Here is a 112,266-nt window from a genome sequence, read left to right as displayed (position 1 = left end):
ACCCCCGGCCTGCGGCCGGACCCTCCCCTCGAGGGGGAGGGAAACGCCACGCCAGTCATCCCGATCCTCTTCTACCGCTCCATGCTGCTCGCCGCCGACATAGCCCCCATCAACGCGCTTTTCGAAGCACTACGGCAGCGCAATATGCTCCCCGTCCCGATCTTCGTCTCCAGCCTCAAGGACCCGGCATCCCTGGCCTTCGTGGAAACCGCGCTCGCCACGCTGAAACCTGCCGCCATCATCGCCGCGACCGCCTTTGCCTCCGGCGCCGAACCCGGCGTCGAAACCCTGTTCGACCGCGCCGGCGTGCCCGTCTTCCAGGTCATCGTCGCCACCACCCGCCGCGACGTGTGGGAAAATAACCAGCGCGGCCTGGCGCCCGCCGACCTTGCCATGCATGTCGTGCTGCCCGAACTCGACGGCCGCATCCTGGCCGGCCCCATTTCCTTCAAGGGCGAGAGCGATGTCGATCCGGCGCTTGGTCATCGCGCTTTCGCCAACCGGCCGGAACCGGATCGCGTCGCCCAAGTCGCGGACCGCGTTGCGGCTTTCATCAAGCTGCAGCAGACGCCCTGCGCCGAGCGCAAACTGGCCATCCTCATCCCGGATTATCCAAGCGCCCCCGGCCGCACCGGCTATGCCGTCGGCCTCGACGTGCCGTCCAGCGTGCTGGCCATGCTGCACGACCTGAAGGAGCAGGGTTATGGAGTCGAGGGGATTCCGGAGACGCCGCGTGAGTTGCTGGGTTTGCTGGAGCGCAGCAAGGATGGGCTGGGGCTGGAGGAGTATCTGGACTTCTCGAAGAGCCTGCCAATAGCGGCAATTGCCGCGGTAGAGGCTGCATGGGGAAAAGCCGAAGGTTTGCGCGAGGCACCCCCCTCTGTCCTGCCGGACATCTCCCCCGCAAGGGGGGAGATCGGAAGTTTCAACGCTGGGGCCACTCTTGCAACGTTGGAGATTGGCGAAGACAAAGATGAGGGGGTAATCTCCCCCCTTGCGGGGGAGATGTCCGGCAGGACAGAGGGGGGTGTTCAAGCTCCGACCTCGACCCACTTCCGCTTCCGCGCCGCCACCTTCGGCAACATCACGGTCGCCCTCGCCCCCGATCGCGGCCGCTCCGCCGACCGCCGCGCCGACTATCACGATCCGACGCTCCCGCCCCGCCATGCGCTCCTCGCCTTTGGCCTCTGGCTGCGCAAGTCGCTCGGCGTCCATGCCCTCATCCATGTCGGCGCCCATGGCACGCTGGAATGGCTGCCGGGCAAAACCGTCGCGCTTTCGCAAGACTGCTTTCCCGAGATCGTCACCGGTCCGCTGCCCGTCATCTATCCCTTCATCGTCTCCAACCCCGGCGAGGCAGCGCAGGCCAAGCGGCGCATCGCCGCCGTCACGCTTGGCCATCTGCCGCCGCCGCTGACCGGTGCCGGGCTCGACGAAAACCAGCACAAGCTCGAACGGCTGGTCGACGAATACGCCCAGGCCGATGGCCTCGACCGCCGCCGCCGCGATCGTCTAGCCAAGCTGATCGTCGACACCGCACAGAAAACCGGCCTCGCCTCGGAAGCCGGCGTCGCCAGGACCGATGCGCCCGACGAGGCGCTGCGCCGCATCGACGCCTGGCTTTGCGATCTCAAGGATTTTGCCATCAAGGACGGGTTGCATGTCTATGGCCGTGCGCCCGAGGACGAGCCCGACCCCATGCGCCGCCGAAGTGCCGAGGCCGAGAAGGCGGCGCTGCTCGCCGCGCTCGATGGCCGCCATGTCAGGGCCGGTCCGGCCGGCGCGCCGGCGCGGGGCCGTTCCGACGTGCTGCCCACCGGCCGTAACCTGTTCACGTCGGATCCGCGCACCATGCCGACGCCGACCGCCTATGATCTGGGCAAGGCGGCGGCGGAAGAAGTGGTGCGCGGCTACATGCAGTCGCATGGCGACTGGCCGCGCTCGCTGGTCATCGACCTCTGGGGCTCGGCCTCGTTGCGGACCGGCGGCGAAGAGATTGCGCAAGGTCTGGCGTTGATGGGCTGCCGCCCGCAATGGGATGCTGCCACCGGCCGCATCACCGGCATCGAAGTGCTGCCGCCGGCCACGCTCGGCAGGCCACGCGTCGACGTCACCTGGCGCATATCGGGCCTGTTCCGCGACATGTTCCCAACCCAGATCGCGCTGATCGATGCCGCCGCCAGTGCCGTCGCGGCCCGCGACGAGGAGGATGCGGAAAACCCGCTCGCAGCCAAAACCCGCATTGAGGGCAAGATCAGCCCGCGCATCTTCGGCACCTCGCCCGGCACCTACGGCGCCGGCGTGGAGGATCTGCTGTCGAGCGGCGACTGGGGCGCGCGCGAGGAGATCGGCCGCGCCTATCTCGACGCCACCTCGCATGCCTATGGCGGCGCCGGCGGCGAAGGCATCTCGGCACCCGGCGCTTTCGAGGGCCGTATCGCCGAGGCCGACCTTCTCGTCCACACCGGCGACGACCCCGGCCGCGACATCCTCGAAGGTTCGGCCGACGTCGCCTTCATCGGCGGCTTTTCGGCCGCACTCGCGGCGCTCGGCAGGAATGCCGACGTCATCGTGCTCGACACCACGGATCCGCAAAAGCCGAAGCCACGCTCGGTTGGTGAGGCCGTGTCGCGGGTGGTGCGCGCCCGCGCCGTCAATGCGCGTTTCATCGCCGGCCAGATGCGCCACGGCCCGCGCGGCGCCTCCGAATTCGCCGAGACGGTCGACCGGCTGGTCGGCTTTGCCGAGACCACCCATGCCATATCGGGCGCGCTGATCGAGGCCGTGCACGACGCCTATCTCGGCGACGCCGAAGTTCGCGCCTTCATCCTGCGCGAAAACCCAGCCGCCGCGAAAGTCATTGCCGAGCGTTTTCTCTCGGCACGGCGCCGTGGCCTCTGGCATCCCCTGCGCAACTCGATCGACGACGACCTCGCGGCGCTGATTGCCGAGGCGGAAGCACTCGAGGTGGCGGCATGAACGCCTTCACGCGCCGTGGCGCCTGCCCGGCTCTGTCGGCGCCGATGCAGACCGGCGACGGGCTATTGGTGCGGCTCAACCCGGTTGCCGGAGGCCTATCGCCGAAGCTGTTGATCGCCCTGGCCGAAACCGCCCTGCGGCACGGCAACGGCATCATGGAGGTGACCGCGCGCGGCAGCCTGCAAATACGCGGGCTGACCACGGATAGCGCCGCGCTGCTGGCGGCGGAAGTCGATACGCTGGGCATTGCGGTGCGCACAGGCGTGCCGGTCGAGACGGGACCGCTGGCGGGCATCGATCCGCAGGAGATCGCCGATCCGCGGCCTATGGCTGAGCGGATCAGGGTGGCGGTCGATGAGGCTGGGTTGACGCAACGGCTGGGGCCGAAGGTTTCGGTCATCGTGGACGGCGGCGGGCAGCTGTCGATGGATGCAGTGACACCTGATGTGCGGCTGAAGGCGGTGCGAGCCGACAACGACATCGTTTGGAGCGTATTGATTGCGGGCGACGGCCGAAACGCGAAGGTATTGGCAAAGGTCGATGCAAATGCTGCGAGAGACATAGCCGTCGCTGCGCTGAGAATGGTCGCCGAGAAAGGCCGTGAGGCTCACACACGGGATTTGTCGGATCGACAGTTGGTGTCTCTGGCAGGTTGGCTATGCTTGACAAGTTTGCGCGAGGCGCCCCCCTCTGTCCTGCCGGACATCTCCCCCTCAAGGGGGGAGATTGGCAGTTCGGGCGCCGGCTTTTCCTTAACAAGACCGGAGATTGGCGAAACCATCGGTGACAGCGTAATCTCCCCCCTAGAGGGGGAGATGTCCGGCAGGACAGAGGGGGGCGCCTCGCGCAAACCTATCGGCCTTTTCCCTTTGGCCGGCGACATTTTCACCCTCGGCATAGCCCTCCCCTACGGCAGCATGCCGGCGGATAAAATCATCGCCCTCGCCCAAAGCGCCCTCTCCCTCGGCACCACCGAAATCCGCCTCGCCCCAGGCCGCGCTTTGCTCTTCCTCGGCCAGCCACCGGTCGCCAACCAGCCCCTTCAAGACACAGCCGCCGCCCTCGGCTTCGTCACCTCCCCCACCGACCCCCGCACGCGCATCGCGGCTTGCCCCGGCACCCCGGCCTGTGCTTCCGGCCGCATCGCCACGCGCGACATAGCCGGGACGATCGCCGCCGAAAACGCCGACATCCTCGACTTCACGGTGCACATTTCCGGCTGCGCCAAGGGCTGCGCGCATCCCGGCCCGGCGGCGCTGACGATCGTCGGCGGCGAAAATGGAGCCGGACTTGTCGTGAACGCGACGGCAAAGGCCCTTCCTGCCGGGTACAGGCCGGGCTATGACGCCGCGCGTGGTTTCAGTCGCGTCGCCGCGGTGATCCGCAGCGCACGATATCCGGGCGAAACAGCCGCCGCTTGCCTGACAAGGCTCGGGCCGGCCGGCATCGCCGAGGCTTACCGACAGGCCCAAACCAAAAAACGGAAATGAACATGGCCGCCTACGACTACATCCACGACGGCACGGCGATCTACGAGCGCTCCTTCGCCATCATTCGCGCCGAGGCCGACCTTTCTCGCTTCTCGGAAGCCGAGGCCGATGTCGCAATCCGCATGATCCATGCTTGCGGCCAGGTCGAGGCATCAAGCCATTTCGTTTTCTCCCCCGATTTCGTTGCCGCCGCCCGCACCGCTTTAGCGGCCGGCGTGCCGATCTTCTGCGACGCGCAGATGGTCTCGCACGGTGTCACCCGCGCCCGGCTGCCGGCCGGCAACGAGGTGATCTGCACATTGCGCGACCCGCGCACGCACGACATCGCCAGGGAAATCGGCAACACCCGCTCGGCCGCGGCAATAGACCTGTGGGGCGAGCGCATGGCGGGCTCCGTCGTCGCCATCGGCAACGCGCCGACGGCACTATTCTATCTCCTGGAGAAACTGCGCGACGGCGCGCCCAAGCCGGCCGCCATCATCGGCATGCCGGTCGGCTTTGTCGGTGCGGCCGAATCCAAGGACGCGCTGGCCGAAAATTCCTATGGCGTGCCCTACGCCATCGTGCGCGGCCGGCTCGGCGGCAGCGCCATGACCGCCGCCGCGCTCAATTCATTGGCGAGGCCCGGCCTGTGAACGCTATTGCAAAAGGCCGTCTCGTCGGCGTCGGCACCGGTCCCGGCGACCCCGAGCTGTTGACGCTGAAGGCCGCGCGGGCCTTGGCCGAGGCCGACGTGGTGGCCTATTTCGCCAAACGCGGCAACAACAGCAACGCGCGCGCCATCGTTGAAACGCGCTTCCGTCCGGACATGACGGAACTGCCCCTGCTCTATCCCGTGACCACCGAGATCGACAAGGATCACGACGACTACCGGTCGCAGATCACGACTTTCTACGAAGAGTCCGCCGAGGCGGTGGCCAGGCACCTCGAATCCGGCAGGATGGTTGCCGTGCTGTCCGAAGGCGACCCGCTGTTCTACGGCTCCTACATGCACCTGCATGTGAGGCTTGCCCATCGCTTCCCGACCGAAGTCATTCCCGGTATCACCGCCATGTCCGGCTGCTGGTCGCAGACCGGTGTTCCGATCGTCCAGGGCGATGACGTGCTGACCGTGCTGCCGGGCACGATGAGCGAGTTCGAACTGAGTCGCCGGCTCGCCGACACCGATGCCGCCGTGATCATGAAGGTCGGCCGCAACCTGCCCAAGATCAGGCGCGCGCTGGAGGCGACCGGCAAGCTGACGCGCGCCGTCTATGTCGAGCGTGGCACCATGGCCGGCAGCGTTTCGATGAGGCTCGCCGACAAACAGGACGACAAGGCGCCCTATTTCGCCATCGTGCTGGTGGCCGGCTGGTCCGGCAGGCCCGGTGCGCTGGGAGCGCAGACATGAGCGGCCGCCTCACCGTCATCGGCCTCGGCCCCGGCAATGCCGACCAGGTCACGCCGGAAGCCAGCCGTGCTGTGGCGCAAGCGAAATTCTTCTATGGCTACAAGCCCTATCTCGACCGGCTGGAGCTTCGCCCCGACCAGACCCGCGTCGCCTCCGACAATCGCGAGGAACTCGCCCGCTCCAAGGATGCCCTGATCAAGGCCGCGGAAGGCCATGACGTTGCGGTGGTCTCCGGTGGAGACCCCGGCGTGTTCGCCATGGCGGCCGCCGTCTGCGAGGCGATCGAGGCCGGCCCGGCCGAATGGCGCGCCGTCGATGTTGCGGTCGTTCCCGGCATCACCGCCATGCTGGCGGTCGCCGCCCGCATCGGCGCACCGCTCGGCCATGATTTCTGCGCCATCTCGCTGTCCGACAATCTGAAGCCATGGGAATTGATCGAGCTGCGCCTATTGGCAGCCGCCGGCGCGGGCTTCGTCATCGCGCTCTACAACCCGATCAGCAAGGCGCGCCCCTGGCAGCTTGGCCGCGCCTTCGAGTGCCTGACCGCCATCCTGCCCGGCACCACGCCGGTCATTTTCGGCCGCGCCGCCGGCCGCCCGGACGAGCGCATCGAGGTCTATTTGCTGGCCGATGTCGAGGCTGAGAAGGCCGACATGGCGACCTGCATCATCATCGGCTCTCAGGAAACCCGGATCATCAAGCGCGGCGACAAGCCGGCGCTGGTCTACACACCGCGTTCGGCAGCGGGCCCGACAAAATGATCGATCATCGCGGCCAGCACTTCGACGGTTTCAGCCGAGGGAACATCCGGCAGATCAGGCCTTTGGACCATGACCACGTCGACGCCCAGCGCCCGCGCCGCGGCGATCTTGCCGTAGGTGGCCGCACCGCCGCTGTTCTTGGACACGACAATTTCGATACGAAGCGTTTCGAGCAGGGCGCGCTCGTCGTCCTCCCGGAACGGCCCGCGCGCCAGCAGATAGTCAGCATGGGGAACCGCCAGCTTCGGTTCGACCGGATCGACACTGCGAATGAGATAATGGTGCTGGGGCGCGGCGTCGAAGGCACCGACCTCTTGCCGGCCCAGCGCCAGGAACACGCGGCGCGGCGCCGCTCCCAGCACTTGCACGGCATCATCAACCGTATCGACCAGCGTCCAGCGGTCGCCTTCTACCCGTTCCCAACCCGGACGGCGCAAGGCAAGGATCGGCACGCCGGCCACACGCGCGGCTTGCGCGGCGTTGGCGGAGATTCGCGCCGCGTAGGGATGCGTGGCGTCGATCAGCAGATCGGTGCGCGTCTCCCCGAGATAGGCGGCCAGCCCGTCGGCGCCGCCAAATCCTCCGCTTCGCACCGGCACCCCTTGCGCCACCGGGCTCTCGGTGCGGCCGGCCAGCGACAGCGTGACCGAAGCGCGCGCGACCAGCTTCCCGGCGAGTTGCCGGGCCTCCGTCGTGCCGCCAAGGATCAGAATGCGGTGGGTCATCATGCCTGTTGAGGGTCCGCGCGGCGCCAAGCTCAACGCGAGGTGGCTCACCATCGTCGGCATCGGCGAGGACGGTTTAGCGGGTCTCGGCGACGAGGCCAAGCAGCGGATTGCCGGGGCGGAAATCATCTTCGGCGGCAAGCGGCATCTGGCGCTGGTCGCTTCCTTCGCCAAGGGCGAACCCCGTCCCTGGCCGGTTCCTTTCGATCCGGAGATGCGCGATGTGCTGGCGCTTGCCGGCAGAAACGTCTGCGTGCTCGCCTCCGGCGATCCCTTTTTCCATGGAGTCGGCGCCACCCTCGCCCGCAAGGTCAAAGCGCGTGAGATGCATGTCATCCCCGCTCCGTCAGCCGTTTCGCTGGCAGCCGCCCGCCTTGGCTGGGCGCTGCAGGAGATCGAGACCGTCTCGCTGCATGGCCACTCGATCGACCTGATCCGCCCCATGCTGCAACCCAACGCGCGCATTCTGGCGCTGACATCCGATGGCGACGCACCGGCCGCAATTGCGCACCTGCTCACCGAACTCGATTTTGGCGCCTCGCGGCTGACGGTTTTGGAGGCGCTGGGCGGTCCGAAGGAGACCCAGCGCTCCGCCCGCGCCGATGCCTTCGACATCGAAAACATCAATCCACTCAACGTTTTGGCTATCGAAATTGATTCTAGTCCACAAGCCCGCGTGCTGCCGCTCACGGTTGGCCTTGCCGATCATTTGTTCGACCATGACGGCCAGATCACCAAGCGCGAAATCCGCGCCATCACCCTGTCGGCGCTGGCGCCAAGGCGCGGCGAACTGCTGTGGGACATCGGCGCCGGTTCGGGCTCCATCGGCATCGAATGGATGCTCGCCCACCCCCTGATGCGCACGATTGCCATCGAAGCCGACCCCATCCGCGCCGCTCGCATCGCCCATAACGCCGCTGCCTGTGGCGTTCCCGGCCTCGTCGTGGTGGAAGGCAGCGCGCCCAGGGCGCTTGCCAAACTGGACACGCCCGACGCCATCTTCATCGGTGGCGGCGGCAGCGACTCCGGCGTGTTGGCCGCCGCCATCAAGGCGCTGCGCCCCGGCGGCCGGCTCGTCGCCAATGCGGTGACATTGGAGATGGAGACCCTGCTTCTCGCCCAGCACATAAAACTGGGCGGCGATCTCACGCGCATCGCCATTTCGCGCGCTTCGCCGGTCGGCTCGATGCAGGCCTGGCGTCCGGCCATGCCGGTCACCCAATGGAGCTGGGTGAAGCCATGATCGTCGCGGGCATCGGCAGCCGAAAAGGCGTGAACGTTGAAGACGTGCTTGCGGCGATCGAAACCGCGCTGGAAACGCATGGGCTGGCGCTGACGGCGCTTTCCGCGCTGGCGACCGCCACGCTGAAGAAAGATGAAGACGCGATCGCCGCCGCCGGCCGCGCGCTGAACCTTCCCGTCATCATCGTCGATGACCCAGCGCTTCAGGCCGTATCGACGGACACGCTCAGCCATTCCGATCTGTCGCAGGATCTGGCCGGCACGCCATCGGTTTCCGAAGCATCGGCCCTTGCGGTGGCCGGCAAAGGCGCCAGGCTGCTCGGCCCCCGCACGGTGCTTGGCCCCGTCACCTGCGCCATCGCCATCAGCGGAGACGCGCCATGACCGTTCATTTCATCGGCGCCGGTCCTGGCGCCGCCGACCTGATCACGCTGCGCGGCGCCAAACTGCTGGCAAGCTGCCCGGTCTGCCTCCATGCCGGCTCGATCGTCGCGCCCGAATTGCTGCAGCACTGTGCGCCGGGAACGAAATTGATCGACACCGCGCCGATGTCGCTCGACGAGATCGAAGCCGCTTATCTCGATGCCCACAGGGCCGGCCACGACGTCGCCCGCCTGCATTCCGGCGACCTGTCGGTGTGGAGTGCGGTTGCCGAGCAGATCCGCCGGCTGGAAAGGCACGGCATCCCCTACACGCTGACGCCGGGCGTGCCCTCCTTCGCTGCCGCTGCCGCCACCCTTCGCCGCGAATTGACCATTCCCGAAGTTGCCCAAAGCCTGGTGCTGACCCGAATCTCCGGCCGTGCCTCGAAAATGCCGCCGGGCGAAACGCTGGCCGGCTTCGGCCGCACCGGCGCCACGCTGGCCATTCATCTGGCCATCCACGCCATCGACCGCGTCGTCGCCGAGCTGGCGCCGCACTATGGCGATGATTGCCCGGTGGCGATCGTCTTCCGCGCTTCCTGGCCAGATGAGCGCGTGCTGACGGGAACGCTGGAAACGATCGAGGCACAGCTTGCGGCCGATCCGATGGAGCGCACGGCGATCATCTTCGTCGGCCGCTCGCTTGCAGCGGAAGGGTTTGGCGAGAGTTCTCTTTACGACGCCCATTACCAGCGGCGTTTTCGCGGACGGGACGGATTGTGAGCGGCACCAGCAAAAACAAGGGCGGCAACGCCACGCTCGAACAGGCCTTGTCGCGTCTGAACTTCAAGCCGCGCCCGCTTGATCCGGGCCATGTCTGGCTGGCCGGCGCCGGCCCCGGAGATCCCGGCTGCCTGACCTTGGAAGTGCTGGCGGCACTGGCCGAAGCGGATGCGCTGGTCTACGACGCGCTGGTCTCGCCTGATGTCGTCGCGGTTGCCGAAAATGCCGAGCTGTTCTTTGCCGGCAAGCGCGGCGGAAAACCGTCGATGAAGCAGGACGACATCACCGCACTGCTGGTGCGGCTGGCCCGCGAAGGCCGCCGCGTTATCAGGCTGAAGGGCGGCGATCCCTATATTTTCGGTCGCGGCGGTGAAGAAGCCCTGGCACTCGCCCGTGAAGGCATTCCCTTCCGCGTCCTGCCCGGCCTGACATCGGGCCTCAGCGCACTGACAGCTACCGGCATCCCGGCCACCATGCGCGGCATCAACAAGGCTGTGATCCTGGCGACCGGCCACGCGGCCGGCACCGATGACGACATCGACTGGGCGGCGATCGCCCGCACCGGCCAGCCTGTCGTCGTCTATATGGGCATGGCCAATCTGCCCCTGATCGCAGCGGCACTGCTCGATGGCGGGCTGGCGCCGTCGACACCGGCGGCGGTGATCGTCGCCGCCACCACGCCGCAGGAGCGAACCGTCGTCGCTACGCTCGCCACCATCGCCGAGCAAGCGGCCGCCGCCGGGCTCGTCTCGCCGGCGCTGATCGTCGTCGGCGGCATCGTCGCCATGCGCGCGGCACTGGCGGGCGGGGCATGACGGCACGGGCCATCATCATCGGTGCGCCGCGCTCCGGCTCCGGCAAGACCAGCGTCACCATCGGCATCCTGCGCGCGCTCACCCGGCGTGGGGTCAAAGTGCGCGGCGCCAAATCCGGCCCTGATTATATCGATCCCGGCTTTCACACTGCCGCCACCGGCCTGTCCGGCATCAACCTCGACAGCTGGGCGATGCCGGCATCGCTGCTCAACGCGCTCGCCGCGCAACAGGCAGACGATACGGACTTCGTCATCCTCGAAAGCGCCATGGGCCTGTTCGACGGCATTCCGGCCGCGCCGGGCCGCACCGGCTCGGCGGCGGATCTTGCCCGGCTCTACGGCCTGCCGGTGCTGCTGGTGCTCGACGTGTCCGGTCAGTCGACCACGGCGGCGGCTGTCGCCAAGGGGTTCGCCACCTACGATCCCGACGTGCGCATGGCCGGCGTCGTGCTCAACCGGCTGGGCAGCGAGCGCCACCGGCGGCTGTCCGGCGACGCCATCGAGGCCATCGGCCTGCCCGTCGTCGGCGCCATCCTGCGCGATCCCACACTCAATTTGCCAGAACGCCATCTCGGCCTCGTCCAGGCCGGCGAATATGATGACTTGATGGCGCATCTCGACCGGCTGGCCGACATGGCGGAGAAATCGCTCGACCTCGACGCCGTGATGAGGCTGGCAACGCCCCTCGCCCCGACAACCGGCGGCTTTGAAGACGCGCTCCAGCCGCCCGGCCAACGCATCGCGCTGGCGGAAGATGCCGCCTTCACCTTCCTCTACCCGCATGTGGTGGCCTACTGGCGCAAGGCCGGCGCCGAGATCGTCCCGTTCTCGCCGCTTGCCGATGAAGCGCCTGACGACAGCTGCGATGTCTGTTGGCTGCCCGGCGGCTATCCGGAGCTCCATGCCGGTCGCCTGGCAGCAGCGGATACTTTCAAAACTGGGATAACCCGCTTCGCTGCAAGAAAGCCCATCCATGGCGAGTGCGGTGGCTTCATGGTGCTCGGCGAGGCGCTCGAGGATGCTTCGGGCCAAACGCATCGCATGCTTGGCCTGCTCGGTCATTCCACCAGCTTCGCCAAACGCAAGATGAACCTCGGCTATCGCGAGGCGCGGCTGCGTGCGGATTGTCCGTTGGGCTCACAAGGAGCGCTGATCCGGGGCCACGAATTCCACTATGCGCAGATGACTGCCACCGGCAATGACGACCCGCTGGCCGACCTCGCCGACGGCCTGGGCAATCCGATCGGCGCTTCGGGCTATCGGCGCGGCCATGTCAGTGGCACCTTCTTCCATGCCATTGCGAGGGGTTAGGCCATGAAGCTCCCCAACTTGACCTTCTCGCCCCGGCAAATCCCCGGCGACATCGCGCTCTGCCTGGTCTTCTTCACCAGGCTGCCGCTGCCCGTGTTCGATTTTCGCGGCCGCGGCCTTGCCGCCGCGATCTGGGCGGCGCCCGTCGCCGGCGTCGTCGTCGGCCTGATCGGCGCGATCGTCTTCGCCACGGCGGAACGGTTTGGCCTTGCCATGGGCCCGGCGGCGGCGCTTGCGCTGGTCGCAACGGTGGTCACCACCGGCTGCCTGCATGAAGACGGGCTGTCCGATGTCGCCGACGGTTTTGGCGGCGGCAAGTCGCGCGGCCGCAAACTCGAGATCATGCGCGACAGCCGCATCGGCGCTTACGGCGCCATGGCGCTGGCCCTGTCACTGCTGATCCGCTGGAGCGCACTCTCCGAACTCGTCGACCCGACACAGGCGCTCTTCGCCCTCATTGCCGCGCACACGGCCTCGCGTGGCGTGCTCGGCGCCTTCATGCACATCTTGCCCCCGGCCCGCGACGACGGCCTCTCAGTCGGCGCCGGCACCGTCTCGCGGGAAACGGCAATCGCCGGCGCCGTGCTCGGCGCCATCCCGCTCTTCCTGCTCGGGATCGGCGGCGCCATCGCCGCGCTCATCCTGCTTGCCCTGCTGTTTGCCGCCTTCCACGCCCTTTGCCTCAACCAGATCGATGGCCAGACCGGCGACACGATCGGCGCCTTGCAGCAGGTGAGCGAAATCGCGGTGCTGCTCGTCGCTTCCGTCGCTCTCTCTTGATTTCCCTTGGCTTGATTCCCTTTTGGAGATTTTTCCCCCATGTCCTTCAAATCCCTCGATGAACTGCGCGCGGCCTGCCGCGACCTGCCCGCCGGCAGCGATGCGGCCGCCGATGCGGTCGCCCGCCGCCAGGACACGCTGACCAAGCCCCAGGGCAGCCTCGGCCGGTTGGAAACCATCGCGGCATGGCTGGCGCGCTGGCAGGGGCGCGACATGCCCAGGCTCGACCGGGTGAAGGTTTTCGTCTTCGCCGGCAATCATGGCGTCACCGCGCAGGGTGTGTCGGCCTACCCTTCGGAAGTCACCGTGCAGATGGTGGCGAATTTCGCCGGCGGCGGTGCCGCCATCAACCAGCTTGCCCGCATTGCCGGCGCCGAACTCGATGTCATCCCGCTCGACCTCGACCATCCGACCGGCGATTTCACGCAAGTGCCGGCACTGGACGAAAAGGCGTTTCTCGCCGCCGTGTCGGCCGGCCATGACGCGGTGACGAAGGATTTGGACCTGATCTGCTTCGGCGAGATGGGGATCGGCAACACCACGCCGGCCGCCGCCATTTCAGCTGCTCTGTTCGGCGGCGGTGCGGAAAAATGGACCGGACGCGGCACCGGCGTCGACGATGCCGGCCTGAAGCGCAAGGTGGTCGCCATCGAGGCCGGCCTGAAGCGTCACGCCGCCGCTCTTGCCGATCCGCTGGGCGTTGCCGCAACGCTCGGCGGGCGCGAACTCGCCGCCATCTTCGGCGCCACTCTGGCAGCCCGCCATCTCGGCATACCCGTGCTGCTCGACGGCTTCGTCTGCACCGCCGCGGCGGCCCCGCTGGCAAAGCTGCATCCGACCGGTCTGGCACACACGATCGCCGCCCATGTCTCGGCCGAATCCGGCCATCGCGGCCTGCTCGAAGCGCTCGGCCTGCCGCCGCTGCTCGACCTCGGCATGCGGCTCGGCGAAGGTTCCGGCGCTTGCCTCGCCGTCAACATCGTCCGCTCGGCGCTGGAGTGCCACGCGCGGATGGCGAGCTTTGCCGAGGCTGGTGTGTCGGAGAAGTAATCAGGGGATTTCCGGTGGGTGCGGCCGACAGGGCTGCCCCCACAGGACGGCAGCTTTCGTTCCCGGCGATTCTCCAATAGAGTTTTAGGATGAAAAAGCTACATCCAGTCGCTGCTGCTGCAACCATCGCTGCAATGTGTGCTGGTGTGCTTTGGCGCAGCGGATACTCCACCTACGGCCCAATCGACACCGGGATTCTTGTTCTTTTCCTGATTTTCTTCTGGTGGCTCATCAGCGATTTTTCGGGAGGAAAGGCCGGCAGTGACGTCGACGGACATCAAAGCGTGAACGATGGCATCGCTTTTCGATTCGGCAGGTTTCTGGGCCGCGTTTTTGGGCGCGGCAATAATCGCCTTTGAACGCCGATGGCTCACCTTGGATGAGCCGCATCGGTTTCCCGCCTTCAGGGTCTTTCCACCAAGTCTTCTAGGAATTTGGTGGGTGCGCACAGGATTGAACTGTGGACCCGCTGATTAAGAGTCAGCTGCTCTACCAACTGAGCTACGCACCCACTCGGCCGGCAAAAACCGGCGTTGGCGGGCATATAGCCGCCACCATCCGTCATGTCCAGCCCTGCCGGAGTCATTTCCCGACAAATCGCTTTCAGCCCATCGCAATCAGACGAAAAGCTTGCCTTCCGCCACCTTGACGGCGTTACCGCCGATGCGCGCGGAGGCCAGTTTTCCGCCTTGCACGGTGAGTTCGAGGCGGATGCGCGACGGCCGGCCCATCTCCAGCCCCTGCTCTATCCACAGCTGCGAAACCCCGTCCGTCGGGCCATCGAAATGCATGATGGCGCCGGCGAAGGCGGCCGCCGCCGAGCCGGTCGCCGGATCTTCGTAGGAAGGCGTGCCGGGCACGATCATGCGCACATGGAACGCGCTTTCATGGTTCACCGTCTCGCGGCAGTAGACATAGGGGCTGGCGAAGGCCCAGTCGCTCTTGCGCGGCGCCAGCTCCGACCACGCCTGGTTGTCCAGCCGGATGCGGCCCGCCGCTTCGAGATTGGCGACCGGGATGGTCACATAGGGTACGCCCGCCGACCAGAACCCAACGCGGTGATTCTCGAAGCCGATCTCATGCGGCGTCAGGCCAAGGGCGGCACCGATCGCCTCCGGATCGGCTTCGAGCTTCAGCGGCTCCGGCAGTTTCGCCAGGTCGAACTCGGCGAAGGTCTGGCCATCGTGCCTGCTGACGGCGCAGCGCACCGGGCCGATGTTTTCCTCCAGCACGAAGATGCCGGCCCCGCCCTCGCCGGCAAGTTCGGCCAGCGCGATTGCCGACCCCACCGTCGGGTGGCCGGCGAACGGCATTTCATAGTCCGGCGTGAAGATACGGATGCGGTTTTTATGCTTGGGATTGTCCGGCGGCAGCACAAAGACCGATTCGGACAGGTTGAACTCGCGCGCGATGGCCTGCATCGCCGCCGTGTCCAGACCTTTGCAATCCAACACCACGGCCAGCGGATTGCCGGCCAGTCGCTCGGTCGTGAACACATCGTAAAGCAAGTAATTCCGGGTTTGCATTCCTGCCTCAATCCAAACATGGGCGAAATTTAATTTGATATTTGAACCATCAAGCCTGATCTGTACGCAGACAGGGACATTGCGCTTCATAGGGGTCCGGCGTGGACCAGATTGTCAATCTGCCAAAGACGGAATCGGATTCCGCCATCGAGACGGCGCTCGGGCTCGACCGACAAGGTCTGCGCAAGACGCGCCGGCGTGGCTGGCTCTATGCGCTGCTGACCCTGATCGTGCTTGCCGCCGGTCTTGGCCTCTACCAATGGTATGCCGGCACGCCGGCCAAGATCGACTACACCACCGTACCGGCCGCCAAGGCCGACCTCACTGTCCAGGTGTCCGCCACCGGCACGCTGCAGCCGCTTACCCAGGTCGACATTTCCAGCCAGCTCTCCGGCATCATACGCTCGGTTTCGGTCAACGAGAACCAGCAAGTGAAGAAGGGCGACGTGCTTGCGGCCCTCGATACCGCCAAGCTGCAGGTCCAGATCGAACGGGCTGAAGCGTCCGCCAAGGCGGCGGCGGCCAATGTCGAGGACGCCAGGGTAACGCTTGCCGAGAATGAAAGCGCGCTGGTGCGTGCGGCGGCCTTGACCAAGCGCGGCATGGCGACAGACCAGTCGCTCGAGGCGGCGACCGCGACGCGCGACCGCTCCAAGGCGGCGCTCGACAGCGCCGAGGCCAATCTCGCCATCGCCAATGCCGATCTGAAATCGCAGCAGACCGACCTTGCCAACAGCACCATCTACGCGCCGATCGACGGCATCGTGCTGACGCGTTCGGTCGATCCCGGCCAGACCGTCGCCTCCTCGCTGCAGGCGCCGGTGCTGTTCATCATCGCCGCCGATTTGAGGAACATGGAGCTGGTGGCGGCGGTCGACGAAGCCGACATCGGCGCCGTCAAGCCGGGCCAGCATGCACGCTTCACGGTCGACGCCTTCCCGGACCGGCCGTTCGACGCCGAAATCCGCGACATCTCCTATGCCTCGGTCACCACCGACGGCGTCGTCACCTACAATGCGCGGCTCGAGGTCGACAATTCCGAACTGCTGCTGCGTCCCGGCATGACCGCCACGGTTTCGGTCGTCACCCGCCAGGCCAAGGATGTGCTCACCGTGCCCGCCGGCGCCTTCCGCTATCGCCCGGCGCAGCAGGCCGCGCGACCCTGGAGTTTCAGCGACCTGTTCACCGGCCGCATGGGCCGCCCAGGCGGCAATCGCCAGCGCCAGGCAGCGACGGCCCCCACCGATGGCTCGCGCACGCTCTACGTGCTGGAGAACGGCCGGCCGCATCCCGTCAACGTGAAGATCGGCTCGACCGATGGCGAACTGACCGAGATCACCTCCGGCCTGGAGGAAGGCGCGCAGGTCATCACCGCCTCGCAGCAGCGGAGCTGAGGCCGTGGCCGCCGGTGCTGCCCTCATCACCTTCGACAAGGTCTGGAAGAGCTATGGCCAGGGTGAGGCCAAGGTGCATGCGTTGGCCGGTGTCGATCTCGCGATCCGCAGCAGTGAATTCGTCGCCATCATGGGACCGTCCGGTTCGGGCAAGTCGACGGCGATGAACATCATCGGCTGCCTCGACACGCCGACCGCCGGAACCTATTCGTTCATGGGCATCGACGCCGGCCGGCTCGACCGCAACCGCCGCGCCATGCTGCGCAACCTCTATGTCGGCTTCGTTTTCCAGGGCTACAATCTGCTGGCGCGAACCACCGCGGCCGAAAACGTCGAACTGCCGCTGATCTATCGCGGCGTGGCCGCCCGTGAGCGCCGCGACCTCGCCATGCAGGCGCTGGCCGAGGTCGGCCTCGTCGGCCGCGAGCATCACACGCCGGCCGAACTGTCGGGCGGCCAGCAGCAGCGCGTGGCGATCGCGCGCGCCATCGTCACCAGGCCGACGCTGCTTGTCGCCGACGAGCCGACCGGCAACCTCGACACCGCCCGCACGCACGAAATCATGGAGTTGCTGACGCGGCTGAACAAGGATCTTGGCCTGACCATCGCCATGGTCACCCACGAGGCCGATGTCGCAGAATATGCCGAGCGCACCATCCGCTTCCTCGATGGGCATGTCGCCTCAGACACCATGAATCTGGAGACGGCGTAATTGATCTGGGAAACCGTCCGCCTCTCGCTGCGCTCGATCCGCCGCAATGTGCTGCGCTCGTTCCTGACGCTGCTCGGCATCGTTATCGGCGTCGCCGCCGTCATTGCCATGCTGACCATCGGCTCAGGCACCACGCAGAAGGTCAAGGCTGACATCTCCAAGCTCGGCAGCAATTTGCTGGTCGTTCGCGCCGGGCGGCCCGCCGGTCCCGGCGCCCCCGGCGGGCTCGACCAGGCGGTGCGGCCGCTGGCCGAGAAGGACGTGGCGGCGCTTGTGGCGCATCTCAGCGGCGCTCGCGCCATCTCGCCGGCCTCGCAGAAACAGGTGCGCGTCATCTTCGGCACCGAGAGCCTGACCTCCGGCGTCACCGGGACCGACAGCGCCTATCTCGACGCACGCGACTGGAAGCTGGTGTCAGGCCGGCCGTTCAGCGATTCCGAAACCCGTTCCGGCACCGGCGTCTGTCTGATCGGCGAGACGGTGCGCCAGCAATTCTTCGGCGCCGGCGATCCCGAGGGCGAGATCATCCGCGTCAACCGCACCTCCTGCAAGATCATCGGCCTGCTCGAACCCAAGGGCTATACCGGCTTCGGCCAGGACCAGGACAATGTCGTGCTGATGCCGCTGCATGCCTATCAGCGCCGCATCGCCGGCAACCGAGACATCGACAACATCTACATCGCCGCGGACGACCGCACGCCGACCACGGAACTGCAGCCGCGCGTCGAGGACATCTTGCGCGACGCACGCCGCATCACCCCCGACCGCGAGAGCGATTTCGGCATCCGCGACATGACCCAGATCGCCGACGCCATGGCCAGCGCCACCACCACCATGACCGGCATGCTGGGCGCGGTGGCCGGCGTCAGCCTTTTGGTCGGCGGCATCGGCATCATGAACATCATGCTGGTCTCGGTCACCGAACGCACCCGCGAGATCGGCATCAGGCTCGCCATCGGCGCGCATGAGAAGCACATCCTCATCCAGTTCCTGGTCGAGGCGACGGTGCTGTCGCTGCTCGGCGGCATCATCGGCATCCTGATCGGCCTGGCGCTGGCCGGCCTCGCCTCGGCGACGCTGACCATCCCCTTCGCGCCAAGCCCGGCGGTCATCCTGCTCGCCGTCGGCTTTTCGGCGCTGATCGGCATGGTGTTCGGCTTCTTCCCGGCCCTGCGCGGCGCCAGGCTCGACCCGATCGACGCGCTCCGGCACGAATAGGCAATCCCAATCGGAAAACGTGTCCGGCGCTTCGATCTGGTTTTGCACAACCTTCGACGTTTCCCCCTCTCCCGCCAGGCGGCGCGCAATGTTAGGCCAGGACATCCCTGGTTGAGGAATGACGCATGAGCAAGAAGTCACGACTGATCCTGGTGATGGTCATCATCGAAGCCGCCCTGGCCGGCATCTGGTGGTATCTCGCCCGCTACGGCATGGCCAATCCCGATCGCGTCACCTCGGATTTCCAGGCAGTCGTCGGCCAGACCATGGGCATGGCGATGGGCGGCTTGCTGGGTATCGGCTTTATCTTGTTCTTCGTCGCAGCCAAAAACGATCGCAAGGCGGCGCAGGGCAAGACGCGCCCTTAACCTTCGCCGGAAAAATGCCACTCGATCAGCGGCTTCATGTGCGGCGACAGCCCCTCCGGCAGGTCGGCGGCATGTCGGATGATGACCGGCGCCTCGATCTCCGGATCGGTCTCGCTGGCGACGAAGGCTGAGATTCGCCGCGCGATCTCATCGGCCGGTGCCGTCACGTGATAGCGGCGGAAGATCACCGTGCCGCTTGCCGTCGAAAGGGCATGATAACGCACGCCGCGCCTGGCAGCCGACAGGTCGAGACCGGTTTCCTCGCGCACCTCGCGCATCATGTTGAAATCGACGTCGACCAGACCTTCGCGAAAGTCGATCGGCTCGAACGATCCGGCGGCAAAATAGACGCGGCCTGCGCTGACCGTGCGTGGACCCATGCGGATTGCCACCAGCGCATTGTCGCCGGCCACCAGCATGGCATGGGCGTAGGCATGCTCGGCGCCGGAATTCTCGCGCTGCTTACGCCAAAGCATGAAGGTGGAGTAGTTGATCGCATGACAGCGGCCGACGAGCCGGTTGTCGCGCCAGGCAAGTTGCGACAAAAGCACGACCGTGCCGTCGAACAGCGCCGGATTGGCCGCGATCTCACGCTGCCAGTTCTCGGCAATAGCGTCGGCGTTTTCCAGCGCGAAAGGGTGCGGGCCGGGATCGAGCCGGACCTCGACGGCATCGACCGGCAGGATGACATTGCGCGGCAGATCGAAACACATCCGTTCAGGCCCGATCCTGCTCACCGCACAATATCCAGCGTGATCGCCACAGGGCAATGGTCGGACGCCTTCGGCCGGTCCCAGCCGGCGCGCGGGAAACGCTCGACTTCCTGGCCCGCGGGAAAGATCGTGCGCCAGGGCTGGCCGTTGCGGATGATGTCGGGAACGGCGGTGGCATTCTTCGCCGCCAGCCCTTTCGAAAGCAGGATATAGTCGAGCTGGCAGAGATGCCGCTCCTCGGGGCCGCGTGTGTGGTAGAAGGTCCAGCGGTTCATTTCCGGCCGCCGTTCGACGACGTTTTCACTGAAGCCGCCCGCCGTCAGCACGTCGATGCAGGACTGGGCCTCGTCGACCACCTCGAAACGGTAGCCGTCGAATTCATCGCCGGCGATCTTCACGCGCTGGCGGTAATCGTTCATGTCGCCGCAGATCGCCCACCGCTTGTCGGCCGCATGATCCGCGCCGAAACGCTGCTCTATGATCCGGCGCACCGCTTGCGCCTCGGCGATCCGCACCGGCATCGTCGCCTCGCGCCCGTCGAGGCCGTTGCGCGGCGAGCCCATCGACTTGAAGTGCACGAGATAGAGCGTCAGCGGCACGCCGCCCACGGTGATATCGATTTCCAGGCAGTCACGCCGGAAGACGCGTTCATTGGCCTGGTTGCCGAGGGCCGCCAGTTCCGGCGTATACAGCCCGAACTGCTCGTAGGTGACATGGGCGTGGCTGGTCATGCGCACGAATTCGATCGGCTGGCCCTGCGCGGTCTCGTTGCGCATCATGATGGCGACATCAATGCCGCGCGAATCATTGCCCGACGTGGTGTATTTCTGGCGGTAGCCCTGCCCCACCATCTTGAACAGATAGCCGTATTCGAAGGCCTTCAGCGCCTCGATGTTGTCGACCTCCTGCATGCAGATGATATCGGCGCGGGTGGCGGCGATCGCCAGCGCCGTGAGCTGGCGCATGTCGTCGGACTGGGCGATCGCCCGGGCCTGCTCCAGCATCTTGTATTCGGCCTCGCTCTGGATATCGAACAGCGCCAGCGTCCGGTCCTCGTTGAGTTGATTGCGATAACCGGAAAAATCGAACCTGTTCATCAGGTTCTCGACATTGAAGGTGGCAAGGCGCAGCGACATGCTCCGACCTTTGCCCGCAAGTGCGCCAGAAAACAAGATCGCAGGGACCACAAGCGGAGATCGATTGGTCCTGCGGTGTTCGCGCCATGGTTGACGGAACCTTTCCGTTCATCCGCCGTTCAGATGCAAACATCCACAGTAGGCCCATTCCAGGGTAGGCGTGGGGCCTGTGTCTCTTGGAGAGTGCAATGAATTCGCTCTTTTCTTCCGCCATGAAATCCGGGCTGATAGCGCTCGGAATTGTCTCCGGCATCACGGCGCCGTCCGCCGCCGGTCCGATCCTTCAGCCGAACCTGTCGGTTCCCGCCAGCACGGCAGCACCTGCGGTCACTCCGGTACGCGACAGCTGGGCGGGCGGCAACAACCGCTCGTTCAACAACGACTGGAGATGGCGCCGGTCGGGCCACTGGAATGGAAACCGGCACTGGAACGGGGGCAATTGGAACGGCGGCGACAATTGGCGCTGGCGTCACGGCCGCCGCCACTATCACGGCGGCTATTATGACGACGGCGCCGCTGCGGTCCTGGGCCTCGGCTTGGGGCTCGGCCTTGGCAGCATGTACAACAACTACAACAACTACGATTATTATAGGCCGGCGCCGCGCCGCTATTACCGCGCGGGACGGCTTTCGAACGCTCACGTGCAATGGTGCTACAACAGGTACCGGTCGTACCGCGCCTGGGACAACACGTTCCAGCCCTATAACGGCCCGCGCCAGCAGTGCTATTCGCCTTATAGCTGAGGTGAGGCCGGAACGATCCGGAAATGAAAACGGCGCCAGGTGGCGCCGTTTTGGTTCATTGCTCGTCGACCGTGGATGCCTCAGTTCCTGGCCTTGTCGACCAGTTTGTTCTTCGAGATCTCCCACGTGCCCGCAGGGCAAAGCCCGAGGACACGCAAAGGCAAGAACGTGGATTTCGCTCAGTTCTTGGCCTTGTCGACCAGTTTGTTCTTCGAAATCCACGGCATCATGGCGCGCAGCTTGGCGCCGACTTCTTCGATCTGGTGGCTGTCGTTGTTGCGGCGGATGCCCTTGAAGCGTGACATGCCGGCGCGGTATTCCTGCATCCATTCCGAGGTGAACTTGCCGGTCTGGATGTCCTTCAGCACGCGCTTCATCTCGGCCTTGGTCTCGGCGGTGATGATGCGCGGGCCCGAGACGTACTCGCCCCATTCGGCCGTGTTCGAGATCGAGTAGTTCATGTTGGCGATGCCGCCTTCATAGATCAGGTCGACGATCAGCTTGACCTCGTGCAGGCACTCGAAATAGGCCATTTCGGGCGCGTAGCCGGCTTCCACCAGCGTTTCGAAACCGGCACGGATCAGTTCGACCAGGCCGCCGCACAGCACCACCTGCTCGCCGAACAGATCGGTCTCGCATTCCTCGCGGAAATTGGTCTCGATGATGCCCGAACGGCCGCCGCCGACGCCGCAGGCGTAGGAGAGCGCGAGATCGAGCGCGTTGCCCGAAGCGTCCTGGTTGACGGCGACCAGGCACGGCACGCCGCCGCCCTTCTGGTATTCGCCGCGCACGGTATGGCCGGGGCCCTTCGGCGCGATCATGACGACGTCGACCGTCGACTTCGGCTCGATCAGGCCGAAATGCACGTTGAGGCCGTGCGCGAAGGCGATCGCGGCACCATCGCGGATGTTCGGCGCGATCTCGTTCTTGTAGATGTCGGCCTGCAATTCGTCGGGCGTCGCCATCATCATCAGGTCGGCCCATTTGGCGGCGTCCGCCACGCTCATCACCCTGAGCCCGTCGGCCTCGACCTTCTTGGCGGTCGCCGAGCCGGCCTTGAGGCCGATGGCAATCTCCTTGGCGCCGGAATCCTTGAGGTTGAGCGCATGCGCCCTGCCCTGGCTGCCATAGCCGATGATGGCGACCTTCTTGCCCTTGATCAGGTTGAGATCGGCATCACGATCGTAATAGACGCGCATTTTTACTTCCTTCCCGTTTTATGAATCAAAGGCCTTGCGGCCGGTTTTTGCTCCGAAAAGAGCGAGAAACTGCTGCGTCGCCCGCGCGGCATCGCCGCCGATCGTCGCCTCAGTCAATTCTAGCCGGTCGCCGAGCAAGAGACGGATCTGCACGTCGCGGGCGACCAGCCCGAAAAAGGTACGAAACGCCGTCTCGGCATCCGCGAAATCCAGAAGCCCTGCCTGGCGGCCTGCCTCCAGCACCGGCTTCAGCCGCTTGGCCAGCGCGAAGCGGCCATTGTCCAGCACCACTGCACCAAGGTTGTCCTTGCCTGACCCGGCATGGCCGACGGCGACGCGATTGAGCGCTATCGAGGTATCGCTCGAAATCACTTTCAGCCAGTCGGAAGCGAAACGCTCGAGGCTTGCCGCCAGCGAGGTAAGATCGAGCCCCCTGCCATCGACCGGCGCTACCCGCACCTTGGAGGCCTGCCACTGCACGGTCGCCGTCAACAACCCGTCGCGGTCGCCAAACCATTTGTAGAGCGTCTCCTTGGAACAGCTTGCCCGTCTGGCCACGGCGGTCATGGTCAGTTGATCGCCCTCCTCGACCAACAGCCGCAATGCCGCATCCAGAACGGCCTTCTGCCGCTCCGTCAGCGTCTCGCTGGTTTCGATGTCGGCGTTTGCTAGCAACACGATCATTCCCAAACGGCAAGGCTGGTCGCCAATCCGGCAGCCGTACCGTACGTTACGGTTCGGCATATTGCGCAATCCGGTCCTCGGCGCAAGGGGGACAAAGAAAAAACTGCAAGTCCCTGCGATGCCACGCATCGCATATGTTAGTCTCCGGCAGGCGGATGACGCAGCCGGCCAAGCAGTGCCGACAGCGCGTTCAGCTCATCCGCGCGGAGTTTGGCGCCAACCAGTTCCGCGATCGACCGGCCATAGACGGCCCACATCCGCCGGCGCATCTCCAGCCCCTTGGCCGTGATGCGGATCGTCTGGCCGCGGCCGTCATCGGCCACCGGCAGTTTCTCGACCAGCCGATCCGCTTCGAGCCGCGCCAGCAGCCGCGAGATGTTGTATTGCGCAAAAAGGGTGCGCTCGATCAGCTGAAACGGCCGCAAGCCACCCTCGCCCGCCTCGGCGAGTTCATGCAGCACATCGTACCAGTCGAGCGATGGCAGCCCGCCTTGCTTCAGCGCGTCTTCGGCACTCTCCACCAGCTGGCGCGAAACGCGCATCAGGCGAGCCCATGCCTTGATGGCTTCCGGCGAAGGCGTGGTGTTCTCGGTCATGGCCCACACTAGGCGATAGATGCAGGTGCATCAAGCTTGACGATCGATGCACACGCATCTACATAGATGCAACTGCATCAATTCTGAAAGACAGATCCATGAAGCACGACAAACTCATTCTCGTCAGCCACCTTCTCTGTCCTTACGTCCAGCGCGCGGCGATCTCGCTGACCGAAAAAGGCGCGCCGTTCGAGCGGATCGACATCGACCTCGCCGACAAGCCGCACTGGTTCAAGGCGATCTCGCCGCTCGGCAAGGTTCCGTTGCTGCGCTTGCCGCGGAATGGCGAGGAGACGGTAATCTTCGAGTCGGCTGTCATTCTCGAATTCCTCGAAGAGACACAGGCCAATCCCCTCCACCCCGCTGACCCCTATGCCCGCGCCCGGCATCGTGCCTGGATCGAATTCGGCTCCGCCATCCTCAACGCCATCGGCCGCTTCTATTCGGCCCCCACCGAGGCCGGCTTCCTTGCCGAGACCAGCACGCTGTCGGCCATGTTTGGCCGTCTTGAAGACGAACTGGCGGACGAAGCCCGGCAGGATGGGCCATGGTTTGCGGGCGACTGTTTCTCGCTCGTCGATGCGGTCCATGGCCCCGTTTTCCGATATCTCGACGCCTTCGACCGGATCGGCGATTTCGGCATCCTGGACGGCAAGCCACGCGTCCAGGCCTGGCGAAAGGCATTGAGCGAACGCCCCTCCATCAGGGACGCCGTTGCACCGGATTATCCGCAGCGTCTGGATGCCTTCCTGCGGGCGAAGGGCTCATTTCTGTCGAGCCATCGAAACGATCCGCCCATCGCGCTTCGGTCAGCCCGATCCGCTTGAACGGATCGATCGCCGTGCCGGTCACCATCGACGCCAGGAACTGCGGCGCCGGCGGGATTTTCGCGATGGTCGCCACCAGCCGGTCACGGATGAACGGCAGCGCCACGGAATCCGACTGGTAGAACGGCGTGAACGCCAGCGACAGCGCTTGGAAGACACGCACATGCCAGCGCCGCGCCCTGGCATAGGCTTCGAGGGCCGCCTCGACATTGTCGGTCTGTGCCAGCGCATGGCTGAGCGCCGCCGCATCGAGCAACGCCATGTTGGCCCCTTGTCCGAGCTGCGGGCTGGTCGAATGCGCGGCATCGCCGATGATCGCCAGCCGCCGGCCAACCGGAAGCTTCATCGTGTGATGGCTGTAGCGGGCCAGCGACAGCTGGTCGAAACTGTCGATCTGGCTGATGTACGCCTGGCTTTGCGGCCACAGCCGGACCACCCTCTCCTTCCAGGCGTCCAGGCCCTGAGCGCGCACCGCATCGGCATCATCAGGCTTCAGGCTCCAGAAGAAGGCCGCCATCTTTTCGCCACCCGGTTCCGGACGGCCGATCGGCAGCACGCCGATCATCACGCTCGCTCTGTCGTAGCGCTGCGAAAGCGCGTGCTCGTCAAAGCCCTCGCCGCGCCAGCCGAGCGATGCCCAGAACGCGCCATAGGTGAGCGGCCGCGGCGCGCCTCCATTATCAGCGCATTGCCGCAGTTTCGAGCGCGAGCCGCTGGCGTCGACGATCAGGTCGAACGGCCCTGCCCTTCGTCCGTTGCCACAGACCAGCGTCGCCCGTTCGCCGGCCTCCACGGCCTCGATCTCGACGTCGGTCTCGATAGCGATGGCCTCGCGCCGGGCGGCGCGGAAAAGCACGCCGAACAGGGCAGCCCGGTGCACCGCCAGGCCGAAACGGCTGCCGCACTGCGCATCGTAGCGGACATCGAGCACGGTGCGGCCAGTCGAGGCGTCGGCGCCATGCAGCCGGTCGATGCGGGCGCCGAGCGCCAGTATGTCGTCGAGCAGGCCGAGATCGGCCAACACGGTCAACCCGGTCGGCTGCAGGATCAGCCCGGAGCCGACCGGTTTCGGTTCCTCGAAGCGCTCGAAGACGGTGACCCTGTGCCCGGTGCGCTTGAGATAGAGCGCCATGGCGAGCCCCGCCGGGCCGGCGCCTGCAATTGCGATATCGTAGGAAATGCCAGTGCCCCCAAGCCGATCTGGCCGGGACAATCCTTCAGCGGCCGGATGAAATCAAGTCGCGGCGGCTCTTCGGCTGTTCAGCCTTGGGCGGCATCAAAACCGGCACGGGCCTCGCGCACCGCATCATGGTTGCGTTCGGCCCACAGGATCAATTGATGAAAGGCGCCGAACATCGAGCGCCCGAGATCGGTCAGGCTATATTCGACGCTCGGTGGCTTGGTCGGAAACACCTCGCGATGCACATAGCCATCGCGCTGGAGATCGTACAGCGTCTGGGTCAGCATGCGCTGCGAAATGTCGGGCACAAGGCGCCTCAACTCGCCGAAGCGGTAGGGTTGTTCAGCCAGCGCCATCATCAGCAGCGATCTCCATTTGCCGCTGACGCCCTGGATGACATCGCGAACCGGTCAATTGGCAATATTGCCGCCGCCGCTGATCGCTTTGTAGATTTCCATCTTCGATTTCAGATTGATGACCTTGCCGTCCATGGCTGGTTCCCTGCGCGTGCCTACCTCCCAAAAAACTGCCTTCTTTACGGCACCGGGTCAATTCCTATTTTAGTGCTGGTCTCTTTCTGAGACTACCACTCGACCGCCGTTGCGGCACAATGTCAGGATCTCCCATGACCGAAACCCTCCTCGTTACAGGCGCCTCCGGCCAGCTTGGCCGCGGCGTCATCAACTTTCTCTTGGACACGCACAAAGTTCTGCCGGCAAACATTATCGCCACCACACGCAATCCAGAAAGCGTTGCCGATCTGGCGGCGCGCGGGGTCGTCGTCAGGGCCGCCGACTTCAACGACGCGGCCTCGCTGGAAACCGCGTTCAAGGGCGCCGACAAGGTGCTGATCATTTCGACCGGCGATCTCGATCTCAAAAGCGGCAGGCGCCTGAAGCAGCACGAAAATGCCGTCGCCGCGGCCAAAAACGCCGGCATTTCGCATTTGTTCTACACCTCGATGCCCAATCCGGAGCCGGTATCGCCGGTCCTGTTTGCCGATGACCACTACAGCACCGAGCAGGCGATCAAGGCGAGCGGCATCCCCTACACGATCTTCCGCAACGGCTGGTACCAGGAGAACCTGTTCCTGGCATTGCCGCACGCGATCGCCTCGGGACGCTGGTATACATCCGCCGGCGAAGGCCGCATCGCCCACGGCGCACGCGACGACATGGCGGCGGCGATCGCCGCAGGCCTTGTTTCCAGCACGACCGACAGCAAGACCTACACCTTGACCGGTCCGCATGCCTATACCACGGCCGAGATCGCGGCTCTGGTAAGCGAGGTCACCGGCAAGCCGCTGGAAGTCATTCAGGTTCCGGATGAGGCGCTGGCCGAAGGTGTGAAGGCGGCCGGCGTTCCCGAGGATTTCGCTGACGTCGTCGTGTCCTTCGACGTCAACACGCGCTCCGGCCGCATCGCCATGGTGACCGACGCGATCGAGGCGCTTTCCGGTAGGACGCCGAAGACCTTGAAGCAATTCCTCGAGGCCAACAAAGCCGCGTTGGCTGGCTGAAAGCAGCGCGGCGGCAGGTCTTTCTCCCGCCGCGTTACTTCGAACTCTTAAGCAGGCCGAGCCGGATCAGGCTTTCTCCGGTGGCGGCCAGTGCTTCTTCGCGCGATCGTGGCGCCCAGCCGAGCATGCGCACCGCCTTGGCGCCGGTGGCATTCTTGACCTTGCCCAATTCCGTCACCAGTTGCGCGGCTTCCGGGTTGAACAGGCCGACGATCCGCACCAGCCAATCGGGAAGCCGCCGCGTGGAAACGCGCGACGCTGCGCCGCCGAGCCGCGTTTTCAAGGTCTGCGCGATTTCCCGGACGGTCATGAAATCGCCCGATACCGCCAGGAAGCGCTCGCCGCGCGCGGCGGGATTGGTCATGGCGCGCACATGCAGGTCCGCCACGTCACGTGCGTCGACGATGCCGAAGGACAGGCGCGGCAACCCGGGCATCGCACCGTTCATCATGCGCTGGACAAATTCCGTGGAGGTCGAATGGTCAGCCCCGAGCACCGGGCCGAAGATGCCGACCGGATTGACGACCGCCAGCTCCAGTCCGCCACCCTCGGCGGCGATAAAATCCCAGGCGGCGCGCTCGGCAAGCGTCTTCGACTTCACATAGGCGCTGACCTTGCCGGTCGGATCGGTCCAGCTTTCCTCCGTGAACGGCCGGCCGTCGGGTGGCATCTTGCCATAGCCGATGGCCGCGAAGGAGGAGGTCAGCACGACGCGTTTCACACCAGCGTCGCGCGCCGCCCGCAACACGCGCAGCGCGCCTTCGCGAGCCGGAACGATCAGGTCATCCTCGTGCTTCGGCACGCCGGGCGGGAATGGCGAGGCGACATGAAGAACATAGTCGCAGCCGGCGACCGCTTGCGGCCAGCCCGCATCGATCATGAGGTCGGCGATGGCAAAGGAAAGCCGGTCGCCCGGTTCGGTGTCGCCGGCCTTGAGCATGGCCAGGACGTCGGCCTGCGGCTTGGCGGAGCGCACGGTCGTGCGCACGCGGTAGCCCGCCTTCAAGAGTGCGAGGATACAGTGGGCGCCGAGGAAGCCAGACCCGCCGGTGACAAGCACCAATTCGCCGCTCATCCCCAACCTCCCCCATCCATCAGGCCGAGGCGACTGAGCTCGTCAGATCGCCACCTGCGTGCCGATTTCTACCACACGTCCGGTCGGGATCTGGAAATATTCGGTCGCATCGGCCGCCGTGCGTGCCAGGCCGATGAACAGCCGGTCCTGCCACACCGGCATGCCGGAATTGGGCGAGGCCTTGAGCGAGCGCCGCGACAGGAAGAACGACGTCGTCATGATGTCGAACTTCCAGCCTTGCTTGCGGCAGATCGCCAGGGCGCGCGGGATGTTGGGCTGCTCCATATAGCCGAAGGTCAGCGTCACCCGCATGAACAGCTCGTTGACCGTCTCCATCTTGACACGGTCGCTGTCCGGCACCACCGGCTGCGGCGCGGTCACCACCGAAAGAATGACATTCTGCTCATGCAGCACTTTGTAGTGCTTCAGGCTGTGCATCAGCGCGGTCGGCGCGCTCAATGGATCGCTGGTCAGGAAGACCGCGGTGCCGGAGACCAGTTGCGGCTTCTTCTTCAACAGATTGCCGGCGAGGAAATCGAGCGGGATCTCGTTGCGGCGGGTCTTGTCGAACAGATAGCGGCTGCCGCGCACCCATGTCCACATGCCCAGCACGATGGTGAAGGCAACCGCCAGCGAAGCCCAGCCGCCCTCGAACACCTTGACGATGTTGGAGGCGAAGAAGCCGATGTCGATGAAGGCAAACAGGGCCGTCAGGCTGATCGCAACCCAGAGCCGCCATTTCCAGATGCGGGTCATGACGACATAGAGCAGCACCGTCGTCACCAGCATGTTGCCGGTCACCGAGATGCCATAGGCCGAGGCGAGCTTGCTGGACTCGCCGAAGCCGACCACCAGCATCATCACCACCAGCGCCAGCAACAGGTTGACGCGCGGCATGTAGATCTGGCCGGACTGTCTTTCCGATGTATGCAGGATTTCGAGCCGCGGCAGCATGTTGAGCTGCACCGCCTGGCGGGTCAGCGAGAAGGCACCCGAAATCACCGCCTGGCTGGCGATGACCGTCGCGGCGGTCGCCAGCACGACCATGGGAATAAGAGCCCAACCCTCGTTCATCTCGAAGAACGGATGGCCGACGACGCCATTCTTGGCCAGCACGAAGGCGCCCTGCCCGGCATAGTTGAGCAGCAGGCAGGGAAACACGATCGATAGCCAGGCGAGCACGATCGGCTTGCGGCCGAAATGGCCGAGATCGGCGTAGAGCGCCTCGGCGCCGGTGACGGCGAGGAAGATGGCACCGATCGTCACGAAGGCAACGTCGGGCGAATGGATCAGGAAGGCGACGATATAGTGCGGGCTGATCGCCCACAGGATTTCCGGATCGGCGATGATGTGGTTGAGGCCCGAAAGGCCGATCGCCAGGAACCATACCGCCGTCACCGGACCGAAGACCAGTCCCACGCCGCCCGTGCCGAAACGTTGCACCGCGAACACTATGGCGAGAATGACCAGCGTCAGCGGCACGACATAGGGTTGGAATGTGGGAGTGACGACATTCATGCCCTCGACCGCCGACAGCACCGAAATCGCCGGCGTGATGACCGCGTCGCCGAAAAACAGCGAGGCGCCGACGATGCCGATGCCCAGGATCACCGCCGAGCGTTTCGGGAAACTGCCGCGCGCCAATGCCATCAGCGACAGCACGCCGCCCTCACCGCGATTGTCGGCACGCAGCACGAACATGATGTATTTGATGGTGACGATGATCGTCAGCGACCAGATGATCAGCGACAGCACGCCGAGAATATCGCCGCGTTGGGCAACGCTGCCGTGGGACGATGCCACCAGCGCCTCGCGAAAGGCGTAGATCGGGCTGGTGCCGATATCCCCATAGACCACACCAAGAGCACCCAGCATCAGCACCTTGGTGCTATGCTGTTCGATCTCCGGATGGCTCGACTGTTCGACGGGTTCTGCCTCACTACCAGCATTGGTAAGGGCCATGGGACGACACTCCGATAAGCGCGCGGTGCTCTACGCTTGCTGCAATGCAATATCAAGTGCCGTCACGTGATGGCTCCCATGCCGGCAACGCGAGGCTCCTTGGGAAATGGCCTGTAATCCAATGGGTCGCGGGCTGAATTCGTGGCTTCGGGAGCATGGCGAGCGCCCATAAGACCTGCCGTATCAGCCTTAGATAGCGACTTGCGTGCCGATTTCCACGACGCGTCCGGTCGGGATCTGGAAATATTCGGTCGCATCGGCCGCCGTGCGCGCCAGGCCGATGAACAGCCGGTCCTGCCACACCGGCATGCCGGAATTGGGCGAGGCCTTGAGCGAGCGCCGCGACAGGAAGAACGACGTCGTCATGATGTCGAACTTCCAGCCTTGCTTGCGGCAGATCGCCAGGGCGCGCGGGATGTTGGGCTGCTCCATATAGCCGAAGGTCAGCGTCACCCGCATGAACAGCTCGTTGACCGTCTCCATCTTGACACGGTCGCTGTCCGGCACCACCGGCTGCGGCGCGGTCACCACCGAAAGAATGACATTCTGCTCATGCAGCACTTTGTAGTGCTTCAGGCTGTGCATCAGCGCGGTCGGCGCGCTCAATGGATCGCTGGTCAGGAAGACCGCGGTGCCGGAGACCAGTTGCGGCTTCTTCTTCAACAGATTGCCGGCGAGGAAATCGAGCGGGATCTCGTTGCGGCGGGTCTTGTCGAACAGATAGCGGCTGCCGCGTATCCAGGTCCACATGATCAGCCCCATCAGGCAGGCAACCGTGATCGATACCCAACCGCCTTCGAATATCTTCACGATGTTTGCCAGGAAGAAGCCGCTGTCGATGACGCCGAACAGCAAGGTCAGCGCCAGGGCGCCTGCCAGCCGCCATTTCCAAAGCTTGCGCATCACCACGAACAGCAGGATCGTTGTCATCAGCATTTCGCCGGTGACCGAGATGCCATAGGCGGAAGCCAGGGAACTCGAGCTGCCGAAACCGACGACCAGCAGCATCACCCCCAAAGCGATGAGCAGGTTGACGCGCGGCATGTAGATCTGGCCGAGTTGCATTTCAGACGTATGCTGCACCTCGATGCGTGGCAGAAGGTTGAGCTGCACCGCCTGGCGGGTGAGCGAAAAGGCACCCGAGATGACTGCCTGGCTGGCGATGACGGTCGCGGCCGTCGCCAGTCCCACCATCGGCATCAGCGCCCAGTCGGGCAGCATCTGGAAGAATGGATTGGTCGGCCTCCCGTCATTGGCCAGCACAAAGGCGCCCTGCCCGAAATAGTTGAGCAGCAAGCATGGAAAAACCACCGAAAACCAAGCCAACACGATAGGCTTGCGTCCAAAATGGCCGAGATCGACATAGAGCGCCTCGGCCCCGGTCACCGCCAGGAACACAGCGCCGACGGTGACGAAGGCGGCCGTGGGTGTGCTGGCGAGATAGACGACCGCGTAATAGGGATTGATGGCCAGCAGGATCGATGGATCGTCCGTCAGATGATAGAGCCCCGCAACGCCGATGGCCAGGAACCACAGCGCGGTCACCGGCCCGAACACCGCCGCCACCTTCCCCGTGCCGAAGCGTTGCACCGAGAACAGCACGGCCAGGATGACCAGCGTGATCGGCACGACGTAAGCATCCAGTGTCGGGGTCACCACCCTGAGGCCTTCGACCGCCGACAGCACGGAGATGGCCGGCGTTATGATCGAATCGCCGAAAAACAACGCTGCGCCGCAAAGACCGATCGCCAGGATGAGCCGCGCTCCCTTGGGATAGGCGCTGCGCGCCAGCGACATCAGCGACAGCGTGCCGCCCTCGCCCTTGTTGTCGGCACGAAGCACGAACGCGACATATTTTATGGTCACGATGATCGTCAGCGCCCAGACGATCAGCGACAGCACGCCAAGCACGTGAACGCGCGTATCGATACCGGGCGAGGCGTGAAGCGCCTCGCGGAAGGCGTAGATCGGGCTGGTGCCGATATCACCATAGACGACACCGAGCGCACCCAGCATCAGAACCTTGGTGCTTTGCTTTTCGGCCCCCGAATGGCTCGATTGCTCGACGGTTTCGGCCTCGCTAACGCGACTGGCAAGGTCCATGGACCACTCCCCGACAAGCGCGCGGCGCTTCATGCATGCTGCGATGCGATGTCAATCGCACGCTATGGCTGCCATACCTGCAAAGCGACGCTCTCCACCCCTACCAGCCGCAGGCTCTGAGAAACCGACCCACCGTGCCGGCCATGCCATACTCCAACGCATCGGCTGTCAACCCATGTCCGATCGACACTTCGGCCAATGCCGGAATGCGCCTTGCCAGAGCAGGCAGATTGTCCACTGTCAGATCGTGCCCGGCATTGACCTGAAGCCCGGCAGCGAATGCTGCATCGGCGGTTTTTCCAAGTCTTTCCAGCTCCTTAGCGGCCTTTTCGGAATCGGAATGGTAGCTGCCATAGGGGCCGGTATAGAGTTCGATCCGATCGGCGCCGGTGTCGCGCGCCGCCGTCACGCCGGCAGGATCGGCATCGGAAAACAACGACACCCTGAAACCGCTCTTCTTCAGACGCCTGACGACCGGTGTCAGGAAAGCCGAGTCGGCGGCAAAGTTCCAGCCATGATCGGAAGTTGCCTGTGCCGGGTCATCGGGAACCAGCGTCACCTGTTCGGGCTGATGTTTTTCCACAAGCGCCAGGAAATCCTCGCTCGGGTAGCCCTCTATGTTGAACTCGGCTTGCGGAAACTCATCGTCGATCAGCGCCCTGATCTCGGGCAGGTCGGAATGCCTTGTGTGACGTTCGTCGGGACGTGGGTGGACCGTCAGCCCGTGTGCCCCGGCGGCAAGGGCAAGGCGGCCGACACCGATCACGCTTGGCCATGGCAGGTCGCGCCGGTTGCGCAGCATGGCGATGGCGTTGAGGTTGACGGAAAGCTTTGCGGGCATGGGCTGGCGTCCGTGAGATCAGGCGGTTGGCGCGCGCCGTTCAGCCGCGGCGCGCTTGAGACCGGGCATCTATAGCGCCTTTGACGGGAACAGATAGGGGGTTTTCGGTGTTCCAGAAGACCGCTATTTCCGCCAAAGGAGGCTCCGCCCGTGAATTTCCTGCAATCCGTGCCGGCGATCCGTCGCATCGACACCGATCGCGACGACCTGTTCGCAATCGATGTGGTCGGGCATGTCGCGGCGGCCGATGCGGAAAACCTGTTCGGCCTGCTGGAAGCGGCGTACGCGCTCCACCAGCGAATCGACGTGGCCGTGCGCATGGTCGATCACGACGGCGTCGATTGGACCGACATCTCCGACGAAACCCTCAAGCAGGGTGCCGTCCACGCACTGGAGCACATAGGCCGTTGCGCGGCAATCGGCACACCCGACTGGACGGCGGACGCACGACACGCCTTGCCCGCTTCCTCCCCCATCGAATTCAGGCATTTCAAGGCCGAGGACGAAGCCGACGCCTGGGAATGGCTCGGGGTCCAGCGGGTCGGTGCGCGAGAAAAGCCATCGTCGTAACGTTACCTGACGATGGTCAGCCGCTCGGCGGCCCGGGTAATCGCGGTATAAAGCCAGCGCTGGCGCGTTTCCTTGAAGGCCCAGCTTTCATCGAACAGCACGATCTCGTTCCACTGCGAACCCTGCGCCTTGTGCACGGTCAGCGCGTAGCCGTAGTCGAAATCGTCGAAGCGCTTCTTCTGCTGCCAGGGGATTTCGGCATCCGGATCCTCGAATGCCGCCTTGAGCAGCTTGATCTTGGCGACGCCGCGGTCCGGATCGTCCTCTTCGGGCGAAACCAGAAGGTTGATGCCGGGCTTCACCGTCTCGCGCGACGAGGTCATCACCTTCCACAGCGAACCGTTGAGCAGCCCCTTGGCGGGATCGTTGCGCAGGCAGACCAGCTTGTCGCCGGCCTGTGGATAGTCGGCATTGAAGCCCTTGAGCTCGCGCAGGCGCTGGTTGTAGCGGCGGCGCGTGCGGTTGGTGCCGACCAGCACCTGGTCCGCCCTGAGCACCAGCTCCTGGTTGACGTCTTCCTTGCCGATCACCTGCGCGGTGCCGTAGTCGCCGCGCATGAATTCGCGCCCCTCGCGCACGTCGAGCGCCAGCCGCAGGATCGGATTGTCGCGCGCCTGCCGGTGGATTTCGGTGAGCAGGAAATCCGGCTCGTGGTCGGTGAAGAAGCCGCCGCCAGAGATCGGTGGCAACTGGCCGGGGTCGCCCAGCACCAGGATCGGCGTGCCGAAACTCATCAGGTCGCGGCCGAGCTGCTCGTCGACCATCGAGCATTCGTCGATGACGACCAGCTTGGCGCGCGAGATCGGGCTCTGCCGGTTGAGCGAGAAGGTCGGCGACATCGAGGTCTTGCCGGTCACCTCGTCCTCTACCGATTCCTCGCCCTTGGGCCGGTAGATCAGCGAATGGATGGTGCGGGCATTGACCGCCCCCTTGGAGCGCAGCACCTGCGCTGCCTTGCCGGTGAAGGCGGCGAACTGCACCTGGCCGTCGACATGCTCGGCAAAATAGCGCGCCAGCGTCGTCTTGCCGGTGCCGGCATAGCCGAACAGACGGAACAGCTGCGGCCGGCCCTCTTTGAGCCAGCGGGCAACCGCTTGCAGCGCCTCGTCCTGTTGGGGTGAAAATTCCATCAGATCGTGTGACCGGATTCGCGGGGGAAAGACAAGGTCGATGCGGCAATGCCGCCGACAGTGCAGGTTATCAGGGGTGAATTAGAACGTAAAGGGAACGAATTGATCGGGTGTTTCAGTTCATGCCATGAACGGAATGACTATGGATATTGAGCGATGGACGGCTGATCGATCACCCAGAGCCAGCTTCCGTCATCTTGCCGGCGAGCGATTTCGGCAGTCACCAAGCCGTTGGGAAGGCGGGTCGAAGTGAGCGCCAGATCGCCGCAGACTATGGCCGGACGCTGATCTCCGAGATCAAATCGCCGCCCGGTTGCCACCAACTCAGCGTAGAACTTGCTGATAGCGTCGCGGCCGCGGGCGAACTGTCCGTTGCCGATGTCCAGGATAGCATCGGCTTCGTAAAGAGCGGTCATTCCGCCGACGTCTCCCGCTTGTTCGCGAAGAACCAGTAGCCGCGCCAGATCCTGTGGATCGCGAACATCACCAGGCATCGTTGGATTCCTCGGACAGCGAACTCTCAACTAAAAATCAGTCGGCCGATTGAAAGTTCCCGGTCAGATCCCGGGATCGTTCTCAAGCAGGATCGGCTTGCCGTGCGGGGTGGCATGGGCGGCACGCTCCCAGGCTTGCGCCATCGCGTCGACATCCGCCCTGGCGGCCAACCCCTTCGACGCAAGGAGGCTTTCCAGTGCTGCCAGCCAATGTTCGTAATAATCGTGGCCGTCAGCCGCGGCGTCCGGCTTCTTCACCTGCGCCGACAGGGCATCCGCCCACTCGTTCCACGAGAACAGGCCCTTGTCGTGCAGCGCCACCGTCAAGGCGAACGCCTCGGCCTGCCAGGGCTCTGCAAACACCGGGGCATCGACCCCCGGCGGCAAATCGGCAGCGGTCCCTTCAGGCCGGCTCAAGATAGCTCTCCCAGGCGTCGATCGACACCGTCAGCGTCGGGTCGGCGCCCTCGCCCCAGATCTCCGTGCCATCGAAAACCACCGTGTAGACCCATTGCGGGTTCTCGCCTTGCCCGTGCGCGTTGGTGTCGGGAAAGACGAAGCCGTCGCGCACCGCCTCGATCGTGCCCTGTCTGCCGCGCGCATAGCGCGGCAGCCTGGTGTGGCCGGTCGGGTTGAAATTCTTTGTCCGCACGGCGTCGCCGGCCTTGAAGCGCGGCGCCGTCTCGACCGGCCGGCTGCAAGGACTGCCCTTGGCCAGCACCGCCGGGACGTTTTCCGCCTTCAGCACCCGTTTCGGCGTCGTCGCCGCATCGATCGCCTCGCCCGCCTTGAGATCGCGTTCGCTGACGAAACCATGCCGCTTGAGCAAGGTCTCCAGCGCCTTGATCCAGATCTGGTAATAGCTGGAGCCATAATAGTCGGCCGGATGCAGCGATTCCCGCGCGTGCCGGCTTTCGTCGATGTTCCAGGCTCCCATGGCGCCGGCCGTCAGCGTCACGCCGAGCGCCCGCCTCTCCCAATCCGCATGGAAATAGGGTTCATCTTTTTCAGGGGCCACAGGCCCGAACCCCATCTGTCCGCCGAGATCCTGGGGGCCGTTCATGCCGGCTCCCCCGTCTGTTCCGGTTCTTTGGCCAGCGCCGTGCCGATCATCGCGTCACGGCTCACCAGATCGGCCAGTTGCTCCTCGCTCCAGCCTTCGGTGCCCTGCGGCCGCTGCGGCACGAGGAGATAGCGCAGCTCCGCGGTCGAATCCCAGACGCGGATCTTCTTGTCCACCGGCAGCGTCAGCCCGAATTCCTCGAGCACGCCGCGCGGGTCGATGACGGCGCGTGAACGATAGGGCGGCGCCTTGTACCAGACAGGCGGCAGCCCGAGCACCGACCACGGATAGCAGGAGCACAGCGTGCAGACGACGAGATTGTGCGTGTCATCGGTGTTGAACACCGCCTGCATGTGCTCGCCCTGCCGGCCGGTGTAGCCGAGCGATTCGATGGCCGCCGTCGCGTCGCGCCTCAGCCAGTCGGCATAGGCAGGATCGCTCCAGGCTTTCGCCACTACCCTGGCGCCGTTGCGCGGACCGATCTTGGTCTCGTAGGTATCGACGATGACGTCGATCGCGGCCGGATCGATCAGCCCCTTGCGAGTCAGGATGGTCTCCAGCGCGCGCACCCGGGCGGCAAACGGATCGAGTTCGTTGTCGTGGTCATGATCGTGGGACATTGCCACAAACTATGGCTCCGATCCGCCGGCCGCAAGCATGACGGCTTGGGCCAGCTTTATCCGGACCGCATCAAGCCGTTACTCGGCGGCCGTTTTCTGCGGCTCGCCCTGAATGTCGTCGTTGGTACCGAACAATGACGGCTGATCGCCTTCTTCGACCAGGTGCAACTCCGCCTTGCGCTTCGGCATCAGCCCGACCAGCCATCCCGAGAAATTCTCCATGTAGACATAGATCACCGGCGTCACGAACAGGGTCAGCGCCTGCGAGGCGAGCAGGCCGCCGACGACCGCGACACCCAGCGGCTGCCGCAGCTCGGCGCTGGCGCCGGTGCCGAGCGCGATCGGGAAGGTGCCCATAAGTGCTGCCAGCGTCGTCATCATGATCGGCCTGAAACGCATCAGGCAGGCCTTGTGGATGGAATCGGTGGCCGACATGCCTTCTCGTCGCAGTTCAAGCGCGACGTCGACCATCATGATGCCGTTCTTCTTGACGATGCCGATCAGCATCAGGATGCCGATCACAGCGATAACGGAGAGATCCATGCCAGCGAAGCGCAAAGCAACGAGGGCGCCAAGCACCGCCGACGGCAGGCCGGTCAGAATGGTGAGCGGGTGGATGAAGCTCTCATAGAGGATGCCGAGCACGATGTAGATGGTCAGGATGGCGCCGCCGATCAGCAGGCCCTGGTTGGCAAGCGAATCCTGGAAGGTCTTGGCGGTGCCGGCAAAGGACGTCGAGATCGCCGTCGGCATGCCGATCTGCTCCTTCAGCGCGCTGATGCGGGCCGTACTGTCGCCGAGCGCCACGCCTTGCGGCAAATTGTAGGAGATGGTCACCGCCGGAAGCTGGCCGAGCTGGTTGACCGTCAGGGCGCCGGCCGTGCGGTCGACGCGCGCGAAGGCGCCGAGCGGAACCAGGCTGCCGCTCGCCGTCCGCATCTGGATGGCGAGCATCCGCTCGGGTGACCATTCGATCTTGGGATCGAGCTCGGTGATGACCTCATAGCTGTCAGCCGAGCCGAAGATCGTCGACACCTGGTCGGTGCCGAACCCGCCATAGAGAGCGGTGCGCAGCGTGTCGGTGTCGATGCCGAGCTGGGCGGCCTTGTCGCGATCCACCACCAGCGATGCCTGCAGCGCATTGTTCTGCAAATCGCTGGTGACGTCGGTGAAGGTCGCATGATCGGCCGCCATCGCGTCATTGAGTTTCTGTGCCCAGATATCGGTCTGGCCGGTGTCCAGCCCCTGAACCACGAGCTGGTAGGCGCTGGCCGACGAGCGCGAACCCAGTCTCAGGTTCTGCACCGGCTGCATGTAGGTCTCGATGCCCGCCACGCCGGCCAGTTGCTTGCGCAGATCCGAAAGCACCTTCTCGATATCGGGACGCTGGTCCTTGCCCTTGAGCTGGACGAAGAGCTGCCCCTGGTTGAGCGCATTGTTGCCGCTGCCCGCCGACCACGCGACATGGTCGACATAGGGCGAATGCGAGAACACGCTGGCCACCTGCCCCTGCAGCTTGGCCATGGCGTCGAACGAGATGTCCTGGCGCGCGATGGTCGTCACCGAGATCTGGCCGATATCCTCCTGCGGGAAGAAGCCCTTCGGCGATACCTGGATCAGCCACACCGACGCCGCCGCGGTGCCGATGAAGACGAGGAACACCAGGAAGGTGTGCCGCAGGCAGAAGCTGAGGACGCGGTCGTAGCCGCGCGTGATGAAATCGCGCTTGTGGCCCGCACCGTGTGCTTCGCGGTCGGCCTTGGTCACCGACAGCAGCCGCGAGCAAAGCATCGGCGTCAGCGTCAGCGAGACGAACATCGACGCCAAGATGGCGACCGTCACCACGACGGCGAACTCGTTGAAGATGCGCCCGATCACCCCGCCCATCAGAAGCACCGGTATGAACACGGCGACCAGCGAGATCGAGATCGAGATGATGGTGAAGCCGATTTCGCGCGCGCCCTTCAGCGACGCATCGAAGGCAGACAACCCGTCCTCTTCCATATGGCGGAAGATGTTTTCGAGCATCACGATGGCGTCGTCGACGACGAGGCCGACAGCGAGCGTCAGGCCCATCAGCGAGATGTTGTCGATGGAAAAGCCGAACAGGAACATCGCGCCGAGCGTCGCGATTAGCGAGATCGGCACCGCCACGGCCGGGATGATGGTCGCCGTCACCCGGCGCAGGAACACGAAGATCACCATCACCACCAGCGCGATGGTCAAAAGCAGCGTGAACTGCACGTCGTCGACGGCCTGGCGGATCGACGTCGAGCGGTCGTTGAGCAGCTTGATCTGGGCCGCGGCCGGCATCTGGTCCTGGAAGGACGGCAGCATCGCCTTGACCTTGTCGACGACGTCGACCGTGTTGGCGTCGGGCTGGCGCTGGACGGCCATGATGATCGCGCGGGTACCGTCATACCAACTCGCCGTCGTCGTGGTCTGCACGGAATTGACGACGCGGGTCACCTCGCCCAGCCGCACCGGGTGGCCGTTCTTGGTGGCGATGATGAGGTTGGAGAAGCCGGCGGCGTCGGTCAGCTGGGTGTTGGCGGTGATGGTGAGCTGCTGCTTGTTGTTCTGCAGCACGCCGAGCGGCGTGTTGCTGTTGGCGGACGCGACCGCCGCCTGCAGCTGATCGATCGAGATGCCGCGGGCGGCAAGCGCGGTCGGGTCGATCTGGATGCGCACTGCGTATTTCTGCTGGCCGAAGATCGAGACCTGCGCCACCCCGTCGATGGTCGACAGCGACGGCGAGATGACGTTTTCGGCGAAGGCATCGAGGTCGGTCAGCGGAACCGTGTCGCTGACCAGCGACATCAAAAGGATCGGCGCGTCGGCCGGATTGACCTTGCGGTAGCTCGGCGGCGACGTCATCTGCGGCGGCAATGATTTCTGCGTGCGCGCGATCGCCGCCTGCACGTCGGCCGCCGCGGCGTCGATGTCACGGTTGAGCACGAACTGGATGGCGATCGAGGTCTGGCCGAGCGAGTTCGTGGTCGAAATCGAATCGATGCCGGCGATGGTCGCGAACTGCTTGATCAGCGGCGTCGCTACCGATGTCGCCATGGTTTCCGGCGAGGCGCCGGGCAGCGAGGCCGAGACGTTGACCACCGGGAATTCGGCGCTGGGCAGTGCGGCCACCGGCAGGAATTTGTAGGCGAACAGTCCGCCCAGCACGAGGGCGAACGACATCAGGAGCGTGGCGACGGGCCTGCGAATGCAGAATTCGGAGATCATTGGGCCGCCCCGCCGGCATTGCTCGCCTCGGCCACCTTGGGCGCTGCAGTAGTGGCGCCCTCATGTACGGCGGCGCCATTCTTCAGCCTCGTCTGGCCTTCGGTGACCACCTTCTCGCCGGCCTTCACTCCCTGGCTGATGGCGCTGTTCTCGCCTTCGGTCAGCGCCACCTGCACCGGCCGCATCTCGACAGTGTTGTCGGGTTTGACCACATAGACGAACGGCCCCTTCTGGCTCGGCTGCACCGCGACCGTGGGAACCGAGGTCATCCGCGGCATGACGCCGGCGTCGAGGACGACATTCACATATTGGCCCGGCCACAGCGAGAGATCGGCGTTCGGTATGCTGGCTCTCGTGGCGATGGTGCCGGAAGCCGTGTCGACGCTGGAATCGACGAAATCGAGCGTACCCTTGCCGATCGGCGTCGGGTCGCCGTCCTGGGTCAGCGTCACCGCCCCTTGCTGCGGATTGGCCAGCGCCTTGTGCAGCAGCGCAAGGTTGCTTTCCGGCAGATTGAAGTTCACCTGCAGCGGGTCCATCTGGGTGATGGTCACCAACGGTGTCGCCGTGCTGCTGTTGCCATTGCTGACGGTGACAAGATCGCCGACGGCGACATTGACGGCACCCAGCCTGCCGGCGATCGGCGCCGTGATCGTGGCAAAGCCAAGCTGGACGTTGTCGGCATCGATCGTCGCCTTGTCGGCATCGACGGTCGCCGCCGCGGCCTTCTGCGCGGCAACCGCCTGGTCGTAGGTTTGCTGCGTGCCGGCCTGCTTGGCGACAAGGTCCTTAGCGCGCTGAAGATCGGAATTCGAGCTGGCGAGCAGGGCCTGGTCCTTGGCGAGCGTCGCCTGGTCCTTGGCGAGCTGCGCCTTCAGCGCACGGTCATCGAGCGAAAGCAGGAGATCGCCGGCCTTCACCATCTGTCCGTCCTTGACGTCGATGGAGACGATCTGGCTGGACACCCGCGCGTTGATATTGACCACCGCCGGAGAGGAGACGAAGCCGATGGCATAGCGCCGGATCGGGAAGTCGGCCGTCGTCGCCGTCGCCGAGACGATCGAGGCCGAACGCGCGCCATTACCGCCAGCCGCCTGCTTGCCGCCTGCCGGTTTGTCCGAGGTTTTCGCGTCCCCAGCCTGGGTGTCCGATGCCTGGTTGTCCGATGCAGCCGCGACCTGCTTTGCGCCGATCAACTGTTGAGCCCGGCTCAGTGCGTCGGGAGACAGATAGAGCCAGGCAGCACCCGCGCAGGCGACCGCCAGCAAAGAAAGAATGACTTTTCCACGCATCGACAAAAGGCCCTCTCTGTCCGACACGCCATAGCCAGGTGGTCGTATTCTAGCGCAACTCACGGCTCCCTGCCGCGATTTCGCCGAATAGATAGGACACGCCTTTGTCGGAAAAGGGCCAAAACACGGCATTACGAAGATTTAATGTGCACTGCACAATGGATGTGCACCCGGCATGGCCGCTGGCCGAAGCTACGACGAGCCCGAGGAAAACCTATCTCAACATCGGCCAAAGCGTCGCCGCCAGCAGCACGCCCATGGCGATGTTGAACCATTTCAGCCGTACCGGATCCGACAGGAAACCGCGCAGCGCCGTGCCGAATCCCGCCCAAACCGAGACGCTCGGCAGGTTGACGATGGTGAAGGCCACCGAGATCAGCGCCACCGACAGGAAAGGGTGCTCCGGATTGCTGTAGACGGCCATGGCGGTGATCGCCATCACCCAGGCCTTGGGATTGACCCACTGGAACGCCGCCGCATCGATGAAGCGCATCGGTCGCCCGCTTGCCTCGCCCTTGCCTGCGAACGAGCGCGACATGGCGATCTTCCAGGCGAGGTAGAGCAGATAGGCGGCGCCGGCGATCTTCAACGCCGTATGCAGCGCCGGAAACGCCGTCAGCACGGCGCCAAGGCCAAGGCCGACGGCAAGCAGCAGCACCAGGAAACCGATGCTGATGCCAAGCATATGCGGCACGCTCCGGACCAGGCCGAAATTCACACCTGAAGCCAGCAGCATCAGATTGTTCGGCCCCGGCGTGATCGAGGTCACGAAGGCGTAGACCAAAAGAGCGAGGAATGCGTCGAGCGACATGATATCCTCCCAGATACGTCAGTATTATTGTCTCTTTCCGGCGAGCGCAAAGGCCAGAACCGGCCGATCCCCGAGCCAGAATTGACGGCTGTGAGGGGATCCGGCCGGTGCTACATGCCCTGCGGGCCGCGGTTCATCGCCGCCACGCCGGTGCGGCAGATCTCGACCAGGCCGAGCGGCTTCATGATGGCGATGAACTGGTCGAGCTTGGAGCCCTTGCCGGTGATCTCGAAGATGAAATGCTCGGTGTTGGCGTCGATGACCGAGGCGCGGAAAGCGTCGGCCAGCCGCAGCGCCTCGACGCGGGCCTCGCCGGTGCCGGCGACCTTGACCAGCGCCAGTTCCCGCTCCAGCGGCCGCTCCTGGCCGAACTCGTGCGAACGCACGGTGAGATCGACCACGCGGTGCACCGGAACGATGCGCTCGAGCTGATGCTTGATCTGCTCCAGCACGTGCGGCGTGCCGCGGGTCACGATGGTGATCCGCGACAGGTGCTTTTCATGTTCGGTCTCGGAAACGGTCAGGCTCTCGATGTTGTAGCCGCGACCGGAAAACAGCCCGATGACCCGGGCAAGCACGCCCGGCTCGTTGTCGACCAGCACGGAAAGCGTGTGGTTTTCCGGCCGCTCCGTCTCCTTGGCGATGAAGTAGGCGGAGCCGGTGGGTTGAAGGTGCTGTGCGTTCATGACATGAATCTCGATTTCAAACTCTTGATCTAACTATCTGTTTCCGCACGGCTTCTCGCGACAGCCCTGCCTTGGCTTCGCGGTTTAGACCAGTTCCCTGCCCTTGGCGTCGATGGCGTTGGCCACGGCCTCGTCCGTCGCCTCGTCCGGCAGCAGCATCTCGTTATGTGCCTTGCCCGACGGAATCATCGGGAAGCAGTTGGCGAGCGTCGCCACGCGGCAGTCGAACAGCACCGGCTTCCTGACCGAGATCATCTCCTTGATGGCGTCGTCCAGCTCGTCGGGCTTTTCGCAGCGGATGCCGTGGCCGCCATAGGCTTCCGCCAGCTTGACGAAGTCCGGCATCGCCTCCGTATAGGAATGCGACAGCCGGTTGCCGTGCAGCAGCTGCTGCCACTGGCGCACCATGCCCATGTACTGGTTGTTGAGGATGAAGATCTTGATCGGCGCATTGTGCTGCACCGCCGCGCTCATCTCCTGCATCGTCATCTGCACCGAGGCGTCGCCGGCGATGTCGACGACCAGCGCATCGGGATGCGCGATCTGCACGCCGAGTGCCGCCGGCAGGCCGTAGCCCATCGTGCCCAGCCCACCTGACGTCATCCAGCGGTTCGGCTTCTCGAAATGATAATGCTGCGCCGCCCACATCTGGTGCTGGCCGACCTCGGTGGTGATGTAGGTGTCCATGTCCTTGGTCAGTTCGTAGAGCCGCTGGATGGCGTATTGCGGCATGATGACCTCATGGTTCATCTTGTAGGCGAGTGAATCGCGACCGCGCCATTTGGCGATCTGCTCCCACCAGGGATAGAGCGCCTTCTTGTCGGCCTTGGCGGTCGCCCGCCACAGCCGCACCATGTCCTCCAGCACCCGGCCGACATCGCCGATGATAGGCACTTCGGTGTGCACGTTCTTGTTGATCGACGACGGGTCGATGTCGATGTGGATCTTGCGCGAGTTCGGCGAGAACGCTGTTAGCCGGCCGGTGATGCGGTCGTCGAAGCGGGCGCCGATGCAGATCATCACGTCGCAATCATGCATGGCCATGTTGGCTTCGTAGGTGCCGTGCATGCCGAGCATCCCCAGCCAGTTCTTGCCCGATGCCGGATAGGCGCCGAGCCCCATCAGCGTCGAGGTGATCGGGAAACCGGTGAGATCGACCAGTTCGCGCAAGAGATGGCTCGCCTCCGGGCCGGAATTGATGACGCCGCCGCCCGAGTAGATGATCGGCTTCTTCGCGGTCGCCATCAGCTCGACCGCCGCCTTGATCTTCTCCAGATCGCCCTGGACCTTGGGCTGGTAGCTGGTGCGGGGCGCGATCTGCGGCGGGACATAAAATCCCTTGGCGAACTGCACGTCCTTCGGAATGTCGACGACCACCGGGCCGGGACGGCCGGTCGTGGCGACATGGAAGGCCTCGTGGATGGTCGCCGCGAGTTCGTTGACGTCCTTCACCAGCCAGTTGTGCTTGGTGCAGGGGCGCGTGATACCGACCGTATCGCATTCCTGGAACGCGTCGGAGCCGATGAGCGACGTCGGCACCTGCCCGGTCAGGCAGACCAGCGGGATCGAATCCATCAAAGCGTCCTGCAGCGGCGTCACCGCATTGGTGGCGCCGGGGCCCGAGGTCACCAGCATGACGCCGGCCTTGCCGGTCGAGCGCGCATAGCCTTCCGCCGCGTGGCCCGCACCCTGCTCGTGCCGCACCAGAATGTGCTCGACCTCGTCCTGCTGGAAGATCTCGTCGTAGATCGGGAGAACCGCGCCGCCGGGATAGCCGAAGACATGCTTGACGCCATTGTCCTTCAGCGCCTGCACCACCATTTCGGCGCCCGTCATTTCGGCTCTTGGCATTTCGCGCCGTTCACTTTGTCCGTTGCTCATCGGTTTGGTCCCGTACTGTCGCCCTTTGGGCGTTGCCATCTGGCTGCTGCTGGTCGTTTAGTCGTGTTTTAGGCAATAAAAAAGGCCCCCGAGGGAGCCTGTGTGTTGCGCATGGGAGGTTTTCGCCCGGCGGTTACACCGCCTTGCCCACGCGCCTTCCTACGAGAATGAGTGCCTTTTTCATGATGGCGGACACTAAGGGCGGGCAAGGCAGGCTGTCAACGACAAAAATCGCGACGCCGATGAAGCCGCTTCCCAATTTGAAAAATACCCGTCACGATTTCGCGACGGACACGTCGTCAAACCGGCTTGGGAGCATGTTTTCCGGATAAGTCCTTGAAGCCACGCGAAACTATGGTGGGGCGTGACGAAGGCTATTCTCATTGCCAATACTTGATTGTCCGGCTTTGCAAGTCGGGAGGAGCAACCATGACGGCCTGGATTTCACGGAGGAAAACTTATGCTCGACAAGGCCCCAAACAAGAAACTGTCCGACCTGCTCGATCAATTCGGCGCTGCCCTGGCCGCCAATGACATCGAGAAGGCAGTCGGCTGTTTTCAGGAGGACTGCTACTGGCGCGACCTCGTCACCTTCACCTGGAACATCAAGACGATGGAGGGCAAGGACCAGGTCCGCGACATGCTGAAGAGCCAGTTGTCGAAGACCAAGCCGTCACACTTTGCCATCGCCAGGGATGAGGACGCGACCGAGAGCGACGGGCTGATCGAGGGCTGGATCAGTTTCGAGACCGAAATGGCGCGCGGCTTTGGCCATGTCAGGCTGAAGGACGGCAAGATCTGGACGCTGCTGACCACCATGGTCGAATTGAAAGGCCATGAGGAACCGGCGGGCTTCGCGCGGCCGATGGGCGCCAGGCATGGCTCGGGCAAGAACCGCCCGACATGGAAGGAAGAACGCGAGAAGGAGGCGGCCGAACTCGGCTTCAAGACGCAGCCCTACACGGTCATCATCGGCGGCGGCCAGGGCGGCATCGCGCTCGGCGCGCGGCTGCGGCAGCTCGGCGTGCCGGCCATCATCATCGAGAAGAACGAGCGCGCCGGCGACAGTTGGCGCAAGCGCTACAAGTCGCTCTGCCTGCACGATCCGGTCTGGTACGACCATCTGCCCTATATCGATTTCCCGAAGAACTGGCCGGTCTTCTCGCCCAAGGACAAGATCGGCGACTGGCTGGAAATGTACACCAAGGTGATGGAGCTGAACTACTGGTCCTCGACCGAGGCCAAGAGCGCCTCCTATGACGAGGAGAAGAAGGAATGGACCGTCGTCGTCCACCGCGACGGCAAGGACATCACCCTGAAACCCAAGCAGCTGGTGCTGGCCACCGGACAGTCCGGCAAGGCCAATCTGCCGAAATTCAAGGGCATGGAGAATTTCAAGGGCGACCAGCATCACTCCTCGAAGCATCCCGGCCCCGATGCCTATGCCGGCAAGAAGGCCGTTGTCATCGGCTCCAACAATTCCGCCCACGACATCGCCGCCGCGCTTTGGGAAGCCGGCGCCGACGTCACCATGGTGCAGCGATCGAGCACCCATATCTCGAGATCCGACACGCTGATGGAAATCGGCCTGGGCTCCCTCTATTCGGAACAGGCGGTTCAGAACGGCATCACCACGGCCAAGGCCGATCTCATCTTTGCCTCCCTGCCCTACAAGATCCTGCATGAATTCCAGATCCCGGCCTATGCCGAGATGAAGAAACGCGACGCGGCGTTCTACAAGGGGCTGGAAAAGGCCGGTTTCATGCTCGACTGGGGCGACGACGAGTCCGGCCTATTCATGAAGTACCTCAGGCGCGGCTCCGGCTATTATATCGACGTCGGCGCCTCCCAGCTGGTCATCGACGGATCGATCAGGCTGAAGAGCGGCGTCGACATCGAAGAGATCAAGCAGCATTCGGTTCTGCTCAGCGACGGGTCGGAACTGCCTGCCGACCTTATCGTCTACGCCACCGGCTATGGCTCGATGAACGGCTGGGCCGCCGATCTGATATCGCGCGAAACCGCCGACAAGGTCGGCAAATGCTGGGGCCTCGGCTCGAACACCACCAAGGATCCCGGCCCTTGGGAAGGCGAGTTGCGCAACATGTGGAAGCCGACGCAACAGGAAGCGCTGTGGTTCCACGGCGGCAATCTGCACCAGTCGCGCCACTATTCGCAGTTCCTGTCGCTGCAGTTGAAAGCCAGGCATGCCGGGCTGCCGACGCCGGTCTACGGACTTCAGCAGGTGCACCACAAAGGCTAACGACACACCCAGCCTTCTTGAATTTCCGCGCGGCATGTTCGCCGCGCGGGCCTTCGTTTCAGCCGCGCAACGTCACGCCGCTCGCCTCGGCCCAGCGCTGGATGACCTTGCGCTCGTCGGACAAGGCGGGGCGAGCCGGCCGGGCCTCCCCCGCGATAGATCGGCGATGCGGTGGGGCCGCGCCAGTCAGGCGCTCGCGGCATGCATCCGGCCGGTATTCGGCCACCGCATTGTCGACGTCGAAGCAGAAACACATGGGCGGTCTCCTCCCGGTGACTGGTTGCGTCAGGCGCGGTTGGCGAAGTCGCGAACCACCCGCTGCAGCAACGGCACATAATCGCGAAACGCCCGCGTCTTCATGTCGGCGACCTTGCCGCCCTCGTCCCAGATGCGAACCCGCACCGCGTCCTCATGGAACGGGTTCTTGCGGAACTCGGCCACCTCGTCGGCGTTCATCGGTCCGCCTTGCAGCGACAGCGTATGAACCGAAGCCGGCGACAGCTTGGAGAAATAGGTCGGGTCGGTGGCGCAGAGATAGCGCTTGGCCGCCACATGCAGCCTGACGCATTCGACGATGACAGGCGGAAAGAACGGCGCCAGCACCTCGCCGCCGGCCTCGTCATGGTGCTTGTCCTCGACATCCTCGGGCGAGTAGGTGCCGAACTCGCTGGTGTAATGGCCGATGTCGTGCAGCAGTGCGGCCGCCACCAGCACCTCGGGCGCACCGTCCTGCTCCGCCAGCCACGCCCCCTGCAGCATGTGCTCGGACATCGTCACCGGCTCGCCAAGATAGGATTCCGCGCCGCGGCGCTCGAAAATGTCGGCGATGAATTCGACGATGTTGTCCGCGTTCAAATCCTGGCCGCTCATTCCGCGGCCTCCTTGAAACCTTGTTCGATCGCGGCGAGCGTCGACAACAGGCCATCCTTGTCGGCGTAGCACCCTTGCAGCCAGCGCTTGCCGGTGCCCGAAAACGCCTTGCGGGCATGCATGACGCGGGTGTTGTCGACGATGAAGGCCTGGCCGGGCTCGAGCTTGAAGGTGACTTCGAAGGACGGATCCTCGATCAGCTCGGCGAACCGGCGATAGGCGGCGTAGTAGGCGTCCATGTCGGCGAAGGGCACGTCAACGGTCGGCGCCAAAGAACGGTTGTTGAAGCGGATGCAGATCAGTTCGCCATCGGGACCGAGCTCGATCATCGGACGCTTGGCCTGCAGCCGCACGCCCGACGAGCCGGCATATTCAAAACGCGCCGGGCATGAACTCAGCAGCCGGAAGCCTTCCGGGTTCTCGGCCTGCAAGGCAGCCGCGACGGCAAAACCGTCGACAACGCTCGATTCGCCACCCTCCACCGTATTTTCGATGCAGGACAGGATCTGCAGCGTCGGCACCGGATCGCGATAGGGATTGTCGGTGTGTGCCTGGAGACCGAGATTGGTGTAGGCAAGATTGTTCGGATTGACCTCGGCGCGCACTTCGAACCAGCGGCCGTAATTGGTTTCCCTGATGTAGCCGAACAGGTCGGAGACCTTGCAAAGCGCCCCGGATTCGGCCGGCAGGCCGTCCATCACCGCAAAGCCATAGGTCCTCACCGCCGAAAGCCACTCGCGCAGGACGCTGCGGCCATGGCTGGCTGCCGGGTAACTGGTGCGCGGCAGCGAATTCTGCATCGTCGCTTTCGTCCAGCGCTGGATGATATCGCCCGTCCAGCCGGGCTGGCGGAGCTCATCGCGGTCATAGGCGTTGGCACTCAGCCATTGCGCGGGAAAGCTGACCGTTTTTCCTTCCGGCACGAAGCTGACCTCCAGCATGCCAGCCTTGATCGCCGCCGCGCCAATTCTCGTCTCGGCCGGAATGTCGAGGATGGTGATGAGGCGCTGGCCGTTGCCGGCGCTGCGCGTCCTGTCGTCGAGCGCGTTGTCGCGCAGCCAGATGGCGTGAAAGCGGGTGCGTCTCCCGTCCTTCCAGCCAAGTTCGATCGTTCTGCCTTCGTCGCCAACCAGCGCGTGGGTGAGCATGGAAATCCGTCCCTGTCCGCTACACCCCACGGCCGGATCCGCAGGGTTTCGATTGCATGTTCGCCCCACGAAAGGCATAACTCAAATTATCATTTTTTGGCCAAAGACCGCAGATAGCTAATGCCTCGAAAAACCATTCCCACCTTGCCGCCGCTCGACTGGCTGCGCAGTTTCGAGGCTGCCGCGCGGCTGTCGAATTTCACGGCGGCGGCCGCCGAACTCGGCCTCACCCAGGCGGCCGTCAGCCAGCACATCCGGTTTCTGGAGGAGCGGCTGAAGACCCGGCTGTTCTCGCGGTTGGCGCGAGGCGTCGCGCTGTCGCCGGAAGGCGCCGCCTACCTGCCCCACATCCAGTCGGCCTTCGCTACCATCTCCAGCAGCACGACGGAGCTGTTCGAGCCGCGCGCCGTCCAGACCGTCTCGATCCGGGTGCCGATCTCCTTCGCCTTGCTGGTGCTGGTTCCGGCACTTCCCGATCTCGCCCAGGCACTGCCGCGCATCCAGCTCGATCTTGTGACGATCCACCGCCCGACCGACTACGATCTGCCGGGGTCGGTGCTGGACATCCGCTTCGGCAACGGCGCCTTTCCCGGGCGCGAAGCCGACAGGCTGACCGCCGAGCGGCTGGTGCCGGTGGCGGCTCCAGCCTTGGCTGCCGATGCCGACTGGACATCCCTGCCGCTGCTTCTGGTCGCCGGTGCACGCGAAATGTGGGCGGAATGGTTCGCGGCGGCCGGATTGGCTGGCCACCTCCAGCGATCGCACCGCTTCGACAGTTTCGTCGCCGCCATGGAAGCGGCGAGCGCCGGTGCCGGCGTGCTTTTGGGGTCGCGCCCGCTGATCGATGCGGCGCTCGACAGCGGCACGCTGGTCAGGCTCTCGGATTTCGAGCTTTCCAGCAGCTCGGGGCATTTCCTGACCAAGGCATCGACCGCACAGCTCACCAGCGCCGAGCAGGATTTCCGCACCTGGCTGCTGGGGCGCCTCTCCGGTGTGGCCTCGGCCTGACTATACCCCTACCCGTGTGCCGATACGCTTCCAGTAGATCAGCGTGCCGGTCAGGCCGCCATGCGGTTTCAGCGCATAGTCCGGGATTTCGCCGGCCAGGGTGAAACCAAGCCTCTCGTAGAGGCCCGAAGCGCCCTCCTCCGTCGCCGTATCCAGAACCAGCAGCGTGCGCCCCTTCTCGACGGCGAGACGCTCCGCGGCCCGCATCAGGCGCGTCCCGACACCCCTGCCCCGGTGTTCGACCGATGTCATCAGCTTGGCGATCTCGGCCCGGTGCGGCTGGTTGGGTGGGCAGTCGAGCAGCAGGGTGACGGTGCCGACCAGGGCCTTGCCGTCCCAGGCGCCAAGCACCGCCCTTTCCCCTTTTGCCGCCGCTGCCAGCGATCTTTCCCAGAATGCGGTTGCCGCTTCCGGTGCCAGCGGATGCATGAAGCTGACCGATCCGCCGGCGGCAACCGTTTCGACCAGCAGGTCGGCCAGCATCGCCAGCGTGTCCGGACGTGCGCCGAGGGCTTCGATTTCGATGGAATTCATGCCTTCGATATCCTTTGGAAGCAGTGAAATGAGTGAAGCAAGCTTGCCCCGGTCAGCCCAGTTGGCGTACACGACGCCGTTTGCGCGCGGCCTTGATGGCGCTGATGCGGTCGGCGTCTTCTTGCCCGAGATGACGCCCGCGCTCCAGGATCTCGAGCGTGTATTCCTCATAGGTCAGGCCCAGCCGCTCGGCCTTGTCCATGCGCATCAACATGACATCACGGCTCGGCGCCTTCCATGCCCTGGCATGGGCGGCCTGCCAGGCGAGGAAGATGTAGGGATCGCCCTTGCCCCATGGCGGTCCCTTGTAGTCATCGAGAGGCGGCCCCCCATTGTGGGAGCGCTTTGGCCGTCTTGCCATGATCTCAGCCCCTGACCAGCGCCACGAGATAGTCGGCGCCCGTCTCCAGCGCATGGAAGGTGCAGTCCGACGGCGCCCCGAGCGCCAAGCAGTCGCCGGGCTCGAGCGTGTGTGCCACATCGCCCTCGATGAATTCGAGCCGCCCGGAAATCAGCCATATCTGCTGTTTGATGAAGGCGTAGGACGCGGCCGGAAAACTGACCTTGGCGCCCGCCGGCAGATGCACCTTGATCAGTTCGAGCGGCATGTCGCAGGCGGGTGAAAGATGCCGCCTGACATAGCCGGTATCGGGATCGCGCCACATAGGCTGGTCGCTCTCGCGCAGCAGCCCACCACCCTGCAATTCCGCCCGTGCGATCAAGGTCGACAGCGTCATGCCGAAAGCGGCGGCGATCCGCACCAGAAGAGCCGCGGTCGGGCTGGTCTTGCCGCGCTCGATCGTGCTCAACATCGCCTTGGAAACCCCGGATCGCTCGGCAAGCTCCGCCAGCGACCAGTCACGCATGACCCTCTCGGCGTGTATGCGCCTGCCGATGGTGGAGGAAATGTCGTTCGCTATATCATCCATTCGTCCAGTATAGCGAAATTCCAAGATTGGAGACAAGATGGGAGAAGAGCCATCTCGCGACAATTTTAGCTGGCTCTTTAATCCTCTCTACACCATCCGACCTCACCCGACCTTAACCCCGTTCCCGTAGGGTCGATGCTCCAGGGAAATGGGGATTGTCCTGTCCATGTTTGTCGAACGCGAAGCTTCCGTCGGAGAACCGACATCGCAGGAGCGCCGCCACGCGGAGCAGAACGACAGGCGCATCCTTGGCAACGTCGTGCAATGCGACGGCGCCCGCGCCACCATCAGCGCCTTTGCAGACGAAGTCGACGGCGCGGTCACCGGCCTGTGGACGGTCGGCAAGATGATCTCGATCAACCTGGGCACGACGCGCACCGTTGGTCTCGTCTATGCGATCGGCAAGTCGGACCGCGCCTGGAACAATGAAGGCCAGAACGCCATCGAGGTCAGCATCGAGTTGATCGGCGAAGTGCGTGACGGTGCTGAGCCCGGCGCCAAGCCGATCTTCGACCGCGGCATCACCACCTATCCGCATATCGGCGCCGTCGCGCACCGCATCCGCAGCCGGGATCTGCAGGCGGTCTACGATCTGGCCGGCCGCCATTCCATCACCATCGGCTCGCTGTCGCAGGACGAGACGATCGCCGCCAACATCGCCATCGACGACACGCTGGCGCGCCACTTCGCCATCGTCGGCACCACCGGCGTCGGCAAGTCCACCGCCGTCTCGCTCCTGCTGCGCAAATCGATCGCGGCGCGGCCGGATCTGCGCATCCTGATCCTTGACCCGCACAACGAGTTCGCGGCATCGCTGCCCGAATATTGTGTCAGGGTCGATTCCAAGACGCTCGACCTGCCGTTCTGGATGTTCAAGCTGGAGGAGTTCGCCGAGGTGCTGTTTCGCGGGCGCGAGACGGTGCCGGAGGAGATCGACGCCTTGCGCGACCTCATTCCGCTCGCCAAGAACCTCTACCGCAACCCGAATTCGGGCGCGTACCTCAGGCGCGGCAACGACGCGCTGACCGCCGATACGCCGATACCCTACCGCATCGCGGACCTGCTCAAGCAGATCGACGAGCGCATGGGCATGCTCGAAAGCAAGAACGAGCGCCCGACGCTCAAATCGTTGAAGACGCGCATCGAATCCGCGGCCGCCGATCCGCGCTACCGCTTCATGTTCAGTTCGCGTCTGATCGAGGACACCATCCACGAGACGATCGGCAACATCTTCCGCGTACCGCATCACGGCCGCCCGGTGACCTGCTTCGAGATGGCCGGCATGCCCTCCGAAGTGGTCAATTCCGTCTGTTCGGTGCTGGCGCGCCTGGCCTTCGACCTTGCTTTGTGGAGCGAAGGCAAGCTGCAGCTCCTGCTGCTGTGCGAAGAGGCGCATCGCTACATGCCGGCCGACGCCCGCCTCGGCTTCGCGCCGACTAGGCACGCGCTGTCGCGTATCGCCAAGGAAGGCCGCAAATACGGCTGCTATCTCGGCGTCGTCACCCAGCGTCCGGGCGAACTCGACCCGACCATCCTGTCGCAGTGCTCGACCTTCTTCGCCATGCGCCTCGCCAACGAGCAGGACCAGGCGATCATCCGTTCGGCCATCGCCGACTCGTCCGCCTCCACGCTCGCCTTCCTGTCGTCCATGGGCCAGCGCGAAGCCATCGCCTTCGGCGAAGGCGTGGCGACGACCATGCGGCTGAAGTTCGAAAGACTGCCCGCCGAGTTGCTTCCCGGTGCATCGAAGCGAGAGCAGCAGGAAGCAGCGAAATTAAACGACGACGTCGATCTGGTGGCGATCGTCGAGCGGCTGCGCAACGTGCCCAAGCCGCAGCCGCAGGGCATGCCGTTCGCCGAAGTGGTCGATTCCGGCAGACAGGCAGGCGATCCCGACTACCGCAAGCCGCCGGCCACCACCCGCGTCCAATCGGACGACGATTTCGACATGCGCTACGGCCTCAAGCCCGCCACCTTCGGCCTGCGCCCGCAGAACGATTGAGCCTGGCAATCGGGTCCATCCGCCGATAGCTCGAAGTATCTGCGTCAAACATCCAAGAGCCGTTGACCAGCTTGGGCAAATCCCGTCAGGGAATATTGGTGTCGAATTCGAGAACCGGAGCGGAGCGGACATTCAGTCCGTGAGCACCGGAAGCGCAGAAGTCGGCATCAAACGGCCGGCCTCACGAATTCAGTGATGGGATTTTAGGCGCAGACGCGGTTGCGGCCTTGTCGCTTGGCCTCGTAGAGCTGGCGGTCGGCGCGGCGATAGAAATCTTCCGCCGTTTCCTGCCTGTCCCAGACGGCAAGGCCGACGCTGGTCGTGATCTTGAGCCGGACATTGCCTGTCAGCACCGACATGTTGGCGATCGCCTTGCGGATCCGCTCGGCAAATTTGCCCAGAAGCTCCGCATCCATGTTGGGCGTAACCACGGCGAACTCCTCGCCGCCCAGCCGCGCCACCACGTCGTGGTAGCGTGTCATGTCCTTCAGGCAACTGGCCACGGCCCTGAGCACCTCGTCGCCGACGTCGTGGCCGTGTGTGTCGTTGACCTGCTTGAAATGATCGAGGTCGAGGATCATCAGCCCGACCGGCTTTTCGATGCGCCTGAACTCTTCGAGATATTCCTTCAGCGCGTCGTCGAAATAACGCCGGTTCTGCATCCCGGTCAGGCTGTCGGTCAGGGCCGCGTGCTCGAGCGTTTCGGAGCGCGCGCTGAGCGAAACCGTCATGGCGCGCAGCTTGCCTTCCTCCGTCGCCTGTTTGCGGATCAGCGGGTAGATGAAGAAGATGCCGAAAAACAGTGCGGTCGCAAGCAGCACGCCTGTCGCGAACAAAAGCTTGTTGAGGTAGATGACCTTGTCCAGGCCCGAAGCCGTATGGAGTTCCGTGGCGAAGGATTGCAGTTGTCCATAGGCATGCAGCGTCACCAGGCCCGCGGCCAGGATCACGAAGATAAAGACGAAAAATGCTGATTCCGCCTTATGGAAACGCATCTGCTCCCCGATGGAAAAGTGCCCATCGACTTTATGGCACGGACCGACTTACGGAGCGTTAACTTGGACAACCTCGGCGGGAACTCTTTCCTTGGGGTCAACTTTTCAGGTTGTATTGGCAACAAGTGCTTGGATCGTGGTTTCGAGATCGTCACCAGGGCGCAATCTTTGCCATTCCGGCCCCAGTTGATGCCGGAACCAGGTCGCCTGCCGCTTGGCATATTGCCGCGTCGCGATCTTGGCGCGTTCGATCGCCTCGGGAAAACTGGATTGCCCGGCCATCGCGCCCTGCAGCTCACGAACGCCGATCGCCTTCATCGCCGGCAGGTCCGGATCGAGATGAAGAGCCGCAAGTTGCCTGACTTCCTCCAGCGCGCCCTTGTCCAGCATCTGGTCGAAACGCCTTTCGATGCGATCGACCAGCACAGCCCGGTCCGGCTCGATGACCCGGAAATGCGCCGTCTGCCTGTCGATGAGCGGCCGGCCGCGCTCGGCCTGCCATTCCAGGATCGATCGGCCGGATGCATCGAGCACTTCGAGCGCGCGCACGATGCGTTGGCTGTCGGTGGGCTTCAATTGCATGGCGGTTCTCGAATCCTCGCGCAGCAGGATGCCATGCAGCTTGACCGATCCCTGTTCCTTCAGTTCGTAGCGCCAGCGGTCGCGCACCTGCTGGGGAATGTCGGGCATTTCCGAAATGCCCTCGGCCAGCGCGCGAAAGTAAAGCCCGGTGCCGCCGACGAAGATCGGCCGTCGCGAGAGCGCGCCGTCGTCGATCAGCTTCGTCACGTCGCGCAGCCATGCTCCCGTCGAGTAGGCGGTGCCGGGATGGACGTGCCCATAGAGAAAATGCGGCGCTCGTGCGAGGTCGGCCGCTCCCGGCCTGGCGGTCAGCACGTCGAGAACCGAATAGCCTTGCATGGAATCGGTGTTGACGATGACGCCGCCCGTGCGTTCTGCCAAGTCGAGCGCCAGTGCCGACTTGCCGCTGGCGGTCGGCCCGGCTATCAGGATCGCGTTCTTCACGCGGCCTTCGCCCGCACCCGCGCCGGAATTCTCGATGCCGCTCATTGCCACGCTTGTTTCCCGTCCCGCTGACCGCGCTCTGTCGCCGTCGCTTGCGAATATGGCCTCACGGTCGGTGGGCGCAAGCGCCGTCGTCTGGCTGGCCGAAGGGATTGCCTGCGATCTTGCCCTGCCGCAAGAAGCCGACGCCGCCGAAACCACCGCCGTCCTGCGCGCCGCACTGGCCGCGGAGCCGGTCGATGTGATCGTCCAGCAGGCTGACGCAAGGCGAAAGAAGATCCTCATCGCCGACATGGATTCGACCATGATCGACCAGGAATGCATCGACGAACTGGCCGACGAGATCGGCATCAAGGATCGTGTTGCCGTCATCACGGCGCGGTCGATGAATGGCGAGATCGCTTTCGAACCGGCGCTGCGCGAACGCGTGGCGCTGCTGAAGGGCCTCGAAGCCGCCGTGGTCGACCGCATCGTCACCAACCGGCTGACATTGGCCTCAGGCGGCCGCGCCCTGGTTCAGACCATGCGCGCCAACGGCGCCTGGACGGCGCTCGTGTCTGGCGGCTTCGAAGTCTTCACCACGCGCATCGCGGCCATGCTTGGGTTCCAGGAGAACCGAGCCAACCGCTTGCTTGAACAGGACGGATGCTTCACCGGGCTGGTCGGCGAGCCGATCCTTGGCCGCGCCGCCAAGGCCGATGCGCTGCTCGAAATCACCGCCCGCCTCGGCTTGACACCGGCTGATGCGATCGCCGTCGGCGACGGTGCCAACGATCTCGACATGATCCGCCTGGCCGGCACCGGTGTCGCGCTCCATGCCAAGCCGACCGTGGCGGCCCAGGCCAAGATTCGCATCGACCATGGCGACCTGACCGCATTGCTCTATCTGCAGGGCTATCGCCAGGAAGAATTCGTGCAATGAAACCATTGCGAACCGAGCGCCTGATCCTGCGCAACTGGGAAGACCGCGACCGCGACCTGTTCCACCGCATCAACTCCGACGAACGGGTCATGGAGTTCTTCCCGTTCCGCCGCGACCGCGCCCAGGCGGACGCCAAGATGGATGAATTCCGCGCCTGGATCGCTGAGGATGGTTACGGTTTCGCGGCAGCCGAAATTGTCGCCACGGGCGAGTGCATCGGCTTTGTCGGCCTCCTCGACACCGATCATGTGCCGTCCCTGCCGGCCGGCACCGTCGAGATCGGCTGGCGGCTGGCGCCTGACTTCTGGGGCAAGGGCTACGTCACCGAGGCAGCCGAGGCGTGGCTAGCCTACGGCTTCGAGACGCTTGGCCTCGATGAAATCGTGTCATTCGCCGTCGCGGCCAACCGCCGCTCCACGGCCGTCATGGAACGTCTCGGCATGACAGCCGATCCATCAGCCGACTTCGATCATCCCAACATTCCCGACAGCCACCCCGCACTCAAGCGGCATGTGCTCTACCGGCTTTCGCGCAAGGACTGGCAAGCAAGAAAAAAGGCGGCCGGTTAGCCGCCTTTTTGAATCGCCGGATTGAAATCTCAATCCATCCGGATCGTCACGAAGCGCAACTCGCCGGTCTTCGACGCCAGCATCAGCAGCGCGTTCTTGCGCCCCTGTTCCTTAAGGGCACCGATCCGGTCCATGACGTCCTTGGGCGTGGCAACCGATTCCTGGGCGATCTCGGTGATCACCTCGCCGGGCTGGATGCCGCGCTCCGAAGCGGCCGAATCCTTGGCGACATCGGTGATGACGACGCCCGACACATCGGCCGCGATGCTGAACTTCTTGCGCGTCTCGTCATTGAGTTCGCCGACGGTCATGCCGAGCACGGAGGCCGTCGAGACGGCCGGAGCCTTGTCGCCCTTGTCCTGATCGGTATTGCCGCCTTCTTCGGCGTTGGCGGCCTTCTCGCCATCCTCGAGCCGGCCGAGCGTCACCTTCACGGTCTGCTCGACGCCCTTACGCACGATCAGCACGTCGACCGCCTTGCCGACCGGGCTTTCGGCGACCACGCGCGGCAGGTCGCGCATTTCATGGATATCCTTGCCGTCGAACTTGAGGATGACGTCGCCGGCCTGGATGGTGCCGTTGTCGACAGGACCGCCCTTGATGACGCCGGCGACCAGCGCGCCCTTGGCGGTCGCCATGCCGAGGCTCTCGGCGATATCGTCCGTCACCGGCTGGATGCGCACGCCGAGCCAGCCGCGCCGTGTCTCGCCATACTGGCGCAGCTGTTCGACAACGCCCGAGGCGAGCTGCGAGGGGATTGAGAAGCCGATACCGATCGAGCCGCCGGACGGCGAAATGATCGCCGTGTTGATGCCGATGACCTCGCCGGCGCTGTTGAACAGCGGGCCGCCGGAATTGCCGCGGTTGATCGCGGCGTCGGTCTGGATGAAATCGTCATAGGGGCCGGAATTGATGTCGCGGTTGCGGGCCGAGACGATGCCGACGGTGACGGTGCCGCCGAGGCCGAACGGATTGCCGATCGCCATCACCCAGTCGCCGACGCGCATCTTGGTGGAATCGCCGAACTTCACCGCCGTCAGCTTGTGGCCTTTCGGATCGACCTTCAGCACCGCGACATCCGTCTTGGTGTCGGTGCCGACCAGCGTCGCCTTCAACGTGATGCCGTCGGAGAAATTGACCTCGATGTCGTCGGCGTCGGCGATCACATGGTTGTTGGTGACGACGATGCCCTGTTCGGCGTCGATGACAAAACCGGACCCCAGCGACTGCACTTTCTGCGCGCCATTGTCCTTGTCGCCGCCCCGGTTCTTGAAGAAATCGTCGAAGAAGTCCTGGAAGGGTGAGCCCTCGGGCAGCTGCGGCATCGGCACCGCGCCCGGACCTTCCGTACCCTTCACCGTCTGCGAGGTCGAGATGTTGACCACCGCGCCGAGCAGTCCTTGCGCAAGGTCCGCCACCGAGGCCGGCCCGTCGGCGGCGAATGTCGGGGTCACGAAGGACGGGACAGCAACGGCGCCGACGAGAAGCGCCGCCGCGCCAGCGATGAACGTCCGCCGTGCCGCGCGCAAGAGGAGTGTGGATGTCATCGAGAAGCCTCCCGGTATGTCTGAAAAAGAAAGCGCAATGGCGAAGATACCGCGTTGCGCCATCTTGGCAAAAAATACGGCACGTTTGCGGCTATGACTATCGGCAGAGGATAAATCCTCCATTATTCCGGAGACGAAAGCCGGCCGCTCTCATCCGCCGCGCACCAGCCAGACGATGCCGACACCGATGGCGATCGCCACCAGGCCGCCGATCCGCAAGGCATTTTCCGGCATGGACAGCACCTCGCCCGCGAGCTTCCTCGCAAAGCCGGGGAAGCCGCCATAGACCAGGCCCTCTATGACAAGGACCAGGCCTATCGCCGCGAAGAAATCCTGCACCGGCCCGTTACTGGCCGGTGCTGGGTTGTGTCGCCGGCGCGGCGGGCGCCGGTGCCGGGTTTGCCGGCCCTTCCTTGCCGTCGGGATTGCGGAAGAAGCGGAAGAACTCGGAGCTCGGCGACAGCACCATCGTCGTCCCGGTGTTGTCCAGCGCGGTGCCATAGGCATTCATCGACCGGTAGAAATCGAAGAAAGCCGGGTCGCGCTGGTAAGCTCCCGCGAAGGTGGCGCTGCGCTGGGCTTCGCCCTCGCCGCGCAGGATCTCGGACTCCTTCTGCGCTTCGGCCACGATCTCGACGACTTCACGATCGGCGCGTGCCGTGATGCGCTGTGCCGCTTCGTTGCCGCGTGCCCGCAGCCTGGCGGCCTCGGCCAGCCGCTCCGCCTTCATGCGATCGTAGGTCTGCTGCGAAACCTCGGCCGTCAGGTCGGTACGGCGGATGCGGACATCCTCGATCTGCAGGCCAAGCGACGTGGCGTCGGGCCGGAGCTGATCGCGCACTTCGCGCATCATCACCGCACGCTGTTCCGAAAGCGCGGCCTCGAAGTCGCGCAGACCGTAGACGCGGCGCAAGGCAGCGTCGAGACGCGTTCTGAGCCGCGCTTCCGCCAGTTCGATCTGGCCGGACACGGCGGCACGGAAGACGCGCGGATCCGAGATGCGATAGGCGATGAAGGCATCGACTTCGTAGAACTTGCCGCCCGACACCTGGACGCGGATGTTGTCCAGGTCGAAGCGCAGCACCCTGTTCTCGATCAGTTGCACCGTGTCGGCGTCGAAGAACGAGAACGGCGCCTTGAAATAGATGCCGGGTTCGCTCTTCACGTCGACGATCTCGCCGAACCTCAACACCAGCGCCTGCTGGCGCGCATTGACCACGAAGACGGAGGAATAGATCAGGAACAGGATGACCGCCGCGATGGCGACGACGATGGGAAGACGGTTGGCCATCACTGGTTCCCTCCCGTGTTCGCGGCAGGCGCGGCCGGTGCCGGCGGCTTGGGCTGCAGTGCCGGGAGCGGCAGATAGGGCACGACACCTTGTCCGTTGCCCTGCTCGACGATGACCTTGCTCGAGTCCTTCAGAACCCTCTCCATGGTTTCCAGATAAAGGCGTTTGCGCGTGACATCGGGCGCTTTGACATATTCGTCGTAGACCGAGATGAAGCGCTGGGCCTCACCTTCGGCTTCCTGCACCACGCGGTTCTTGTAGGCGGCCGCGTCTTCGCGAACCTGTGCCGCCTCGCCGCGCGCCTGGCCAAGCTTCTGGTTGGAATACTGATTGGCCTGCTCGACGAACTTGTCCTCGTCCTGCTCGGCACGCTGCACCTCGTCGAAGGCGTCGGCCACTTCGCGTGGCGGTGCCGCATCCTCTATCGAGACGGCGTTGACGTTGAGACCGGCCTTGTAGCCGTCCAGCGTCGTCTGGATGATTTCGCGCACCGACGCCGCTATGCCCTGGCGGTCATCGCGGAAGATGTCCTGTGCCGGCCTGCGGCCCACGGCTTCGCGCATGGCGCTTTCGGCGACCTGCCGCAGCATGCCGTCCGGGTCGGAGACGTCGAACAGATAGGCCCGGGGATCGGACACCTGATAGGCAACCGAAAACTGCACGTTGACGATGTTCTGGTCGCCCGAAAGCATCAGGCCGTTGCCGCTGGTGTTGCCGCCGCCAATGTCGACGAGCTGCTCGGAAATCTTTGCAGTCTCGACGGTCTCAAGCGGCCACCAATGGAAATGCAGGCCGGGCTGCGAGAGTTCGGCCTTCGGCTTGCCGAAGCGCAGTTCGACCGCGACTTCGTCCGGTTGCACGGTATAGACCGCCTGGAACGCCCATAGAACGACCAGTACAGCGGCGATCAGCCCGAACACGGCCGGACTGGCGCCGCCACCGCCGGGCAGCGCGCGCCGCAGCCTGTCCTGGCCGCGGCGAATGATGTCTTCGAGGTCGGGAGGCGAACCCTGCGGGCCGCTCGGTCCCTTTGGCCCCTGCCCCCAGGGTCCCTGATTGTTGCCGCCGCCGCCCCACGGGCCGCCGCCTCCGCCACTCTTGTCGTTCCAGGGCATGAATGTCCTTTCGCTTGGAATTCCCTCAAGCGCCGGAGTTACGGCGCAAATCCAGTGTTGTTCTTCTATAGGGTCGCCACGGCACGCTTTCAACGCGATGCGCCGCCGACTTCGTCCGATTTGGACCGGTCGCGACCCTTTGTCGTCTTTCAATGCCCTTTTTGTCTATCAATGTATCTCGCGGCGGCGCTCGTAAACCGAATAGCGCGTCGCGTGACTGTCCTTTTCCCCTGCGGGAACCTCCTGCGCACTCACCATACGCCAGGATTTCGGGTCGATCGGCGGAAAATGCGCGTCGCCGTCGACGGCGGCCAGAACATGAGTGACATGCAGCCGGTCGGCCAGCGGCAGTGCCTGGGCATAGATCTCGCCGCCGCCGATGACGCAGACCTCGTCCACGCCCGTCATGCAGCGTCCGCGCACATTCGCCAGCTGGATCGCGGCCTCCAGCGTATGCGCCACCTCGACGCCCTCGGCGCGCCAGGCCTTGTCGCGCGTGACGACGATGTTCAGCCTGCCCGGCAGCGGCCGGCCGATGCCCTCATAGGTCTTGCGGCCCATGATGATGGGCTTGCCCATCGTGTCGGCCTTGAACCGCTTGAGATCGGTGGAGAGCCGCCAGGGCAGCCCGCCGTCCCGGCCGATCACGCCATTCTCGGCGATGGCAACGTAGATCGCGACATGCATCAGTTCGCGTCCCCGCCGCTGCTGTCCGACGGTTCAAGCAAGAGGATGTCGATGTCGTGCTCGGGATAGAAATCGTCAGCGGTCATCTCGAAGCTCGTCGGCCCAACCTTTTTGACATTGTCGCCGCAGAACGAGACCAGGGCCTTCGGGTTGCCCTTGTCGATGGTCAGCTTGAACTTGCCGATGGTACCTGCCGCCCAGTTGCCGCCCGTGGTCAGGATATAGGCGATGCGGCTTTCATAATATTTCGGGTAGCCGTCGGGGCTGTCCTTCGCAGCCTTCCGCACCGCTCTTTCGAACGTGTCGTCCATGCAGTAGCGGGTTTTGTAGGCCGCATATGCGCCCTGGAACTGGCCCTCGTTGAAAAAACTGACCGAAGAGGTGCCGCCGACGCTCGGTTTGTAGCGGTGCGCGACATGAACGTCCTTGTTGGCGGGAAAGGTCGAGCGCCACCAATAGGTCGAGCGCAGCTGCCAGAACGGCGCATAGCTGGACTTCATGCCGCTCCCGTCATCGGCGGTATCCTCGATGATGATGCCGCGATTGACCCAATCGTCCGCCACCGCTTGCGGCAGCTTCGCCAGGGCAGCCTTGGCCGCGTCGCCGAACGGATTGAACGGCACGTTCTGCGCCTTCAAATCGGCGCTGATATCGATGCCGAGCGCGAACACCTTCTGCTCGAGCTGCGGCTTTGCCGCGACACCGTCGATCGTCACCTCGAAGCCAAGGAAGTTGTCGCTCTGGTTCTCGGGAATGGCCGGCATCTCTTCGGGATTGCCGGAAATGTCGGGCATCGGGAAGGCGACGATCGCATCGACATCCTTGTCGGTGTTGTTGTGGAAGACGTAGTCGACCGTCACCTTTTCGGGTGAGATGAACAGATCCTCGCTTTGCATCGCCACGGCGTCACTGCGCGACAGGATCAGGCCGCCGGTGCCGAGTTCGGCCACTGAATCATTGGCAAAGGCTGGCACGGTCGAGAAGACCAGCACCGCGCTCAGCATATATCGCAACATGAAAGCTCCCTCGGCGAGAATGTCGCGATGACCCTAGCCGTTTCAACGTGGCGTTTCAAAGCCCTTCCATATCCCATGACCGCGCCACGATGTCTGGACTAACAGGCTCCGATCGGGCAGGAGTTCGCTTCATGCGCACGCTTCTCGTCATCGGCATCGGAGCCGGCAATCCCGACCACATGACCGTGCAGGCCATAACCGGCCTGAACCGGGCGGACGTCCTGTTTATTCCCGACAAGGGCGCGAAGAAAAACGACCTTGCCGACCTGCGGCGCGGGATCTGCGACCGCTTCGTCACCAACCCGAAGTCGCGCCGCGTCGAGTTCGACGTGCCGGTGCGCGCCGAGCCGGCGCCATCCTACCGCTCGACCGTCGACGACTGGCACGAAGCCATCGCTGCCATCTACGAGGGCCTGATCCGCGGCGAGATCGCCGAAGACGGCTGCGGCGCCTTCCTGATCTGGGGCGATCCCTCGCTCTACGACAGCGCCTTGCGCATCCTCGAGCGCGTGCGGCTGAGGGGCAATGTCGCCTTCGAACTGGAGGTCATCCCCGGCATCACCGCCATCCAGGCGCTGGCCGCCAGCCACAAGATGGCACTGAACCGCATCGGCGATTCCATCCTGGTCACCACCGGCCGCAGGCTTACCGAAGAGGGCCTGGCCGAAAATGCCGGCAGCACCATCGTCATGCTGGACGGCAAATGCGCCTTCAACACGCTGACCGACCAGGATGTCACCATCCATTGGGGCGCCTATCTCGGCACACCGGACGAGATCCTCATTTCAGGCCGCCTTGGTGACGTCGGCGCCAGGATCGAACAGACCCGCGAGGAAGCCCGCCGGCAAAAGGGCTGGATCATGGATACGTATCTGCTGCGCAAGCCAGGCGAATAGGAAGGCAGTAGGGCAGTAGGGCAGTAGGTGAAGGATTTTTTGTGCTGGAAAACAGCTACGGATTACCTCCCTACTGCCCTACTGCCTACCCAGCATCGATCTCCGCCTGCAGTGCCTCCATATGCGTCGCTGCCGCCGCGGCCGCCGCGCGCTCGATGGCGCGGAAACGGCTGACCACCGCCAGGCCGACCGCCGTCAGTTGCGCGCCGCCACCCTTGCGGCCGCCGGTCTGTGCCGAAACCAACGGCTTGCCGAACACGCGGTTCATGTCCTCGACCAGGTCCCAGGCATGTTTGTAGGACATCTCCATGCCGCGCGCGGCGGCCGAAATCGAGCCGAAGGAGGCGATCTGCTCCAGCAGCTCGATCTTGCCCGGGCCGATCCGACCGTCGGGATCGAGATTTATCCGCAAGCTCAACGACGGCATCTTTGCTCCTCCGCGATCACCATCTTGCCGTGGCGATACCGTTATTCCAAATCAACATAGCGCCGATCGCCGCGCCTGTCAGCCATCGACCTCGAACGGCAAACCGGCGCTGGTGTTGGCCCGATCGAAGCTCACCGTCTTGACCACCGCGAAAACCTTGCCGCCCAGCCGCAGCTTCAGCGCCTGCCGCGACTGCTCGGTGATGCGGGCAAGCACCGTTGCGCCATTGCAGTCGATGCCGACCTCGACCGCCGGCCCCTCGCCCGGGCTGATCGCCACGATCGTTCCGGGCAGGATGTTGAGCGCGCTGAGGCCCTTTGGTTGTTCGGTGGCGATCATGACGTCGCGGGCGCGGATGCGGATGCGCACCGGCGCTCCTGCCGTCACGGCCAATCGCGGCACGCGGATCTCGCCGGCGGCCGAGCCGAGCACGGTCATGCCGAAAGCCTCGTCATGGCGCAGCACCTTCGTGTCGAGCACGGCGCCGCCCTCGCCGCGCTCTTCCGCGGGCAGCAGGTCGAGCCTTTGCATGACGGCCTCGGTCGGGCCGCTGGCAACGACCTTGCCTTGCGCCAGCGTCACCACATCGCTGGCCAGCCGCGCCACTTCGACGATCGAATGGCTGACATAGACGATCGGGATCTTCGTCTCATCGCGCAGCCGCTCGATATAGGGCAGGATCTCGGCCTTGCGCGCCTCGTCCAGCGAGGCCAGCGGCTCATCCATGAGCAGCAGCCTGGGGCTGGCCAGCAGCGCCCGGCCGATCGCCACGCGCTGTCTCTCGCCGCCCGACAGCCTTGCCGGTCGCCTGTCCAGAAGCGGAGCGATGCCGAGCAGGTCGACAACCGCGTCCATGTCGGCGTAGCGCTCGCCAGCCGGCGTGAACCAGCGGCCATAGCGCAGATTGCCGGCCACGCTCATATGCGGAAACAGTCGCGCATCCTGGAACACCATGCCGATGCGGCGCCTGTGCTTCGGCACGAAAATGCCGGCATCCGTGTCGACCAGCGCGCGGCCGTCGACCTCGATGCGCCCCTTGCCGGGCCGGATCAGCCCGGCGATCATGTTGATCAGCGTCGTCTTGCCAGAACCGGACGGGCCGAACAGTGCCGTCAGCCGCCCGGCGCTCTCGAAGCGGGCGTCGATGGCGAAATCGCCGAGCCGGTGGCCGATGTCGACGAGGACGCTCATTCGATATCCATCCGCCGGCCGACGCGCCGCGCCAGCACTTCCGAGGCGACGAGCGCCGCCATCGAGATAACGATCGAGATCAGCGTCAGCCGCAGCGCTCCCTCATCGCCGCCGGGCACCTGCGTGAAGGTGTAGATCGCTGAAGGCAGCGTCTGTGTCTCGTTGGGGATGTTGGAGACGAAGGTGATCGTCGCGCCGAACTCGCCCATCGCCTTGGCGAAGGAAAGGATCGCGCCGGCGATCAGCCCGGGCAGGATCAGCGGCAGCGTGATGGTGGCGAACACCCACAACGGATTGGCGCCGAGCGTCCCTGCCGCCGCCTCGATTCTGCTGTCCACCGCTTCGATCGACAGACGGATCGCCCGCACCATCAGGGGAAAGCCCATGACGCCGCAAGCAAGAGCCGCACCCGTCCAGCGGAAGGAGAAAACAATGCCGAAATGCTCGGCTAGGAAGGCGCCGGCCGGCCCGCGTTTGCCGAAAGTCAAAAGCAGCAGATAGCCTGTCACCACTGGCGGCAGGATCAGCGGCAGGTGCACCAGCCCGTTGAGCAGCGTCTTGCCCCAGAATTCTCCCCGCGCAAGCACAAGCGCGATCAATATGCCGGGCGGCAGGCTGGCGAGCATCGCCACCGTCGCCACCTTGATCGACAGCCGGACCGCATTCCATTCGTCGGGAGTGAGGTCCAGCAGCCAGTTCATATTGCGATATCAGGGCCTTTTCAGAGTCAGTTGCTCGGCGTGAGCACGGTGAAGCCCTGCTCCTTGAAAAGCGCGCCGGCTTTGGCGGATTGCAGGCATTTCAGGAAGGCCGTCGTATCCTTGTCCTTCGAATCGGCGGTCTGGGCAACCGGATAGATGATCGGCGGATGCGAATCCTCCGGGAAGGTACCGACCACCTTGACGGCCTTTTCGGCATGCGCGTCGGTGGCATAGACGATGCCGAAAGCCGCTTCGCCCGTCGAAACCAGCTTCAGCGCCGCACGCACATTCTCGGCCTGCGCCACCTTGCCCTCGACCGAAGACCAGACACCGAGCGATTCCAGCGCCGCCTTGCCGTATTTGCCGGCCGGCACCGCCTTGACGTCACCCATGGCGAGCTTGCCGTCGCCAACCAGCCTGGCGAGGTCAAACCCCTTCTCGATCTTGGCTTTAGCAGTCGAATCTTTCGGCGCCACCAGCACGATCTCGTTGCCGAGCAGCTTCAATTCGGTGTCGGGCTTGATCAGCTTCTTGTCGGAGAGATATTTCATCCAGTCGAGGTCGGCCGAGATGAAGACATCGGCCGGCGCCCCGCCCTCGATCTGCTTGGCCAGTGCCGAGCTCGCCGCATAGGAGACGGTCGCGGCCTCGCCGACATCGGCCTCGCAGGCCTTGTTCACCGCGTCGAGCGCGTCCTTGAGGCTGGCGGCCGCAAACACCACGACCTTGTCTTCCGCGTGCGCTATTGGCACCGCCGCCATCAACGCCGCCGCGAAACCGCCAATGGCGATCGCCCGCAACCCCAGACCTTTGCGCTTCATCGAAACTCTCCCTGGTTTGAAATCCGTGCGGCTCAAGGCCTGACAACCGATATATCCGCATGAATATAACAAGGGAAGGCCCGACATCCTTCCCGATATCGATTGTTCTGGTAAAACGGGCAAAGAAAAGACTTGGAAAGGACCTTCGATGAAGATCAGCGCTCGCAATATCCTCAAGGGAACCATCACCGAGATCGCCAAAGGCGCCACCACCTCGCACGTCAGGATCGACATCGGCGGCGGCGCCATCGTCACCGCCTCGATCACCAACGAGGCCGTTACCGACCTGAAGCTCGAAAAAGGCAAGCAGGCCTACGCCGTGGTCAAGGCCTCGGACGTGATGGTCGGAGTAGATTGAAGCCGCGGTTCAGACCGCGATGGGCGCCTTGATCGACGCGTCGGCGACGTAGTTTTCCAGCCGGAAATCCTCGAAGCGGAAGGCGAACAGGTCCTTCACCTCCGGGTTGATCCACATTGTCGGCAGCGCCCTCGGCGTGCGCCGCAACTGCTCGCGCGCCTGCTCGAAATGGTTGGAGTAGAGATGCGCGTCACCCAGCGTGTGGACGAAATCACCCGGCTTCAGCCCGGTCACCTGCGCCACCATCAGCGTCAGCAAGGCATAGGAAGCGATGTTGAAGGGAACACCGAGGAAGATGTCGGCGGAGCGCTGATAGAGTTGGCAGGAAAGCCGGCCCTCGGACACGTAGAACTGGAACATGCAGTGGCACGGCGGCAGCGCCATGGCCTCGACCTCGGCCGGATTCCAGGCTGAGACGATCAGTCGCCGCGATTGAGGATTGCGGCGTATCTCCTTCAAAAGATTCGCGATCTGGTCGATCGAGCCGCCATGGCCGTCCGGCCAGGAGCGCCATTGCTTGCCATAGACCGGACCGAGGTCGCCATTCTCGTCGGCCCATTCGTCCCAGATGGAAACGCCGTTGTCAGTCAGGTATTTGATATTGGTGTCGCCGGCCAGGAACCACAGCAGTTCATGGATGATCGACTTCAGGTGCAGCTTCTTGGTGGTGGTGACCGGGAAGCCGCGCGCCAAATCGAAACGCATCTGGTAGCCGAAGACGGAACGCGTGCCGGTGCCCGTGCGGTCGCCGCGATCGGCGCCGTTTTCCAGCACATGCTGCAAGAGGTCGAGATACTGGCGCATCGGTTCCGGCTCGATTCGAGTGTGCAGGCATTATAGCTGCCGGACAGCCCGTCGAACACAGCAAAACGACGGGCGTCGCTTGCACCACCATTCTTCCCAGCGTTTGTGCCGCCCCTCATTGCCCTGCCGGGCATTTCTCCCCGTATAGTGACGGGGAGAAAGGTGCTGGCCGCAACGCTGGCGCCCTACTTACAACGCTCGAGATTGGCGAAAACGTCAAAGACAGCGCCCTTCTCCCCGTCACTATACGGGGAGAAGATGGCGGCAGCCAGATGAGGGGCGGCGCTGACGCCTGGTGAAGTGAAGGTCAACCTGAACCGACTGCCCAGCCCCGCGTCAGCCAGTTGGTGCGATCGTCAGAGCGAGCCGAGCTTGCCCAGATCCTTGGCCACCAGATAGTAGAAGGTCACGCGGCTCTTGGTGTTGTCCGCGTGCATCGCCGTGCAGGTCTTCTGGATCGCGGCGTCGGCTTTCGCGGCATCGCTGACGCCGAGTTTCTTGGCGACCCAGCTCTCCCGGACGCGTTCGAGTTCCTTCGGGTCCGTGCAGGACACCAGCGAGGAATCGCGGTTTCTCAGCGCGATGCCAAGGTGCTTGACGATCTTTTCGACCGCGGCGGCGTTTGCCGCGGTGTCATACTTCTTCACATCCGCAAGATAGTCGGCCATCAAAATTCCCCTCGTCGGCGCCACCGATCCGATCGATGAGGGCTGTGGCGCGCTTCGCAATCTGTGCGCTTGGTCGATAACTCCTCACCGCGGCAAAGCTTCGGTTGAGACCGTGCCCAAGTCAACCCTCGGGCGTCGCGATTTGACACACCGACAAAGCACCATTGCGCCCTTTCATTTCTGGCGGCAGCCCCCTATATTCGGTTTGTCGGCTTGACCGACTATGGCGATAAATGGGCGATGAAATAAGCCGTTCGGACCCGGGGGCGGTACCCGGCGCCTCCACCAAAAGCCGCTGTTAGGACAGAGCGGTTTTTGCTGGGGGCGAAATAGGATCGACGAAGGTGTAAAGATCGTACTTTTGCCCGGCATTGTACCACCGTCATCGGGCTAAACTTATAGTTGCCAACGACAACTATGCGGAAGCACGTCTCGCTGCTTAATGCAGTGCGATAGCTTCAAATCAAGCCCTAGGGGTTCGCACTTCTAGGCGGGGTTCGGAGGTACCTGGCAACAGAAACCTCCACTTCTCCCCCTCTCGACATCCGACACGCGCAACGGCAAGTCCGCGCCGGCCTTTGTCCGGCCCGCGTGACCCGAGCCGTGGCGCCGGGCGCCTCTCTCCCATAGGCAAAAAAATGCAAAACGATTCGGATCGATTCTTCGTGCTGACCGGCGGCCCCGGTTCAGGCAAGACCACCCTGATCGAAGCCTTACGTCAGGCAGGCTATGCGACATCCATCGAGGCCGGGCGTGGCGTCATCCGCGACCAGTCGGCCATCGGTGGATCCGCCCTGCCCTGGCACGATCGCGCCCTGTTCGCCGAACTGATGCTGTCATGGGAGATGCGCTCGTATCGGCACGCGATCGAACAGAAGGGGCCGGTCTTCTTCGATCGCGGCGTGCCCGACACGCTTGGCTATCTCCGGCTGATCGGCTTGCCGGCGCCGGAGCATATCAGCGCCGCCGCCAAGCACTTCCGCTACAGCCCGCGCGTCTTCGTCGCCCCGCCTTGGCCGGAAATCTTCGCGCAGGACGAAGAGCGTAAGCAGACGCTCGACGAGGCCGAGCGCACCTATCATGCGCTGGTCGGCGTCTACGGGGAATTGGGTTATGAACTGGTTCCGCTGCCCCTGGCGCCAGTCGAAGCGCGGCTGCGCTTCGTATTGACCGAGACAGGATTGGTATGAAAAAAGCCGGGAAAACCCGGCCTTTTCATGTGCTTGCGAGCAGTGCCTATTCGGCCGGCGCTTCGACCGCCTCACGCGAGCGGCCGAGCGTGATCTTGGCTAGCGTGAAGGAAATCACGGCGCACAGCGTGATGCCGGCGACCATCGGCAGCGGCGTGCCGTCGAAGAACACGCCGGCGACGCCCATGGCCAGCGCGCCGATGGCGAAGTGGAGCGTGCCCATCAGCGCCGACGCCGTGCCGGCGATCTCGCCATGCTCTTCCATGGCCAGCACCGACGTGGTCGGGATGACCAGGCCGAGGAAGCCGTAACCGACGAACAGCAGTGCCGCCATCACGTCGAGCCGGTCGACGCCGGTCGCCATCACCGCGAACAGCACCACCATCGTCGTCGCATAGCCGGTCACCGCGACACGCACCACGCGCCGCAGCCCGAACCGCTCGGCCAGCAATCCCGTCAGCTGCGACATGCCGATGAAGGCCACCGCGTTGATCGAGAAGAACACGCTGTAGACCGAAGGCGACAGCCCGTAATGGTCGATCAGGATGAAGGACGAGCTCGACAGGTAGACGAAGAAGCTCGCAATGCCGAAGCCTGCGATCGCCACCAGGCCAAGGAAGTTGCGGTCACCCATCAGGAAGCGGTAGCCGGCAAGCGCGGTTCCGAAGGAGGAACCGACGCGTTCCTCCGCCGGCCGCGTCTCCTTGAGCGAGGTCGCGAGCAGGATCGTGGCAAGGGCTGCGGCGCCGGTCACCGTCCAGAACACGGCGCGCCAGCCGAAACTCTCGATGATCTGGCTGCCGGTCAGCGGCGCCAGGATCGGCGACACCGAAAACACCAGCATCAACAGCGACATTAGCTTGGCGGCCTCATTGCCCGTATGCAGGTCGCGCACGATGGCGCGCGGCACGGCCATGCCGGCGCTGGCGCCAAGCCCCTGCAGGAAGCGGAAGGCGATCAGCCACTCGATGGTCGGCGCCATGGCCGAGCCGATACCGCCGACCATGAACAGCGCAAGCCCGCCATAGAGCGGCAGCTTGCGGCCGACCATGTCGGAGATCGGCCCGACGACGATCTGGCCGAAGCCCATCGACAGGAAAAAGATCAGCAGGCTCATCTGCACGGCGGCCGTGCTGGCATGCAGATCCTCGCCGATCGACGGCAGGGCCGGAAGATACATGTCGATCGCGAACGGGCCGATGGCGGACAACAGGCCGAGCACGACCGCGATGCGGAGGAATTTGGGACTCATGATATTGGCTTCTTTCGAATCTGGTTGCCGCCGCCAGGCGACGTCTAACCCTAGGACGTTCCATCCCACGGGATTCCGACTCTCCGAGAGCGAATTCCTTTCGCCTCCCAGGAGTGAAATCCCTTTGTATCGTGTCCACAAATTTAGACACTCTTGTCTAAATCGTCAATCACCTCTATATAGATTTTCATGAGACTGGGCGTTTCTCCTGACACTTTCCCGCCACGCGGCCATGAGGCCAAGCGCATATCGATCGTCGATGCCGCTGCGGGCGTGTTTTGCCGCGAGGGTTTCGCCGGCGCCAATATCGACCTGATCTCCGCCGAGGCCGGCGTATCGCGTCAAACCGTCTACAACCACCATGGCGACAAGGAAAAGCTGTTCATGGCGGTGGTGCGCGACCTCACCGAGCGCTGCAACGCCGGTATTTTTGCCACCATTGCCACCTTTCCCGACCAGCCCGGCGATCTCGAAGCGGACCTGATCGGCTTTGCCGTGCGACTGAACCAGAATTGCATCTGCAACCGCGACGGAAAATTCCTGCGCAAGCTGATCCAGACCGAAGGCGAGCGCTACCCGGAACTTTTCGCCGAGTGGCGCGAACAGGGACCGGGCCGGACATGGCCGGCGATTGCTGCCCGCTTCGCCCGCCTTGCCTATGGCGGATACCTCACGATCGAGGATCCCGACGTGGCGGCGCGCCAGTTCCTTGGCCTTGTCAACGCCGAACTGCAGACAACGTTCATGCTTGGCGGCACGCCGGGCGAAGACGAGGTTGTGCAATCGGCAACGAATGGCGTGCGCACCTTCCTGCGCGCTTTCGGCAAGCGCCCTTCCCCGACCGGCGTCAAGAAGCACGCTGCGCTGGCTAACGCCTGACATTTTGGGATTGCCGCGAAGCCGGCTTGCCGATCAAATCGTTCGCAATAACTCTGGCTTCGGCGCGGCGGCGGTCTATATGCGGTTTACGCCGCGCTCAAGCTTGATTACAGCTATGCGGACGATTCAACGGAACCCGACCACCACATGGCCGACGACCATATCCGCTACGACATTCTGGCCCAGGAGGCGTTGCGCGGCGTCATGCGCAAGGTCCTGGCCGAGGTCGCGCGCACCGGCCTCCCCGGCAACCATCATTTCTTCATCACCTTCCTGACCGGCGCGCCCGGCGTGCGCGTGTCGTCGCGCCTGCGCGAGCGGTATCCCGAGCAGATGACCATCGTCATCCAGTTCCAGTATTGGGACCTGAAGGTGACCGACACTGGTTTCGAGGTTGGCCTGTCCTTCTCCGATGTGCCGGAGAAGCTCGAAATTCCGTTCTCCGCCGTGCGCGGCTTCTACGATCCATCGGTCAACTTCGAGCTCGAATTCGACGTCAAGACCGAAGGTGCGGCGACCGAGGAACTGGAAGACCAGGCCACGCCCGAACCGCTGACCATAGTCTCCGAGAAAAAGACCAAGGCCGAGAAGAAGGCTGCCGCCGAGCCGGAGAAGAAGCCGGCCGCGGGCGACGCCGCCGCCAAAGGCGCCGAAGTGGTTTCGCTCGACGCTTTCCGCAAGAAATAAGCCCACGGTTCGCGCCATGGCCGACATCGTCAACCTACGCCAGGCTCGCAAGCAGAGGGCGCGGGACGAGAAGCTGCGCGTCGCCGAACAGAACCGGGCGCTGCACGGCCGTTCCAAGGCGGACAAGCAGCGCGACCGGCTGATCGCCGACAAGGCCGACAAATTCGTCGCCGGCCATCGCCTCGAGCCGTCCGACAGCGACGACCAATGAGCGTCCGGCCATGAGCGTCCGACCGTGAGCGTCGTCGAAAAGCGCTCCGTGACCATTCGCGGCCATCGCACCAGCTATTCCCTCGAAAAGCCCTTCTATGACGATCTCGTCGCCATCGCCGCGGCCAGGAAGCTGACGCTTGCCGCTCTCGTCGCCGAAGTCGACGAGACGCGGCCGCGCGACACCAACCTGTCCTCGGCGCTGAGGCTGCATGTCCTGGAATGGGCGAAGCGCGGCGCCTAGCCTTCCTCCACAGCGTCCGCCTTTTGCCTGCGCCTGCCGCCGAAGCCAAGCAAGGTCGAACGCTCACGCTCTTCCGCCTGTTTGCGAGACCGCACGCGCATCAGATCCTTCCAGCCGACATAGCCCACCAGTTGCAGGCCTTCGCGGGTGACGACCGGCAGATGCGACACGTTGGCGGTCAGCAGCTTGTCGGAGAGGCCTTCCAGATACTCGTCCGGATAGGCCAGCGTCACCTTGCTCCCGGCAAGCAACGCGCCGAGCGTCGTGGTGCGGTGGGTTCCGGCGCGCCGCCAGCGCAGGATCGCCGGCGGATCGATGAGGCCGAGCACATGCCCGTTCTCGTCGATCACCGGGAAGCTCGGATGCCGCGTTTCCGGTGCGGTCAGGAAGGCCGCAGCGCCATGCAGCGTCATCGTCGCCGGTACGCTCTCGACCTGCGTGGTCATCACCTCGCGCACCCTGGTCAGTGCAAAGGGATCGACGCGATATTCGCGCACCAGATGGTGCCCTCGCCTCGCGATCTTCTCGGTCAGGATCGAACGCTTCATCAGGAGCACGGTGACGGCGTGCGCCGCCGCACAAGCCGCGATCAGCGGCACCAGCACATGGGTGTTGCCGGTCAACTCGACAGCGAAGAAAGTGGCTGTCAGCGGCGCCCGCATCGTGCCGCCCATGGTGGCAGCCATCGCCAGCAGTGCCCAGAAGCCCGGATCCGCCGCCGGCAGGAAACCGGCGAGCACCGCCCCCATCGCCCCGCCCATGATCAACAGCGGCGCCAGCACGCCCCCGGACGTTCCCGAACCGAGCGCCACTGACCAGATGATGGCCTTGACCACCAGCAGGAGGAGTGCGGCGGTGGCAAGCGTGTGGCCGTTCAGCATGTCCGAAATGTTGTCATAGCCGACGCCGAGTGCCCGCGGCTCGATCAACCCGCCGATGCCGACCACCAGGCCGCCGATCATCGGCCACCACATCCAGTGGATGGGCAGTTTCTGGAAGGCGTCCTCGCAGGCATAGACCATCTGCGTCAAAAGCCCCGACAACAGGCCGGCGCAGATGCCGACCAGAACCCAGCCGCCAAGCCCGGTGAACGAGACCGCCATGCCGCCCTCGAACGGGAAGATCGGCCCGGGCAGATGCAGCAGGGTGCGCTCGACCTCGGCGATGATTGCCGCGACTGCGACGGGAATGAAGCTGCGCGGCGTCCATTCGAAAAGCAGCAGTTCGACCGCCAGCATGATGGCGGCGATCGGCGTGCCGAACACGGTCGTCATGCCGGCCGCGGCGCCCGCCACCAGCAGCGTCTTGCGTTCATTGTCGCTGACCGGCAGCATCTGCGCGATCAGCGAGCCGATCGCGCCGCCCGTCATGATGATCGGGCCTTCGGCGCCGAACGGACCGCCGGAGCCGATCGAGATCGCCGACGACAGCGGCTTCAGGATCGCCACCTTGGCGTCGAGTTTCGAGCGCCCGAGCAGGATCGCCTCGATCGCTTCGGGAATGCCGTGGCCGCGGATCTTCTCGCTGCCGTAGCGCGCCATCAGGCCGATGATCAGTGCGCCGACAACCGGAACGAGGACGGCGGCAAGCCCAAGCGGCGTATCCTGCAGCTTCAGGTCGGCAAGCGAGAACTGGCCGAAATAGGCAATGTTGGTGGCAAGCCGGATCAGCTTCAACAGCACGATGCCGGCAAACAGCCCCGCTGTCGCCACCACGACGGCGATGGCGGCAACCAGCAGCACTCTGGCATCGGTGGTAAAATCCCTGAGATGATCGGGATTGGGTTGATGGGTCTTCATGATGGTTTGCTTCCTGGCACCGGGCCGTATCTCGCACGCGCGGCACGGTCGAAGCGGCCAGCCGGCTTTGTCGGTTGGCTATGTATCGTAACACGATATAAATATTCAAGCGGGTTCTGCTCGAAATCCGTTTGAGCTTTCGCCGGAAACCGAACAAATATCCGCTATGACGCAGCCCAGGAAATCACGCCCCGCCATCAAGCAGTCCGACTACCAGCGGCTGTCGGAGTTTCGCTACCTGATCCGCCGCTTCCTCGAATTCAGCCAGATCCAGGCCGAAGACGCCGGCCTGACGCCGCGCCAGCACCAGGCGCTGCTGGCGATCAAGGGTTTTCCGGGCGGCGGACCGGTGACGGTCGGCGATCTGGCGGAGCGGCTGCGCATCCGCCACCACAGCGCCGTCGAACTGGTCAACCGCCTCGGCGAGGCGGGGCTGGTCGTACGCGACCAGGACAAGGACGACCATCGCCGCGTGCTGCTGCGGCTGACCGAGCGCGCCGACGATTGCCTGGCCGAGCTGTCGGCGGTCCATCTCGACGAACTCTCGCGCATAGAGCCCATGCTGCGGCGCCTGCTCGATCGGGACGGCGAGTGATGCTCGAACGTCTTGCGCGGACGGCGCCTATATTTTCACGACGCCCCGCATCCTTTGGCCTCTCCGCAACGTCTCGGTGGTGAGAGCCCGAAAAGGGGCGCGTACAATCCAGAGGAAGGCCAGAGATGAAACGCCATCTGATACGCTACAAGACGAAACCGGAACGGGCCGACGAGAACGAGCGGTTGGTCAAGGCCGTTTTCCAGGAGTTGCACGACAAATCGCCGAACGGCGTTCGCTATATGACATTGCGCTCCGGCGACGGGACATTCGTCCATCTGGTCGAGACGCAAACCGATGCCCATGCCGACATCATCACCGGACTGGCCGCATTTGAGGCATTTCAAAACGGCATCCGGGATCGTTGCAGCGAACGTCCGCAGCGCGACGAGATGACCGTGGTGGGCAGTTACCGGATGCTGGATGCGTAACCGAGGACGTCGCAGGATGGGAGACGCATGACCATTCCCGTTGCTGACCGGCACAGCGCGCTTTTCGAGCGCCTGTCTGGGGAGCTGCGCCCCAAGCTGCACCGTTACTGCGCCCGCATGACGGGCTCGGTCATCGACGGCGAGGACGTGCTGCAGGAGGCGCTGGCCAAGGCATTCCAGGCCTTGGCCGATGCCGGGCCGATCGCCAACCCGGAAGGGTGGCTGTTTCGCATCGCCCACAACACGGCGCTCGATTTCCTGCGCCGCCGCGCCCGTGAAAAGGTCCATTCCGATGAGGATCCGGACATGATCGTCGACCCGGCAAACCCTACCGTTGACCGTCAGGCCGCTTCTGCCGCGCTGCACACCTTCATGCGCCTTCCCGTGGCGCAGCGAAGCAGCGTCATCATGATGGATGTTCTCGGCTATTCGCTGCAGGAGATCAGCGCCACGCTCGATGCCAGCGTCCCGGCGATCAAGGCCGCGCTGCATCGCGGCCGGGGCCGGTTGCGCGAACTCGCTGACGAACAGGACGACCGCCCTGTTCCGAGATTGAGCGCTGCGGAACGTCTGCTGCTCGATGCTTACATCGATCGCTTCAACGCCCGCGATTTCGACGCGGTGCGCGACATGCTGGCCGATGAAGTCCGGCTCGAACTGGTGGCCAGGACGCGGTTGAACGGCCGCAAGGAAGTCGGCACCTATTTCAGCAACTATTCCCGCGTGCAGGACTGGTGCTTCGTGCCGGGGTTCGTCGAAGACAGGCCGGCAATCCTCGTCAGCGACGCCAACGACCCGGGCGCACGGCCCACCTATTTCATCCTGCTGGCCTGGCAAGACGGCAAGCTTGCCGCCATCCGCGACTTCCGCCACGCCCGCTATGCCGCGGACGGCGCCGAAATGTCCGTCCTATAAAAACGATTTCGGACAGCAAGACCCTACTGCCCTACTGCCCTACTGCCCTACTGCCCTACTCCAACGACTTCAACAGATTGTCGATCGTGAACGGATTGGCCTTTGGTTTCGCCGGCGGATTGTCGTTGGCCTGCGGCTGTGGCGCCCGATCGACTTTGGGCGCCGGTTCGGCGGCTTTCCGTTCGGCCTCCTGCCTTGCCTTTTCCTGCGAGGCGATGCGCTTTGCCTCTTCCACCTTCTGGCGCTCCTGCTCCGCCTGGGCCTTGGCCGCCTCGTCGGCGGCCTGCTGCTCAGCCGCGGCCTTGGCGTCGGCATCCGCCTTTGCCTTGGCGTCGGCATCCGCCTTGGCTTTCGCTTCGGCGTCGGCTTTCGCCTTCGCATCCGCTTCAGCTTTGGCATCCGCTTCAGCCTGGGCCTTGGCGTCGGCCTCCGCTTTCGCCTTGGCGTCCGCCTCGGCCTTCAGCCGCGCCGCTTCCTCCTGTTGGCGAAGTTCCTCGGCGGCCTTGTCGCGCGCATCCTGGAGTGCAGCGTAGTAGCGCACCTCGCGCCGCAGCCGCTGTTTCTCCAGCAGCGCCGCCTGCATCGCCTCGACGCGCTGCTGCTCCCTTTCCAGCGCCCGCTGGGTCAGGAACTGCGCCAGCGGCTCGCTGTCGAACTGCCGTTTGATGGCGCCGAGCGGGCCTTCGGCGGTGAAATTCATGACCGGCTCGGAACCGACCAGGGCCTCGTCGCCGGGCTTGTAGGTGATCGCGCCCTTGGCCGACACCGTGCTGGCGTTGAGATCGGCCGTGATATCGGCGGACAGGGTCGCCGCCGGATTTTCAAAACTGATCGGCGGCGCCCGCAGCGTGCCGCCGGCAACCGTGAAAGCAATCTCGGCATCCCCAGCGGCAAAGCTGCCGTCGGCGGCGATGTCAGGCGCGAAGCCGGCGGTCTTGGCCGCGTCGATGTCACGCCCGATCGCATCGGCCTTGGCAAGCAAAGCGCTGAACGCATCGGGATTGACGCCGGCGATCTGCAACCCCTTGAGCGTCGCCGTGCCGGAACCCGACAAAGCGGCGACCATCGCATCGACCGACTTGCCGCTGGTCGACAGCGCCGCCGAGAAATCGCTTTTGCCGCTGATGCCGGCATCCGGCAGCACGGTCCCCAAATCGGATCCGGCCAGTTTCATCTGGCCGCTGAAAAGCCCGGTGCCGTCATTGTTCTTCAATTCGAACAGGCCGGTCAGCACCCCGCCCAGGAGCTTGGCCTTGAGATCGGAAACGCGGATGCCTTCCTCGTCGAGCTTGAGCGAAAAGCCAGCGTCGTAAGCGGTGGCGAACGAGCCGGCGGCGAGTGCCGCTGTCGTCAGGTCGAGGTCGGCGGTGAACGGCAGGCTGGATTTCTGGCTGAAGGGCGCATCCGGCCAGGCGCCGCGCTTGTCGTCGGCCCCGCTCTTGTCAGCCCCGCCCTTGTCAGCAAGAAAGGCGGAATCGCCGAACAGCGCCACCGCCATCGGATCGAGGTCGAGTTCGTCGAGTGCCAGCGCGCCGGCCAGATGCGGCACGCCGTCCTTGACATCGACATTGACGTCGCCGGACACCGCAGCCTCGTTGATGGCGCCGCTGAGATTGTCGAGCACCAGCAGGCCGTTGCCGTAGTCGCCCTGCGCCGCGAGCGATGCCGACATGCCGGCGCCCATGCCCGGCAGGCCGATGCCCGATGTCATCAGCCAGGGTTCGATGTCGGCGGCGTCGAGGCTGAGCTTGCCCTTGGCGGTGGGCCCTTGCGGCGTGTCCGCCACGGTTCCCTCGAAGCCGGCCTTGAAGTCGTTGCCGGTGAGGCTGAAATTTGTCGCCAGGCCGCCACTGAGCGTGCCTTTGGCCTGGATATCGGTGCTGGCTTCGCCCAGCATGCCGAGCGGCAGCGCCGGCAGGCCGTAAAGCGCCAGGAGAGCGGTGGCGTCGGGATTTTTGGCGTTGAAGGTCAGCGTTACCGGCGCGTCGAGAAGATCGTCCATCGCCCCCTTCCCCGACAGCGAGGCCGAAAACGCCGAGCCGCCGGCCTTGCCCTGCCCGCTCACCGCCAGGCCCGTCGTGCCATCGCCATTGTCGGCGGCACTCGCCACGAGGTCGACGCGGGCATCCTGGAACAGGTCGGGATAGGCGGCCGCACGGCTTGCCAGGCCCTTCAGCACTGTGCTGTCCGGGTAATGCTGCGCGGCGACGTCGATCAGCGGCTTCAGATCGACGGCGACCACGGAAGCGTCCAGCTTGCCGGTCGGGCTCGCCGGGAAATCCTTGATCCGGCCCGTGGTGCTGATCGAGGCGCCGGCCAGCCCGCCCACCGACAGCCGGTCGATTTCGAGCAAGCCCTCGCGCAGCCTCAGCGCCGTGTCGACTGTGTCGGCGGTCAGCCCGCCGGCGCTGACCGGCCCGGCCTTGATCTGGAAATCGAGATCGCGGTCGGCGAAGCGGTTGGTGCCCTTGTCGCTGACGAAGATCGAGGCGAACGCCGCCAGCCCGTCGACATCGAGCTCGCCGCCATCGAGCCGCATCAGCACCGAGGGCCTGGCGTCGTCGGGCTGGCTGGAATCGATGCGTCCGGAAAACTTCGCCTTGCCCAGGATCAGTTCGAGGTCGCTGAAGGATTGATGGTTTTCCGAGAGATCGACCTTGGCCTTGAAGCCGGCGGCAGGCAGGCGGCGGATCGCCTCGTCGACATCCTTGGACAGCCAGGCGGCGAAGCCCGAGGGTTGCGCCACAGCAAGCAGCAACGAGCCGGTGAAGCCGAAATGGCTCTGCACGTTGAGCACCAGCATGCCATCGGCTTCCAGCGTGGTGCGGCCCGGCAGTGTCGCGGCAAGCGACTTTATCTTCCAGCCATCTTCGACCGGCTCGGCGGAAAGATGCACATCGCGCACCGTCGTGTCCCCGGCGACCACCGCCGGCAGCTTGACCTCGACCGTGCCGGGAATGGTCGGCTTCGGCAGATCGAGCAGCGCCTGCTCCAGCCCGGCAATGCGCTGGTCGAGCGTCAGGCCGGTGCCGGCCTGAGCGCCCACGGCCTCGTCGAACTGCACCTGCGCGCCATTGGCCTCAATGGCGAAGCTCGGCTTCTGGCCGAGGTCGACCGAGGCCTTGCCGTCGGCGGTGTAGGGATTGTCCAGCGGCCCCGTCTCGAAACGGAATTCGTCGACGCCGAGCTTCTGGTGGTCGAGCGAGAATTTGCCATTCAGCCGAAAACCCGGATCGGGCTTGCCGGTCGAGACTTTCACCGTTTCGCCATCGTTGCCGCGCAGCTCGGCGCTGTTCTTGTCGGCTCCATTCTTGTCGGAGGCAGCAATCTTGAACTGGCCTGAGTAGACGGCGGCGCCGTTGACGATGCCCGCATTGCCGTCCGTTTCGATCACCAGCGGATAGGCATCGGGGTCGGCCTTCAGGCGAATGCGCATTTGCCCGGAGGGTTCGGCCTTGCCGGTCGACGCAGCGACCGTGGTGCGCAACCCGTCCAGCCGCAACGTGCCGTCCAGGCGCCACGGACCGGCCAGCGACTCGGCCGAAATGGTCGAATTGATCTCGGAAAAGATGTGACTGCGCCCGCCGGCGGCATGGCGCAACTCGATCTGCCCTTCGGTCACCGTCAGCTTCTCGATCGAGATCTGGCTGGGGTTGAAGGGCGAGGACGGGCGCATGGCCCAGTCGACCGTGCCATCCCTGGCGATGTCGATGGTCGCCTTCGGCCGCACCAGCCGCATGTCGAAGATCAGCACCTCGCCGCGCAGGAAGGGCGCGAGTTCGGCATCCATCGAAAACGTCTCGACGGTCATGGCCGGCTGACCATTGGGGCCACCGGCGACGGCGACGTTGGAGAAGGTCACCGAAGGAAACGGCAACAGCCTTGCCGTGGCGTCGCCCTGCACGATCACCTTGCGGCCGAGGATGGCGCTCGCCTCACGTTCGAAATCGGCGCGGTAGCCGGTCCAGTCGATAAAATACGGCACCACCAGCGCCGCACACAGCACCAGCACGAACAGGCCACCGAAGATCACGAACAGGCGTGCGAGCATCAGCTCCGAACAGGTTGATTGAATTTCCGCCGCACTCTACCCGCATCCGCGTGTCGATAAAGAGGCAATTCTTCGAGTGTTGCGTCCTGTCGGGCGATCTGAAACAAATCCCGGAAAATACGGAGATTCTCGGATGTCGGGCAAGAACTGGGACCGCGTGCCGATCGACGCGCAGAGCGTCGATGCCCCGCTTTCGCAGTCGGCGATTTTTCTGGTCGTCACCGTCGCCGATGAACAGCCGGCTCTCGCCAGGGTTTGTTCCGCGCTCGGCGACCTTGACGACCTGGTCAAGAATGTCGGGTTCCGCGACCTTGGCGGCCGCCTGTCCTGCATCGCCGGCATTGGCCGCGCTCTCTGGGACCGCCTCAGCGCCGGCCGGCGGCCGCTGGAGCTGAAACCGTTCGCGCCGATCAAGGGAGCAGTCCATTCGGCCCCGTCGACACCGGGCGACCTGCTCTTCCACATCCGTGCCGAACGATCAGACATGTGCTTCGAGTTCGAGCGTATCCTGCTCGACAGGCTTGGCCCTGGTGTGACCGTCGTCGACGAAGTCACGGGCTTTCGCTATTTCGACGCCCGCGACCTGCTCGGTTTCGTCGACGGCACGGCCAACCCTACCGGCCTCGACCTGCCCGCCTCGGCACTGGTCGGCGACGAGGATGCCGGCTTTGCCGGCGGCAGCTATGTCGTCGTCCAGAAATACCTGCACGATCTCCAGGCCTGGGCGCGCATTCCAACGCCCGAGCAGGAGGCGATCATCGGCCGCACCAAGATCGACAACATCGAAATCGACGATGACGACGCGCCGCGCAAGTCCCACAAGTCGCTGGCCACCATCGAGGATGCCGACGGCAACGAGTACGATATATTGCGCGACAACATGCCGTTCGGCAGGCCGGGGCAGAACGAGTTCGGCACCTACTTCATCGGCTATTCCCGGTATCTCTGGGTCACCGAAAAGATGCTGCAGCGCATGTATCTCGGCGACCCGCCGGGCGCCTACGACCGGTTGCTCGATGTCTCCACACCACACACTGGCACGACCTTCTTCGCCCCGACACGACCCATGCTGCAGGCCCTTGTCCAGGGCGCGCAGGAGCAGCCTGCGGCCGCACGGTAACGCTCCGGATTCGGCGACCAGCGGGGCCAAATGGCTGCCCCTGCCATCGGGACTAGCTTCTTTGGAACGTGTCCGCGCTGGTCGACATCGAACGCCACCAATTCAGTTTTTCGATTTTCGCGGGTTGGCCCTCGCCGCTGGCCATTATCGCCGCATCCGAGACGACAAACCACAACGTCTCCATTTTTCCCTCCCGAAGGAGGCCGGTGTAGGAAACGACCGCATCCCCAACCGGCGTTTTCCCGCCGCCGGCAAAACTGATGCAGTCGCCGCGGTGGACGCCCAAAATCGGAATTTCCTGGCCATGGAATCCGCTATCCGGCAGCGCGGTTCGAAACGATCCCGATATACGGTTGTCCGCATCATCGGTGATCTCGACAATGGACCCGTATTGATTCTTCCAGACGCCTTTCCATTTCATGGGAGGCCGCTCCGCTTTGACGATATCCGTTGGTTGCCGCAACGGGAAAACCGGGAATCGGTTCCGAAGGTGCAGGCGGTTCCACTGTGCGCCCGATCTCGACTCGAAGCGTGGTTCGGTCAAAGACAAAGCCGCATGCGAACCTTGCGTCGAAGGACTGGCTAGTCTCGCGGCAATATCTTGCCCGGATTCATGATGTTTTGCGGATCAAGCGCCTGCTTGATGGTGCGCATAATGTCCACGCCGTGGCCGAGTTCGTGGCGCAGGAAGCCGATCTTGCCCTGGCCGATGCCATGTTCGCCGGTGCAGGTGCCATCCATGGCGATGGCCCGCATGTTGAGCCGCGCGACGAATTTCTCCGACAGCGCGATCTCCTTGGGGTCGTTCACATCCATCAGCACCAGCACGTGGAAATTGCCGTCGCCGGCATGGCCGACAATCGGCGCGATCAGCCCCATCTCGGCGATGTCGGCTTCCGTTTCGGTAACACATTCGGCAAAGCGCGAGATCGGCACGCAGACATCGGTCGACAGCCCCTTGGCGCCCGGCCGCAATGTGAGCGACGACCAGTAGGCGTCGTGCCTCGCTTTCCACAGTTTCGTCCGCTCCTCGGCGACGCTGGTCCACAGGAAGGGTCCGCCGCCATTTTCCTCCGCGATCATGCCGAAGGTTTCGGCCTGCTCCGCGACGCCGGCATCGCTGCCGTGGAATTCGACGAACAGACACGGGCTTTCCGGATAATCGAGCTTCGAATAAATCTTCATCGCCCGCATCTGCAGTGCATTGACCAGTTCGATGCGCGCCACCGGAATGCCCATCTGGATGGTCGCGATGACGGCGTTGCAGGCCGACTCGACGCTCGGAAACGGGCAGACGCCGCCCGAGATCGCCTGCGGAATGCCTTGCAGCTTCAAAGTCAGAGAGGTGATGATGCCGAGCGTGCCTTCCGAGCCGACCAAGAGCCGCGTCAAATCATAGCCGGCAGAACTCTTCTTCGCTCTTTTGCCCGTGGTCACCGTCTCGCCGTCGGCCATGACGGCGGTCAGCGACAGCACGTTCTCGCGCATCGTGCCATAGCGCACGGCGTTGGTGCCGGACGCCCGCGTCGCGGCCATGCCGCCGAGCGAGGCATTGGCGCCCGGATCGATCGGAAAGAACAGGCCGGTGTCGCGCAGATGCCGGTTGAGATCCTCGCGCGTCACCCCGGGCTCGACCGTGCAGTCGAGATCCTGCGGATTGACCGCAAGAATGCGGTTCATGCGCGACGTATCGACCGAGATGCCGCCGCCCGGTGCATTGGTGTGGCCCTCCAGCGACGAACCGACGCCGAAGGCGATCACCGGCACGCGGTGGGCGGCACAGGCCCGTACGATCTCCTGCACTTCGGCCGCCGTCTCCGGAAAAGCGACGCCGTCCGGCGCCTGCGTCGGGAGATAGGTGGTGGTGTGCGCGTGCTGCGAGCGGATGGCCTCGCCGGTCTGGAAGCGCTCGCCGAGCCGCTGCTTGAGGATGCCGAGCACCGCCGCGATGCCTTCCTCGTTGCGTTCGACGGGATTGAGGTCGCTCAGAGCCATGAATTCCTCCGCGAATGGACCAGTGTCCACGCTTGTTATGCGATTATGGATGCGTAGTCTCCGTAGCCACGCTCTGTCCAGCGCCAGAACAAGGAAGTTTCCATGTCCATCCCAGCCCCCTTCGTCTCCAGGCCCATGGACATCGAAAAAGACTGGATCGACTACAACGGCCATCTCAACATGGCCTACTACAACGTGCTGTTCGACCGCTGCTCGGACGAGGCCTTCGAGGCGATGGGCATGGGGCTGGACTATGTGAAAGACCGGCGGCTCACCATCTACACCGCCGAAGTCCATGTCTGCTACGTGCAGGAGCTGCATCTGGAGCACAAGGTCCAGGTCTCCTTCCAGCTGATCGATCATGACGAGAAGCGGCTCAGGGCCTATCAGGAAATCCGCCATGTCGACGGCTGGCTCGCCGCCACCTCCGAAACCTTGTCGCTGCATGTCGACATGTCGGGGCCGAAGGTCGCGCCCTTCCCCGCCGATGTGCTGGCCAAGGTCGAAGCCATGCGCGCCGCGCATTCGGTGCTGCCGATGCCGGAGCGTGCCGGCCGCTCGATCGGGATCAAGCGCAAATAGGGCGAGCTGACACTGTCACCGCGTCCAGCGAATTGGGCATCAAAGCCACACCGGCAGCTCAAAATGGAAGAACCTGCAAATCGGCTGGCGCCGGTTCTTGAAGCAGCCTCGCCACGGCGTTAACCTTACCGAGGTTTTAACGGGAACAAGCCAATTGGGCCGTTGAACGACTCAGCGGAGCGGCAGAAAAGGTCCGCACGGGTTGTTATACGGGCGGCGGGCGGAGCCGGTTCGAGGAACGTGCATGAAAACCGACATCAAGGTCGAGGTGGACAGGCTGGCCGCCGATCCGCGCATCACCGACTATGATTTCTGGCGTTCGCTCAAGAACGTCGACAACGAGATCTTCCATATCGCCAACAACAACGAGCCGATCCCGTTCGACATGATCCGCTGGCGCAGCATTCTGAAGCGCGCCCGCCTGAAGCGCGGGCATGCTTAGCACCGATGGGTAGGCATCCCGGCTACCATTTTCGATAGGTCAGTGCTGCCCCTCATCGCCCTGCCGGGCACTTCTCCCCGTATAGTGACGGGGAGAAGGACGCTGTCACCGGCAGCTTCGCCAATCACCAGCATTGCAGAACAAGCGCCGACATTGCGGCCAGCCCCTTCTCCCCGTCACTATACGGGAAGAAGATGCCGGCAGGCAGATGAGGGGCGGCGCAACCCATCAACAAGCATCTCGAATTGCGCCCCGGTCTACGCCGATCTTTTGATCGCAGCCAGCGGCGAGCGCGCCACCACCGGCGACGACTGGATGATGGCCGTGTTGGTCATCGCGTAGGGGATGATCCGGTCGATCACCCGTTCGAGCTCCGTTACCGAGCCGACATGCGCGAGCGCAATGAAACAGTCCTCGCCGGTCACCCGGTCGCATTGCGCGATCTCCGGCAGCTCGCGGATGATGTCGGCCACGACGGACAGTTGCCCCGGTACCGGGCGGATGCGCAGCCACGCCGACAGCTTGAGGCCGAGCGCCGCCGGGTTGATCTTGACGCTGTAGGCTTCGATGACACCGTTCTCCTGCAGCCGCTTGATGCGCTCGGCGACGCTTGGCGCCGACAGCCCGACCGAACGCGCCAGCTCCGCCGTGCTGGCGCGGGCATCCTTTTCCAGCAGGCGCAGGATCTTCATATCAGCGGCGTCGAGATCGACATTTTCAGTTCGAAGGCGTTTCACTAAAAACTCCTTGCCTCCAGAAAGGAGATGGCAAAATAGCCCGATCATCATCCATATAAAATCGAAAAATCGCCTGCGATAGTGATCCAATGAACGATCGATCGCAAGCCCACCCCGCAACCCCTGCGCCCGGCGGCCCCGTGCTCGACCACATGGCGGCAAAACTTCCGCCGCATGTCTGGTTCGGCGTCAGCGCCGTCTTCCACTATCTCGGCCCGGCTTTCGCGGTGCTGCTTTTCCCGCATGTCGGCGTGCTCGGCATGGCGTGGCTGCGCATCGCCACCGCCGCGCTGGTCTTCGCGCCGCTGACGCGCCCGTGGCGGACCTTCGCCCGCGCCGATCCCCCGGCGCGGCTGCTGTTGCTGGCCTTCGGCGCTTGCCTGGCGGTGATGAACTGCGCGTTCTACCTGGCGCTCGACCGGTTGCCGATCTCGCTGGTGGCGGCGATCGAATTCGTCGGCACCATCGGCGTCGCGCTGGTCGGCCTCAGGAGCGTCCGCAACCTGGCCGCCCTGACGACAGCCGTTACCGGCACCTTGCTGCTGATCGACGTGAAGTGGTCCAGCGATCCGCTCGGGCTGTTCTGGGCCTTCCTCAATGGCGCGCTCTTTGTCGGCTACATCGTGCTCGGCCACCGCGTCGCCCGCGCCGGCGCCGGTGACGGCATAGCGGGCCTGGGAGCAGCCATGGCAGTCGCCTTCTTGGTCGTGCTTCCGATCGGCTTTACCGACGCGCTGCCCGCCTTCTTCTCGCCGCTGCTGCTCATCGCCGCCATCGGCGTCGGCATCTGTTCCTCGGTCATTCCCTACATCTGCGATCAGCTCGCCATGTCGCAGCTGCCGCGTTCGAGCTTTGCGCTGATGCTGTCGCTGCTCCCGGTCACGGCAACGCTGATCGGCGTCATCGTGCTGCGCCAGATACCCGGCTTCAGCGATTGTGTTGGCATCGCGCTGGTGGTCGCCGGCGTCGCCTTCCACAAGCCGGCGAGGACGGATTAGACGCCCAATGCCAGTTTTTGCTTGAGGCCAGTTTTTGCTTCAGGCCAGTTTTTGCTTCAGGCCAGTTTCTCCTTCAGAAAGGCGATCGTCCGGCCCCAGGCGAGATCGGCAGCCTTCTTGTCGTAGCGCGCCGCCGAAGTGTCGTTGTTGAAGGCATGGTTGGCGCCTTCATAGACATAAACAGTGTATTCGACATGCGCGGCATCGAGTTCCTTCTTGAAAGCGTCGATGCCGGCATTGGTGCGATCGTCGAGCCCGGCATAGTGCAGCAGCAATGCCGCCTTGATCTTCGACACGTCCGCGGCCTTCGGCTGCATGCCGTAATAGGCGACGCTGGCGGCAAGGTCGGGGGCATTGACGGCCAGCATGTTGGCGGTGCCGCCGCCCCAGCAGAAGCCGATGGCGCCGACCTTGCCGTTGCCGTCCTTGTCGGCCTTGAGGAAGGCGACGGTGGCAACGCCGTTGGCGACGGTCTGTGCCGGGTCGAGCGTGGTGAACATGTCGCGCGCCTTGTCCTCGTCGGCGGGCGTGCCGCCGAGCGGCGACAGGAAATCGGGCGCCAGCGCCACGAACCCTTCCAGCGCCACGCGCCGGGCAACGTCGCGGATATGCGGGTTGAGCCCCCTGTTTTCATGGATGACGATGACGGTGCCGACCTTGCCTGTCTGGTTTGCCGGTCTGACCAGATAGCCCTTCATCTCGCCGCCGCTGCCGGGATAGGTGATGTCCTCGCCTTTCACGCGGGCATCATTTTCGGCAACGATCGCCGCCTGGGCGGAGTTCGCGGCCAAAAGCGGCGCGATCGCGGCCGCCGCCGCACCCGACCCGGCAAGCCTGCTCAGTTGTTCCATGAAGCGGCGGCGGTCGAGCGTCAGATGCGTGTATTCGTCATAGGCGTCGATCATCGCCTGGGTGATCACGGGTGTGGTGGTGACGTCGGTCATGGCGCACTCCTCCGGGCTGGACTGTCCCTGCCGTCCGCAAGATAGGGGCCAGCCTCTCATCGTCCAGTCACGGGACAGTGACATCGGTCCGCCCAGCGATCGGCGCCCAGACGACGGATCTCATCTCTCATCACGTTTTTGTCATCATCGACAATCTTGGTGGCGCTGCCACAATAGTAGGGGAAACTGGCTGATCGGCCGCCCGATGGCGCGGCCTGGAGGAAACGATGATCATGCCGACCCTTGCAACCGCCTTCATGATTGCCGCCGCCGCCATACTGGCGATGCGCGCGACAATTGTCGTGGCGAGCCACAAGTCGATGGTCAAGAAGTCCATGGTCAAGGTTCGCAGCCAGCGCTATCCGGCAAACACGAAAAACCCAAGGTTGAGGTGAAGTCATGGACGTACAGGACATCGTGAACACCGTTTCGCAGAAGGCGGGTCTCGACCAGGCAACGACGGAAAAAGTCGTCGGCACCATTTTCTCGGTGCTCGAGCATGAGGCGGAAGGCACCAGCGCCTCGTCATTCTTCGCCAAGATCCCGGGCGCCGATGCACTGGCGCAGAAATATGACGTCATGGCCGCCGCGCCTGCCGGCGGCGGTGGCGGCTTCCTGTCGTCGCTGCAGGGCGCGCTTGGCGGCGTCCTCGGCGAAAAGGCCGGCGCGCTGGTCAACGGCCTCGCCGCGCTCAAGGCATCCGGCCTCGACATGGCGCAAATCCAGAAGGCCGGCGAAACGCTGGTCCAGCAGGCCGAAGCCGCCGCTGGCCCCGATTTGACCAATCAGGTGCTCGGCTCGGTGCCCAGCCTGAAGGGCCATTTGGGGCTCGGCTAGCACCAACGATTTGGTGCAGCCCGCCTCTACTTCGGCAGCGCGTAGGCCATCACGTAATCCCCGGGCTTGGTGCCGACCGAGCCGTGGCCGCCGGCGACGATGACCACGAACTGGCGCCCGTCCGCCACCGTATAGGTCATCGGCGTCGATTGGCCGCCCGCCGGCAGCCGTGCCTGCCAGAGCTGCTTGCCCGATGTCAAATCATAGGCGCGCAGATAATCGTCCACCGCGGCACCCAGGAAGGCGACGCCGCCGGCGGTGATCATCGGCCCGCCAATGCCAGGCACCCCGACCTTCAGCGGCAGCGGCAACGGCGTCATGTCGTAGACGGTGCCGTTGCGGTGCTTGTAGGCGATCGCGCCGGTCCTGAGATCGACGCCGGCGACATAGCCCCAGGGCGGCGCCTGGCAGGGAATGCCGAGCGGCGACAGGAACGGTCCCATCACCACCGCATAGGAAGCGCCGTCATTGCGGTTCAGCCCCTGCTCGCTGCCCTTGGTGTCGTCGCCCGGCGCCGGCACGTCCGCGCGCGGAACAAGTCTCGACGTGAAGGCGAGATAGGTCGGCATGCCGAACATCACCTGCCGCACCGGATCGACCGCGACGCCACCCCAGTTGAAGGTGCCGAAATTGCCGGGATAGACCAGCGATCCCTGCAGCGAGGGCGGCGTGTAGCGGCCTTCATAGCGCAATTTGTGGAAAGCGATCCGGCACGCCAGCTGGTCGAACATGGTGATGCCCCACATGTCGGCATCGGTCAGCGGCTTCGGGTTGAAGGAGAGGTCCGACGCCGGCTGGGTCGGCGATGTGTGGTCGCCTTCGATGGCGCCGCCTGGCGCCGGCACTTCCTTGACCGCGATCACCGGCTCGCCGCTGCGCCGGTCGAGCACATAGAGATCGCCCTGCTTGGTCGGCCCGACCAGCGCCGGCACGATCGAGCCGTCGGCCTTGGTGATGTCGATCAGGGTCGGCTGCGCCGGCACGTCCATGTCCCACAGGTCGTGATGCACGGTCTGCCGCACCCATTTCAACTGTCCGGTGTTGAGGTCGAGCGCGGTGATCGAGGAGGAGAACTTCTCGACATTGTCGCTGCGGCCCATGCCGAGTTGGTCCGGCGTCTGGTTGCCGAGCGGCACATAGAGCAGGCCGAGCTTCTCGTCGGCGCTCGGCGTCGACCACATGTTGGGCGAGTTGGCGGTGTAGGTCTGGCCGGGCGCCAGCGGCGTCGTCTGGTCCGGATTGCCGGAATCCCAGTTCCACAGCAGTTTGCCGGTGGCGGCATCATAGGCGCGGATGACGCCGGACGGCTCCTGCGTCGAATAATTGTCGTTGACCGCGCCGCCGACGATGATCTTGCCGCCCGCGATCAGCGGCGCCGAAGTCGAGTAATAATAGCCCGACTTCGGGTACGGCATCCCGGTCAGAAGGTTGAGCGTGCCGCCCTCGGCGAAGGCGGGGCAGACCTGCCCGTTGGCGGCGTCGAGCGCGATCAGCCGCGCGTCGGAGGTCGGCAGGTATACGCGGGTCGCGCAAGGCTGGCCAGCGGAACCGGCGGCATCGGCATAATAGGATACGCCACGGCAGGTCTGGTGCTGGCGATCCTTGTCGAGCTTAATCTTGGGATCGTAGCGCCATTTTTCCTTGCCGGTCGCCGCATCGACCGCGATGGCGAAATTGTGCGGCGTGCAGATGTAGAGCGTGTCGCCGACTTTCAGCGGCGTGACCTGATAGGTGGTCTCGCCAACATCGTCAGGCCCCTTTACGTCGCCGGTCCGGTAGGTCCAGGCTGGCTTCAGGTTGGCGACATTGTCCGGCGTGATCTGGTCGAGCGGGGAATAGCGCTGGCCGAATTGCGTGCGGCCGTAATAGTGCCACTCGCCGGCCGGCACATCGCCGCCAAGATTGGCGTTGGGGGTCACCTTATCGGTGTCGAGCGCGCCGGCGATGTCCTTGGGGTCCGTGGTCATCGAATAGCCGGCCACCGCCAGCGACGCCAGCACCGCCAGGATCAGCGGTGCGCGCCCGTCGGGACCGGCAAGCCCCCGCCTCGCCCAGGGCGTCAGCAGCCACAGCGCCACCAGCACGATGATGCCGCCGCGCGGGCCGAGTTCCCACCAGTCGAAGCCGATTTCCCAGACCGCCCAGGCCAGCGTGCCGATCACGATCGCCGCATAGAGCCACAGTGCCGTGGAGCGGCGCCGGTAGAGCAGCCAGGCGGCGATCAGGAAGGCGAGACCGGCGATGATGTAGTACCAACTGCCGCCCAGCGAAGCCAACCAGATGCCGCCGGCGCCAAGCGCCAGGCCAAGCAGAAAAAGAACGAGGGAGGTGATGGTGACAGCCAAGATGATACTCCTTCGACTGTTCGCGCTGCGTGGCGCGGCCATGGGCAACCCGGCATTGCGTTCACGCCCGGAACACAACTTTCCTCCGCCCGCCCCGCCTGTCAAGCTTGAGCCATGCGGCGTGATAGGGGCTATCTCCCCTGCTGCAAACGCTGGGCAGGCCGATCGTCCGTTGGCTAGGCGGCCGGATAAGCCACTTTACCGGGAACAAAACGTAGACACTTCTGGTCTTTCCCTCCCGAATCACTACATTCGGGGGGAAGATGTCCGGCTTTTCCGAAGACATGCCCTTTTTCGACGAACCCAATGCGCGGCCCACGGCCCCGTCGGGCATTGCCGCGCGCGCCATGGCTGCCCGCAGCGGCCACAACAACGCGCCCGACTATCTCAAGGGTTTGAATCCCGAACAGCGGCTGGCGGTGGAAACCACCGAAGGCCCGGTTCTGGTGCTGGCCGGCGCCGGCACCGGCAAGACCCGCGTGCTGACCACCCGCATCGCCCACATCCTCGCCACCGGCAAAGCCTTCCCTCCGCAGATCCTCGCGGTGACCTTCACCAACAAGGCCGCGCGCGAGATGAAACAGCGCATCGGCATCCTGATCGGCGAAGGCAATGTCGAGGGCATGCCGTGGCTCGGCACCTTCCACTCGATCGGCGTGAAACTGCTGCGCCGCCACGCCGAGCTTGCCGGCCTGAGATCCGACTTTACCATCCTCGACACCGACGACGTCGTGCGGCTGATCAAGCAGCTGATCCAGGCCGAGGGCCTGGACGACAAGCGCTGGCCGGCCAAGCAGTTCGCCCAGATGATCGACGGCTGGAAGAACAAGGGCCAAGGTCCGGCCGACATCGCCGAGGGCGACGCGCGCGCCTTCGCCAACGGCAAGGGCCGTGAGCTCTACAAGGCCTATCAAGAACGCCTGCAGACGCTGAACGCCTGCGATTTCGGCGATCTTCTGTGCCATCCGATCCGCATCTTCCGCGCCAATCCGGACGTGCTGAAGGACTATCACAGGCGCTTCAAATACATCCTCGTCGACGAATACCAGGACACCAACACCGCCCAGTACATGTGGCTGCGGCTCTTGGCGCAGCGGCCGCAATCCTCCCCCCTCGAGGGGGAGGTGCCCGCGAAGCGGGCGGAGGGGGTCGCCGCAGAAGGCACCGCTGCAGCGTCGCGCACTGCCGCGAGGACCCCACCCGACCGGGCTTCGCCCGGCCACCCTCCCCTCAAGGGGGAGGGAAATCCGCGTCCGGCCACCGTAAACATCTGCTGCGTCGGCGATGACGACCAGTCGATCTATGGCTGGCGCGGCGCCGAGGTGGACAACATCCTGCGCTTCGACAAGGATTTTCCCGGCGCCACCATCATCAGGCTGGAGCGCAACTACCGCTCCACCGCGCACATCCTGGGTGCGGCCTCCCATCTCATCGCCCACAATGAGGGCCGCTTCGGCAAGACGCTGTTCACCGATCGCAACGATCCCGAGGACGGCAAAGTCAACGTCCACGCCGCCTGGGATTCCGAGGAGGAAGCCCGCGCCATCGGCGAGACGATCGAGGCCTACCAGCGCCAGAAGCACAACCTCAACGACATGGCGATCCTTGTCCGCGCGTCTTTCCAGATGCGTGCCTTCGAGGACCGCTTCATCACGCTCGGCCTCAACTACCGCGTCATCGGCGGTCCGCGTTTCTACGAGCGCATGGAAATCCGCGACGCACTGGCCTTCTTCCGCGTCGTCGCCAATGGCGGCGACGACCTCGCCTTCGAGCGCATCGTCAACGTGCCCAAGCGCGGGCTGGGTGAAGCCACCATTCGCCAGATCCACGACACGGCGCGCGCGCTGCGCATCCCGATGCTGGAGGCTGCCGCCAACCTCGCCGAAAGCGACGAACTGAAGCCGAAACCGCGCGCCGCGCTGCGCGAGGTCGCCGCCAATTTCGAACGCTGGCAGAAGGCGCTGGAAACCACGCCGCATACCGAACTCGCCGAGACCATTCTCGAAGAGAGCGGCTACACCGACATGTGGAAGAACGACCGCTCGGCCGAAGCCCCCGGCCGGCTGGAGAACCTCAAGGAATTGGTCCGCTCGATGGAGGAGTACGAGTCGCTGCGCTCCTTCCTCGAGCATGTCGCGCTTGTCATGGATGCCGAGCAGAATGCCGGGCTCGACGCCGTCTCGATCATGACGCTGCATTCGGCCAAGGGCCTCGAATTCGAGACCGTCTTCCTGCCCGGCTGGGAGGAAGGCCTGTTCCCGCACCAGCGCGCGCTCGACGAAGGCGGCCGTTCAGGGCTGGAGGAAGAGCGGCGGCTGGCCTATGTCGGGCTGACGCGGGCCAAGAAGAACCTGCATATCTGGTTCGTCTCTAACCGCCTCATCCACGGCCTGTGGCAATCGACCATCCCGTCGCGCTTCCTCGAGGAACTGCCGAACTCCCATGTCGAGATCGCCGAAGCCGGCAATTCCTACGGCGGCTATGGCAATCCCTATGGCGGCGGCTCGTTCGCGGCGGGCCGGGGCGGCGGCCAGGGAGCAGGAAGGCAGAACCCCTACGGCGCCTCGCGCTTCGACAATGTCGGTGCCAACACCGAAAAATCCGGCGCCTTCTCAAACACCTATTCGACGCCGGGCTGGCAGCGCGCGCAGGCCAATCGCACCGAGGCGACCGACCGCAACTGGGGCACGCGCTCCGGCCATCAGGTCGAGCGCATCGGCTATGGCGAGACCGACAGTGGCTACGGCGCCGGCCGCACCTCGGTCAAGGGCCGCACCATCGACGGCGAACTGGTCGCCAAATCCGTCTCCGACACGCCCTCCGCCTTCAGCGTCGGCGACCGCGTCTTCCACCAGAAATTCGGCAACGGCAACATTGCGGCCATCGAAGGCAACAAGCTGACCATCGACTTCGACAAGGCCGGCCAAAAGCGCGTGCTGGACGGGTTTGTCGCGGCGGTGTGAGACGCGCCCAACCGGCGGCAGCGCCCCTCACCGATATCTTGCCTGGTTCCACTTATGCCCGAGCAGCGACAGGATGATGATCAGGCCGTTGAAGAACTGCACGTAGAAGCCGCTTAGGCCCGCCGCCACGACGCCGGTCTGGATGAACGACACGGTCACCGCGCCGATCGCTCCACCTGCAACGGTGCCGATGCCGCCCCAGGTCGGGGTGCCGCCGACGAATACCGAGGCCAGCACCGGCAGCAGGTAGCCGTCGCCGGCGGTCGGCCACCAGGTGAAATTGATCATCACCGAAAACGTTCCGGCGATCGCGGCACCTATGCCGACGAAGACGAACACCTTCACCCGCACCCATTTGACATCGATGCCCATCTGCTTGGCGCTGTCGGGATTGTCGCCGACCACCTTGACCTGCGCGCCGAAGCGGTGGCGGTTGTAGAGCATTGCCGAGAGCACGACGAAGGCGATGGCCCAGAAGATCTGCACCGGGATGCCGTAGACCTGACTGGAGAAGATCTTGTAGGCCGAGGTGTCGGCAAGGCCGGTCAGCGCCATCGACCTGCCCTCGTTGATGATCTGGATCAGGCCGCGCAGCAGGAAGTTCATGCCGAGCGTGGCGATCAGCGACGACAGCCCGCCATAGACGACCAGCGACCCGACGAGGAAGCCGAGCAGCACGCCGGTGACAAGTGCCGCCGCAATGCCAAGGAACGGATCGTAGCCGGCCTGCACCACCAGCGCGAACACCCACGAGGCAAAACCCATCGTCGCCGGAAACGACAGGTCGATCTCACCGCAGGTGACGACGAAGACCAGCGGCACCACCACGAACAGCGCGACGGGGAGCGTGGTGAGCACGGAGCTGTAGAGATACCAGGTGGTGAACACGGTCGGGTTGGCGATCATGAACACCGCCATCATGACGATGAACACGGCGAGCGTGCCGAGCGAGGCACGGTTGTCGATGACGAAGCCGCGCAGCCAGTGATCGGACGGATGCCTCCATTCCTTGCCGACTGTATCGCCGCTTGAACCGCTGAAAGGGCTTTGCAGATCGGGTTCCATGGCCTTGCTCATCGCGCTCTCTGCTTCGTTTCGCCACCATCGTGCAGTCCGGGCAGCCCGCCCGGATGCGCCACGTCTTCCATGAAATTGATGAGCTCCTCGGCCGACTTGACCTCGCTGCGGTCAGTGGTCAGCGCCACCTTGCCGCGGTCCAGCACCACGAAACGGTCGGCGATGTCGAAGACATGATGGATGTTGTGGCCGATGAACAGGATCGATCGTCCGCTCGCCCGCACCTGGCGCACGAAATGGAAGACCTTGGCGGTCTCGGTCAGCGACAGTGCCGTCGTCGGCTCGTCGAGGATGATCAGCTCCGCCTGCTTGTAGATGGCGCGCGCGATCGCCACGCCCTGGCGTTCGCCGCCCGAAAGCTGGCCGACGATCGAGTGCGGCGTGAACACCTTCGAGGTGAAGCCGATGTCGCGCATCAGCCGGCTCGCCTCCTCGATCTCCTTGTTAACCCTGAGAAAGCCCATGAAGCCGGTGAGTTCGCGGCCCATGAAGATGTTGCGCACGATGGTCTGCTGCACCGCCAGCGCCCGGTCCTGAAACACCGTCTCGATGCCGGCGTCGCGCGAGCGCGCCGCACTCCATCCGCTCACCGGCTGGCCGCGCACCAATATGTCGCCGCTGGTCGGCCTGACGACGCCCGACAAGATCTTGATCAGCGTCGATTTGCCGGCGCCATTGTCGCCGATCAGGCCGACCACCTCGCCACGGTCGACGCTGAGATCGACCCCGCCCAGCGCATAGACCTGGCCGTAGGATTTCTTGATGTCGCGCAGTTCGATGATGCGTTCGGCCATCGGATCCTCGCTTTTCATTGTCGCTTGCCGGCCTCGTCGCCAGCGGTCCTGCCGGCCGGGCTAAACCCGGCCGGCAGCCTTGGGAGGTCAGCGCAACGCCTGCTTGGCGAGCTCTGAGACGATCTCGTAGTTCTGCGGCGTGACGAAGCCGGCGCCGGTGTCGACATTCATCGGCGCCAGACCCAGCACCACTTGCTGGCAGAGGCTGAGGATCGGCAGATAGCCCTGCATGAACGGCTGCTGGTCGGCCGTCAGTTGCACCCAGCCGCCCTTGAAGGCCTCGACGATCTGCGGGCTGGTGTCGAAGCCGAAATTGAAGATGTCGCCGGGCTTCCTGCCCGCCGACTGCATATAGGTCGGCACGTTGCCGAGCATCTGTCCGCCGGGATAGCCGACCGCCTTGACGCCGGGATTGTTGAGGAGTGCTGCGGTGATCACCGGGATCGCCAGATTCGGATCGGCTGCCCACTCGGTCGCGGAGTTGATTTGAACGACATCGATGCCGGCCTCTTTCAGGGCGGCGACTGTCCCACGCTCGCGTGCGCCGCGACTCTCATTCTCGAACGGGCCGATCATGATCGCCTTGTCGCCGGCTTTCAGCCCGGCCAGCTTGAACGCCTCGGCGCCGAGCGCGCGTCCCTGCTGTTCCTGCTGGGCGCCGACATAGCCGCCGCCGAACGCCGCCGTCACCGTCGGCACCGGTACGTTCTGGTACATCATCTTGATGCCATCCTTGTGCGCCTGTTCGGCCAGCGGCATGATCGCCGCGTCACCGGGATGGCCCATCATGGCGATGCCGCCGGGCTTGACCGCGACCGCCTCGCGCAATTGCTGCACCATCTTTTCGACGTCCCAGCCCGAGAAGATGTAATCGACCTTCGGCCCGAGATCGGCCGCCGCCTGCTTGGCGCCATTGTAGACGATGGTGCCGAAAGCGTCGCCCTCGGCGCCGCCGACGAAGAAGCGGATGTGGACGTCCTTGCACCATTGCGCGTCGAGCGCGTGGGCCGGCAGTGTCGAGATGGCGGCGGCGAGCGCCGTGGCGGCTGCCGCGACGGTCAGGCGAAGTGTCGTTCTTTTGGCGATGCTCATGCAAGTTCCTCCCTTTTTGTCCTCGCAAGCGCGAGGGTTTTCGACATTTGCTTCGGCAATGCGCCGCACTTGGCTGGCCGGCTCCTCCCGCCGGCTTTTCCTCACATCGGGTTCGGCAGGTAGCTGGGCCCTCCCCGGCATTGCTTTAAATACTCCAGCGCCCGCGCCTGCCCGGTGATCTCCAGGTCGCCGCGATAGACCGGGTCGTGCCAGCCCTCGATGTCGATGGCGCCCTTGTATCCGGCAAGCCGCAATTCGCTGATCACCCGCGTCCAGTCGCTGTCGCCGAAGCCTGGCGTGCGCATCTGCACGAAGGGCAGCCGGCCGAACACGCCGTGCTCGCGGATGACGTCCCAGCGCACCGTCGCGTCCTTGCCGTGGACATGGAAGATGCGTGGCGCCCATTTGCGGATCTGCGGTATCGGATCGATCAGGTACACAAGCTGGTGGCAGGGTTCCCATTCCAGCCCGAGATTGTCGTCGGGCAATTCGTTGAACATCAGCTCCCAGGCATCCGGATTGTGGGCGATGTTCCAGTCGCCGGCGGCCCAGTTGCCGTCCATGGCGCAGTTCTCGAAAGCGATGCGCACGCCCTTGTCGGCGGCGCGTTTTGCAAGCGGCCCCCACACCTCGCGAAAGCGCGGCAGGCTGTCGGTCAGCTTCTTGCCGCGCAGGCGCCCGGTGAAGCCGCTGACCGTCGAAGCGCCGAACAGATGCGCGTTGTCGATCACCGTTTCCCACGCCTCGAGCACGCCGCGATCGACCTCGCCGCTCTCCAGCGGATTGCCGAACACGCCGAGCGTGGACACGCTGACATCGGCGTCGCCGATTGCCTCGCGGATCTGCCCGGCCAGCCGCGGCAAATCCTTGCCGCCAAGCGTCTGCCAGAAGAAGGGCTGGATGCTCTCGAAGCCGAGCGGCAGGATCTGCTTGATGTAAGCAGCCGGGTCGTCGAGATTGGCTCGCACCATGGTGCCGATCCGGATGTCGAGAAGCGGGTTGGGCATCACTGTGCTTCCTCTGCGATGGCGACGCGCCGACCAGTCTCGGCGCTTTCGATGGCGCCGAAAACCATGGCCAGGCTCTTGATGTTGTCGGCGCCGTGCGTCTCCGGCTCGGTGCCGGTCTCGATGGCGTGCATGAAATCCCTGATGATGCCGAGATGGCCGCCGATGCGGTCTGACGCGTCGAGCGGCGGCACCTCGACCGGCTCGGTCTTGTCCAGCAAGCCGTCACGGCCCGGCACCACCATTTCAGCCTTCAGCACGTCGTGGCCATCCCAGATGAGGCTGCCGCGTTCGGCGACGATGCGCCAGCTGCCTTCCCAGCTGGTGCGGAAACCGGCGGCGCACCAGGAGCCGGCATAGGTGAAGACCTTGCCGCCGCCGAGGTCGAAGACGGCGCTGGCCGACGAGCCCTGCCGGTACCAGGAATTGGCCGGCTCCCATTCCTGGCAATGGACGCCGGCCGGCTCGCCGGCAACCATGTAGCGGGCCGCGTCGAATGTGTGGATCGCCATGTCGAGCAGCAGCACATGCGCCATCTCCTCGCGAAAGCCGCCGAAATGCGGCCCGATGAAGAAGTCGGCATGGATGCTGGTCGGATTGCCGATGGCGCCCGACTCGAGAAACCGCCGGATGCGCCTGACATTGGCGACGTAACGGCGGTTCTGCACGACGGCGTGAACGCGTCTTGCCTGTTTGGCTGCCTCGATGATGGCGCGGGCGTTCTGCGGACTGTCGGCCAGCGGCTTCTCGGTCAAGAGATGGCAATTATGCGCAAAGGCGGCAAAAGCGACATCGCGCCGGGCTGCGGGGACAACGACATCGAACACCGCATCAGGCTTTGTCTGCTCGAGCACCGCGTCGAGGCTGGTGCCGATGACGGCGCTGGTGAGATCGTATTCGCCCGCCCTCGCCTTCGCCCGTTCGGCGTCGAGATCGACAAGCCCGACAATGGCAAGCCCGTCGATCTGCCTCGCGGCATCGAGCCACTGTCTGCTCATCGCACCACAGCCGACGAGGACGGCTTTCATCATTCGGCATTCCTCCCGTCCGGCCCCTCCAGGCCGAATGTCACGGCGTCCACGGCATCACCGTAAACGTTTACGAGAACACACCCGATAGCGTAGAATGTCAATCGGCTGCTTCTCAAAAACCATACGGAAGCCTTGGCCTGAACGGCAGCCGGTGCTAGAGCAGTTCAGCCTTTCAACAAACGGCGAACTGCTCTAACTCTTTGTTTTGACGCAATTCCGGGCGGAAAACCGCTTCGCACTTTTCCTGGAATTGCGCCGGCCAAGGCGGGGGAATTGTCCTTTGGCATCCAGCATTCATGACCTTGCCCGTCACCTGAACATTTCGATCGGCACCGTGTCGCGGGCGCTGAACGGCCGTGCCGATGTCAATGCCGACACACGCCAGCGCGTGCTCGAAGCCGCCAAGAAGCTGAATTATTCCCCGAACCAGTCGGGCCGGAGTCTCAGGCAAGGCGCCACCCATTCGATCGCCTTCATGCTGCAGCCGCATCCGGGCGACCAGCAATATGGCGAACCCTTCTTCATCCCGTTCCTGATCGGACTGCAGGCGAAGCTCGCCGAGCATGGCCTCGATCTGATGGTCGTCATGGGTGAGCCCGGCCAATATCAGCAGGAGCGGTTGCGCCGCGTGGTTGAGACGCGCTTGGTCGATGCGGTCGTGTTGGCCAATACACGAAGGGAAGACGATCGGATTGATTATCTCAGCAAGGCAGGCTTTCCCTTCGTCACGCTTGGCCGAAGTCAGTCCGGTGGCGACACCTATCCTTCTCTCGATATTGATTTCGAGAGGGCGGGTGATGAAGCCGTCGACCGCCTGGTGGCGCGTGGACACCGGCGCATTGCCGCCATCCGCCCTTCACTTGATCTCAACTTCGGCTACCTGTTTCTCGACGGCTACCGCAAGGCGCTGAAGCGGCACGGCATCGAGATCGACCCCGACCTGATCGCCGACGGCTTCATCAACGAGGCCGGCGGCTACCAGGTGACGCCGCAAGTCATGCGCTCCAAGGACCCACCGACGGCCATCATCTTCAACAATGACGCGATGGCGCTTGGCGGCTGCAAGGCGCTGGCCGAGATGGGAATCAAGCCGGGCCATGACATGGCCGTGATCGTCATCGTCGACACGCCGCTCTGCCGCTACTTCTCGCCGACGCTGACCGCCTTCCGTCCGGCATTGGAGGCAATGGGCCGGCGGCTGGCGGAAATGCTGCTGGCCTCGCTCCCCGCCTTCGCCGGCCCCGAAGGCCCGCGCATCATCCGTGAGGTCTGGCCGCTGGAGCTGATCGCGCGCGACAGCGATTGATGGAGACGAAGAAGGTGCTCAGTCCACCTTCTTCTCGCCCTTCTCGCCGGCCTCGACGATATCGCCCGTGGTGAACAGGATTTCCTTCAGTTCCGCCCGCCAATCCTCCTTCTGGCGCAGCAGGAATTCCAGGTCCATGCCGAAATGCTTGAACTCCTCGCCTTGCGCGTTCTTCATGATGGCGCGAGCCTGCGGATCTTTCTCCACCGACATGCGCTGTTCGTACCAGGAGATCGCTTCCGCCTCCTCGATCAGCGAGGTGATCATGCGGGCAAAGGTCCGCACCTTCTGCGACAGTTCCTCAGGCGGTTCGTGATACTGATCGAAACCCATGGTGTCGGTCCTCCCCTCAAAATGGCTCGCCGGTGCCGATGGGCACCGGCCGCAAACCATGAATGCGCGGAAGGCACTGCAAGTTCCGGATCACAACCGGGACGATCGGCCTTATGACACGGGCGGCGCCCCGCCTTCTTCGGTGCGCCGGGCGATGAACTCGTCGAGCACGCCGGCCGTGGCGGCGGCCGAAGCCGGCGGCTCGAAATCGGCAAGGATGCGCCGCCAAATGCCGGTGGCGCGTTCGCTCGCGGTCTTCGATCCGCCTTGCGTCCAATTGCCGAAATTCGACCAGTCCGCCACCAGCGGTTCGTAGAAGGCGGTGCGGTAGCGCGCCATCGTGTGGCCGGCCGAGAAGAAATGGCCGCCCGGCTGCACTTCGGCGATCGCCTCGAAGCCGATGGAATCGTCGTCGCCGGGCGTCGCGGCGCAGAGTTCGGCGACCGTCTGCAACGCCTCGACATCGGTGACCAGTTTCTCCAGTGAAACGCTCAAGCCGCCTTCCAGCCAGCCGGCGGCATGGATGCAGACCGTGGCGCCGGCCAGAACCGAGCCCCACAATGCGAATTGCGTCTCATGCGCGGCCTGCGCATCCGAGATGTTGGCCGCGCTGCCGCCGCCGGACCGCCACGGCAGGCCGATGAAGCGCGCCAGTTGACCGGCGCCCAGCGTTGCCTTGACATGTTCGGGCGTGCCGAAGGCCGGCGCTCCGGATTTCATATCGACGTTGGAGGAGAAAGAGCCATAGACGACCGGCGCGCCGGGCCGCACGATCTGCGCCAGCGTCAGCCCGGCCAGTGCTTCGGCATGCTGTAGCGTCAGCGCGCCGGCAACGGTTATCGGCGCCATGGCGCCCGCCAGGCAGAACGGCGTGATGATCGAGACCTGCCCCGCTTTGGCGAAATCGATGATGCCTTGCGCCATCGGTATGTCGAGCTGACGCGGCGAGTTGGTGTTTATGACGGTATAGCACCAGGCGTCCGAACGGAACGCCTCCTCCGAAAGGCCGCGCGCCAGCCGCAGCATCTCGAAACCGTCCTCGACCTGCGGCGTGCCGCGAGCGAACACGAAGGGAAACTTGTCGGACAGCGTCAGCTGCGCACGATTGACGGCATAGTGGCGAAACCGGTTGTCGACATCCTGCGGCTCGACGCAGGGACCGAGCATATGCAGGACATCGAAATGCTGCACCAGCTTGATGAACTCCTCGAAGGCGGCGAGCGTGCCTGGCCGCCGGCCGCGCTCGAGATCGGTGACGTTGGGCGCCCCGCTTCCGGCAAGAAACGTCATCGACCCGAGTTCGAGCGTCAGATCGCGGGAAGGATCGCCGCCACGGGCATGGATCGACCTCGGCGCCGAGGCCAGCGCCGCCGCCACCATGTCGCGGCCGATGCGCACCATGTCGGTCTCCGGGTCGACCAGGGCGCCTGCGCGGGCGAAAATCTCTCGCGCCTGCGGCAGCAGCACCTTGATGCCGAGTTCTTCCAGCACGCGCAGCGCCGTGTCGTGGATCGAGGCGACCTGGTCGTCCGAAAAGATCGGCTGCGGCAGGAACGGGTTCTTCAGCGACCGGTAATTGGGCCGGCGGCTGCTTTCGCTGCCGGCCTCGCCCGTGCGTCCGCGCCTGCGCTCGCGCCTAGCCTCACGTGCCGCTTCATCGATCATCGGAAATCCTCCTCATTGCCGCATCGCCTTGCCTTCAGGGTCGTAGGGCGAGGCCGCGATGACCCGCGCCGGCCGCTCAACGCCGACAATGTGCACCGAAAGCGCCGTCTCCTCCTCGGCAGAATCGTCGTCCACCAACGCCAGCGCGACGCTCTTGCCGATCGTGTAGCCAAATCCGCCCGACGTGACGAAGCCGACGCGCCGACCGTCGCGCCAGATAGGCTCGAAGCCGCTGGCGTCGGCGTCGAGCGCATCGATCTCCAGCGTCACGATCCGTTGAGACGTGCCCGTCTGGCGCTCCCTCAGCGCCGCCTCGCGGCCGATGAAATCGCCCTTGTCGAAGGCGATGAAGCGGTCGAGGCCGGTCTGGCGAGGCGCGTAGCCCTGCGTGAATTCGTGCGACCAGATGCCGAAGCTCTTCTCCAGCCTGAGCGAATTGAGCGCGTAGTAGCCGATCTCGGCCAGGCCGAGATCTTCGCCTGCGGCAAGCAGCGTGTCGCGGAGCGTGGCATGCATGGCCACCGGGCAGCTGATTTCGAAGCCCAGCTCGCCGGCGATGGAAAGCCGGGCAACCCGCGCCCGCACCATGCCGATATCGAATGCCCCGCAGGCCATGAACGGCAGTGCCGCGGCGGACACGTCCTGGTGCGTTGTGCGTTCCAGGATTTTGCGCGCGTTCGGCCCGGTCAGCAGGAAGCCGCTCATCGCGTCGGAAAGATCGGTGACCGTGACGCCGTCGGCCGCGTGGCTCTCGAACCAGCGCATGTGGAATTCCCTGAGATAGTAGGAGCCCATCAGCCAATAATCACCGCCGTCCCAGTTGATCACCGTGAGGTCGCCTTTCAACCGCCCGTCTGGACCCAGCATCGGCGCGAGCCGCGCCTGTCCCGGTTTCGGCAGCTTGCAGGCGAGCAGCCGGTCGAGCCATGCCTGGGCGCCTGGCCCCGACACCGCGTAGCGCGAATAGGCCGAGATATCGACGAGGCCGGCGGCCCGCCGCACCTGCAGCGCTTCATCGCCGACGATGTCGAAGGCGTTGGAGCGCTTGAGCGTGGTGTTCTCGCGAAAACCCATCGGCGCGAAATAGGCCGGGATTTCCAGCCCCCAGGAAGCCGTCCATTCGCAGCCCGCGGCACTCATGCCGTCATAGGCGCCGGGTCGCTTCAAGGGTCTGCCCGCGGGCAGCCGCTCATTGGGGAAGGTCATGACGAAACGGCGCGAATAGAACTGGCGCGTCGTCTGTCTGAGATATTCGCGGTTGGCGGCGAAGGCGCCGTAGCGGGCGATGTCCATGCCGAAAATATCCGCCTGCGGCTCGCCGAAAATCATCCATTCGGCCAGCGACTTGCCGACGCCGCCGCCCTGGCTGAAGCCGGCCATGACGCCGCAGGCGACCCAATAATTCTTGAGACCGCGCACCGGCCCGACGATCGGATTGCCATCCGGCGTGAAGGTGAAGGCGCCATTGACCCATTTGCGGATGCCGGCCGTCGCCAGGCACGGAAAGCGCTCATGCGCCTTGGCGAGTTCCGGGCTGATGCGGTCGATGTCTTCCGGGATGAGCTCGATGCCGTAGTCCCACGGCGCCCCATCCATGTTCCAGTGCTTCGGGTTCTGCTCGTAGACACCGAGCAGCACGCCCTTGCGTTCCTGGCGCAGGTAGGAAAAGCCGTCGAGATCGACGGCGATACCGATCTCCCGGTCGAGTGCCGCGATCTCGGGAATGTCCTCGGTGATGAAATAGTGATGCTCCATCGGCGTCACCGGCAGGTCGACGCCGGCCATGCGGCCGAGCTGCTTTGCCCATAGCCCGCCGGCGTTGACGACATGCTCGGCGACGATGGTGCCCTGCTCGGTGATGACATCCCAGCTTCCGTCGGCGCGCGGCTTCAACTCGACGACTCGGTTGCGCAGGATGATTTCGGCGCCGCGCTTCTTCGCCGCGCCAGTATAGGCATGGGTGGTGCCGTAGGGGTCGAGATGGCCTTCGTTGGAATCGTGCAGTCCGCCGAGCACGCCGGAGACATCGACGATCGGGCAGAGTTCTCTGATCTCTTGCGGGCTCACCAGCCGGGCGGTCTCGATGCCGACCGATTGGAACACCGCCCAGGCCGATTTCAGCCACTCCCAGCGCTGGGGATCGCTGGCGATATTGACGCCGCCGGTCATGTGCAGGCCGATGTTCTGGCCGGATTCGGCTTCGATCTCGCGGTAGAGGTTGATCGTGTAGTCCTGCAGCGCCGCGACATTGGGATCGGCGTTGAGCGCATGGAAGCCGGCCGCCGCATGCCAGGTCGAACCGGCGGTCAATTCGGCACGCTCGATCAGCGCCACATCCGACCAGCCGAACCGCGTCAGATGGTAGAGCACCGAGGCGCCGACCACGCCACCTCCAATGACGACTGCGCGGTAGTGCGACTTCAAGGCTTCCCTCCCCTGTTCGAGGTCGGCACCATAGACGTACTAGACATATGTGTCCAGTGCGCGCCGTCGACTTGCCGCACTGGGCGAAACTCCGCGTGGCAAAGCGCCATCAATTCGGTCGCGCGAATGCGTTTCTTTGTTGGTACGCGAACAAGCCGGCGGACCCACGCCGCCACTGTCACGCAAGCATCATGTTCACGCCGTAGATCGCTCTCGGGGAGGCGCGCGCGGCATCATCGAGGTGACGCCTCCTTCAGCTTTCGGCCGTTCCGGCACGCTTCGTCACAAAGAGGATTGTCCATGAAACACCTGCACCGAACCGCGTCGCTTGGCGTCGCGCTGGCCTTGTTCACCGCCTTGACGCCAGCGCTTGCCGACGGCACCGCGACTGTCGGCGGCCTCGTCAACAAGGGCCCCGTCAACAAGGGCCTCGTCGGCGTCGGCCGCATCCCGGCCGCCCAGCGCGACAAGTTCGGCGAAACCTTCGGTTCGGGCTCCGGCATGTCGATCGACACATCGGGCTGGACGCATGACGCTGCCGGCTACAAGGGCTCGCTCTGGCTGTTGCCCGACCGCGGCTACAATGTCGCCGGCACCACCGACTATCGCCCGCGCCTCAACACGATCGGCATCGAGTTTATCCCCGTCGCGCCGAGCGCCGCCCCAGCTACCGGCCAGGAACAGACCAGCGTCAAGGCGACGCTTGCCGACAGCATGCTGCTCACCGACGACAAGGGTGCCGACGCCACCGGCCTCGATCCGCTGTCGGACGTGCGCGCCGCCGCCGGCGACTTGCCGATGCTGCCCGCCGCCACCAACGGCAAGCTCGCCCTCGACAACGAAGCGATCGTGCGACTGCCCGACGGCTCGATGTTCATCTCCGACGAATATGGCCCCAACATCTACCGTTTCTCCGCGCAAGGCCGCCTGATGTCGGCGACCCAGCCGCCGGCTGCCCTGGTGCCGATGCGCAAGGGGACACCGAACTTCTCCTCCGACAATCCCGGCCCCGGTGCCGCCGAGCCCGATCCCAAGGATCCGGAAACCGGCCGCCAGAACAACCAGGGCCTCGAAGGCATGGCGATGACGCCGGACGGCAAGTTCCTGATCGCCGTGCTGCAGTCGGCGACCCGGCAGGATGGCGGCGATTCTCCTGCGACGCGGCGGAACACCAGAGCCTTGGTTTATGACGCGTCCGATCTCGCCCACCTGAAACTGGCGCATGAGTATGTCGTGCCGCTGCCGGTGTTCAAGGATGCCAAGGGCAAGACCAAGGTCGCCGCGCAAAGCGAGATCGTGGCGTTGTCGGACACATCCTTCCTGATGTTGGCGCGCGACAGCGGCAACGGCCAGGGCCTGAAGGGCGATACCTCGCTCTACCGCGAAATCAGCATCGTCGACGTCTCCGCCGCCACCGACATCGCCGGCACGGATTTCGACAAGGACAAGCCGGTAGCGCCAAAGGGCGTGCTCGATCCATCGGTGACACCGGCCAAGCTGACGCCGTTCATCGACATCAACGACAATGCCCAGCTCGGCCGCTTCGGCCTGCACAATGGCGCGCCGAACGATCACGACAACCTCTCTGAAAAATGGGAAGCGATGTCGCTGGCAAGCGTGCTCGATCCGAAGCTGCCGGACGACTATTTCCTGTTCGTCGCCAATGACAACGACTTCCTGGCCCAGGACGGTTTCCAGGTCGGCGCGCCCTACAAAGCCGACGACGGCGCCAATGTCGACACCATGTTCCTGGTCTATCAAGTGACGCTGCCCGGCCTCGCCAAGAAGTAGCGATACCCATGCAAGCGGGCGCGCCTGACGCGCCCGCTTGACCTGCCACGATCGAATGAATCAGCCCTGCCAGGGACCCGCGAAGGCGCCTACTTCAACATCTCCGCGTCCTTCGGCACGCCAGCATCGATCGGCTCGGCTGTCCTGCTCGACACGGCCATGATCTTGCCGGCGGCCGACAGATTGGGACGCACGAAGACCTGGGCAGGACCGTTGACGCGGCTGTAGAGGTCGATGATGTCCTGATTCATGAAGCGCACACAGCCGGACGACGCGTTCTTGCCGATGGAATCCCACTCCGGCGTGCCGTGCAGCCGGTACATCGTGTCCTTGCCGTCACGGAACAGATAGAGGGCGCGGGCGCCGAGCGGGCTCTGCGGGCCGGGCGGCATGCCGTCCTTGTATTTCGCCAGTTCCGGCCGGCGCTGGATCATTTCCGGCGGCGGCGTCCACACCGGCCACTTCTTCCTCGCCTGGACCACGGCGCTGCCGGTCCAGCCGAAACCGGCCTTGCCGAGGCTGACGCCGTAGCGGACGGCCTTGCCGCCATCTTGCACCAGATAGAGGAAGTGCTCTGACGTATCGACGACGATCGTGCCGGGCTTTTCGCCGGTCGGGTCGGCCACGACCTGGCGCACGAACTTCGGGTCGAGCTTGGTGACCGGGATTGCCGGCAGTTGATAGCCCTCGTCGGTGCGCGCCGCGTACATGCTCGCGGCGTCACCGAAAGCCGCATCGGGCGGCGCGGCGGCCACCGGCGGCGGTGGCGCGACATCCGTCGTGGAGCACGCCGAAAGGGCCATCGCGGCCGCGCCCAAAGCGGACGCACTCAGAAAGGCACGCCGGTTCAGGCGCTCGGAAAACAGCGGAATATCGGACATGAACCCCCCAGCTCAACCGCAAGATCCAACAGGAACGCGGCCCCATCAGGATCAGTATCCCATTCCGGAAGCTTTGAGAACACGATTAGATCAAGGCGCGCCAGAAGACCCGATGCCAATCTTTTCCGGCACCGCATCGACCTGTCCCGCTGAATCGGCAATGATGGGGACCGGATCCAAATACCACTTCCCGAGTTGCCAGCCATGGACGAAAAAAAGCCCACGCGCCGGCGCACCGCCGACCTGACCAGCGGCCCGATCCCGCGCACGCTGCTGTTGTTCGCCCTGCCGGTGCTCGGCTCCAACGTTCTGCAGTCGCTCAACGGGTCGATCAACGCCGTCTGGGTCGGCCGTTTCCTGGGTGAATCGGCGCTGACCGCCACCTCCAATGCCAATCTGGTGCTGTTCCTCATCCTGGGCACCGTGTTCGGCATCGGCATGGCGGCGACCATCCTGGTGGCGCAGTCGGTCGGCGCCCGCGACCTGCCGGAGGCGCGCCGCATCGTCGGCACCAGCGCCACCTTCTTTTTCCTCGTCTCGATCATCTTCGCCGTCTGCGGCTGGATCTGGGTCGACGCCATCCTCAACACGCTCGGCACCCCGGCCGACGCCCTGCCGTTGGCGCGTTCCTACCTGCGCATCATCTTCGTCGCCGTGCCGATGACGAATCTTCTGTCCTTCGTCATGACCGTGCTGCGTGGCGCCGGTGACTCGCGCACGCCCTTCATCTTCATGGCGCTCGCGGTCGTCCTCGACATCATCCTCAACCCGCTGCTCATCCGCGGCATCGGGCCGTTTCCCGAACTCGGCATCGCCGGATCGGCCACGTCCACCCTGATCGGCCAAACGGTGAGCGTCATCGCCATCCTGGTCGTGCTCTATGCGCGCAAGCATCCGTTGCGGCTGGCCGGCGCCAACCTCGCCCTGCTGCGGCCAGACCCAGCCTTGCTGCGCATCGTCGTCTTCAAGGGCGTGCCGATGGGCCTGCAGATGATCGTCATCTCGGCGGCGGCGCTGACGGTGATGGGCATCGTCAATTCCTACGGTTCGCAGGTTGCCGCCGCCTACGGCATCGCCGCGCAATTGTGGACCTATATCCAGATGCCGGCGCTCGCCATCGGTGCCGCGGTCTCCTCCATGGCGGCGCAGAATGTCGGTGCCGGCCGCTGGGACCGGATCGGCCGCGTCGCTGCCTCCGGCGTCGGCTTCAACCTCGTCCTGACCGGCGCCCTCGTCGCGCTGCTGTGGTTCTTCGACCGCTCGATCCTCAGCCTGTTCCTGAGCAGCGACAGCGCGGCGATCGACATCGCCGCCCACATCAACAGTGTCGCGTCGTGGTCGTTCGTCCTGTTCGGCATCACCATCGTGCTGTTCGCCACGGTGCGAGCCACGGGCGCGGTGATGCCGCCGCTGATCATCCTGGTGATCTCGGTGCTGGTCGTGCGCACCGGCTTCGCCTATTTCATGCGCGATGTGCTCGGCGAGGAAGCGCTGTGGTGGAGTTTCCCGGCCGGCTCGATCACCTCGTTGGTTCTGGCCGCGGCCTACTACCGCTTCGGTGGCTGGCGCACCTTGCACATGATCGAGAACCGACCGGCTGCCGGCGAGCCGCCGGACACCGGGCTTGGCGTGCCGCGCGGACGAGCGAACATGGCGCCGGAAACGCCGAACGGTTGAGGCCTGCCTCGTCTCAACGCCTGGTTTTCAGCCCGAAGCCCAGCGCCACCACCGCGAATAGGATAATCATGGCGGCGAATGCCAGACTTGCGGCGATCGGACTGGCATAGGTCGACACGATCCCGATTCCGATGACCGGCAAGGCGTTGCCGACGAAGCAGCAGACGAAGAAGCTGGACACAACCTCGGCGCGGCGATCATCCGGCGCGATCTCGTTCACCACCTGCAGGCCGCCGCGATAGCCAAGCGCCGCCACGACGCCGCAGCAGGCGGTGGCCGCGATCATCAGCACCATCGATGCCAGCATCTGTGCCGCCACCACCAGCAGGACGCTGGGGACCATTAGGGCAAGCGCGGCCAACATGACCTTGCTGCTCTGCACCTGCTTTAGCACCACGATGCTGACTGCGGCGACGATCGCCAGTTCGAAGAACAGCGCGCCGGCGACGGCGTGGTTGGTTTCCTGCAGCTGCTGCGCCAGAATGCTGGGAGCGAGGGCGGCATAGAAACCGACCAGCGCCATCGCGCCGAAGCCGGTCACCGCCGGCGCAACGAAGCGCGCGCGTATTTCCTGCGGGATGGAAAGTTGCGGCCGCATGGAAATCTGATTGACGCCACCGGGCTTCGCGATCGTTTCAGGGGTGCGCCAGACCAGGATCGTCACCACCACGAGTGCCACCAGAAAGACGATGAAGACCAGCCGCAACGGCCAGGGCTCATATTGTGCCAGCAGTCCCGAAACGAGCGCGCCGAATCCGAGGCCGAGGAAATTGGTGCTGGTGGCAATGACGCTGGCGCGCGACTTGTCGGCATTGGGGAGAAGCTCGGCAATCCACGCGGTCCCTGTCCCTGCGCCAATGCCTATGCCAAGCCCGCTCAGGATGCGCGCTATGTCGAGCGAGAGAACATTTTCGGCGAACAGGAAGACAAGCCCGCTGACGATGGCGACGCCCATCGCCGCCAGGGCCGCTGGCCGGCGCCCGACAACGTCCGATGCGCCGCCGAACACCAGCAAGGCGGCGAGATTGCCGACGACATAGACCGCATAGATCAGCGTCAGCGTGATCTGCGAAAAACCGAATTGCTGCTTGTAGATGATATAAAGCGGTGTCAGTGCCGTGCTGCCGGCAAACAGCACGGCAATCATGGCGGCGACAGTCGGAATGGCAAGAGCATCGCCACGAGCCGCTTCTTGCGTATGCGCCAAATCGCGAAATGTCATGGCCAACCTCCCTTCCAGCCTCGGGATCGCGATCTTAACGCGTCGTCATTCCCGACGTTCCGGCCGGCTGGCAGGCTCCTGACACCACGGTGAACTGAGAGCAATTCCAGGAAAAGTGTGAAGCGGTTTCCCAGGGAAAGCGCATTGGCGCTTCCCTTGGCAATTGCGTCAAAACAAAAACCAGAGCCTCAACGGGAAAGCCGCCGACTGAAGAAGGCTCGGATCGAGGCCGGCGGCCTCGATCCATCACGTATCAGCCGCGGCCATCCTATTTGCAGGAAAGTTGGGGCTATTTGCAGGAAAGTTGGGCCTATTTGCAGGAAAGTTAGGCCTATTTGCAGGGGAAGCCGGGCGCGATCTTGCATTTGCCGGGGCGCGGCCTGTGCGGCGGGCGATGATGCGGAGGACGGTGCGGCCGGTGGTTCCAGTGCGGCGGCCGATGCGGCGGGCGCACGATGATGACCGGCGGACGAACGACATGGGCCCGCGAGAGATAGCCGGAACTGGCCCAGCCGCTGACACCGCCGCCATGGATTCTGCACCAGCCAGGCTCGCAGCCGGTGACATTCACCCTGAAGCCGGCCGGCAGGGTTCCGACCCTTGCGTAGCTTGCCCCCGGTCCACTGCGGACGTTGAGGTTGGTGGTGGTGTGGGCGCCATAGGCGAAGGCCGCGGCGGATGTACCGAAGACCGCGGCCAGTACGGTCGCGATCGCAAGCAGAAATCGAAATCTCATCAATCCCTCCATTCGTTCCCCGTCCGGTCGACTGCGTTGGCGCGAGGCGTCACAGGGGAGAGCCAGCGGTGGGAAAAGTCAACAACGGGCCAGCGCCAATCACGGCGATCGGCGGCTCCGGTTCCACGGTTTCCACCGACATAGTTGAGGAATTTCCCAAGCGCCGTTTATCGGCCCGGCAACATAAGCTAACAATTTACTTTCTTTCGACAATTCGTTGCGGCCAAAAGGGTGGAATCATGGGCAAAGGCAGGGTCGAGGCATTCACCGACGGCGTGGTGGCCATCATCATCACCATCATGGTGCTGGAACTGAAAGTGCCGCATGGCGAGGATTTTTCCGCCCTGGCACCGTTGTGGCCGATCTTCTTCTGCTACGTACTGTCGTTCATCAACGTCGGCATCTACTGGAACAATCTGCACAACATGTTCCATACCGTGCAGCGCGTCGATGGCAGCGTGCTGTGGGCCAATCTCAACCTGCTGTTCTGGCTGTCCCTGATGCCGGCAACGACCGCCTTCATGGGCGAGAACCACTTTGCGCCGGTGCCGGTCGCCGTCTATGGCGCCGATCTCGCACTCTGCGCCATTGCCTATACGATCCTGGCCGCAGCGCTGCACCGCCTGCACGGCAACGAGACCGCCTTTGCCAAGGCGCTGGGCCACGATCGCAAGGGAAAGATCTCGCTCGCCGTCTATATCGCGGCCATCGTGCTGACCTTCGTCAGTCAGTGGATCGGCGTAGCGCTCTATGTGCTGGTCGCCTTGGTCTGGCTGGTGCCGGATACGCGTTTCGCGCGGATGATCGAAAAGTAGACCTTCCCGGAATTGCTCTTTGTTTGACGCAATTCCGGACGGAAAACCGCTTCACACTTTTCCTGGAATTGCTCTTTGTTTGACGCAATTCCGGACGGAAAACCGCTTCACACTTTTCCTGGAATTGCTCTTTGTTTGACG

The 112,266-nt window shown here is 64.4% G+C and carries 107 protein-coding genes, 1 tRNA gene, 1 other RNA gene and 2 pseudogenes; 48 read left to right on the top strand and 63 right to left on the bottom strand.

Going from position 1 to position 112,266, the window contains the following annotated elements; genetic code table 11:
- The 5 genes from FJ978_RS27555 to FJ978_RS27535 form a co-directional block, all read left to right on the top strand.
- Positions 1 to 2,979: cobaltochelatase subunit CobN (locus tag FJ978_RS27555; protein ID WP_140575719.1), on the top strand; the 2,979-nt coding region annotated here is incomplete at its 5' end.
- Positions 2,976 to 4,469 carry a precorrin-3B synthase gene (gene cobG, locus FJ978_RS27550; RefSeq protein ID WP_140575716.1) on the top strand — a complete coding sequence of 498 codons (1,494 nt, stop codon included), beginning with the start codon at positions 2,976 to 2,978 and terminating at the stop codon, positions 4,467 to 4,469. The genes FJ978_RS27555 and cobG, both read left to right, overlap by 4 nt.
- A gap of 2 nt (positions 4,470 to 4,471) precedes the next feature.
- Positions 4,472 to 5,104 carry a precorrin-8X methylmutase gene (locus FJ978_RS27545; protein ID WP_140575713.1) on the top strand — a complete coding sequence of 211 codons (633 nt, stop codon included), beginning with the start codon at positions 4,472 to 4,474 and terminating at the stop codon, positions 5,102 to 5,104.
- A complete protein-coding gene (locus tag FJ978_RS27540) occupies positions 5,101 to 5,859 on the top strand; it encodes a precorrin-2 C(20)-methyltransferase (protein WP_140575710.1) in 759 nt (252 codons plus the stop codon). The genes FJ978_RS27545 and FJ978_RS27540 overlap by 4 nt, the downstream gene beginning before the upstream one ends.
- Positions 5,856 to 6,620 carry a precorrin-3B C(17)-methyltransferase gene (locus FJ978_RS27535; protein ID WP_140575708.1) on the top strand — a complete coding sequence of 255 codons (765 nt, stop codon included), beginning with the start codon at positions 5,856 to 5,858 and terminating at the stop codon, positions 6,618 to 6,620. The genes FJ978_RS27540 and FJ978_RS27535 overlap by 4 nt, the downstream gene beginning before the upstream one ends.
- Here the strand turns inward: FJ978_RS27535 and FJ978_RS27530 are convergent.
- Positions 6,584 to 7,345, bottom strand: a complete 762-nt coding sequence (locus FJ978_RS27530; protein ID WP_140575726.1) for a cobalt-precorrin-6A reductase — start codon at positions 7,343 to 7,345, stop codon at positions 6,584 to 6,586. The genes FJ978_RS27535 and FJ978_RS27530 overlap by 37 nt on opposite strands.
- Before the next feature lies 1 nt (position 7,346).
- Between FJ978_RS27530 and cbiE the strand changes: the two genes are divergently transcribed.
- From cbiE to FJ978_RS27490, 8 genes are all read left to right on the top strand, one after another.
- Complete coding sequence (gene cbiE, locus FJ978_RS27525) at positions 7,347 to 8,588, top strand: precorrin-6y C5,15-methyltransferase (decarboxylating) subunit CbiE (RefSeq protein WP_140575705.1); 1,242 nt, start codon at positions 7,347 to 7,349, stop codon at positions 8,586 to 8,588.
- Positions 8,585 to 8,971 carry a cobalamin biosynthesis protein gene (locus tag FJ978_RS27520; RefSeq protein WP_140575724.1) on the top strand — a complete coding sequence of 129 codons (387 nt, stop codon included), beginning with the start codon at positions 8,585 to 8,587 and terminating at the stop codon, positions 8,969 to 8,971. The genes cbiE and FJ978_RS27520 overlap by 4 nt, the downstream gene beginning before the upstream one ends.
- Complete coding sequence (gene cobM / locus FJ978_RS27515) at positions 8,968 to 9,732, top strand: precorrin-4 C(11)-methyltransferase (RefSeq protein WP_140575702.1); 765 nt, start codon at positions 8,968 to 8,970, stop codon at positions 9,730 to 9,732. Before FJ978_RS27520 ends, cobM begins: the two co-directional genes overlap by 4 nt.
- Complete coding sequence (gene cobA / locus FJ978_RS27510) at positions 9,729 to 10,547, top strand: uroporphyrinogen-III C-methyltransferase (protein ID WP_140575700.1); 819 nt, start codon at positions 9,729 to 9,731, stop codon at positions 10,545 to 10,547. Before cobM ends, cobA begins: the two co-directional genes overlap by 4 nt.
- Positions 10,544 to 11,857: a cobyrinate a,c-diamide synthase gene (locus FJ978_RS27505; RefSeq protein WP_140575697.1), complete on the top strand. Its 1,314-nt coding sequence runs from the start codon at positions 10,544 to 10,546 to the stop codon at positions 11,855 to 11,857. The genes cobA and FJ978_RS27505 overlap by 4 nt, the downstream gene beginning before the upstream one ends.
- 3 nt (positions 11,858 to 11,860) lie before the next feature.
- Positions 11,861 to 12,637, top strand: coding sequence for an adenosylcobinamide-GDP ribazoletransferase (gene cobS / locus FJ978_RS27500; protein WP_140575694.1), 777 nt, complete (start codon positions 11,861 to 11,863; stop codon positions 12,635 to 12,637).
- A 39-nt stretch (positions 12,638 to 12,676) separates the two neighbouring features.
- Positions 12,677 to 13,687: a nicotinate-nucleotide--dimethylbenzimidazole phosphoribosyltransferase gene (cobT, locus tag FJ978_RS27495; protein WP_140575692.1), complete on the top strand. Its 1,011-nt coding sequence runs from the start codon at positions 12,677 to 12,679 to the stop codon at positions 13,685 to 13,687.
- Between the two features lie 89 nt (positions 13,688 to 13,776).
- On the top strand, positions 13,777 to 14,046 hold the full coding sequence (locus FJ978_RS27490; protein WP_140575689.1) for a hypothetical protein: 270 nt from the start codon (positions 13,777 to 13,779) through the stop codon (positions 14,044 to 14,046).
- 76 nt (positions 14,047 to 14,122) lie between these two features.
- On the opposite strand, the gene FJ978_RS27485 is transcribed toward FJ978_RS27490, so the two are convergent.
- Positions 14,123 to 14,198 (bottom strand) — tRNA-Lys (locus tag FJ978_RS27485).
- Positions 14,199 to 14,304: 106 nt separating this feature from the next.
- Positions 14,305 to 15,213, bottom strand: coding sequence for a PhzF family phenazine biosynthesis protein (locus FJ978_RS27480; protein WP_140575686.1), 909 nt, complete (start codon positions 15,211 to 15,213; stop codon positions 14,305 to 14,307).
- Positions 15,214 to 15,314: 101 nt separating this feature from the next.
- On the opposite strand from FJ978_RS27480, the gene FJ978_RS27475 reads away from it, so the two are divergent.
- From FJ978_RS27475 to FJ978_RS27460, 4 genes are all read left to right on the top strand, one after another.
- A complete protein-coding gene (locus tag FJ978_RS27475; RefSeq protein ID WP_140575684.1) occupies positions 15,315 to 16,607 on the top strand; it encodes an efflux RND transporter periplasmic adaptor subunit in 1,293 nt (430 codons plus the stop codon).
- Between the two features lie 4 nt (positions 16,608 to 16,611).
- Positions 16,612 to 17,319, top strand: coding sequence for an ABC transporter ATP-binding protein (locus FJ978_RS27470; RefSeq protein ID WP_140575682.1), 708 nt, complete (start codon positions 16,612 to 16,614; stop codon positions 17,317 to 17,319).
- On the top strand, positions 17,320 to 18,537 hold the full coding sequence (locus FJ978_RS27465; protein WP_013894788.1) for an ABC transporter permease: 1,218 nt from the start codon (positions 17,320 to 17,322) through the stop codon (positions 18,535 to 18,537).
- Between the two features lie 125 nt (positions 18,538 to 18,662).
- Positions 18,663 to 18,905, top strand: coding sequence for a hypothetical protein (locus tag FJ978_RS27460; protein ID WP_013894787.1), 243 nt, complete (start codon positions 18,663 to 18,665; stop codon positions 18,903 to 18,905).
- Here FJ978_RS27460 and FJ978_RS27455 read toward each other — a convergent pair.
- Positions 18,902 to 19,618: a hypothetical protein gene (locus FJ978_RS27455; protein WP_140575721.1), complete on the bottom strand. Its 717-nt coding sequence runs from the start codon at positions 19,616 to 19,618 to the stop codon at positions 18,902 to 18,904. The two genes, FJ978_RS27460 and FJ978_RS27455, sit on opposite strands and share 4 nt — an antisense overlap.
- A 20-nt stretch (positions 19,619 to 19,638) precedes the next feature.
- Entirely contained in the window at positions 19,639 to 20,754 is a 1,116-nt protein-coding gene (locus FJ978_RS27450; RefSeq protein ID WP_140575677.1) for an endonuclease/exonuclease/phosphatase family protein, read from the bottom strand.
- A gap of 188 nt (positions 20,755 to 20,942) precedes the next feature.
- On the opposite strand from FJ978_RS27450, the gene FJ978_RS27445 reads away from it, so the two are divergent.
- Entirely contained in the window at positions 20,943 to 21,497 is a 555-nt protein-coding gene (locus tag FJ978_RS27445; protein ID WP_140575674.1) for a BA14K family protein, read from the top strand.
- Positions 21,498 to 21,676: 179 nt separating this feature from the next.
- On the opposite strand, the gene ilvC is transcribed toward FJ978_RS27445, so the two are convergent.
- From ilvC to FJ978_RS27430, 3 genes are all read right to left on the bottom strand, one after another.
- On the bottom strand, positions 21,677 to 22,696 hold the full coding sequence (gene ilvC / locus FJ978_RS27440) for a ketol-acid reductoisomerase (RefSeq protein WP_140575671.1): 1,020 nt from the start codon (positions 22,694 to 22,696) through the stop codon (positions 21,677 to 21,679).
- Between the two features lie 18 nt (positions 22,697 to 22,714).
- Positions 22,715 to 23,374 carry a TetR/AcrR family transcriptional regulator gene (locus tag FJ978_RS27435; protein WP_246678216.1) on the bottom strand — a complete coding sequence of 220 codons (660 nt, stop codon included), beginning with the start codon at positions 23,372 to 23,374 and terminating at the stop codon, positions 22,715 to 22,717.
- Between the two features lie 143 nt (positions 23,375 to 23,517).
- On the bottom strand, positions 23,518 to 23,976 hold the full coding sequence (locus FJ978_RS27430; protein ID WP_013894782.1) for a MarR family winged helix-turn-helix transcriptional regulator: 459 nt from the start codon (positions 23,974 to 23,976) through the stop codon (positions 23,518 to 23,520).
- A gap of 98 nt (positions 23,977 to 24,074) precedes the next feature.
- On the opposite strand from FJ978_RS27430, the gene FJ978_RS27425 reads away from it, so the two are divergent.
- Complete coding sequence (locus tag FJ978_RS27425) at positions 24,075 to 24,803, top strand: glutathione S-transferase family protein (RefSeq protein ID WP_140575666.1); 729 nt, start codon at positions 24,075 to 24,077, stop codon at positions 24,801 to 24,803.
- Here the strand turns inward: FJ978_RS27425 and FJ978_RS27420 are convergent.
- Positions 24,766 to 26,016: pseudogene (locus FJ978_RS27420) on the bottom strand (NAD(P)/FAD-dependent oxidoreductase); the annotation flags it as partial. The gene FJ978_RS27425 and the pseudogene FJ978_RS27420 sit on opposite strands and share 38 nt — an antisense overlap.
- A gap of 47 nt (positions 26,017 to 26,063) precedes the next feature.
- Positions 26,064 to 26,474, bottom strand: a pseudogene (locus FJ978_RS27415) (helix-turn-helix domain-containing protein).
- Positions 26,475 to 26,608: 134 nt separating this feature from the next.
- Here FJ978_RS27415 and FJ978_RS27410 point away from each other — a divergent pair.
- Complete coding sequence (locus FJ978_RS27410; protein ID WP_013894777.1) at positions 26,609 to 27,502, top strand: SDR family oxidoreductase; 894 nt, start codon at positions 26,609 to 26,611, stop codon at positions 27,500 to 27,502.
- A gap of 34 nt (positions 27,503 to 27,536) precedes the next feature.
- On the opposite strand, the gene FJ978_RS27405 is transcribed toward FJ978_RS27410, so the two are convergent.
- The 4 genes from FJ978_RS27405 to FJ978_RS27390 form a co-directional block, all read right to left on the bottom strand.
- Positions 27,537 to 28,577 (bottom strand): aldehyde reductase, encoded by a 1,041-nt coding sequence (locus FJ978_RS27405; protein WP_140575663.1) that lies wholly within the window; start codon positions 28,575 to 28,577, stop codon positions 27,537 to 27,539.
- A gap of 42 nt (positions 28,578 to 28,619) precedes the next feature.
- Positions 28,620 to 30,539 (bottom strand): potassium transporter Kup, encoded by a 1,920-nt coding sequence (locus FJ978_RS27400; protein ID WP_140575661.1) that lies wholly within the window; start codon positions 30,537 to 30,539, stop codon positions 28,620 to 28,622.
- Between the two features lie 189 nt (positions 30,540 to 30,728).
- On the bottom strand, positions 30,729 to 32,642 hold the full coding sequence (locus FJ978_RS27395) for a potassium transporter Kup (RefSeq protein WP_140575658.1): 1,914 nt from the start codon (positions 32,640 to 32,642) through the stop codon (positions 30,729 to 30,731).
- A 100-nt stretch (positions 32,643 to 32,742) separates the two neighbouring features.
- Positions 32,743 to 33,483, bottom strand: coding sequence for a pyridoxine 5'-phosphate synthase (locus FJ978_RS27390; RefSeq protein ID WP_140575656.1), 741 nt, complete (start codon positions 33,481 to 33,483; stop codon positions 32,743 to 32,745).
- 150 nt (positions 33,484 to 33,633) lie between these two features.
- On the opposite strand from FJ978_RS27390, the gene FJ978_RS27385 reads away from it, so the two are divergent.
- The gene (locus tag FJ978_RS27385) at positions 33,634 to 34,053 is read left to right on the top strand and encodes an STAS/SEC14 domain-containing protein (protein WP_013894772.1); all 420 of its coding nucleotides are present in this window, start codon (positions 33,634 to 33,636) and stop codon (positions 34,051 to 34,053) included.
- 2 nt (positions 34,054 to 34,055) lie between these two features.
- Here the strand turns inward: FJ978_RS27385 and FJ978_RS27380 are convergent, their stop codons facing one another.
- The 10 genes from FJ978_RS27380 to FJ978_RS27335 form a co-directional block, all read right to left on the bottom strand.
- Positions 34,056 to 35,183, bottom strand: coding sequence for an ATP-dependent RecD-like DNA helicase (locus FJ978_RS27380; protein WP_013894771.1), 1,128 nt, complete (start codon positions 35,181 to 35,183; stop codon positions 34,056 to 34,058).
- A gap of 140 nt (positions 35,184 to 35,323) precedes the next feature.
- Entirely contained in the window at positions 35,324 to 35,677 is a 354-nt protein-coding gene (locus FJ978_RS27375) for a nuclear transport factor 2 family protein (RefSeq protein ID WP_140575653.1), read from the bottom strand.
- Positions 35,678 to 35,740: 63 nt separating this feature from the next.
- Entirely contained in the window at positions 35,741 to 36,094 is a 354-nt protein-coding gene (locus tag FJ978_RS27370; RefSeq protein ID WP_140575650.1) for a nitrile hydratase accessory protein, read from the bottom strand.
- A complete protein-coding gene (gene nthB / locus FJ978_RS27365) occupies positions 36,081 to 36,740 on the bottom strand; it encodes a nitrile hydratase subunit beta (RefSeq protein ID WP_140575648.1) in 660 nt (219 codons plus the stop codon). The genes FJ978_RS27370 and nthB overlap by 14 nt, the downstream gene beginning before the upstream one ends.
- Positions 36,737 to 37,360 carry a nitrile hydratase subunit alpha gene (gene nthA, locus FJ978_RS27360; RefSeq protein WP_140575645.1) on the bottom strand — a complete coding sequence of 208 codons (624 nt, stop codon included), beginning with the start codon at positions 37,358 to 37,360 and terminating at the stop codon, positions 36,737 to 36,739. Before nthA ends, nthB begins: the two co-directional genes overlap by 4 nt.
- A gap of 78 nt (positions 37,361 to 37,438) precedes the next feature.
- Positions 37,439 to 40,600, bottom strand: a complete 3,162-nt coding sequence (locus FJ978_RS27355; protein WP_140575643.1) for an efflux RND transporter permease subunit — start codon at positions 40,598 to 40,600, stop codon at positions 37,439 to 37,441.
- Complete coding sequence (locus tag FJ978_RS27350) at positions 40,597 to 41,892, bottom strand: efflux RND transporter periplasmic adaptor subunit (protein WP_140575640.1); 1,296 nt, start codon at positions 41,890 to 41,892, stop codon at positions 40,597 to 40,599. Before FJ978_RS27350 ends, FJ978_RS27355 begins: the two co-directional genes overlap by 4 nt.
- 214 nt (positions 41,893 to 42,106) lie before the next feature.
- Positions 42,107 to 42,703, bottom strand: a complete 597-nt coding sequence (locus FJ978_RS27345) for a LysE family translocator (protein ID WP_140575637.1) — start codon at positions 42,701 to 42,703, stop codon at positions 42,107 to 42,109.
- Between the two features lie 110 nt (positions 42,704 to 42,813).
- Positions 42,814 to 43,389: an acetolactate synthase small subunit gene (ilvN, locus tag FJ978_RS27340; protein WP_013894763.1), complete on the bottom strand. Its 576-nt coding sequence runs from the start codon at positions 43,387 to 43,389 to the stop codon at positions 42,814 to 42,816.
- Positions 43,390 to 43,473: 84 nt separating this feature from the next.
- Positions 43,474 to 45,225 (bottom strand): acetolactate synthase 3 large subunit, encoded by a 1,752-nt coding sequence (locus tag FJ978_RS27335; protein WP_181176843.1) that lies wholly within the window; start codon positions 45,223 to 45,225, stop codon positions 43,474 to 43,476.
- Positions 45,226 to 45,730: 505 nt separating this feature from the next.
- Between FJ978_RS27335 and FJ978_RS27330 the strand changes: the two genes are divergently transcribed.
- A complete protein-coding gene (locus FJ978_RS27330) occupies positions 45,731 to 47,533 on the top strand; it encodes an NAD(P)/FAD-dependent oxidoreductase (protein ID WP_140575632.1) in 1,803 nt (600 codons plus the stop codon).
- A gap of 58 nt (positions 47,534 to 47,591) precedes the next feature.
- On the opposite strand, the gene FJ978_RS27325 is transcribed toward FJ978_RS27330, so the two are convergent.
- The 3 genes from FJ978_RS27325 to FJ978_RS27315 are packed head-to-tail and all read right to left on the bottom strand — an operon-like array spanning position 47,592 to position 49,551.
- Positions 47,592 to 47,789 (bottom strand): hypothetical protein, encoded by a 198-nt coding sequence (locus FJ978_RS27325; protein ID WP_140575629.1) that lies wholly within the window; start codon positions 47,787 to 47,789, stop codon positions 47,592 to 47,594.
- Positions 47,790 to 47,818: 29 nt separating this feature from the next.
- Entirely contained in the window at positions 47,819 to 48,403 is a 585-nt protein-coding gene (locus FJ978_RS27320; RefSeq protein ID WP_013894759.1) for an HD domain-containing protein, read from the bottom strand.
- On the bottom strand, positions 48,400 to 49,551 hold the full coding sequence (locus FJ978_RS27315) for a gamma-butyrobetaine dioxygenase (protein WP_140575627.1): 1,152 nt from the start codon (positions 49,549 to 49,551) through the stop codon (positions 48,400 to 48,402). Before FJ978_RS27315 ends, FJ978_RS27320 begins: the two co-directional genes overlap by 4 nt.
- A gap of 120 nt (positions 49,552 to 49,671) precedes the next feature.
- Between FJ978_RS27315 and FJ978_RS27310 the strand changes: the two genes are divergently transcribed.
- Positions 49,672 to 50,559 (top strand): LysR family transcriptional regulator, encoded by an 888-nt coding sequence (locus FJ978_RS27310; protein WP_140575624.1) that lies wholly within the window; start codon positions 49,672 to 49,674, stop codon positions 50,557 to 50,559.
- Here the strand turns inward: FJ978_RS27310 and FJ978_RS27305 are convergent, their stop codons facing one another.
- The 3 genes from FJ978_RS27305 to FJ978_RS27295 are packed head-to-tail and all read right to left on the bottom strand — an operon-like array spanning position 50,560 to position 52,022.
- Entirely contained in the window at positions 50,560 to 51,093 is a 534-nt protein-coding gene (locus FJ978_RS27305) for a GNAT family N-acetyltransferase (protein WP_013894756.1), read from the bottom strand.
- Between the two features lie 52 nt (positions 51,094 to 51,145).
- Entirely contained in the window at positions 51,146 to 51,454 is a 309-nt protein-coding gene (locus FJ978_RS27300; protein WP_140575620.1) for a hypothetical protein, read from the bottom strand.
- 4 nt (positions 51,455 to 51,458) lie between these two features.
- The gene (locus tag FJ978_RS27295; RefSeq protein WP_140575617.1) at positions 51,459 to 52,022 is read right to left on the bottom strand and encodes an XRE family transcriptional regulator; all 564 of its coding nucleotides are present in this window, start codon (positions 52,020 to 52,022) and stop codon (positions 51,459 to 51,461) included.
- 166 nt (positions 52,023 to 52,188) lie between these two features.
- On the opposite strand from FJ978_RS27295, the gene FJ978_RS27290 reads away from it, so the two are divergent.
- Entirely contained in the window at positions 52,189 to 54,024 is a 1,836-nt protein-coding gene (locus FJ978_RS27290; protein ID WP_013894752.1) for an ATP-binding protein, read from the top strand.
- A 203-nt stretch (positions 54,025 to 54,227) separates the two neighbouring features.
- On the opposite strand, the gene FJ978_RS27285 is transcribed toward FJ978_RS27290, so the two are convergent.
- The gene (locus FJ978_RS27285; RefSeq protein ID WP_013894751.1) at positions 54,228 to 55,019 is read right to left on the bottom strand and encodes a GGDEF domain-containing protein; all 792 of its coding nucleotides are present in this window, start codon (positions 55,017 to 55,019) and stop codon (positions 54,228 to 54,230) included.
- Positions 55,020 to 55,124: 105 nt separating this feature from the next.
- Entirely contained in the window at positions 55,125 to 56,090 is a 966-nt protein-coding gene (gene miaA, locus FJ978_RS27280; protein ID WP_041164177.1) for a tRNA (adenosine(37)-N6)-dimethylallyltransferase MiaA, read from the bottom strand.
- Between miaA and serB the strand changes: the two genes are divergently transcribed.
- Both serB and FJ978_RS27270 read left to right on the top strand, forming a co-directional pair.
- On the top strand, positions 56,080 to 56,967 hold the full coding sequence (gene serB / locus FJ978_RS27275) for a phosphoserine phosphatase SerB (RefSeq protein ID WP_013894749.1): 888 nt from the start codon (positions 56,080 to 56,082) through the stop codon (positions 56,965 to 56,967). The genes miaA and serB overlap by 11 nt on opposite strands.
- Positions 56,964 to 57,536, top strand: coding sequence for a GNAT family N-acetyltransferase (locus tag FJ978_RS27270; RefSeq protein ID WP_013894748.1), 573 nt, complete (start codon positions 56,964 to 56,966; stop codon positions 57,534 to 57,536). The genes serB and FJ978_RS27270 overlap by 4 nt, the downstream gene beginning before the upstream one ends.
- 29 nt (positions 57,537 to 57,565) lie before the next feature.
- On the opposite strand, the gene FJ978_RS27265 is transcribed toward FJ978_RS27270, so the two are convergent.
- From FJ978_RS27265 to FJ978_RS27240, 6 genes are all read right to left on the bottom strand, one after another.
- On the bottom strand, positions 57,566 to 59,083 hold the full coding sequence (locus FJ978_RS27265) for a DegQ family serine endoprotease (protein ID WP_140575613.1): 1,518 nt from the start codon (positions 59,081 to 59,083) through the stop codon (positions 57,566 to 57,568).
- 150 nt (positions 59,084 to 59,233) lie between these two features.
- Positions 59,234 to 59,422 carry a DUF2065 domain-containing protein gene (locus FJ978_RS27260; RefSeq protein WP_013894746.1) on the bottom strand — a complete coding sequence of 63 codons (189 nt, stop codon included), beginning with the start codon at positions 59,420 to 59,422 and terminating at the stop codon, positions 59,234 to 59,236.
- 7 nt (positions 59,423 to 59,429) lie between these two features.
- Positions 59,430 to 60,374: a protease modulator HflC gene (locus FJ978_RS27255; RefSeq protein ID WP_013894745.1), complete on the bottom strand. Its 945-nt coding sequence runs from the start codon at positions 60,372 to 60,374 to the stop codon at positions 59,430 to 59,432.
- Positions 60,374 to 61,489, bottom strand: coding sequence for an FtsH protease activity modulator HflK (hflK, locus tag FJ978_RS27250; protein ID WP_140575610.1), 1,116 nt, complete (start codon positions 61,487 to 61,489; stop codon positions 60,374 to 60,376). Before hflK ends, FJ978_RS27255 begins: the two co-directional genes overlap by 1 nt.
- A gap of 168 nt (positions 61,490 to 61,657) precedes the next feature.
- Positions 61,658 to 62,176 carry a dihydrofolate reductase gene (locus tag FJ978_RS27245; RefSeq protein WP_140575606.1) on the bottom strand — a complete coding sequence of 173 codons (519 nt, stop codon included), beginning with the start codon at positions 62,174 to 62,176 and terminating at the stop codon, positions 61,658 to 61,660.
- The gene (locus FJ978_RS27240; protein WP_140575603.1) at positions 62,176 to 63,192 is read right to left on the bottom strand and encodes a DUF4424 domain-containing protein; all 1,017 of its coding nucleotides are present in this window, start codon (positions 63,190 to 63,192) and stop codon (positions 62,176 to 62,178) included. Before FJ978_RS27240 ends, FJ978_RS27245 begins: the two co-directional genes overlap by 1 nt.
- A 131-nt stretch (positions 63,193 to 63,323) precedes the next feature.
- Here FJ978_RS27240 and cobF point away from each other — a divergent pair, with 131 nt between their 5' ends.
- Positions 63,324 to 64,088: a precorrin-6A synthase (deacetylating) gene (gene cobF / locus FJ978_RS27235; protein WP_140575599.1), complete on the top strand. Its 765-nt coding sequence runs from the start codon at positions 63,324 to 63,326 to the stop codon at positions 64,086 to 64,088.
- An 85-nt stretch (positions 64,089 to 64,173) separates the two neighbouring features.
- On the opposite strand, the gene FJ978_RS27230 is transcribed toward cobF, so the two are convergent.
- From FJ978_RS27230 to modA, 4 genes are all read right to left on the bottom strand, one after another.
- On the bottom strand, positions 64,174 to 64,515 hold the full coding sequence (locus FJ978_RS27230; protein ID WP_023765062.1) for a winged helix-turn-helix domain-containing protein: 342 nt from the start codon (positions 64,513 to 64,515) through the stop codon (positions 64,174 to 64,176).
- A gap of 78 nt (positions 64,516 to 64,593) precedes the next feature.
- Positions 64,594 to 65,706, bottom strand: coding sequence for a molybdenum ABC transporter ATP-binding protein (gene modC, locus FJ978_RS27225; RefSeq protein WP_140575595.1), 1,113 nt, complete (start codon positions 65,704 to 65,706; stop codon positions 64,594 to 64,596).
- The gene (modB, locus tag FJ978_RS27220; protein WP_140575592.1) at positions 65,703 to 66,407 is read right to left on the bottom strand and encodes a molybdate ABC transporter permease subunit; all 705 of its coding nucleotides are present in this window, start codon (positions 66,405 to 66,407) and stop codon (positions 65,703 to 65,705) included. Before modB ends, modC begins: the two co-directional genes overlap by 4 nt.
- Before the next feature lie 26 nt (positions 66,408 to 66,433).
- A complete protein-coding gene (modA, locus tag FJ978_RS27215) occupies positions 66,434 to 67,228 on the bottom strand; it encodes a molybdate ABC transporter substrate-binding protein (RefSeq protein WP_140575589.1) in 795 nt (264 codons plus the stop codon).
- A gap of 148 nt (positions 67,229 to 67,376) precedes the next feature.
- Between modA and FJ978_RS27210 the strand changes: the two genes are divergently transcribed.
- Positions 67,377 to 67,586, top strand: a complete 210-nt coding sequence (locus FJ978_RS27210; protein ID WP_013894736.1) for a molybdopterin-binding protein — start codon at positions 67,377 to 67,379, stop codon at positions 67,584 to 67,586.
- A 9-nt stretch (positions 67,587 to 67,595) separates the two neighbouring features.
- Here FJ978_RS27210 and FJ978_RS27205 read toward each other — a convergent pair whose 3' ends face one another.
- Entirely contained in the window at positions 67,596 to 68,390 is a 795-nt protein-coding gene (locus tag FJ978_RS27205; protein ID WP_013894735.1) for a thymidylate synthase, read from the bottom strand.
- A gap of 356 nt (positions 68,391 to 68,746) precedes the next feature.
- Entirely contained in the window at positions 68,747 to 69,058 is a 312-nt protein-coding gene (locus FJ978_RS27195; protein ID WP_013894734.1) for a DUF2853 family protein, read from the bottom strand.
- Between the two features lie 168 nt (positions 69,059 to 69,226).
- Between FJ978_RS27195 and ssrA the strand changes: the two genes are divergently transcribed.
- Positions 69,227 to 69,586, top strand: a transfer-messenger RNA (tmRNA) gene (gene ssrA, locus FJ978_RS27190).
- Between the two features lie 110 nt (positions 69,587 to 69,696).
- A complete protein-coding gene (locus FJ978_RS27185) occupies positions 69,697 to 70,248 on the top strand; it encodes an AAA family ATPase (protein WP_140575587.1) in 552 nt (183 codons plus the stop codon).
- Positions 70,249 to 70,294: 46 nt separating this feature from the next.
- Here FJ978_RS27185 and FJ978_RS27180 read toward each other — a convergent pair whose 3' ends face one another.
- Complete coding sequence (locus FJ978_RS27180; RefSeq protein ID WP_013894732.1) at positions 70,295 to 71,500, bottom strand: multidrug effflux MFS transporter; 1,206 nt, start codon at positions 71,498 to 71,500, stop codon at positions 70,295 to 70,297.
- A 189-nt stretch (positions 71,501 to 71,689) separates the two neighbouring features.
- Here FJ978_RS27180 and FJ978_RS27175 point away from each other — a divergent pair, with 189 nt between their 5' ends.
- The 4 genes from FJ978_RS27175 (at position 71,690) to FJ978_RS27160 (ending at position 73,520) form a co-directional block, all read left to right on the top strand.
- Complete coding sequence (locus tag FJ978_RS27175) at positions 71,690 to 72,379, top strand: TetR/AcrR family transcriptional regulator (RefSeq protein WP_013894731.1); 690 nt, start codon at positions 71,690 to 71,692, stop codon at positions 72,377 to 72,379.
- A gap of 147 nt (positions 72,380 to 72,526) precedes the next feature.
- Positions 72,527 to 73,066 carry an SspB family protein gene (locus FJ978_RS27170; RefSeq protein ID WP_013894730.1) on the top strand — a complete coding sequence of 180 codons (540 nt, stop codon included), beginning with the start codon at positions 72,527 to 72,529 and terminating at the stop codon, positions 73,064 to 73,066.
- 16 nt (positions 73,067 to 73,082) lie between these two features.
- The gene (locus FJ978_RS27165) at positions 73,083 to 73,277 is read left to right on the top strand and encodes a DUF4169 family protein (RefSeq protein WP_013894729.1); all 195 of its coding nucleotides are present in this window, start codon (positions 73,083 to 73,085) and stop codon (positions 73,275 to 73,277) included.
- A 24-nt stretch (positions 73,278 to 73,301) separates the two neighbouring features.
- Positions 73,302 to 73,520 (top strand): ribbon-helix-helix domain-containing protein, encoded by a 219-nt coding sequence (locus FJ978_RS27160; protein ID WP_013894728.1) that lies wholly within the window; start codon positions 73,302 to 73,304, stop codon positions 73,518 to 73,520.
- Here the strand turns inward: FJ978_RS27160 and FJ978_RS27155 are convergent.
- A complete protein-coding gene (locus FJ978_RS27155; protein ID WP_013894727.1) occupies positions 73,517 to 75,319 on the bottom strand; it encodes a chloride channel protein in 1,803 nt (600 codons plus the stop codon). The two genes, FJ978_RS27160 and FJ978_RS27155, sit on opposite strands and share 4 nt — an antisense overlap.
- Before the next feature lie 166 nt (positions 75,320 to 75,485).
- Between FJ978_RS27155 and FJ978_RS27150 the strand changes: the two genes are divergently transcribed.
- From FJ978_RS27150 to FJ978_RS27140, 3 genes are all read left to right on the top strand, one after another.
- Complete coding sequence (locus FJ978_RS27150; RefSeq protein WP_181176844.1) at positions 75,486 to 75,914, top strand: helix-turn-helix domain-containing protein; 429 nt, start codon at positions 75,486 to 75,488, stop codon at positions 75,912 to 75,914.
- 125 nt (positions 75,915 to 76,039) lie between these two features.
- A complete protein-coding gene (locus FJ978_RS27145) occupies positions 76,040 to 76,345 on the top strand; it encodes a hypothetical protein (RefSeq protein WP_013894725.1) in 306 nt (101 codons plus the stop codon).
- Positions 76,346 to 76,372: 27 nt separating this feature from the next.
- Positions 76,373 to 77,260, top strand: a complete 888-nt coding sequence (locus FJ978_RS27140; RefSeq protein WP_140575581.1) for a sigma-70 family RNA polymerase sigma factor — start codon at positions 76,373 to 76,375, stop codon at positions 77,258 to 77,260.
- Positions 77,261 to 77,315: 55 nt separating this feature from the next.
- On the opposite strand, the gene FJ978_RS27135 is transcribed toward FJ978_RS27140, so the two are convergent.
- Positions 77,316 to 81,311 (bottom strand): AsmA-like C-terminal region-containing protein, encoded by a 3,996-nt coding sequence (locus tag FJ978_RS27135; protein ID WP_140575579.1) that lies wholly within the window; start codon positions 81,309 to 81,311, stop codon positions 77,316 to 77,318.
- A gap of 133 nt (positions 81,312 to 81,444) precedes the next feature.
- Here FJ978_RS27135 and FJ978_RS27130 point away from each other — a divergent pair, with 133 nt between their 5' ends.
- On the top strand, positions 81,445 to 82,431 hold the full coding sequence (locus FJ978_RS27130; protein WP_140575576.1) for a Dyp-type peroxidase: 987 nt from the start codon (positions 81,445 to 81,447) through the stop codon (positions 82,429 to 82,431).
- A 52-nt stretch (positions 82,432 to 82,483) separates the two neighbouring features.
- Here the strand turns inward: FJ978_RS27130 and FJ978_RS27125 are convergent, their stop codons facing one another.
- Both FJ978_RS27125 and FJ978_RS27120 read right to left on the bottom strand, forming a co-directional pair.
- Positions 82,484 to 82,852, bottom strand: coding sequence for an avidin/streptavidin family protein (locus FJ978_RS27125; RefSeq protein WP_140575571.1), 369 nt, complete (start codon positions 82,850 to 82,852; stop codon positions 82,484 to 82,486).
- 161 nt (positions 82,853 to 83,013) lie between these two features.
- A complete protein-coding gene (locus FJ978_RS27120; RefSeq protein ID WP_140575567.1) occupies positions 83,014 to 84,426 on the bottom strand; it encodes an FAD-linked oxidase C-terminal domain-containing protein in 1,413 nt (470 codons plus the stop codon).
- Between the two features lie 102 nt (positions 84,427 to 84,528).
- Between FJ978_RS27120 and FJ978_RS27115 the strand changes: the two genes are divergently transcribed.
- Positions 84,529 to 85,008, top strand: a complete 480-nt coding sequence (locus tag FJ978_RS27115) for a thioesterase family protein (protein ID WP_140575563.1) — start codon at positions 84,529 to 84,531, stop codon at positions 85,006 to 85,008.
- Positions 85,009 to 85,252: 244 nt separating this feature from the next.
- Positions 85,253 to 85,450 (top strand): hypothetical protein, encoded by a 198-nt coding sequence (locus tag FJ978_RS27110; RefSeq protein WP_013894716.1) that lies wholly within the window; start codon positions 85,253 to 85,255, stop codon positions 85,448 to 85,450.
- A 257-nt stretch (positions 85,451 to 85,707) separates the two neighbouring features.
- Here FJ978_RS27110 and FJ978_RS27100 read toward each other — a convergent pair whose 3' ends face one another.
- Positions 85,708 to 86,187 carry an Lrp/AsnC family transcriptional regulator gene (locus FJ978_RS27100; RefSeq protein WP_140575560.1) on the bottom strand — a complete coding sequence of 160 codons (480 nt, stop codon included), beginning with the start codon at positions 86,185 to 86,187 and terminating at the stop codon, positions 85,708 to 85,710.
- 89 nt (positions 86,188 to 86,276) lie between these two features.
- On the opposite strand from FJ978_RS27100, the gene FJ978_RS27095 reads away from it, so the two are divergent.
- On the top strand, positions 86,277 to 87,185 hold the full coding sequence (locus FJ978_RS27095; RefSeq protein ID WP_140575557.1) for a DMT family transporter: 909 nt from the start codon (positions 86,277 to 86,279) through the stop codon (positions 87,183 to 87,185).
- A gap of 56 nt (positions 87,186 to 87,241) precedes the next feature.
- On the opposite strand, the gene FJ978_RS27090 is transcribed toward FJ978_RS27095, so the two are convergent.
- Positions 87,242 to 88,129, bottom strand: a complete 888-nt coding sequence (locus FJ978_RS27090) for a dienelactone hydrolase family protein (protein ID WP_140575553.1) — start codon at positions 88,127 to 88,129, stop codon at positions 87,242 to 87,244.
- Between the two features lie 233 nt (positions 88,130 to 88,362).
- Here FJ978_RS27090 and FJ978_RS32885 point away from each other — a divergent pair, with 233 nt between their 5' ends.
- Both FJ978_RS32885 and FJ978_RS27085 read left to right on the top strand, forming a co-directional pair.
- Positions 88,363 to 88,524, top strand: a complete 162-nt coding sequence (locus tag FJ978_RS32885) for a hypothetical protein (protein WP_181176847.1) — start codon at positions 88,363 to 88,365, stop codon at positions 88,522 to 88,524.
- 4 nt (positions 88,525 to 88,528) lie between these two features.
- On the top strand, positions 88,529 to 88,966 hold the full coding sequence (locus FJ978_RS27085; protein ID WP_013894711.1) for a hypothetical protein: 438 nt from the start codon (positions 88,529 to 88,531) through the stop codon (positions 88,964 to 88,966).
- 26 nt (positions 88,967 to 88,992) lie between these two features.
- Here FJ978_RS27085 and FJ978_RS27080 read toward each other — a convergent pair whose 3' ends face one another.
- Positions 88,993 to 91,311, bottom strand: coding sequence for a glucose/quinate/shikimate family membrane-bound PQQ-dependent dehydrogenase (locus tag FJ978_RS27080; protein WP_140575548.1), 2,319 nt, complete (start codon positions 91,309 to 91,311; stop codon positions 88,993 to 88,995).
- Between the two features lie 263 nt (positions 91,312 to 91,574).
- Between FJ978_RS27080 and FJ978_RS27075 the strand changes: the two genes are divergently transcribed.
- Entirely contained in the window at positions 91,575 to 94,274 is a 2,700-nt protein-coding gene (locus FJ978_RS27075; protein ID WP_140575543.1) for a UvrD-helicase domain-containing protein, read from the top strand.
- Between the two features lie 27 nt (positions 94,275 to 94,301).
- Here FJ978_RS27075 and FJ978_RS27070 read toward each other — a convergent pair whose 3' ends face one another.
- From FJ978_RS27070 to FJ978_RS27050, 5 genes are all read right to left on the bottom strand, one after another.
- Positions 94,302 to 95,351 carry an ABC transporter permease gene (locus FJ978_RS27070; RefSeq protein WP_140575538.1) on the bottom strand — a complete coding sequence of 350 codons (1,050 nt, stop codon included), beginning with the start codon at positions 95,349 to 95,351 and terminating at the stop codon, positions 94,302 to 94,304.
- Positions 95,348 to 96,145, bottom strand: a complete 798-nt coding sequence (locus tag FJ978_RS27065) for an ATP-binding cassette domain-containing protein (protein ID WP_140575534.1) — start codon at positions 96,143 to 96,145, stop codon at positions 95,348 to 95,350. The genes FJ978_RS27070 and FJ978_RS27065 overlap by 4 nt, the downstream gene beginning before the upstream one ends.
- Positions 96,146 to 96,232: 87 nt before the next feature.
- Positions 96,233 to 97,237 (bottom strand): substrate-binding domain-containing protein, encoded by a 1,005-nt coding sequence (locus FJ978_RS27060; protein ID WP_013894705.1) that lies wholly within the window; start codon positions 97,235 to 97,237, stop codon positions 96,233 to 96,235.
- Between the two features lie 101 nt (positions 97,238 to 97,338).
- Entirely contained in the window at positions 97,339 to 98,244 is a 906-nt protein-coding gene (locus FJ978_RS27055) for a sugar phosphate isomerase/epimerase (RefSeq protein ID WP_181176846.1), read from the bottom strand.
- Positions 98,244 to 99,275 (bottom strand): Gfo/Idh/MocA family oxidoreductase, encoded by a 1,032-nt coding sequence (locus FJ978_RS27050; protein ID WP_140575527.1) that lies wholly within the window; start codon positions 99,273 to 99,275, stop codon positions 98,244 to 98,246. Before FJ978_RS27050 ends, FJ978_RS27055 begins: the two co-directional genes overlap by 1 nt.
- Positions 99,276 to 99,555: 280 nt before the next feature.
- On the opposite strand from FJ978_RS27050, the gene FJ978_RS27045 reads away from it, so the two are divergent.
- Entirely contained in the window at positions 99,556 to 100,581 is a 1,026-nt protein-coding gene (locus FJ978_RS27045; RefSeq protein WP_013894702.1) for a LacI family DNA-binding transcriptional regulator, read from the top strand.
- An 18-nt stretch (positions 100,582 to 100,599) separates the two neighbouring features.
- On the opposite strand, the gene FJ978_RS27040 is transcribed toward FJ978_RS27045, so the two are convergent.
- The 3 genes from FJ978_RS27040 to FJ978_RS27030 all read right to left on the bottom strand — a co-directional run bounded on the left by FJ978_RS27040 (position 100,600) and on the right by FJ978_RS27030 (position 105,003).
- Positions 100,600 to 100,914 carry a hypothetical protein gene (locus FJ978_RS27040; RefSeq protein ID WP_140575523.1) on the bottom strand — a complete coding sequence of 105 codons (315 nt, stop codon included), beginning with the start codon at positions 100,912 to 100,914 and terminating at the stop codon, positions 100,600 to 100,602.
- A gap of 111 nt (positions 100,915 to 101,025) precedes the next feature.
- A complete protein-coding gene (locus FJ978_RS27035; RefSeq protein ID WP_140575519.1) occupies positions 101,026 to 102,579 on the bottom strand; it encodes a trimethylamine methyltransferase family protein in 1,554 nt (517 codons plus the stop codon).
- A gap of 12 nt (positions 102,580 to 102,591) precedes the next feature.
- On the bottom strand, positions 102,592 to 105,003 hold the full coding sequence (locus tag FJ978_RS27030) for an FAD-dependent oxidoreductase (protein WP_140575515.1): 2,412 nt from the start codon (positions 105,001 to 105,003) through the stop codon (positions 102,592 to 102,594).
- Positions 105,004 to 105,303: 300 nt separating this feature from the next.
- Between FJ978_RS27030 and FJ978_RS27025 the strand changes: the two genes are divergently transcribed.
- The gene (locus tag FJ978_RS27025; RefSeq protein WP_140575512.1) at positions 105,304 to 106,794 is read left to right on the top strand and encodes an esterase-like activity of phytase family protein; all 1,491 of its coding nucleotides are present in this window, start codon (positions 105,304 to 105,306) and stop codon (positions 106,792 to 106,794) included.
- Between the two features lie 89 nt (positions 106,795 to 106,883).
- Here FJ978_RS27025 and FJ978_RS27020 read toward each other — a convergent pair whose 3' ends face one another.
- Complete coding sequence (locus FJ978_RS27020) at positions 106,884 to 107,675, bottom strand: L,D-transpeptidase (RefSeq protein ID WP_140575509.1); 792 nt, start codon at positions 107,673 to 107,675, stop codon at positions 106,884 to 106,886.
- A gap of 204 nt (positions 107,676 to 107,879) precedes the next feature.
- Here FJ978_RS27020 and FJ978_RS27015 point away from each other — a divergent pair, with 204 nt between their 5' ends.
- Complete coding sequence (locus FJ978_RS27015; protein ID WP_140575506.1) at positions 107,880 to 109,352, top strand: MATE family efflux transporter; 1,473 nt, start codon at positions 107,880 to 107,882, stop codon at positions 109,350 to 109,352.
- Between the two features lie 13 nt (positions 109,353 to 109,365).
- Here the strand turns inward: FJ978_RS27015 and FJ978_RS27010 are convergent, their stop codons facing one another.
- Both FJ978_RS27010 and FJ978_RS27005 read right to left on the bottom strand, forming a co-directional pair.
- Positions 109,366 to 110,574 carry an MFS transporter gene (locus FJ978_RS27010; protein WP_140575503.1) on the bottom strand — a complete coding sequence of 403 codons (1,209 nt, stop codon included), beginning with the start codon at positions 110,572 to 110,574 and terminating at the stop codon, positions 109,366 to 109,368.
- Between the two features lie 331 nt (positions 110,575 to 110,905).
- A complete protein-coding gene (locus tag FJ978_RS27005) occupies positions 110,906 to 111,310 on the bottom strand; it encodes an SH3 domain-containing protein (protein ID WP_013894694.1) in 405 nt (134 codons plus the stop codon).
- Between the two features lie 239 nt (positions 111,311 to 111,549).
- Between FJ978_RS27005 and FJ978_RS27000 the strand changes: the two genes are divergently transcribed.
- A complete protein-coding gene (locus tag FJ978_RS27000) occupies positions 111,550 to 112,125 on the top strand; it encodes a TMEM175 family protein (RefSeq protein ID WP_013894693.1) in 576 nt (191 codons plus the stop codon).
- The last annotated feature ends 141 nt before the right edge of the window (positions 112,126 to 112,266 follow it).

The sequence above is a fragment of the Mesorhizobium sp. B1-1-7 genome (assembly GCF_006442705.1).
GTDB classification, from domain to species: domain Bacteria; phylum Pseudomonadota; class Alphaproteobacteria; order Rhizobiales; family Rhizobiaceae; genus Mesorhizobium; species Mesorhizobium opportunistum.
This window is presented reverse-complemented; position numbering and strand designations above follow the sequence as displayed.

Bases quoted from the DNA above. Each gene is read 5' to 3' on its own strand.
- cobG (WP_140575716.1), top strand. From the start codon at position 2,976: ATGAACGCCTTCACGCGCCGTGGCGCCTGCCCGGCTCTGTCGGCGCCG.
- FJ978_RS27545 (WP_140575713.1), top strand. From the start codon at position 4,472: ATGGCCGCCTACGACTACATCCACGACGGCACGGCGATCTACGAGCGC.
- FJ978_RS27535 (WP_140575708.1), top strand. From the start codon at position 5,856: ATGAGCGGCCGCCTCACCGTCATCGGCCTCGGCCCCGGCAATGCCGAC.
- FJ978_RS27530 (WP_140575726.1), bottom strand. From the start codon at position 7,345: ATGACCCACCGCATTCTGATCCTTGGCGGCACGACGGAGGCCCGGCAA.
- cbiE (WP_140575705.1), top strand. From the start codon at position 7,347: ATGCCTGTTGAGGGTCCGCGCGGCGCCAAGCTCAACGCGAGGTGGCTC.
- FJ978_RS27520 (WP_140575724.1), top strand. From the start codon at position 8,585: ATGATCGTCGCGGGCATCGGCAGCCGAAAAGGCGTGAACGTTGAAGAC.
- cobM (WP_140575702.1), top strand. From the start codon at position 8,968: ATGACCGTTCATTTCATCGGCGCCGGTCCTGGCGCCGCCGACCTGATC.
- FJ978_RS27505 (WP_140575697.1), top strand. From the start codon at position 10,544: ATGACGGCACGGGCCATCATCATCGGTGCGCCGCGCTCCGGCTCCGGC.
- cobS (WP_140575694.1), top strand. From the start codon at position 11,861: ATGAAGCTCCCCAACTTGACCTTCTCGCCCCGGCAAATCCCCGGCGAC.
- cobT (WP_140575692.1), top strand. From the start codon at position 12,677: ATGTCCTTCAAATCCCTCGATGAACTGCGCGCGGCCTGCCGCGACCTG.
- FJ978_RS27490 (WP_140575689.1), top strand. From the start codon at position 13,777: ATGAAAAAGCTACATCCAGTCGCTGCTGCTGCAACCATCGCTGCAATG.
- FJ978_RS27480 (WP_140575686.1), bottom strand. From the start codon at position 15,213: ATGCAAACCCGGAATTACTTGCTTTACGATGTGTTCACGACCGAGCGA.
- FJ978_RS27460 (WP_013894787.1), top strand. From the start codon at position 18,663: ATGAGCAAGAAGTCACGACTGATCCTGGTGATGGTCATCATCGAAGCC.
- FJ978_RS27455 (WP_140575721.1), bottom strand. From the start codon at position 19,618: ATGTGTTTCGATCTGCCGCGCAATGTCATCCTGCCGGTCGATGCCGTC.
- FJ978_RS27450 (WP_140575677.1), bottom strand. From the start codon at position 20,754: ATGTCGCTGCGCCTTGCCACCTTCAATGTCGAGAACCTGATGAACAGG.
- FJ978_RS27445 (WP_140575674.1), top strand. From the start codon at position 20,943: ATGAATTCGCTCTTTTCTTCCGCCATGAAATCCGGGCTGATAGCGCTC.
- ilvC (WP_140575671.1), bottom strand. From the start codon at position 22,696: ATGCGCGTCTATTACGATCGTGATGCCGATCTCAACCTGATCAAGGGC.
- FJ978_RS27430 (WP_013894782.1), bottom strand. From the start codon at position 23,976: ATGACCGAGAACACCACGCCTTCGCCGGAAGCCATCAAGGCATGGGCT.
- FJ978_RS27425 (WP_140575666.1), top strand. From the start codon at position 24,075: ATGAAGCACGACAAACTCATTCTCGTCAGCCACCTTCTCTGTCCTTAC.
- FJ978_RS27410 (WP_013894777.1), top strand. From the start codon at position 26,609: ATGACCGAAACCCTCCTCGTTACAGGCGCCTCCGGCCAGCTTGGCCGC.
- FJ978_RS27405 (WP_140575663.1), bottom strand. From the start codon at position 28,577: ATGAGCGGCGAATTGGTGCTTGTCACCGGCGGGTCTGGCTTCCTCGGC.
- FJ978_RS27400 (WP_140575661.1), bottom strand. From the start codon at position 30,539: ATGGCCCTTACCAATGCTGGTAGTGAGGCAGAACCCGTCGAACAGTCG.
- FJ978_RS27395 (WP_140575658.1), bottom strand. From the start codon at position 32,642: ATGGACCTTGCCAGTCGCGTTAGCGAGGCCGAAACCGTCGAGCAATCG.
- FJ978_RS27390 (WP_140575656.1), bottom strand. From the start codon at position 33,483: ATGCCCGCAAAGCTTTCCGTCAACCTCAACGCCATCGCCATGCTGCGC.
- FJ978_RS27380 (WP_013894771.1), bottom strand. From the start codon at position 35,183: ATGGAATTTTCACCCCAACAGGACGAGGCGCTGCAAGCGGTTGCCCGC.
- FJ978_RS27375 (WP_140575653.1), bottom strand. From the start codon at position 35,677: ATGCCTGGTGATGTTCGCGATCCACAGGATCTGGCGCGGCTACTGGTT.
- nthB (WP_140575648.1), bottom strand. From the start codon at position 36,740: ATGAACGGCCCCCAGGATCTCGGCGGACAGATGGGGTTCGGGCCTGTG.
- nthA (WP_140575645.1), bottom strand. From the start codon at position 37,360: ATGTCCCACGATCATGACCACGACAACGAACTCGATCCGTTTGCCGCC.
- FJ978_RS27355 (WP_140575643.1), bottom strand. From the start codon at position 40,600: ATGATCTCCGAATTCTGCATTCGCAGGCCCGTCGCCACGCTCCTGATG.
- FJ978_RS27350 (WP_140575640.1), bottom strand. From the start codon at position 41,892: ATGCGTGGAAAAGTCATTCTTTCTTTGCTGGCGGTCGCCTGCGCGGGT.
- FJ978_RS27345 (WP_140575637.1), bottom strand. From the start codon at position 42,703: ATGTCGCTCGACGCATTCCTCGCTCTTTTGGTCTACGCCTTCGTGACC.
- ilvN (WP_013894763.1), bottom strand. From the start codon at position 43,389: ATGAACGCACAGCACCTTCAACCCACCGGCTCCGCCTACTTCATCGCC.
- FJ978_RS27335 (WP_181176843.1), bottom strand. From the start codon at position 45,225: ATGACGGGCGCCGAAATGGTGGTGCAGGCGCTGAAGGACAATGGCGTC.
- FJ978_RS27330 (WP_140575632.1), top strand. From the start codon at position 45,731: ATGCTCGACAAGGCCCCAAACAAGAAACTGTCCGACCTGCTCGATCAA.
- FJ978_RS27325 (WP_140575629.1), bottom strand. From the start codon at position 47,789: ATGTGTTTCTGCTTCGACGTCGACAATGCGGTGGCCGAATACCGGCCG.
- FJ978_RS27320 (WP_013894759.1), bottom strand. From the start codon at position 48,403: ATGAGCGGCCAGGATTTGAACGCGGACAACATCGTCGAATTCATCGCC.
- FJ978_RS27315 (WP_140575627.1), bottom strand. From the start codon at position 49,551: ATGCTCACCCACGCGCTGGTTGGCGACGAAGGCAGAACGATCGAACTT.
- FJ978_RS27310 (WP_140575624.1), top strand. From the start codon at position 49,672: ATGCCTCGAAAAACCATTCCCACCTTGCCGCCGCTCGACTGGCTGCGC.
- FJ978_RS27305 (WP_013894756.1), bottom strand. From the start codon at position 51,093: ATGAATTCCATCGAAATCGAAGCCCTCGGCGCACGTCCGGACACGCTG.
- FJ978_RS27300 (WP_140575620.1), bottom strand. From the start codon at position 51,454: ATGGCAAGACGGCCAAAGCGCTCCCACAATGGGGGGCCGCCTCTCGAT.
- FJ978_RS27295 (WP_140575617.1), bottom strand. From the start codon at position 52,022: ATGGATGATATAGCGAACGACATTTCCTCCACCATCGGCAGGCGCATA.
- FJ978_RS27290 (WP_013894752.1), top strand. From the start codon at position 52,189: ATGTTTGTCGAACGCGAAGCTTCCGTCGGAGAACCGACATCGCAGGAG.
- FJ978_RS27285 (WP_013894751.1), bottom strand. From the start codon at position 55,019: ATGCGTTTCCATAAGGCGGAATCAGCATTTTTCGTCTTTATCTTCGTG.
- serB (WP_013894749.1), top strand. From the start codon at position 56,080: ATGCCGCTCATTGCCACGCTTGTTTCCCGTCCCGCTGACCGCGCTCTG.
- miaA (WP_041164177.1), bottom strand. From the start codon at position 56,090: ATGAGCGGCATCGAGAATTCCGGCGCGGGTGCGGGCGAAGGCCGCGTG.
- FJ978_RS27270 (WP_013894748.1), top strand. From the start codon at position 56,964: ATGAAACCATTGCGAACCGAGCGCCTGATCCTGCGCAACTGGGAAGAC.
- FJ978_RS27265 (WP_140575613.1), bottom strand. From the start codon at position 59,083: ATGACATCCACACTCCTCTTGCGCGCGGCACGGCGGACGTTCATCGCT.
- FJ978_RS27255 (WP_013894745.1), bottom strand. From the start codon at position 60,374: ATGGCCAACCGTCTTCCCATCGTCGTCGCCATCGCGGCGGTCATCCTG.
- hflK (WP_140575610.1), bottom strand. From the start codon at position 61,489: ATGCCCTGGAACGACAAGAGTGGCGGAGGCGGCGGCCCGTGGGGCGGC.
- FJ978_RS27245 (WP_140575606.1), bottom strand. From the start codon at position 62,176: ATGCATGTCGCGATCTACGTTGCCATCGCCGAGAATGGCGTGATCGGC.
- FJ978_RS27240 (WP_140575603.1), bottom strand. From the start codon at position 63,192: ATGTTGCGATATATGCTGAGCGCGGTGCTGGTCTTCTCGACCGTGCCA.
- cobF (WP_140575599.1), top strand. From the start codon at position 63,324: ATGCGCACGCTTCTCGTCATCGGCATCGGAGCCGGCAATCCCGACCAC.
- FJ978_RS27230 (WP_023765062.1), bottom strand. From the start codon at position 64,515: ATGCCGTCGTTGAGCTTGCGGATAAATCTCGATCCCGACGGTCGGATC.
- modC (WP_140575595.1), bottom strand. From the start codon at position 65,706: ATGAGCGTCCTCGTCGACATCGGCCACCGGCTCGGCGATTTCGCCATC.
- modB (WP_140575592.1), bottom strand. From the start codon at position 66,407: ATGAACTGGCTGCTGGACCTCACTCCCGACGAATGGAATGCGGTCCGG.
- modA (WP_140575589.1), bottom strand. From the start codon at position 67,228: ATGAAGCGCAAAGGTCTGGGGTTGCGGGCGATCGCCATTGGCGGTTTC.
- FJ978_RS27210 (WP_013894736.1), top strand. From the start codon at position 67,377: ATGAAGATCAGCGCTCGCAATATCCTCAAGGGAACCATCACCGAGATC.
- FJ978_RS27205 (WP_013894735.1), bottom strand. From the start codon at position 68,390: ATGCGCCAGTATCTCGACCTCTTGCAGCATGTGCTGGAAAACGGCGCC.
- FJ978_RS27195 (WP_013894734.1), bottom strand. From the start codon at position 69,058: ATGGCCGACTATCTTGCGGATGTGAAGAAGTATGACACCGCGGCAAAC.
- FJ978_RS27185 (WP_140575587.1), top strand. From the start codon at position 69,697: ATGCAAAACGATTCGGATCGATTCTTCGTGCTGACCGGCGGCCCCGGT.
- FJ978_RS27180 (WP_013894732.1), bottom strand. From the start codon at position 71,500: ATGAGTCCCAAATTCCTCCGCATCGCGGTCGTGCTCGGCCTGTTGTCC.
- FJ978_RS27175 (WP_013894731.1), top strand. From the start codon at position 71,690: ATGAGACTGGGCGTTTCTCCTGACACTTTCCCGCCACGCGGCCATGAG.
- FJ978_RS27170 (WP_013894730.1), top strand. From the start codon at position 72,527: ATGGCCGACGACCATATCCGCTACGACATTCTGGCCCAGGAGGCGTTG.
- FJ978_RS27165 (WP_013894729.1), top strand. From the start codon at position 73,083: ATGGCCGACATCGTCAACCTACGCCAGGCTCGCAAGCAGAGGGCGCGG.
- FJ978_RS27155 (WP_013894727.1), bottom strand. From the start codon at position 75,319: ATGAAGACCCATCAACCCAATCCCGATCATCTCAGGGATTTTACCACC.
- FJ978_RS27150 (WP_181176844.1), top strand. From the start codon at position 75,486: ATGACGCAGCCCAGGAAATCACGCCCCGCCATCAAGCAGTCCGACTAC.
- FJ978_RS27145 (WP_013894725.1), top strand. From the start codon at position 76,040: ATGAAACGCCATCTGATACGCTACAAGACGAAACCGGAACGGGCCGAC.
- FJ978_RS27140 (WP_140575581.1), top strand. From the start codon at position 76,373: ATGACCATTCCCGTTGCTGACCGGCACAGCGCGCTTTTCGAGCGCCTG.
- FJ978_RS27135 (WP_140575579.1), bottom strand. From the start codon at position 81,311: ATGCTCGCACGCCTGTTCGTGATCTTCGGTGGCCTGTTCGTGCTGGTG.
- FJ978_RS27130 (WP_140575576.1), top strand. From the start codon at position 81,445: ATGTCGGGCAAGAACTGGGACCGCGTGCCGATCGACGCGCAGAGCGTC.
- FJ978_RS27125 (WP_140575571.1), bottom strand. From the start codon at position 82,852: ATGAAATGGAAAGGCGTCTGGAAGAATCAATACGGGTCCATTGTCGAG.
- FJ978_RS27120 (WP_140575567.1), bottom strand. From the start codon at position 84,426: ATGGCTCTGAGCGACCTCAATCCCGTCGAACGCAACGAGGAAGGCATC.
- FJ978_RS27115 (WP_140575563.1), top strand. From the start codon at position 84,529: ATGTCCATCCCAGCCCCCTTCGTCTCCAGGCCCATGGACATCGAAAAA.
- FJ978_RS27110 (WP_013894716.1), top strand. From the start codon at position 85,253: ATGAAAACCGACATCAAGGTCGAGGTGGACAGGCTGGCCGCCGATCCG.
- FJ978_RS27095 (WP_140575557.1), top strand. From the start codon at position 86,277: ATGAACGATCGATCGCAAGCCCACCCCGCAACCCCTGCGCCCGGCGGC.
- FJ978_RS27090 (WP_140575553.1), bottom strand. From the start codon at position 88,129: ATGACCGACGTCACCACCACACCCGTGATCACCCAGGCGATGATCGAC.
- FJ978_RS32885 (WP_181176847.1), top strand. From the start codon at position 88,363: ATGCCGACCCTTGCAACCGCCTTCATGATTGCCGCCGCCGCCATACTG.
- FJ978_RS27085 (WP_013894711.1), top strand. From the start codon at position 88,529: ATGGACGTACAGGACATCGTGAACACCGTTTCGCAGAAGGCGGGTCTC.
- FJ978_RS27075 (WP_140575543.1), top strand. From the start codon at position 91,575: ATGTCCGGCTTTTCCGAAGACATGCCCTTTTTCGACGAACCCAATGCG.
- FJ978_RS27070 (WP_140575538.1), bottom strand. From the start codon at position 95,351: ATGAGCAAGGCCATGGAACCCGATCTGCAAAGCCCTTTCAGCGGTTCA.
- FJ978_RS27065 (WP_140575534.1), bottom strand. From the start codon at position 96,145: ATGGCCGAACGCATCATCGAACTGCGCGACATCAAGAAATCCTACGGC.
- FJ978_RS27060 (WP_013894705.1), bottom strand. From the start codon at position 97,237: ATGAGCATCGCCAAAAGAACGACACTTCGCCTGACCGTCGCGGCAGCC.
- FJ978_RS27055 (WP_181176846.1), bottom strand. From the start codon at position 98,244: ATGCCCAACCCGCTTCTCGACATCCGGATCGGCACCATGGTGCGAGCC.
- FJ978_RS27050 (WP_140575527.1), bottom strand. From the start codon at position 99,275: ATGATGAAAGCCGTCCTCGTCGGCTGTGGTGCGATGAGCAGACAGTGG.
- FJ978_RS27040 (WP_140575523.1), bottom strand. From the start codon at position 100,914: ATGGGTTTCGATCAGTATCACGAACCGCCTGAGGAACTGTCGCAGAAG.
- FJ978_RS27035 (WP_140575519.1), bottom strand. From the start codon at position 102,579: ATGATCGATGAAGCGGCACGTGAGGCTAGGCGCGAGCGCAGGCGCGGA.
- FJ978_RS27025 (WP_140575512.1), top strand. From the start codon at position 105,304: ATGAAACACCTGCACCGAACCGCGTCGCTTGGCGTCGCGCTGGCCTTG.
- FJ978_RS27020 (WP_140575509.1), bottom strand. From the start codon at position 107,675: ATGTCCGATATTCCGCTGTTTTCCGAGCGCCTGAACCGGCGTGCCTTT.
- FJ978_RS27015 (WP_140575506.1), top strand. From the start codon at position 107,880: ATGGACGAAAAAAAGCCCACGCGCCGGCGCACCGCCGACCTGACCAGC.
- FJ978_RS27010 (WP_140575503.1), bottom strand. From the start codon at position 110,574: ATGACATTTCGCGATTTGGCGCATACGCAAGAAGCGGCTCGTGGCGAT.
- FJ978_RS27005 (WP_013894694.1), bottom strand. From the start codon at position 111,310: ATGAGATTTCGATTTCTGCTTGCGATCGCGACCGTACTGGCCGCGGTC.
- FJ978_RS27000 (WP_013894693.1), top strand. From the start codon at position 111,550: ATGGGCAAAGGCAGGGTCGAGGCATTCACCGACGGCGTGGTGGCCATC.